The following is a 112,350-nucleotide window of genomic DNA, read 5'->3' as shown; positions in this document are numbered from 1 at the left end:
ATCCCGGCCGGGCTGTACCTGGCAGTGGCCCAGGTGCTGGCCTACGTCTACCAGATTCGCCAGTACCAGGCTGGCAAAGGCAAGCGTCCGGCCCCCTTGCCGGATTTGCCGATCCCGACAGATTTACGTCGCGACGAGTAGACGGGTGGGTCGAGTCGCATAGGCTGATCTGTGTTGGTTGGCATAGCGGCGCATGCGCTGGGGCGGGCAGCCAAGCCCTTCGAACGCGGCATAACCCAGCATGGCGTCAGCTGATCCGGCGCCGCGATGGGTTACGCCGCGCCCAAACAGCGGCCTTAACCGACTACCGGCTCAGCGGCTAACCCATCCTACGGATAGCGTCGGCAAAGTTGGACGGCTTCTTGCAAATCCCTTGGCAAAGGCGCGATTAGCGTCAAAAGATTGAATTGGCTGGGGTAGGGATGTGGCAGTAGATCGCTCACAAATGGTCGGTAACGTGCGCAGCAACCTGTCGGGGTTGCGTCAGGGCAATCTGGGCATTCCCTTGATGTTGCTGGTCATGCTCGGGATGGTCATGCTGCCGATTCCGCCGTTCCTGCTCGACGTGTTGTTTACCTTCAGCATCGCCCTGTCGATCGTGGTGCTGCTGGTCGGCATCTATTCCTTGCGCCCGCTGGATTTTGCGGTTTTCCCGACCATCTTGTTGGCGGCGACCTTGCTCCGTCTGGCGCTGAACGTCGCCTCCACCCGCGTGGTATTGCTCAACGGCCATGACGGTCATGGCGCGGCGGGGCAGGTGATCCAGGCCTTCGGCGAGGTGGTGATCGGCGGCAACTACGTGGTCGGTATCGTGGTGTTTGCCATCCTCATGATCATCAACTTCGTGGTGGTGACCAAGGGTGCCGGGCGGATTTCCGAAGTCAGTGCGCGTTTTACCCTGGATGCCATGCCCGGCAAGCAGATGGCCATCGACGCGGACCTGAATGCCGGTCTGATCGAGCAGGCGGAAGCCAAGATACGCCGCGCCGAAGTGTCCCAGGAGGCCGACTTCTACGGCTCCATGGACGGTGCCAGCAAGTTCGTCCGTGGCGATGCCGTCGCCGGCCTGCTGATTCTGTTCATCAACCTGATCGGTGGGATCGCCATCGGCATCTTTCAGCACGGCTTGAGTTTTGCCGATGCCGGCAAGGTGTATACCCTGCTGACCATCGGCGACGGCCTGGTCGCGCAGATCCCCTCGCTGCTGCTGTCGACCGCCGCGGCGATCATGGTCACCCGCGTCTCCAGCTCGGAAGACATGGGCGCCCAGGTCAATCGGCAGATGTTCGCCTCACCACGCGCCCTGGCCGTGGCCGCGGCAATCATGATCGCCATGGGCCTGGTGCCCGGAATGCCGCATTTTTCCTTTATCAGCCTCGGCCTGGTTGCCGCTGGCGGTGCCTACTGGATCGCCAACAAGCAGCGCAAGGTCACAGAAGAGGAAGTGCATGAGGTGCAGCGCCAGCAGGAGCTGCTGCCCGCCCAGCGCGCCCAGGAGGTCAAGGAGCTCGGTTGGGACGACGTCATGCCGGTGGACATGGTCGGCCTGGAGGTTGGCTACCGGCTGATTCCGCTGGTCGACCGCAACCAGGGTGGCCAGTTGCTCGCGCGGATCAAGGGGGTGCGCAAGAAGCTGTCCCAGGAGATGGGCTTTCTCATGCCCTCGGTGCATATTCGCGACAACCTCGACCTGCAGCCCAGCGCCTACCGCTTGACCTTGATGGGCGTCAGCGTGGCCGAGGCCGAGGTCTACCCCGATCGCGAACTGGCGATCAATCCGGGTCAGGTATTCGGCACCCTCAACGGGGTTGCCGCCAAAGATCCGGCGTTCGGTCTGGAGGCGGTATGGATCGACCCGGGCCAGCGCGATCAGGCGCAATCGCTGGGCTACACCGTGGTCGATGCCAGCACCGTGGTCGCTACCCACCTCAACCAGGTCTTGCACAAGCACGCCCATGAGCTGCTTGGTCACGAGGAAGTGCAGCAGCTCATGCAGTTGCTGGCGAAAAGCTCGCCGAAGCTGGCCGAGGAGCTGGTGCCGGGGCTGGTGTCGCTGTCGACCCTGCTCAAGGTGTTGCAGGCGCTGCTGCAGGAGCAGGTGCCAGTGCGCGACATCCGCACCATCGCCGAAGCCATCGCCAACGTGGCGCCGAAGAGTCAAGATCCCGCCGCGATGGTCGCGGCAGTGCGGGTCGCCTTGGCGCGCGCCATCGTGCAAAGCATCGTGGGACTAGAGCTGGAGCTGCCTGTGATAACCCTTGAGCCAAGGTTGGAACAGATATTGCTAAACAGTCTACAGAAGGCCGGTCAAGGCTCCGAGGAGGGCATCCTCCTGGAGCCGGGCATGGCCGAGAAGCTGCAGCGTTCCCTGGTGGAAGCAGCGCAGCGCCAGGAAATGCTCGGCAAGCCAGTGATCCTGCTGGTAGCCGGACCGGTTCGGGCGATGCTCTCGCGGTTTGCACGGTTGGCAGTGCCGAGTGTGCATGTACTGGCTTACCAGGAAATCCCGGACAACAAGCAGGTCACCATCGTCGCAACGGTGGGGCAGAATTAACCGAGGTAACAGGCTATGCAGGTCAAACGCTTTTTCGCTGCCGATATGCGCCAAGCCATGAAGCTGGTTCGCGATGAGTTGGGCGCGGACGCCTCGATCATTGGTAATCGTCGAGTGGCCGGCGGTGTCGAACTGACCGCTGCACTGGACTACCAGATCCCCGCCGCCCCTGCCCGGCAACCGAACGCGGCGCTGGAAGCCGAGTTGCGCCAGACTCAAGCCCGTATCGCCTCGGCGCAGGCCGAGCTGGTCACGCGTACCCAGGCTGACGCCAGCAAGGACCGCCAGCTGCTCGCTGAAGAGTCGGTGGCGCCGCAGGGCGACCTGGACACCGCCCTGCATATGTCTACGCCAGCGCCAATGACCAGCGGCGACCAGGGTGCGCTCGAGGCCATGCGCTCCGAGTTGCACGGTTTGCGTGAGTTACTCGAAGTGCAGCTTGGTTCCATGGCCTGGGGGCAGATGCAGACGCGTCGCCCGCAGCAGGCCAATCTCTGGCGGCGCCTGCAGCGCATGGGCTTGCCCGCCGAGTTGTCGCGGGTGTTGCTCGAGCGTGTGGCGAATGTCGCCGAGCCGCGCCAGGCCTGGGGCATGCTGCTCGCTCACCTGGCCCATGCGATTCAAATACCGCAACAGGAGCCGCTGGAAGAGGGTGGGGTGATTGCCCTGGTCGGTCCGGCCGGCATGGGTAAAACCACGACCCTGGCCAAGCTGGCCGCGCGTTATGTACTCAAGTACGGCGCCCAGCATGTCGCCCTGGTCAGCCTGGACAGCTATCGGATTGGCGCCCAGGAACAACTGAAGACCCTGGGGCGGATCCTCAATGTGCCGGTGACCCTGGTCGATCCCGGTCAGTCGCTGACCCAGGCGCTGGCTCCGCTGGCACGCAAGCGTGTGGTCTTGATCGATAGCGCCGGCTTGCCGGCCAGTGATCCGGCCCTGCGCATGCAGCTGGAAACCCTGGCCAGTCGCGGCGTCAAGGCCAAAAATTACCTGGTCCTGGCGGCTACCAGCCAGAGCCAGGTGCTCAAGGCCGCCTACCACAGCTACAAGCGCTGCGGTCTTTCCGGCTGCATCCTGACCAAGCTGGATGAGGCCACCAGTCTAGGCGAGGTTTTAGGTCTGGCTATTGGCCAGCGTCTACCGGTAGCCTATCTCACCGATGGTCCACGGATTCCCGATGATTTGCAGGTGCCGCGCAGCCATCAGCTGGTGAGCCGTGCAGTGGGGCTGCAAAGCGCCGAGGACCCTAGTGAAGATACAATGGCCGAGATGTTCGCCGGGCTTTATCAGCACCCGGCGCGGCGCGCCGGTTAACGGCCATTGCGGCAATGATTAAGCGATATGCGGCAACGCGTGGTACCCGGCAGTGGCTTGGCGGAGTACAGGCAGCCACATGGTTCCAGTCGAAGTCAGACAAGGTGTGTAGATAACATGGGTATGCATCCCGTACAGGTGATTGCGGTGACCGGCGGCAAGGGTGGCGTCGGCAAGACCAATGTGTCGGTGAATCTGGCGATGGCCCTGGCTGACCTCGGTCGGCGGGTGATGGTGATGGACGCCGACTTGGGGCTGGCCAATATCGACGTGCTGCTTGGCCTCACGGCCAAGCGTACGCTGGCCGATGTCATCAGTGGCGAGTGCGAGCTGCGTGACGTGGTGCTGCAAGGCCCCGGCGGCATTCGTATCGTGCCCGCAGCCTCCGGTACGCAAAGCATGGTGCAGCTCTCGCCCATGCAGCATGCCGGGCTGATTCAAGCCTTCAGCGATATCAGCGAAAACCTCGATGTGTTGATTGTCGATACTGCCGCCGGGATTGGCGACTCGGTGGTCAGCTTCGTGCGCGCCGCCCAGGAAGTGCTGGTGGTGGTGTGTGACGAGCCAACCTCGATCACTGACGCCTACGCCCTGATCAAGCTGCTCAATCGCGATCACGGCATGAGCCGGTTCCGCGTGCTGGCAAATATGGCGCACAGCCCACAGGAAGGCCGCAACCTGTTTGCTAAGCTGACCAAGGTTACCGACCGCTTCCTCGACGTCGCGCTGCAGTATGTCGGCGCGGTGCCTTACGATGAATCGGTACGCAAGGCCGTGCAGAAACAGCGTGCGGTCTACGAAGCTTTCCCGCGTTCGAAGTGTTCCCTGGCGTTCAAAGCGATTGCCCAGAAAGTCGATGCCTGGCCGCTACCGGCCAATCCGCGCGGCCATCTGGAGTTTTTCGTTGAACGCCTGGTGCAGCAACCGACCGCGGATACGGCCATATGACAGCAGCTTCTGGACTCCGTATGTACAGCAAGGCTCAGACGCAGGACGCCCAGCACCAGTTGATCGAGCGCCACGCGCCTCTGGTCAAACGGATTGCCTATCACTTGTTGGCCCGCTTGCCGGCCAACGTGCAGGTGGATGACTTGATCCAGGCCGGCATGATCGGCCTGCTCGAAGCCTCGAAGAAATACGACTCCAGTAAAGGTGCCAGTTTCGAAACGTTCGCCGGCATTCGCATTCGCGGCTCGATGCTCGATGAGGTACGCAAAGGCGATTGGGCACCGCGTTCGGTGCATCGCAACAGCCGCATGGTCAGCGACGCAATTCGGGTAATTGAGGCGAGAACCGGTCGCGACGCTAAAGATCAGGAGGTTGCGGCCGAACTCCAATTGAGTCTCGAAGATTACTACGGCATCCTTGGCGACACTTTGGGCAGCCGCCTGTTCAGCTTCGACGATTTGTTGCAGGACGGCGAGCATGGCGGGCTGCACGAAGACGCCAGCTCCACTCACCCAGAGCCCTCGCGGGAGCTCGAGGACGAGCGCTTCCAGGCAGCGTTGGCCGATGCCATCAGCCACTTGCCCGAGCGAGAGCGGTTGGTGCTGTCGCTGTATTACGACGAACAGCTGAATCTCAAGGAAATTGGTGAGGTTCTGGGGGTTAGCGAATCGCGCGTCAGTCAGTTGCATAGTCAGTGCGCCGCACGCTTGCGCGCACGACTGGAGGAATGGCGAGCGAGCTGAGCAGTTAAATCAGCAGACCGTTGCAAAGCCGGCGAAGTAGTTTTGCAGCGGCCTGTCAGAGGATGTTTACAAAAGTAGCGAGCGATGGCCAGGCAAGGCGAAGTCAGCCAAAAAGCGGAGTGTACGAGTAGTACAAGAGCATTTTGAGGCTGCTTCCAACCCAGCATGGCCGAGCGCAGTAATTTGTAAACACCCTCTCAGGCCGGTTTCACGATATAAGGCGTGCCCAGGTGCTGGGTTCGTTTGGGACTGTACGGAGGTCGACTTGGACAAAAACATGAAAATCCTCATCGTTGATGACTTTTCAACGATGCGCCGGATCATCAAGAACCTCCTGCGTGACTTGGGGTTCACCAATACCGCGGAAGCCGATGACGGCACCACTGCACTGCCGATGCTGCAAAGCGGCAGTTTCGATTTTCTGGTGACTGACTGGAATATGCCAGGCATGACTGGAATCGACTTGTTGCGTGCAGTGCGCGCAGACGAGCGCCTGAAGCAGCTGCCGGTGTTGATGGTGACCGCCGAAGCGAAACGCGATCAGATCATCGAGGCCGCACAAGCCGGGGTGAATGGCTATGTGGTCAAACCGTTCACAGCCCAAGTGCTGAAAGAAAAGATTGAAAAAATCTTCGAGCGGGTCAACGGCTGATGTCTGCCGCGAGGGCACTATGGGACACGATGATTCCACTCCGGGTGACTTCGAGTCGACCCTGAAAACTCACGCGCGCCAATTGGTGGATAGCCTGGAACACGGCGATTTTGGCGAAGCGGTGCAACTGATCAACGATATCAACAAGGTTCGCGACCGTGGTCTGTATCACGAAGTCGGCAAGCTGACGCGCGAGCTGCATAACGCCATCGTCAATTTTCAGCTTGATCCACGGGTGCCGCATGCCACCGAAGTGTCGCAAATCACCGACGCCACCGAGCGCCTGAACTATGTGGTGACGATGACCGAGAAAGCGGCCAATCGCACCATGGATCTGGTTGAGCAGAGTTCACCCCTGGTTAACGCAATCGGCGCCGAGGCCCAGAGCCTGAGTGCCGATTGGGGCCGCTTCATGCGCAGGGAAATGGGCGCCGATGGCTTCCGTGACCTGGCCAAGCGAATTGAACTGTTTCTCGCCAGCAGCGAGCGTGACAGCGTCCAGGTCTCGGCCCAGCTCAACGATATTCTGCTCGCGCAGGATTATCAGGATCTGACTGGCCAGGTGATCAAGCGGGTGACGCAACTGGTCACCGAAGTGGAAAGCAACCTGCTCAAACTGGTGCTGATGGCCAGTCAGGTCGACCGTTTTGCCGGTATCGAGCATGACCACGCCGTGCTGCGTGCTGAACAAGAAAAAGAAAAAGAGCCTTCCCACGGTGAAGGTCCGCAGATTCATGCCGATAAGCGTGAAGACGTCGCGTCCAATCAGGATGATGTCGACGATCTGCTTTCCAGCCTGGGATTTTAGGAGCACGTCTTATGAGCTTCGGCGCCGATGAAGAAATCCTCCAGGACTTCCTGGTAGAGGCCGGCGAGATTCTTGAACTACTGTCCGAGCAGTTGGTGGAGCTTGAAAGCCGCCCGGACGACATGAATCTGCTCAACGCCATTTTTCGCGGTTTCCATACCGTCAAAGGTGGTGCCGGTTTTCTCCAGCTCAATGAGCTGGTGGAATGCTGCCATATTGCAGAAAACGTCTTCGACATCCTGCGCAAGGGTGAGCGGCGCGTCGACTCCGAGTTGATGGATGTGGTGCTGGAAGCACTCGATGCGGTCAATGGCATGTTCACTGAAGTACGTGAGCGCGTTACACCGACACCGGCCACGCGGGAATTGCTGGCCGCCCTGGCGCGTCTGGCCGAGCCGGCGACTGCCATAGCGGTCGAACAGCCGGTAGCCGAGGCCGCTTCTGGCGATATCACCGACACTGAATTCGAACAGTTGCTCGATGCCCTGACCGAATCACCCGACCAGGTGGCGAGCAGTAGCGTCGGCAGTGACGAAATCAGCGATGACGAATTTGAGTCGTTGCTCGATGAGTTGCATGGCAAGGGCCAGTTCGCTGCCTCTGCCGTAGCCGCGTCACCTGCGCCGGTCGCAGCGGCCGTTGCGCCAGCGGCAAGCGACGAGATCAGCGACGATGAATTCGAGGCGCTGCTCGATCAGTTACATGGCAAGGGCCAGTTCGCTGCCCCTGCCGTGGCAGCGGCACCTGCGCCGGTCGCCGCGGCCGTTGCGCCAGCGCCAAGCGACGAGATCAGCGACGACGAATTTGAGGCGCTGCTCGATCAGTTGCACGGCAAGGGCAAATTTGTCGAGCCGGCCGCGATCGCCAGCCCGCCCGCAGCGCCCGCTGCGGCTGCCGTTGTGGGCAAACCCGCAGCTGCCGCTCAGTCCGTGGCCAAGCCCGCGGCCAAGGTGGCTCCGCTGAAAGCGCCGGCACCGGCCGCCGCAGTCGCCGAAAAGGCGCCAGCACCCAGCGAAGCGGAAACCACCGTGCGCGTAGATACCGCGCGCCTGGACGAGATCATGAACATGGTCGGCGAACTGGTACTGGTGCGTAACCGTCTGGTGCGCCTGGGCTCCAACAGCGCCGACGAGGCCATGGCCAAAGCCGTCTCCAATCTCGATGTGGTCACCGCGGATCTGCAGACGGCGGTGATGAAGACGCGCATGCAGCCGATCAAGAAGGTCTTCGGTCGCTTCCCGCGGCTGGTTCGTGATCTGGCGCGCAGCCTGAAGAAAGAGATCAATCTTGAGCTGGTCGGTGAAGAAACCGACCTGGACAAGAATCTGGTCGAGGCGCTCGCCGATCCCCTGGTGCACTTGGTGCGCAACGCCGTCGACCATGGCATCGAAACCCCGGAAGAACGCGAGGCCGCGGGCAAGTCGCGTGGCGGCAAGGTGGTGCTGTCGGCCGAGCAGGAAGGCGATCACATCCTGCTGTCGATCTCCGATGATGGCAAAGGCATGGACGCCGATCAGTTGCGTGCCAAGGCCGTGGAGAAGGGTCTGCTGGACAAGGACGCGGCCGACCGGCTCAACGAGTTCGAATGCTACAACCTGATCTTCGCCCCTGGCTTCTCGACCAAGACCGAGATATCCGATGTGTCCGGCCGCGGGGTGGGCATGGACGTGGTGAAGACCAAGATTTCTCAGCTCAACGGCACGGTCAACGTGTTTTCGGTCAAGGGCCAGGGTTCGAAGATCGTCATCAAGGTGCCGCTGACACTGGCAATCATGCCGACCCTGATGGTGATGCTCGGCAACCAGGCCTTCGCTTTCCCGCTGGTCAACGTCAACGAGATTTTTCACCTCGACCTGTCGCGCACCAACGTGGTCGATGGCCAGGAAGTGGTGATAGTGCGCGACAAGGCGCTGCCGCTGTTTTACCTCAAGCGCTGGTTGGTACGTAGCGCTGCCCATGATGAGCCGGGCGAGGGCCATGTGGTGATTCTCACCGTCGGTAGCCAGCGTATCGGTTTCGTCGTCGATCAGCTGGTTGGTCAGGAGGAAGTGGTGATCAAGCCGTTGGGCAAGATGCTCCAGGGCACTCCGGGTATGTCTGGCGCTACCATCACCGGCGATGGACGTATCGCCTTGATTCTCGATGTGCCGAGCATGCTCAAGCGCTACGCGCGGCGCATCTGATCGTTCGCGGCGCCGACTCGCTCGGCGCCGTTTAGGAGTGTTTATAGTGGTTAAGGTGTTGGTGGTGGACGATTCCGGCTTTTTTCGCCGGCGCGTTTCTGAAATTCTCTCTGCCGATCCGAATATCCAGGTGGTCGGTACGGCGACCAATGGTCGCGAGGCCATCGATCAAGCGCTGGCGCTCAAACCCGACGTGATCACCATGGATTACGAGATGCCGATGATGGATGGCATCACTGCGGTACGTAACATCATGCAGCGCTGCCCGACTCCAGTATTGATGTTTTCCTCGCTGACCCACGAAGGCGCTCGCGTCACGCTTGATGCGCTGGATGCCGGGGCGGTGGATTTCCTGCCGAAGAACTTCGAAGACATTTCGCGTAACCCGGAAAAGGTCAAGCAACTGCTCTGCGAGAAGGTGCACAGCATTGCCCGCAGCAATCGCCGCGGTCTGGTCGCCGCGCCTGCAGCGAGCGTCAGCACCTTGGGAAAGCCGGCGGCGCGCAGTAGCCTCGGTCGTCCAGGTGCCAGCACCCCGGCGCCTGTGCCTGCCTCCACGTCGGTTACTGCGCGCGCGAGTGCGCCAAAACGCAAGTCCTACAGGCTGGTGGCCATCGGCACCTCGACCGGGGGGCCCGTGGCTCTGCAGCGTGTGCTGACCCAGTTGCCGGCCAACTTCCCGGCGCCGCTGGTGCTGATCCAGCACATGCCCGCGGCTTTTACCAAGGCATTTGCCGAACGTCTGGACAAGCTGTGCCGGATCAACGTCAAGGAAGCCGAGGATGGCGATTTGTTGCGTCCGGGCCTGGCGCTGCTGGCTCCGGGCGGCAAGCAGATGATGATCGACGGGCGCGGTGCCATCAGGATCTTGCCGGGCGATGAGCGCCTGAACTACAAGCCCTGTGTCGATATTACTTTCGGCTCGGCGGCCAAGGCCTTTCACGACAAGGTGCTGGCGGTGGTCTTGACCGGCATGGGCGCCGATGGGCGCGAGGGCGCGCGCCTGCTCAAGCAGGAAGGCAGCCACGTGTGGGCGCAGGATGAGGCCAGCTGCGTGATCTACGGCATGCCGATGGCGGTGGTCAAAGCCAATCTGGTGGACGCCATCTACAGCCTCGACGACATCGGTAGGCACTTGGCAGAGGCTTGTGTGTAATGGATGTGCTGAGCCTGATAGGAGTCATCCTGGCGTTTGTCGCCATTCTGGGTGGTAACTATCTGGAAGGTGGTCATGTCATGGCGCTGCTCAATGGCCCGGCGGCGTTGATCGTAATCGGCGGTACCCTGGGCGCGGCATTCCTGCAGGCCCCGGTCAGCGTATTCAAGCGTGCCCTGGTGATTCTGCGCTGGATATTCTTCCCGCCGCACATCGATCTGGTCGGCGGCATCGAGCATGTCGTCGGCTGGAGTATGGTCGCGCGCAAGGAAGGCCTGCTCGGTCTTGAGGCTATGGCCGATACCGAGACCGATCCTTATGCGCGCAAGGGCTTGCAGCTGCTGGTCGATGGCGCCGAGCCGGAAGCCATCCGCAGCATTCTTGAGGTCGATCTGTACACCCAGGAAGGCCGCGATATCCAGGCCGCCAAGGTCTTCGAAAGCATGGGCGGCTACGCACCGACCATCGGCATCATTGGTGCGGTGATGGGCTTGATCCATGTGATGGGCAACTTGGCCGATCCGAGCAAGCTCGGCAGCGGGATTGCCGTGGCATTCGTCGCCACCATCTACGGGGTCGGCTTCGCCAACCTGCTGCTGCTGCCCATTGGCAACAAGCTCAAGGCCGTCGCCCAGCGTCAGTCGCGTTACCGTGAGATGTTGCTGGAAGGCATTCTGTCGATCGCCGAAGGTGAAAACCCGCGCTCCATCGAGTTGAAGCTGCAAGGCTTCATGGAGTAAGCATGGCTCGTCGCAGGCACCATGAAGAGCATGAAAACCATGAGCGTTGGCTGGTCTCCTACGCCGACTTCATTACCCTGCTGTTTGCCTTTTTTGTGGTGATGTATTCGATGTCCTCGGTCAATGAGGGCAAGTACAAGATTCTCTCGGACAGCCTGACCGGGGTGTTCAACCAGCCCGACCGTGCGATCAAGCCGATCCCGGTGGGCGATGAGCGGCCGCGAACCACCGAGCCGGACCGCGCGCTGGTCGATGAGGACGAGCAAGCCGGTCAGTCTGCTGACTCTTTGCAGAGCATTGCCGACAGCATGCGTCTGGCGTTTGCCGGGTTGATCGACTCCAAGCAGTTGAAGGTGAGCGGCAACGAGTTGTGGATCGAGATCGAGCTCAGTTCGAGTCTATTGTTCCCCAGTGGCGATGCCCTGCCTAACAATGCAGCCTTCGACCTTATCGAGAAGATTGCCAAGATTCTGGCACCTTATGAGAATCCGGTGCATGTCGAGGGCTTTACCGACAACCTGCCGATCAAGACCGCGCAGTATCCAACCAACTGGGAGTTGTCTGCCGCTCGAGCGGCCAGCATCGTGCGCATGCTTGCGATAGATGGGGTCAACCCGGGGCGGCTGGCCTCGGTGGGCTATGGTGAGTTTCAACCGGTGGCGGATAACGCGACGGCCGATGGCCGGGCACGCAACCGCCGGGTGGTGTTGGTCGTATCGCGCAACCTCGATGTGCGCCGCAGCGTGAGTGGTGTCGGCAGCGCCAATGCACGGCCCGATAGCGCCCTGCAGCGGGCTGGCACACAACCTGCAGCACCAGCTGCAATGCAGGCCCCGTCAGCGGGTGCCGTCAATTCCCCGTCGCTTGCCCCCTAGGGCTGCGCCTGTTCTCGGTAGGATCTGGATCATGCCGGGAGGACAAACACAATGAGAGTCTGGGCAGTAGCCAATCAAAAGGGTGGTGTCGGCAAGACCACCACCGCCATCGCCTTGGCCGGCCTGCTGGCCGATGCCGGTAAGCGTGTGGTGGTGGTCGATCTCGATCCCCACGGGTCGATGACCAGTTATTTCGGTCACGATCCGGATGCACTTGAGCACAGCTGCTTCGATCTGTTCCTGCATCAGGGTGTGGTGCCCCAGGGGCTGCCGGAGCAACTGCTTTTGTCCACCAGCCATGAACGCATAGCCCTGTTGCCATCGAGTACCGCATTGGCCACGCTCGAGCGTCAATCGCCTGGGCAGAACGGCTTGGGCCTGGTCATCGCCAAAAGCCTGGCGCAGTTATGGCAGGGCTACGACCATGCGGTGATCGACAGTCCGCCGCTGCTGGGCGTGCTCATGGTCAATGCGCTGGCGGCCAGCCAGCATCTGGTGATTCCGGTGCAGACCGAGTTTCTCGCGGTCAAGGGCCTGGAACGCATGGTCAGCACCCTGGCGATGATCAACCGGTCGCGCAAGCAGGCATTGCCCTACAGCATAGTGCCGACCCTGTTCGACCGGCGGACCCAGGCCTCGATGAGCACCTTGCGCATGCTGCGCGACAGCTATCCCGAACACCTGTGGCCGGCTTATATTCCGATCGACACGCGCCTGCGCGATGCCAGTCGCGCAGGGCGCACGCCCTCGCAGTTCGACCCCAATAGCCGCGGTGTACTGGCCTATCGGGCGCTGCTCAAGCACCTGTTGACGCAGCAGTTGGCCGCGCAGGTGGCTTGAAATGACGGTTTATGTTGAGCCGATTAGCTCAAGTATGCCGCCACTGCGGCCGATAGGTTGTTCAGATAATTTTTGCGGATTCCAGCTATGAGCCGTCCCGTCGCCACCGCCTCGCGTCCCCAGTTGGCCTTGCAGTCCTATCTGGACAGCTTGTTGCAGGAGGCTGCTGTCGAATTGGCCGAGAGCAGTAGCATCGACGAGTTCGCGGCCGCGGTGCTGGAGGAGCAGGTGCGCGATGCCGGCCTGCCCTCAGCAGTACCCGTGCAGGCGCTGGCTGAGCCGCCGCCGGTTGTCATGCCGGTGATCGAACCGATGCCTGCTGTGGTCGCTCAGCCGCTGTCGGTTGAGCCGGTGATCGACGTTCACCTGCCCGCCGCAGCCCTGAATCTGCTGCCCGGCTTGCAGCCGGGAGAGCGGCCGGAGTGGGCGCAGGAGCCATTCGAATGCCTGTTGTTCGACGTCGCCGGCCTGACCCTGGCCGTGCCGCTGGTGTGCCTGGGTTCGATCTTTCCGCTGGCAGGGCAGGAATTGACGCCATTATTTGGCCAGCCGGACTGGTTTCTCGGCATACTGCCGTGCCCGGCCGGTAACCTGAAAGTTCTGGATACCGCGCGCTGGGTCATGCCTGATCGTTATCGCGATGATTTTCGCCAGGGTCTGCAGTATGTGATTTCAGTCGAAGGCTATGAATGGGGGCTGGCCGTGCATCAGGTCAGCCGTTCGATTCGCCTGGATCCCAATGAGATCAAGTGGCGTAGTCAGCGCACGTTGCGACCCTGGCTGGCCGGCACCGTGATCGAGCACATGTGCGCCTTGCTGGATGTAGCGGCCCTGGCCGAACTGATTGCCAGTGGCGCGACCAAGCGCATGGCCAATGGCCGAGCTCACTGATTGAGAAATGCCAGGCTCGCCCTTGTGGCGAGCCTGAAGGATGATGACAGGCGGTTTGAACCGCGCACGCCGCACAGTGCGGCTTACGACGAGGCTAGGGATATGAAGAAGAATTCTGCACAGGGCGCTGAAGATCCCATCCTGCAATGGGTGACCTTCCACCTGGACAATGAAACCTATGGCATCAATGTGATGCAGGTTCAGGAAGTGCTGCGCTACACCGAGATCGCTCCCGTTCCCGGCGCCCCGAGCTACGTGCTGGGCATCATCAATCTGCGTGGCAATGTGGTGACGGTGATCGACACCCGCCAGCGTTTCGGTCTGGACTCGGCACCGGTCACCGACAATACCCGCGTCGTGATCATCGAGGCGGACAAGCAAGTGGTCGGCATCTTGGTCGACAGCGTGGCCGAGGTGGTCTACCTGCGCCAGTCCGAGGTGGAAACCGCGCCAAATGTCGGTAACGACGAGTCGGCCAAGTTCATTCAGGGTGTGTGCAACAAGAATGGCGAGTTGCTGATTCTGGTCGAGCTGGACAAGATGATGAGCGAAGAAGAGTGGTCCGAGCTGGAGAGTATCTAACCAATGCTTGAGATCGCGCTGATTCTGCTCGGGGTGGTGTGCCTCGGGTTGGTTGGCACCTGCGTCTGGCTGGTCATGCAGCAGCGCCATCTGGCGTCGCTGCAGGCCGAGCGGGATGCGGCGCGCGATCTGCGGATCAAGGAGTTAAGTAAGCGCCTGGATATCTATCTGGCCGGCAGCGTGCGCATGGGTGAAGAACTGCACGAGCTACGGCAGATCGTTGCACCACTGCCGGACAAGCTCAGTCAGATCGAGCAGCGCGACCCAAGCAGTCTGTCGTTCACCCAGGCCGCACGCCTGGTCGGCCTGGGGGCCAGCGTCGATGACCTGACCCAGTCCTGCGGGCTGAGTAAGGCCGAGGCAGAGCTGATCAGCAAGCTCAACCAGCCGAGAAACCGCTAGTGATGTGTCAACGTTGCAATGTCGGTTAATCGCGGTCTTATCCATGTACCGCGATCCCCAAGGGTGGGTTAGGCGCACGCTGCCGAGTGCGATGAGCCAGCAAGATACGTGGCGCCGTAACCCAGCAGCGGCGCAACGCAGCCCAGTTTCGAGGCGAGGCGCCTGGTAGGTTACGCGGCGCGCCACGCTGGCGGTGTCTGATCGTTCGGAGGTTGGCGCCGCTCCCCCCCCTACAGAGATCCGACATTTCAGGATCGACACGACACCAATATTCGCTGCGTTGCCCCCGGATTGCCTCCGGGCTGCAAGAGCAGCCTTGCGCTAGCGGGGCGGGCCGTCGAGTAGCGCTGGCGGTGGGCTGATGTCGTTGTCGTGCTTATCGCGCTGGAAGCCCGGCGGGCACTTGCCTTTCAAGTGCCAGGCAAACGCGATGATTTCGGCAATGCAGCGATACAGTTGCTCGGGGATCGCCTCGCCCAGCTCCAGGCGTGCCAGCAGGCGCACCAGGTCGGCATTCTCGTAGATGGGCACTTCATATTCGCGGGCGATGGCGAGAATCGCTTCGGCCAACTCATCATCGCCCTTGGCGCTCAGGCTGGGGGCGTTTTGCCCGTCATAGGTCAGGGCGATGGCTTGGCGCGGTGCTGGTTTTCTCATGCGGTTTCGTCAACCCAGCGTTGTTCCAGGCTGGTCCTTGCTCCCTGGGGTGGTGTGCCTTGATTGCAGGCCAGTTCGCCGACATTCAGGCCGGCGGCTGTCAGGCGTTCACGCAGCGTGTTCAGCTCGGCGTCGATCAGGCTGGCGGTATGCGGGCGCTCGGCCCAGAGCTGGCTGGAGAGGCTGCCACGGGCCAGTTGGGCCTGGACTTGCAGCGGTCCCAGCGGCTCCAGGTCAAAGGCCAGTTCGACCTTCCACAGCGCTTCCTTGGGTTCGTTGTCCTGCGATTTCTGCGGCTCTTCGTGCTGGATTTTTACCTGCAGGGGCACCAGTTGCTGCTGGTCGCGCATGGGCAGTTCCAGTTGCCAGGTGGTCAGCAGGTTGCCGTCCGGGCCGATCTGGCTCTGCGCCAGACTGGACAGCTGATGGGTTTGCAGGCGCGAGACGGCGGCAGCGGCCAGTTTCAGCAGGGTTTGCAGATCCGCTTCACCCTCCATCGACTGCAAGAGGCGCGATGGCAGGGGGAAGCGTAATGCCTGTTGGCGGGCGCTGGATTGGCCCAGGGAGCCGAGGAGGTCGCGAGCGAATGCCGGCAGGGCCTGGGCCATGGCGGCGCTGGCGTTGGCCGCGGCCAGCGGTGCGCCGCTCGCCAGAGTGGGCAGCAGTTGGCTGATCAGGCGCAGCAGGTTGGCCTTCATGTCCGTCGGCAGGGCCTGGCCCTGGCCACCGAGCAGCTTGCTTTCGAGGAACAAACCGCTATCTGCCATGGCCTGGCTCAGTCCCTTGCCGGTGCTGAGTTGGGCGGCATCGGGCAGGGTGGTGAACAGTTTGTCGATGCTGGTGCGCAGGCCTTCCGGCAGTGACGCCTTGCCCTCTATGCCTTGCAGGGCCTTGAACAAGCCATCCAGCGAGCCCTGGCGGTTTTGCTGGCTGGCCAGTTGCTGGCTTAACTCGAGTTGATCGAGACGCCCGCTGAGGGGCAGGAAACTCAGGGCCTGACTGCCTTGCACCTGAGCGCTGAGCAGGCTGCCGAGGGGCAGCGCCAGCGGGGTTTCCAACGACAGTTTACTGCCAGCCAGCGGGGTGTTGAGCAGGCTCACGACTACCTTGTAGAGCACCTGCTGTGCTCTGGCTTGGGCCAGCTGCTCGCGCGCCACGACCTTGCCTTGCAGCATGGTGCCGATCGGCAGTTGTTCGAGGTCCAGGCTGGTCAGGGCTTTTTCACCACCGCCCAGCAGGGCCACCGCCAGGCGACTTTCCGAGAGTGCCGTGATCACCAGGCTGCTACCTTGGGCCAGGGGACGTGGACTGCTGGCCTGCAGGGTCGTCTGCTGCCCATTGTCCAGCGTCACCTTGAGCAGCAGCTGGAAGCTCTGCGCCACTTCCTTGAGGGCGACCACCTCGGCCTTGGCGGTCTCGCCGCTGGACAGCAGGCCTTGCAGTGGCTGCAGCAGCTTGAGTGCCAGATCGCTGGCCGGCGCATTGGCCCGACTGCTCGGTGGCGTTGGCGCTATTGGGCGTGAACTGCTGATTTCGCTCATTGGCGGGTTACACCCTGTCGAAAATGCCCACTGCGGGGGGCAGGGCATGGCATGTATAATCGCGCCCCGTCCGGGTCGGCGGCGCATTTAACTCGCGTCAGTATAGCGGCCGGGACACTGTCGACTTGAACCGCTTTTTAGGTGCATATGCCGTGACCAGCCCTCTTCTTGAAGCCGTGGCGCTCTCCTGTGAGCGGGATTGGCGCATGCTGTTCGAGCGGCTCGAGCTGCGCTTGGCGGCCGGCGAGATGCTGCAGGTTTGCGGTCCCAATGGCAGTGGCAAGACCAGTCTGCTGCGTCTGCTCGCTGGGCTGATGCAGCCGACCGCCGGCGAAGTCCGCCTGAATGGGCAGCCGCTGGGCTCGCAGCGCAGCGAGCTGGCACGTAATCTGTTGTGGATTGGCCATGCTGCCGGGATCAAGGGTTTGCTCACTGCCGAAGAAAACCTGGCCTGGCTGTGTGCGCTGCATCGTCCGGCCGAACGCGCGGCGATCTGGCAGGCCCTGGAGGCCGTTGGTCTGCGCGGTTTCGAGGATGTGCCCTGTCACACCCTGTCTGCCGGCCAGCAGCGTCGTGTCGCGCTGGCCCGCTTGTATCTGGACGGGCCGCCATTGTGGATCCTCGATGAACCTTTCACCGCCCTCGACAAGCTCGCCGTGGCGCAACTGGAGAACCACCTGGCTTGGCACTGCGAAATGGGCGGTCTGGTGTTGCTGACTACCCACCATGCGCTGACGGTGAAGCCCGCCGGTTACCGCGAGCTTGATCTGGGGCAGCGTATCCTATGAGCAATGTCTTCAGTTTATTGGTCGCGCGCGAAGCGCGACTGTTGTTTCGCCGGCCTGCCGAGCTGGCCAATCCGCTGGTGTTCTTCGCCATCGTGATCGCCCTGTTTCCCTTGGCCGTGGGGCCGGAGACCCAGCTGTTGCAAACCCTGTCCCCGGGTCTGGTGTGGGTGGCGGCATTATTGGCTGTTTTGCTCTCGCTGGATGGCATGTTTCGCAGCGATTTCGAGGATGGCTCGCTGGAGCAGTGGGTCCTTTCGCCGCACCCCTTGCCTCTTCTGGTATTGGCCAAGGTACTGGCAAACTGGCTGTTTTCCGGCCTGGCCCTGGTGCTGCTGGCGCCCTTGCTGGCCCTGATGCTCGGTTTGCCCGGGCGTTGCCTGCCGGTGCTGCTGCTTTCGCTGCTGCTCGGCACGCCGGTGCTGAGCCTGCTCGGCGCGGTTGGTGCGGCGCTGACAGTGGGCCTCAAGCGGGGCGGCCTGTTGCTGGCGCTGCTGATTCTGCCGCTGTATATCCCCGTGCTGATTCTGGGCAGCGGGGCGTTGCAAGCCAGCCTGCAGGGATTGCCGGCGGTTGGTCACCTGTTGTGGCTGGCCAGCCTCACCGCGTTGGCGTTGACCTTGACACCCTTTGCGATTGCCGCCGGTCTGACGATTAGTGTCGGCGAGTGATTTACAACCGTGCTACCGAGGACGGCCAATGCGCGGTCATTACCTCGGAGACTGATGAGTAATCTGATGAACTGGACGTGGTTTCACAAGCTGGGCTCGCCCAAGTGGTTTTATGAAATCAGCGGACGCTTGCTGCCCTGGCTGAGCGCGGCTGCCGTCGTGTTGCTGGCGGTGGGGCTGGTCTGGGGGCTGGCGTTTGCGCCACCGGACTACCAGCAGGGCAACAGCTTCCGCATCATCTATATCCATGTGCCGGCAGCGTTTCTGGCCCAGTCGGTCTACGTCATGCTGGCGGTGGCCGGTGGGGTCGGCCTGGTGTGGAAAATGAAGATCGCCGATGTCGCGGTGCAACAGGCCGCTCCCATTGGTGCCTGGATGACCGTGATCGCATTGGTGACTGGCGCCATCTGGGGCAAGCCGACCTGGGGCACATACTGGGTCTGGGATGCGCGCCTGACCTCGATGCTGATCCTGCTGTTCCTGTATTTTGGTGTGATCGCTCTCGGCCAGGCCATCAGCAACCGCGACAGCGCAGCCAAGGCGTGCGCGGTCTTGGCCATCGTCGGGGTGATCAACATCCCGATCATCAAATACTCGGTGGAGTGGTGGAACACCCTGCACCAACCCGCCACTTTCAGCGTGATCGAAAAACCGGCCATGCCGCTGGAAATGTGGCTGCCACTGCTGATCATGGTGCTTGGCTTCTACTGTTTCTTCGGTGTCGTATTGTTGCTGCGCATGCGCCTCGAGGTGCTCAAGCGTGAGGCGCGCAGCAGTTGGGCCAAGGCCGAGGTCAAAGCTCAGGTGGAGAAAAGTCTATGAGCTTCAACTCGTTTGCCGAGTTTCTCGCCATGGGCAGCCATGGCGCCTACGTCTGGTCGTCCTTTGGCATCAGCTTGGCCGTGCTGGCGCTGAATATCGTACTGCCGCTTTTGGCACGCCGCCGTTACCTGCAAGACGAGGCGCGTCGTTTGCGCCGGGAGAAATTGCAATGAATCCTGTTCGCAAGAAGCGCCTGTTGATCATCCTGGCGATCCTCGCCGGCGTGGGTATCGCCGTGGCCTTGGCCCTGAGTGCGCTGCAACAGAATATCAACCTGTTCTATACCCCGACCCAGATCGCCAACGGCGAGGCGCCACAAGACACGCGCATCCGCGCCGGCGGGCTGGTGGAGGAGGGTTCGGTCAAGCGTTCCAGCGATTCCCTGGAAACTGACTTCGTGGTGACCGACGGAGCCGAAAACGTGACCATTCGTTACAGCGGCATCCTCCCGGACCTGTTCCGCGAAGGCCAGGGCATCGTGGCCATGGGCAAGGTCAATGCCGATGGCGTGTTGATCGCTGACCAGGTGCTGGCCAAGCACGATGAAAACTACATGCCGCCGGAAGTCATGCAGGCCTTGGAGCAAAGCGCAATGAAGCAGAAGCATGACGCGGCCACGCAAGGGGGTGCGCAATGATTCCTGAACTTGGCCATCTGGCGATGATCCTGGCCCTGTGCCTGAGCCTGGTACAGGCCAGCCTGCCGATGATCGGAGCCTGGCGCGGCGATCGGCAGTGGATGAGCCTGGCGCAGCCTGCGGCCTGGGGCCAGTTCTCCTTTCTGGTCTTCGCCTTCCTGTGCCTGACCTATGCCTTCATGGTCGATGATTTTTCCGTTGCCTATGTGGCCCACAACTCCAACAGCGCGCTGCCCTGGTACTACAAGTTCAGTGCCGTGTGGGGCGCCCACGAGGGCTCGCTGCTGCTCTGGGCATTGATCCTGGCCGGCTGGACCTTCGCCGTGTCGATATTCTCCCGCCAGTTGCCCGAGGAGATGCTCGCCCGCGTGCTCGGGGTGATGGGCATGATCAGTGTCGGCTTCCTGCTGTTCCTGATCGTCACCTCCAACCCCTTCGAGCGCTTGCTGCCGAACACGCCGATGGATGGCCGCGACCTCAACCCGCTGCTGCAGGATTTCGGCCTGATCATCCATCCGCCGATGCTCTACATGGGTTACGTCGGTTTTTCGGTGGCCTTCGCTTTCGCCATCGCCGCCTTGCTCGGCGGCAAGCTGGATGCGGCCTGGGCGCGCTGGTCGCGGCCCTGGACCATAGTTGCCTGGGCCTTCCTCGGCATCGGCATCGCCCTGGGCTCCTGGTGGGCCTATTACGAACTCGGCTGGGGCGGCTGGTGGTTCTGGGACCCGGTGGAGAACGCCTCCTTCATGCCCTGGCTGGTCGGTACCGCACTGATCCACTCCCTGGCAGTGACCGAAAAGCGCGGGGTGTTCAAGAGCTGGACCGTGCTGCTGGCGATTGCCGCCTTCTCCCTGAGTCTGCTCGGCACCTTCCTGGTGCGTTCCGGGGTACTGACCTCGGTGCATGCGTTTGCCACCGACCCGGCGCGCGGCGTGTTCATCCTGGCCTTCCTGTTAATGGTGGTCGGCGGTTCGCTGACCCTGTTCGCCATCCGGGCGCCGGTGGTCAAGAGTCAGGTCGGTTTCGCCCTCTGGTCGCGCGAGACCCTGCTGTTCGTGAACAACCTGATCCTGGTGGTGGCAGCCGCCATGATTCTACTCGGCACCCTCTATCCGCTGGTGCTGGATGCCATGACCGGGGCCAAGCTGTCGGTGGGTCCGCCGTACTTCAACGCGATGTTCGTGCCGCTGATGGGCCTGCTGATGGTGATGATTGCGGTCGGTGTGCTGGTGCGCTGGAAGGACACGCCGCTACGTTGGTTGCTGGGCATGCTGGCCCCGGTATTGATCGGCAGCGTGGCATTGGCGGTACTGGCGACCTTTATGCTCGGCGATTTCAGCTGGGCGGTACTGGGTGTCTGCCTGCTGTCCGCTTGGGTGGTATTGGCTGGGCTGCGCGACATTCATTCCAAGACCCGTCACAAGGGCCTGCTCAAGGGGCTGTCAAGCCTGACCCGCAGCTACTGGGGCATGCAGACGGCGCACCTCGGTCTGGCCGTATGCGCGCTTGGAGTGATCCTCACCAGCATGGGTAGCTTCGAGCGTGACCTGCGCATGGCGCCGGGCGACTCGGTGGAAATGGGCGGTTACCAGTTTGTCTTCGAGGGCGCCGAGCACTTCGAGGGGCCGAATTTCACCTCGGACAAAGGCACCGTGCGCATCCTCGAAGACGGCCAGCCGATCACAGTGCTGCACCCGGAGAAGCGCCTGTATACCGTGCAGCAATCGGTAATGACCGAAGCCGGGATCGACGCCGGCATCACCCGCGACCTGTTCGTCGCCCTGGGTGAGCCGCTGGAAGACGGCGCCTGGGCCGTGCGCGTGCACATCAAGCCGTTCGTGCGCTGGATCTGGTTCGGCGCCTTGCTGATGGGCTTTGGCGGCTTCCTCTCGGCGTCCGACAAGCGCTACCGGATGAAGGTGACCACCCGCGTGCGGGAGGCCCTGGGCATGGCGGGGGCGCAAGCATGAAGCGGCTGATCCTGTTGTTGCCGTTGGCGATCTTTCTCGGCGTGGCGCTGTTTCTCTACCGCGGCCTGTTCCTCGATCCCGCCGAGTTGCCATCGGCGTTGATCGACAAGCCGTTCCCGGCGTTTTCCCTGCCCGCGGTAGAGGGCGATAAGAGCATCAGCCAGGCCGACCTCAAGGGCCAGCCGGCACTGGTCAATGTCTGGGCCACCTGGTGTGTCTCCTGCCGGGTCGAGCATCCGGTATTGAACAAGCTGGCGCAGCTGGGCGTGACCATCTACGGGGTCAATTACAAGGATGACAACGCCGCGGCGCAGAAGTGGCTGGCCGAATTCCACGATCCCTACCAGCTCAATATCAACGATGCACGCGGTTCGCTGGGCCTGGATCTGGGGGTGTACGGCGCGCCCGAGACCTTCCTGATCGACAAGGACGGCATCATTCGTCACAAGTTCGTCGGTGTGATCGATGAGCGGGTCTGGCGCGAAAAACTGGCGCCGCTGTATCAAGCGCTGGTCGACGAGGTTACCCCATGAAGCGTTTGCTCAGTGCCGCCGTGCTCGGTCTGGCCCTGCTCGGCAGCGCCCAGGCGGCCATCGATACCTATGAGTTCGCCGATGAGGCGCAGCGTCAGCGTTATCGCAGCCTGATCGAGGAACTGCGCTGTCCCAAGTGCCAGAACCAGAACATCGCCGATTCCGATGCGCCGATTGCCATGGATCTGCGTGCCGAAGTCTATCGCATGCTGCAGGAGGGCCAGAGCAACGAGCAGATCATCGATTTCCTGGTCTCGCGCTATGGCGATTTCGTCCTCTACAAGCCACCGGTAACGACGCGCACCCTGCTGCTGTGGTACGGACCGGCCGGTCTGTTGCTCGGTGGCTTCGTGCTGCTCGGCGTGGTGGTACTGCGTCGTCGGGGCAAAAAGTCCGTGGGCTCGAGCGGTCTTTCCGCCGATGAACAGCAACGCCTGGCTGCTCTGCTCAGCCAACGGCCTACCAATCAAACGCCTCAGGATAAGAAAGACCGATGATCGAATTCTGGCTGTCTGCCGGCCTGCTGTTGCTGGCTGCCCTGGGTTTTCTGCTGATACCGGTCCTGCGAGGCCGCAAGGCCCAGGCCGAAGAAGACCGCACCGCATTGAACGTCACCCTCTATCAGGAGCGCCTGCAGGAGCTGGAGAATCAGCGCCAGGCCGGTGCGCTGAGCGATGAGCAATGGCAAAACGGTCGCGACGAAGCGGCCCGCGAACTGTTGGCCGACACCCAGGGTGCCGAAAGCAAGGCCAGGGTCGGTGTGCTCGGCAGCAAGGTGCCGCTGACCGTCGCCTTGCTGATGCCGCTGCTGGGTTATAGCTTGTACCTCTACTGGGGCGCGATAGACGACGTCGAGCGCGCGCGGACCTTCGCCGAGCAGCCGCAGACCATCGAAGCGATGACCGCGCGCCTGGAGGCGTCGGTGAAGGCTGATCCGAAGTCCGCCGAAGGCTGGTACTTCCTCGGCCGTACCTACATGGCTCAGGAGCGTGCCGCTGATGCTGCCACAGCGTTTGAACGTGCGGTGGCGAATAGCGGGCGCGAGCCGGCGTTGCTCGGCCAGTGGGCCCAGGCCTTGTATTTCGCCGGCGACAAACAGTGGAGCGGGCAGCTGCAGGCGCTGACCGATGAAGCGTTGCAGGCCGACCCGGCGGAAGTCACCAGCCTCGGCCTGCTCGGCATCGCCGCCTACGAAGAAGGGCGTTTCGAGGAGGCCATTGGCTTCTGGGAGCGTCTGGTGGCCGTATTGCCTGAACAGGATCCCTCACGCCAAGCCATTCAGGGCGGCATCGACCGGGCCCGTGAACGCCTGGCTGCGCCGACGGATGCTCCGCCGGTTGCCGCCGCGCCCCAGCAATTGACCGTTAAGGTCGACCTGGCTGCGGCCTTGAAGGACAAGGTCCAGCCGAACGACAGCGTGTTCGTCTTTGCCCGTGCCGCGTCCGGCCCGCCTATGCCGCTGGCGGTCAAGCGCCTGACCGTGGCCGATCTGCCGGCCGAGGTCAGCCTGTCGGACAGTGACGCGATGATGCCGCAGCTGAAAATTTCCGGATTCGAGCAAGTCCTGTTGGTCGCGCGTATTTCGCGCAGCGGCAATGCCACCGTCGGCGAATGGATTGGCCGCAGCCCGCCATTGGCCAGCAGCACCACCGAGCCGCAACAACTGACCATCGATACCGCCGAAGGCCAAGCGCAATGAGCCGGTGGCGAGCGATTGTCCTGGCCATCGGCTTGGCGGGTCTTGCCGGCTGTGCGGTGCAGAGCACGGCGCCGATCGGTCAATTGCCAGTGACCAAGTCACATCCCCGCTATGCGCCACCGCCAGGGGCGCAAAGCCATTGGGACGCGGGGCTGGGGGTCTATGTTGTAGAAGGCGCCCGCGATCTGTATTACCGCGAACGCACCTACTACCGCTGGAGCAGTGGCTGGAGTTGGGCGACCAATCCGCAAGGGCCGTGGCAGCCAACCGACAGCAGCGGCGTGCCACCGGGCCTGTACCGCCGGTACGCGCAGTAACGCTGTTGAAGGGTGGGTAGGGCGGCGATCCGCATTAGCCCACCGCTGCGCCGGGGCGGGAGATTCTGCGGATGCAGGCACACGTGGCAGCTTGCGCCATCGTTGCGGGTGGATGGCTAAGCGTCATCCACACCTAAGTTGTTGCAGTCCTTGCGCGGGAACATGGGGCCTAGGGTCATCCGCCGCGATCAGGCCAGCTCGCCGTCACGGAAGTCGCGTAGCGCCTGCTCGATCTCTTCCCGGCTATTCATCACGAATGGCCCGTATTGCACGATGGGCTCGCCCAGCGGCTTGCCGGCGATCAGCAGCAGCTTGGCGCCGTCGCGGCTGCTTAGCAGCAGATCCCCACTGTCGGACAAGCGCACCAGGCGTCCGGCCGGTACCGCCTGCGCACTGGCGTCCGGTAATTCAAGCGTACCTGCATAGACGTAGAGCATGGCGCGATGGCCATCAGGCAGGCGCGGCGCGATCTGGCTGCCGGCTGGCAGGCGCAGGTCGAACAGCTGTGGCTCGGTGTGCGGGCGTTGCACGGCGCCGCTTTGCTGCACGTCCCCGTCGTCGAACTGCCCGGCGATCACCACCACCTCGACCCCGGCGGCGGTGGTCAGGTGCGGAATCTCGCTGGCCGGAATGTCGCGGTAGCCGGGCTCGCCGAGCTTGTCCTTGGCCGGCAGGTTGAGCCACAGCTGGAAGCCGCGCATCAGCCCTTGTTCCTGCTCGGGCATTTCGCTGTGGATGATGCCGCGGGCGGCGGTCATCCACTGCACGCCGCCGCTTTGCAGTAGACCGACATTGCCCAGGTGGTCTTCATGGCGCATGCGGCCTTCGAGCATGTAGGTGATGGTCTCGAAACCACGGTGTGGGTGCGCTGGGAAGCCGGCGATGTAGTCGTCAGGGTTGTCCGAGGCGAATTCATCGAGCATCAGGAAGGGGTCGAAGCGCTCGATGCCCCCGCCGCCAATCACTCGGTTCAAGCGCACCCCTGCACCGTCGGACGCGGGTTGGCCGGGTTGGATGGCGAGTACGCTGCGCTGTGGCTTCATCGGGCACCTCCTCAAGTTGGAATATGCCCATCATATGCCTGCAAATCAGATTGAAGGTTGCGAAATACGCGTGATAATGATCGGTTTATTAGATGGCTAGTGGGCCGGGCAGGGCGTGGCTGGGCGGTTTTCGCTGGGCAGTTCGAAATCCTCGATCAGCCGGCAGATAGCTTGGCCATCGGGGGCGCATTGAGGTCTGTCGGCCCAATCGTCAAGCGCATTGCGCATCACCAGGGCCAGACGCTGACATTCATCGATATGCGTCTGCAGGGTGAGCAGGCGTTCGCCAAGCAGGTCACGAACTTCGCTGCAGGGCGCGGTACCACTGTCGGCGCGGGCGAGAATGCTCTGCACATCCTTGAGACTGAAGCCCAGGCGGCGAGCGCGGGCGATAAAGCGCAGGCGCTTCAGGTCGTCGTTGACATAGTGCTGATAGCCGTTATGCGGATCGCGGCTGGGACGCAACAAGCCGAGGTCGGTGTAATGGCGCACAGTCTCCGCGCTGACGGCAGCGGCTTTGGCCAGTTGGGCGACGCGCATGGGGGGCTCCTGAAAGAACAAGGGTCGGGCCAGGATAAAACCCTGGGGCGACCCCATGGTCAAGCAGTTGGCTTATTCGACAATCAACAGCTTGCGCGACTCATTGTAGAAGTAGCGGATCTTCTCGTACTCGAACGGCGAGTTGAGCTGGCCGTAGCGAAAGTTGACGGTGGAGCGCTGGTCGACCGTCTCGAGCAAGGTGATTTCCGGATGGCTGTTGCTGGCTTCGGCCACGTTCAGCCAGTTGACCTGACTCTTGGCGCTGAAATCCACCACCAGTCCGCCAGTGTCGCGCAGGTTGGAGGGGCCGAGCAGCGGCAACATCAGGTAGGGCCCGGCCGGTGCACCATAGAAGCCCAATGTCTGGCCGAAGTCCTCGCGCTGTTTCGGCAGGCCCATGCGGCTTGCCGGATCCCACAGCCCGGCCACGCCGATGGTGGTATTCAGCAGCAGGCGCGCGGTGGTCTCCATCGAGCGTTTGGCTTTGAGCTGCAGCACGCTGTTGAGCAGGTTGGGCACGTCGCCGAGGTTGCTGAAGAAGTTGGTCACCCCATGTTGCACGACTGTCGGGGTGATATAGCGATAACCGTCGACTATGGGCAGAAACACCCATTGATCGAAGCGGTAGTTGAAGTGGTAGACCCGGCGGTTCCAGGACTCCAGGGGGTCATAGACATTCAGCGCGCCGAGGGTCGAGCGTTCGAACTCGCGCTGATCCAGGCCCGGATTTAACTCCAGGTGTTGCAGGGGGCGCTTGAAACCGTCGTCGTCGGTCTGATGCTGGGCCTGGGTCAGGCCGCTGGTCATGAGTAGGGTCAGCAGCAGGGTTGTAGCAAGAGGCTTAACCACGGAAGAACTCCAGCATGGCGTCGCTGTTGACGCGGTAGTTGAGGTTGCCGCAGTGCCCGCCGAACGGGTAGACGGTCAGGCGATCCCCCAGGGTTTTGCGCAGAAAGCCCAAATCGCCAGGGCCGAGGATGAGGTCGTCGGCGTTGTGCATCACGGCGATCTTGCTGGAATTTTTCAAATAGTCCTCGATGGCATAGAGACTGATCTGGTCGACCATCTGGGTAATGCTGCCGCCGTCATGGCGCGCTCGCCACATCGGGATCAGCTGCTCGGTGATGTAACAGTCGAAGTTGCATTGCAGGGCGCGCTTGAAGAACGGTGTGAGGCTGGTGCTGTCGTTGATCGGGTAGCGCGCCGGGGTGATCAGGCCGCGCCGGTTGATCAGGTCAGAGGTGAAGGCGATGTCGGCAGCGGAGAAACGAAACACTGCGCCAATCAGCATGGCCATCTGCTCGTCGGAAAGCTGCTCCTTGGAACGCTGGAAGTCGAAGAGCATCGCATCGTTGAGGTCAACATAACCCTTCGCCTGGAAATAGCGGGTCAGCTTGGCCAGTACCATCTCGTAGAAGGTGGTGGTGCTGTTGATGCCTTCGACCTGGGTTTGTACCAGGCGGTCGAGGTTGCTGGTCGAGGTGTAGAGGTTGACCGGAGGGTTGAGCAGCAGCACGCGTTTGAAGTTGAAGCTGCGCCGGGTTTCGTCGAGCTGGCTGACAAAAGCCGCTTGCAGAGCACCCAGGCTATAGCCGGTCAGGTGGAAGGCGCTGACCTTCAGGTGCGGATGCTGGGCGCGCACGGCCTGCATCGCACGATAGAGGTCGTCGGCATCTTCGCCGGTGAGGCCCGGTGTGGCATAGCGCGAGGCGGCGCTCATGAAGTCGTAGCTGGTCGGTGAGGAGAGCTGTACCACGTGGTATCCGGCACCGTAGAACAGTTTCTTCAGGTATTCCGCCGTGCTGCTGTTATACGGCATGCCCGTGCCGGCGATGATGAAAATAAGCGGGGCCTCACCTTTTTGCTCGGCCAGGCTATAACCCATCTTGGTTACCGGCCAGAAGTTATCCGGCAATTCGAACTCGCGCTCCGGGCGCAGTTTGACCCGGTAGTCCTGCTGGTCAATGTCGGCATCGGCCGGCAGCTTGGGTTGCAGTTCCGGTGGCGTGGTGGCGATGGTCGCCTCGAACGGGTTGGTCAGGGGGTAACCGTAACTTTGCGCGTCGATATCGGCCGCCAACAGTGGCCCGCCGAGGGTTATGCCGCACAGCAGAGCAGCGAGACGATGGACAAGCGGCATGACTTAAATCCCTTTAAAAGAGAGCGGATTGATCGAGCTGGATAGGTTTGACAGCGAAACCTTCATAGAGTGCCGGTCAAGCCGATATTTGACTCAGGTCGTGTAGCGCAGGGCCGGTCAGGCGATACACCGTCCAGTCATTCAGCGGCTCAGCGCCCAGGCGCTGATAGAAGCCGATGGCGGGTTCGTTCCAGTCCAGTACTGACCATTCCAGGCGCCCGCAACCACGCTCTATAGCCAAGCTTGCCAGCTTGCCGAGCAAGGCCTTGCCCAGTCCCGTACCGCGGGCGCTGGAGCGGACATAAAGATCCTCCAGATAAATACCGGGTTTACCAAGGAAGGTCGAGTAATTGTGGAAGAACAGAGCAAAACCGGCGGCAGCACCGTCCACCTCGCCGATCAGTACCTCGGCAAAGGGCCGCGAGCCGAACAGGTGCTCGGCCATTTGTACGGGGTCGGCGACCACCTGGTCGCTGAGCTTTTCATATTCGGCCAGTTCGCGGATAAAGCCGAGAATCAGCGCAACATCGTCACGCTGGGCACTGCGGATGTGCAACTGGGGCATGGTCGTTCCTCAAGGTGTTGAGTAGGCGAGCATGCGGTGTGGCTATGGTTGCTTGCAAGACATGCCCATACGGTCGGCTGTTTCTGCGATTAGCCCGCGGCAGTCGCAATGTTGCTTTCTTTCATCAGACTTCAAGCCTGGGCGGCTAACCAGGAATGTGTCGGTTGCTCTGTGGGCGGGCGCGAACGGATCTCCAGGCGCTGCCAGACCTTCTCGTGGAAGTTGAAACCGACTGAGTTGCACAGTGGCTCGATTGCAGCCACCAGGCCACTTGCCGCAACACTGCCGGTCAGCGCATAGGTCACCGAAAAAGCGATAAAAAAGTGCATCAGGGTGAAAGTCAGGGTCTTGAGCATGGCGGATTTCGATGAGAATAATTGTCGTTAGATTTAAGGCTAGCGGCTCAAAGTCGATTGATTAAATGAATCAAATGCATCTGCTCGATAGCCTTCGTGACTTGTCTGGCGGACTGCACTGACAGTGCATGGCAGCATTAAGGCGACAAAAATGCATCAGTGAATTTGACAAAGCGATGACGGCGGCTAACTTGAAGTGCGCGGCGCATGGATGTCCCGCGCGTCGACTTGAGCTTTTCTGAAAAGGAGTTCCAATATGCCTAAGCGCTATCTCGCTTCCCTGCTGTGTGCGGTTCTGACCGCCACCGTTCTCAGCGTATCCGCCGCCGAAACCAGTAAGACTGCACCCGCCAAGCCTGCGGCCGTGCAAGTGGCTGAGGTCGGCATGGTCAATCTCAATACCGCCGATGCTCCGACGCTCCAGCGTGAACTGAGTGGTATCGGCGAGACCAAGGCCCTGGCTATCGTGGCGTACCGTGATGCCCATGGCGCATTCGCTTCGGTTGACGAGCTGCTCGAGGTCAAGGGTATCGGTGAGTCAATTCTGGCGAAGAATCGCGACAAGCTGAGCATCAATTAACCGAAACGCTGGAAAATGAAGGCCGGTCACTGACCGGCCTTTTCTATTCTGGGGGGTGACCGCAGCCTGGCTCTGCCATACAGTGCGCGCTTTCTGGGCGGTCATTGGTCGTCCTATCATGACCTGGCCTGGCATGGGCAGGTGCAGATCAACGGACGGTTGTCTTTTCGATGAATGTGATGTCTCCCCAGGCGATCTACCAGCATGCTATCGAACAGCATGGTTTCCACGCGGATGCCGCCCAGCAGCGAGCGGTGAGTTCGCTGGAGCGTTGCCATCGGGCGTTGCATCAACCAGAGGCCAGTGCCCAACCAGTCAGTGGGGTGTATCTCTGGGGGCCGGTAGGGCGAGGCAAGACCTGGCTTCTGGATCAGTTCTATCAAAGCCTGCGGGTGCCTGCGCGGCGTCAGCATTTTCATCATTTCATGCGCTGGGTGCACCGCCGCCTGTTCCAGTTGACCGGCACGCCCGATCCCTTGCGGGCTTTGGCTCGTGAGCTGAGCGACGAGGTCCGGGTGCTGTGTTTTGACGAGCTATTCGTCAGTGACATTGGCGATGCCATATTGGTCGGCGGCTTGTTGCGGCTGATGTTCGAGGAGGGCGTGGTGCTGGTTGCCACGTCCAACCAGATGCCGGAACAGCTGTATGCCGACGGTTTCAATCGGCAGCGCTTTATTCCGGCGATAGACGCCATCAACCAGTACATGCAGGTAGTCGGTGTCGATGGTGGTCAGGACCACCGCCTGCATCCGGGCGTACCACATCAGCGCTATTGGCAGACCGAGTCGGATCGGCCCAGTGCGCTGCCGGAGGTTTTTCGTCGGTTAACGACGGGTGAACGGTCCACTGATACGCCTGTGGTACTCGGGGAACGCGCCATCAGCGTCGTGCAGAGGGCTGCGGCAGTGCTTTGGTGCCGCTTTTCCGATCTGTGCGAGCAGCCAATATCGGCGCTGGATTTTATTGCCCTGTGCGATCGTTTCTCGGTCATTGTGCTCAGCGAAGTGCCGGCCCTGAGCGGTCAGCAGAGGCCAGGTAATATCGCCCGTGGTACCGAGGACGGCATCGAACGGGTGCTGGCCGGCGACCGCGAGCTGCCCGCGCTGGCGGCGCATGACGATAGCGTACGACGCTTCATTGCGTTGGTGGATGAATGCTACGACCGCCGCGTGCCCCTCTACCTGGAGGCTCAGGTGCCGCTGGAAGCGCTATACACCGAGGGTTACCTGGCGTTCCCGTTTCGCCGTACCCTGAGCCGCCTGCGGGAAATGCAATTGCAGCGCTTTTCCGCCGTTTAGCCGGCGCGATGCACTCGTCAGCTTCCTAGGGACAGTCCTGGCGAGAGTCCGCAGGCAATAAAAAGCCCAGCTGAATGGCTGGGCTTTCGAATTTGGCTCCGCGACCAGGACTCGACAGCGCAGCTGAACGCGCGCAAGCAGCGGCCCCTGAGGGGTGAGCGTAGCGAATAACCTGGGACGCCGTCCCGGTGAGAGTCTGGCAGGCGAAAAAAAGCCCCAGTATTAACCGAGGCTTTCGAATTTGGCTCCGCGACCAGGACTCGAACCTGGGACCCAATGATTAACAGTCATTTGCTCTACCGACTGAGCTATCGCGGAACAACGACGCGTATCCTACTGATTAGGAAGGGGAAGTCAAGTATCTAGGACTTCCCCTGGCCCGTTCAGAGAACCTGGGCGATGGCGCGAGTGACCGAATCCAGGTTGTTGCGGTTGAGTGCCGCAACGCAGATGCGACCGGTGCCGACCGCGTAGATGCCGAACTCGTTCTTCAGGCGCTCCACCTGCTCGGTGGTGAGGCCCGAGTAGGAGAACATGCCGCGCTGCTGGGCGACGAAGCTGAAGTCGCGCTTGGCGCCCAGGGCGGTCAGTTGCTCGACCATGGCCAGGCGCATGGCGCGGATGCGATCACGCATTTCGCCCAGTTCGGCTTCCCACATGGCGCGCAGCTCGGGGCTGTTGAGCACTGCGGCGACCACGCTGGCGCCGTGAGTCGGCGGGTTCGAGTAGTTGGTGCGGATGACGCGCTTGAGTTGCGACAGCACCCGACCGGTTTCGTCTTTCGAGCCGGTGACGATGGACAGCGCGCCGACTCGTTCGCCATACAGCGAGAACGACTTGGAGAAGGAGCTGGAGACAAAGAAGGTCAGGCCGGACTCGGCGAACAGGCGCACGGCGGCGGCGTCTTCTTCGATGCCGTCGCCAAAACCCTGGTAGGCGATATCGAGGAAGGGGACGTGCTCGCGCTCACGCAGGATTTCAAGGATGGCCTGCCAGTCGTCCATGCTCAAGTCGACGCCGGTCGGGTTGTGGCAGCAGGCATGCAATACTACGATCGAACGGGCGGGTAGGTTTTTCAGGTCTTCAAACAGGCCGCCGCGATTGACCCCATTGCTGAAGGCATCGTAGTAGCGGTAGTTGCGCACCGGGAAGCCCGCCGCCTCGAACAGTGCGCGGTGGTTTTCCCAGCTTGGATCGCTGATGGCAACCGCTGCATCAGGTAGCAGGCGCTTGAGAAAGTCCGCACCGATTTTCAATGCGCCAGTGCCGCCCAGGGCCTGGGCAGTAATCACTCGGCCTTGTTTCATCAGGGTCGAGTCGGCGCCGAACAACAGGGTCTGCACGGCCTGGTCGTAAGCGGCGATACCTTCGATCGGCAAGTAGCCACGGGGCGCATGGGTGGCGGTCAGCGCATTTTCTGCTTCAGCCACGGCCCGCAATAGCGGAATTCGCCCATCTTCATTGGTGTACACGCCAACACCGAGGTTGACCTTGTCGGGGCGGGTATCGGCGTTGAAGGCTTCGTTGAGGCCCAGAATGGGGTCGCGCGGAGCCATTTCGACGGCAGAGAACAGACTCATGGATGCGGCAGCTCGAATCAGGAGGGGTGAATGTCTGCAACGCCCCGCTAGGGGTTGCGTAAGTGGGTCGGTAGTATAACGACCCATAACGTGCGTCGCGACAGCGGGTAAACGCATTTCAACTGTTTTGACGTACGCTTTCAGATCGCGTCACAGTCGTTCGACGAGGTTAGTCATGTCCAAGTTCCAACTGGTCACCCGTTTTCAGCCTGCTGGCGATCAGCCAGAGGCCATTCGGCAGATGGTGGAAGGCATTGAGGCGGGCTTGTCGCACCAGACCCTGCTCGGCGTGACCGGCTCGGGCAAGACCTTCAGCATCGCCAATGTGATCGCGCAGATCCAGCGGCCAACCTTGATTCTGGCACCGAACAAGACCCTGGCCGCTCAGCTGTATGGGGAGTTCAAGAGTTTCTTCCCAAACAATGCGGTGGAGTATTTCGTTTCCTATTACGACTACTACCAGCCGGAAGCCTACGTGCCTTCCTCGGACACCTTTATCGAGAAGGACGCCTCGATCAACGATCACATCGAGCAGATGCGCCTGTCGGCGACCAAGGCACTGCTGGAGCGGCCGGATGCGATCATTGTCACCACGGTGTCATGTATCTACGGCCTGGGTAGCCCTGAGTCCTACCTGAAAATGGTGCTGCACGTCGATCGCGGCGACAAGCTGGATCAGCGTGAGCTGCTGCGCCGTCTGGCCGATTTGCAGTACACGCGCAACGATATGGATTTTGCCCGTGCCAGCTTTCGAGTGCGCGGCGACGTGATCGATGTGTTCCCGGCGGAGTCGGAACTGGAGGCCGTGCGCGTCGAGCTGTTCGATGACGAGGTGGAGAGCCTGTCAGCGTTCGATCCGCTCACCGGCGAGGTGATCCGCAAGTTGCCGCGTTTCACCTTCTACCCCAAGAGCCACTACGTCACCCCACGCGAGGTACTGCTGGAGGCGGTGGACAAGATCAAGGTTGAACTGGCTGAGCGCCTGGACTACCTGCGCAGCACCAACAAGCTGGTCGAGGCGCAGCGCCTCGAGCAGCGCACCCGTTTCGACCTGGAGATGATTCTCGAGCTGGGCTACTGCAACGGCATCGAAAACTACTCGCGCTACCTCTCTGGGCGCGGGCCGGGCGAGCCGCCACCGACCCTTTACGACTACCTGCCGGACGAGGCGCTGCTGGTGATCGACGAGTCCCACGTCTCGGTGCCGCAGGTCGGCGCCATGTACAAGGGTGACCGCTCGCGCAAGGAAACCCTGGTCGAGTATGGCTTTCGCCTGCCCTCGGCACTGGATAACCGGCCGATGCGTTTCGAGGAGTGGGAGGCGGCCAGTCCGCAGACCATCTTCGTCTCGGCCACCCCGGGCAACTACGAGGCCGAGCATACCGGGCGGGTGATCGAGCAAGTGGTGCGGCCGACCGGCCTGGTCGACCCGCAGATCGAGGTGCGTCCGGCGCTGACCCAAGTCGACGACCTGCTCTCGGAAATTCACAAGCGCGTGGCCCTGGGGGAGCGGGTGCTGGTCACCACCCTGACCAAGCGCATGGCCGAGGATTTGACTGACTACCTGGCCGATCATGGCGCCAAAGTGCGCTACCTGCACTCGGATATCGACACGGTGGAGCGGGTCGAAATCATCCGTGACTTGCGCATCGGCGCTTTCGACGTGCTGGTTGGTATCAACCTGCTGCGCGAAGGCTTGGACATGCCAGAGGTGTCGTTGGTGGCGATTCTCGATGCGGATAAGGAGGGCTTCCTGCGCAGCGAACGCTCGCTGATCCAGACCATCGGCCGCGCGGCGCGTAACCTCAATGGGCGGGCGATCCTCTATGCCGACCGCATGACCGGCTCGATGGAGCGCGCCATCGGCGAAACCGAACGGCGGCGCAACAAGCAGATCGCCTTCAACACGGCCAATGGCATCATCCCCAAGGGCGTGTTCAAGGATGTCCAGGATATTCTCGAAGGCGCCACGGTGCCGGGTTCGCGTAGCAAGAAGCGCAAGGGCATGGCCCAGGCGGCGGAAGAAAGTGCGCGTTATGAGAACGAGCTGCGTTCGCCGAGCGAGATTGCCAAGCGCATCCGGCAACTGGAAGAGAAGATGTACCAGCTGGCCCGGGATCTCGAGTTCGAGGCCGCCGCGCAGGTGCGTGACGAGATCCACAAGCTGCGTGAGCGTTTGTTGCAGGTGTGATTACAGGCGGGCTCCCCATCCAGAATCGCAGTGGCCGTTGTCGGCCGGCGGATGGCATCCGGGCTCAGGGTCGAGCTGCAAGCCCGGGTAAGCCCGGGCGCTAGCGGATTGCGCTGGCGCTCGGCGGGGCTTCAGCATGAAACCTGCAAACAGCTCCCGAGCGCGGATTGAGCGAGCCCGGCCGGTCGGCAGCCGGCTCTCGGACACTCCCCCTTAGATACCCTGTGGCGTCTCTTCACCGCCCAGGGCCTCGAACAGCGCGGGTAGGAAATCGACGAAGGTCAGCATCATCAGGGTGAAGCTGGCGTCCTGTTGGCCGAGGGCGTCATCGCCGCCATCCTGCTCCGCCTGATCCTGCAGCAGGTCTTCGAAGCGCAGGCGCTTGACCACCAGCTTGTCGTCGAGCATGAACGACAGTTTGTCCTGCCAGGCCAGCGACAGCTGAGTGACCTGTTTGCCGGCGGTCATGTGCAGTTGGATTTCGTCGCTGGTCAGGTCCTGACGTTTGCAGCGCACCACGCCACCATCTTCGTGGATGTCGCGCAGTTCGCATTCGTCGAGTACGTGGAAGTCATCGGCGGCTTTCTGCGTCTTGACCCACTCGGTCATGGTGGCGCTGGGGGCAATCTTCACCGTCAATGGGCGTACCGGCAGCGAACCGATGGCTTCACGCAGGGTGGAGAGCAGGTCTTCCGCGCGTTTCGGGCTGGAGGCGTCGACCAGAATCAGGCCCTGCTTCGGGGCGATGGCGGCGAAGGTCGCCGACTTGCGGATAAAGGCGCGCGGCAGGAAGGTCTGCACGATCTCGTCCTTGAGCTGATCACGTTCCTTCTTGTAGACCTTACGCATCTGCTCGGCTTCGATCTCGTCGACTTTTTCCTTCAAGGCATCGCGCACCACGCTGCCCGGCAGGATGCGTTCTTCCTTGCGCGCCGCGATCAGCAGAAAGTCGCCGCTGGCATGCACCAGTGGTGCATCGCCGCCTTTGCCGAAGGGGGCGACAAAGCCATAGGTGGTCAGCTCCTGGCTGGCACAGGGTCGCGCCGGTTTGGCAGCCAGTGCGGCTTCGAGGACCTCGACATCGAAAGGGACGTTTTGGGTGAGGCGATAAACCAGCAGGTTACGAAACCACATGAGGGGGTGACTCTCCATTAACGCAAAGCGCGCATTATTCTCCCGTTGGCGCCTCAGGCCAACCCTGCGCTAAGCCTTTGGCACGTCGATAAAAAATTTTTAAAACAGTGCTTGCCAAGGTGGGGTCGGCTGTCTAGAATGCGGCCCACTTCGAGAGTGAAGGGTGATTAGCTCAGCTGGGAGAGCAGCTGCCTTACAAGCAGCGGGTCGGCGGTTCGATCCCGTCATCACCCACCAACTCGTTTTTGAAGTTACGCGCAGCGGTAGTTCAGTCGGTTAGAATACCGGCCTGTCACGCCGGGGGTCGCGGGTTCGAGTCCCGTCCGCTGCGCCATTTTTTACCTCGCTCCATCTCTGCTATGCCCCTTCCGCAACACTCGCTTCATTCCTGTCGAATTTCGCCTAAACACTTGAACTTATACGCATTTCCTAGTTCGTATCCTGGTAGCCAGTGATTGCGGCAGCCTGCTAAGCTCGCGCCTTCACTCGATTGCCCTAGGGCGCACCGAACAAGGAATAAGCATGAAACAGCATCGTTTAGCGGCGGCGGTCGCTCTGGTAGGCCTGGTTCTCGCGGGTTGTGATTCGCAAACCAATCCAGAGTTGGAAACCCCGGCACAGAAAGCCTCCTACGGTATCGGCCTGAACATGGGCAAGAGCCTGGCACAGGAAGGTATGGATGACCTCGATTCGAAAGCTGTGGCTCAAGGCATCGAAGATGCCATCGGCAAGAAAGAGCAGCGTCTGAAAGACGACGAACTGGTCGAGGCGTTCGCGTTCCTGCAGAAACGTGCCGAAGAACGCATGGCTGCCTTGAACGAGGAGTCGGCCAAGGCTGGCAAGAAGTTCCTCGAAGAGAATGGCAAGCGTGAAGGCGTGGTCACCACCGAATCCGGTTTGCAGTACGAAGTGCTGAAAAAAGCCGAAGGCGATCAGCCGAAAGCCACTGATGTGGTGAGCGTGCACTATGAAGGCAAGTTGACCGATGGCAGCGTGTTCGACAGTTCTATCGAACGCGGTACCCCGATCGAGCTGCCTGTCAGCGGTGTGATTCCAGGTTGGGTCGAAGGCTTGCAACTGATGCATGTCGGCGAGAAGTACAAGCTCTATATCCCGAGTGAGCTGGCATACGGCGAGCAAAGCCCGACTCCGGCGATCCCGGCCAACTCGGTGTTGGTGTTCGAGTTGGAGCTGCTGGCAATCAAGGCCGCCGGTTCCGAGCAGTAAGCGCTAGGCGTTTGTCGAGTCTCGGACAGTCCGGGGCTCGACAGGCTGCCACAGTTACAGGCAACGCCCCGTACGCGGGGCGTTGTCGTTTTCGCCGATTACAACGTGCCCCCTGAGACTGACTGGCGGGTCGGAAAATAGCTTCAATGGGATTCTGGCGCCATGGTTATGCACATTTTCACCGGCTCATGCACGAACCGGTCTTGTGCGGCTTGAAAAACTCTTTGCAAATTTCAAGTTATTGATTTAAAACAATTTTACAAGCTGAGTAAAAAATGTCCGATCTGTAGCGAGGCCCTGTGGGGCGGGCGTTTGGTCGGTCTATCTGGAATCTGTTCACAAGGTTATCCACAGCTTTAGTGGATAACCCAAGCCAGCCCAGCAGGCACGCGGGTTGACGAGGAATGCCGATGAAGCAGCCGTGGAATTTTTCCAGTTACCTGCGCTTGGCAGCGGCTTTTTTACGTCGCGGTCGCTTGCCTGCTTTGCTGCTGGCGGTGGCGCGCAAGAGTGGCAAGCCAGGTCCGCGCTTCAATGCCTTGAAAGATGATTTGCGACTGCTGCAAGGCCTCTGCATGGCCTGGTGGCAAGGTGAGTATCGAGCGATCAGTTCTCAGGCGTTACTGGCGGTGGTCGCTGCGTTGCTGTATTTCGTCACGCCCCTGGATGCGCTGCCGGATTGGTTGCCGATGGTCGGCTTTATCGATGATTTGGCCGTACTGGCCTGGGTGCTGCGCACCTGGAGCGATGAGCTGGCGGCATATCGTGCCTGGCGAGATGCCCAGGCGCCTGAGGCGCTCGAGGTTATCGAGCGCTTGCCGGACGAGCAAAGCCTGGCGCTGGATAAGCCGAAGCCCTGAGGGCTACTGAAGCGGCGGTTTGGAGGTGCCATCGAGCATCTCCGCGATCGCGCCCGAGTCACGCAGTTCCAGCAGCACCTTATCCAGTCGCTCGGCACTGATCGGCATCTGTTGGCCATAGATGCAAGAGAGGTCATAGCGCTGTACCACCCAGTCACTGACGTGCAGGGGCAGCTCTGGGCGTTGGGCCAGCTTGTAGGTCAGGGGGCGGCGCATGTCGATCAGCGCATCCAGGCGCTGCTTGCTCAACAGGTAGAGTCCGCTGTCGAGGTCGCGGACATTCTGGCGAATCACCAGTTCACGCGCGAAAGCCTCCATCAGCGGCAGGCTGTAGATATAACCGAGTCGAGTGCCGAGGGATTTTCCGTACAGATCATGCAATCCGGTCACGGGTGGCTGCCGGTCATGCAGGAGGAGTACGTCTTCCTCTTGGTAAAGTTTGGGTGACCAGCGATAGCGCCGTGGTTCGGCCACCCATTCCGGGTTGGCGTTGCAGATCAGATGTATGCGTCCGCGCTGAATGAATTCTTCAATGCGTCTGTTCGGGGTCTCGACGAACTGCAGTTCGAGATTCAGGCGTTGGCCGACCCTGCTGCCCAGCCGGTGGGTGAATCCACCCAGTAATTGATGATTGCGGACCTCGACATAAGGCCTGTCGTCGGCCGGAGAAAAGCCCCAGCGCAATGCTTCTGCACCGCTCATGGCGCTCCAGCAGCCCAGCAGAAGAATCGCCAGTGCTCTCAAAATACCCCCGGGGCCCTGCCCTTATAGTCTCAAGGCAGTATAGGTCACGCCCTTTAGAGTTTCGGGCTGTTAACATAGCCACCTGCAAGAAAGGTGCTGAGGCTGTCGGTACTGCTTTCCACGGAGAGTCGAGAATGAAAGTGCAAGTAATCAAGCGTGATGGCGAGCCTGAATATGCGGTACTGCCCTGGGCAGATTACCTCGCCTTGCTGCAGGCCTCGGGTCAGGCTGCGCAAGTGCCGCAGGCGGCTGCGGATGCAGTCAAGCCGGCGCTGAGCGAATTGACGCGGTTGCGTGAAGCGAAGGCCTTGACGCTGCAAGAGTTGGCGCGCTCGGTGGGAATCAGTCCGCATTACCTGGGCATGATCGAAAGCGCCGAGCGCCAGCCAGATGCCGCTATCAAGCGGGCCTTGGCCTGGGCGCTCGGTGTCGCAGGCTGGGAGGAGAAGCTTTGAGCGTAAGTATCAGTCGTCAGCATTGGCAAGCTTTGCTCGATGAGTTGGAAGATGCTCGGCGTCAGCGTCATCTGCTGACCTATAGGGCCTTGGTCGAGCGTTTGGCCTTGCCTACCCCGGCGATGCAAACGCTCACCGCTGCGTTGGAGCATCTGGCGGCCCTGGATGCCCGTGCCGAACGGCCGCTGCGTAGCGCCTTGGTGATCAGTCAAGGCGCGAGCCGGCTACCGCGCACCGGATTCTTCGACTGCGTGACTCGTCTTGGCCGCTTCAACGGTGCTTCGGATGGCGTAGCTGCTGCCTCCTGGCATGCGTCCGAAGTGGTGCGGGTGTTCGAGTTCGATTACCCCGAGGGTCTCTAAGTGCTGTGGCGCCTGCGTGCCAGAGTGGGCTATGCCGTGGCCCGGCGACTTTTCCACTGGTCGTGGTTGGTCAAGCAGCCACGCGGCTGGCGCTGGCTGGAAGGGCAGTTCGCACGCATGGCCAACCTCGGTGACGTTGCCGCGCAGAGCTTCTACGGGCATATCCTGCTGTTTCGTGGGCAGGGCTTAGCCGCCCGTGAGGAAGGCGTGCGTCTGTTGCGCCTGGCTGCCTCTGGTGGCGACGCCAAGGCTGCCTATCAGCTTGGCGTGCTGAGCCTGGCGGGCAACACCCGGCAAGCTCCCGACGATCTTGAGGCCGTGCGCTGGTGGACGCTGGCGGCAGCGGCTGGTCATGCCCTGGCGGCGCAGCGCTTGGCCGATCTCTATCGCGAGGGTCGTCCGGGCTTGCCGGCCGACGCCGAGCAGGCGGCGCGCTTTGCCCAGAGGGCCCAGGCGCTGGGATTGTAACGGGGCAGGGGGCGGCTCATGCGCAGGCGCAACGCTGCCTGCTTTGCCATTGCGCCTGTTGCCATCGGCGATCCGACGATCGAAGGCCCCGGGCGCCGCAGGATGGCCGCAGTGCCGGACCACAGCACGCGGGCTCCTTCAGCTTTTCTATACCCCAATCAGAATCTATGAGCTGTGGGTGATTGGCTTATGCCGACAGCTTGTGCGTATCGATGATATGCAGGCTGTAGCCGGGCACTGCCTTGGCGTGACGCTTGGCTTCCGAGGCCAGGCCGGCCAGCTGGCTGGCGTCCAGGTGTGCGCATTGTTCCGGGCGCAGATGCACCACGCCCAGTGACAGGGAGAGCAGGGCGAACTCCTGGCGCTGGCCCTGCCGACTGTGGGCGACCAGGCAACCGGCCTGCAGGTGCTCGTCGCTGTAGAAGCGCCGGCATTGGCTTTGAAAGTCTTCCAGCAGGCGATTGAGGCGGACTCGCCAATCGTGCGAGCCGAGCACCAGCAAGAAGTCGTCGCCGCCAATATGGCCGACAAAATCGCGGGCAGGGTCCACCCGCTCGCTCAGGCATTGCGCCAGGCTCAGCAATACTTCATCGCCTTTGGCATAGCCGTAAAGGTCGTTGAACGGCTTGAAGTTGTCGATATCCACATAGCAGATCACCGATTCTCGGGCTTGCTGCAACAGGCGAGTCAGGCATTGCTGGATCGGTACATTGCCCGGTAGCAAGGTCAGCGGGTTGGCGTAGCGCGCCTGCTGGATTTTCAGTTCGGTGATCAACTTGAGCACATCGATTACCCGCCCAAGCCCCAGGTAACTGCCGTCCTGGATGATGATGAAGTCCTCCTCGATGCGCTGGCGGGCACGACTGGTGAGCAGGCGGCTGACTTTCTGCAGCGATTGCTTCAGTTCGACGGCGAGGAAATCAATGCTCATCAGGCGGCTGATCGGTTTGCGTGCGAACAGGTCGGCGGCGAAGGGCTTGAGCAGCGCTTCGGACAGCGCATGGCGGTTGACGATGCCGACCGGGTGTCCATGCTCATCGACGACGGCCAGGGAGTTGAGGTTGGCCTGGGCGCGAAAGGCTTCCAGCACCTCGGCAATCGGTGTGTGCTGGGCTACTGCCGGCTGTGCGTTGAGCAGGGCGCTGAGGTTGCTGCCTTCCTCGCTCAAGACAAGGGTGTTGCCGTTGAACTTCGGTAAGAGCGTGTGTGCGTCGCGTGGCGGTTGTTCCTGAGGGCGGCAGAGCAAATAGCCTTGCAGCAGGTCGATGCCCATCTCGGCCAGCACCACGAGTTCTTCTTCCAGTTCGATCCCTTCGGCAATCACCAGGGCGCGTGACGCCTTGGCCATCTTCAGGATCGAACCGACGAACTCGCGTTTGACCGCATCCTGATGAATGCCATCGATGAAGTGGCGGTCTATTTTCACGTATTCAGGGCGCAGTTCCGACCACAGGCGCAGGCTCGAGTAGCCAGTACCAAGGTCGTCCAGGGCAATCGAAAAGCCCATGGCGCGGTAATGATGCAGGGCGGTATCGAGGAGGGTGAAGTCATCGGTGGGAGACTGCTCGGTCAGCTCGATGACCACTTGGCTGGGGGGGATGCCGTAGGCCTGCAGCAATTGCAGGGTGCGGCCGGGTTGATGGCCGGGCTCCAGCAGCGAGTCCGGTGATACGTTGAGAAACAGCTTGCCTGGCAGTTGCAGCTCGCTGAAGCGTCGGCAGGCATTTTTGCGACAGGCCACCTCCAGTTCGCCCAGTCGCCCAGCATTGCGCGCCACGGCGAAAAGATTGATCGGCGAATGCAACGGGCTGTTTGACGGGCCGCGAGTCAGGGCTTCGTAACCGAGGATGCGGCGTTCGGAAAGGCTGACGATCGGCTGGAACAGGCTATGCAGGTCGCCGTGAGCGAGAATATGGTCCAGCGCGCTCAGTTGCTCGGTGGCGGTCATGACGGGTCTCGATATGCAGAAAAGCGAAGGGGCTGATATCGCTATCAGCCCCTGCATTTCACGACAGATTGATGACCCTTTGATGACAACCGTAAGCGGCTAACGCTTACTGTTTGGCCAGGCTCGAACTCAACCCCAGGTAGTCGAGCAAAATATGCCCGCTTTCGGCAAGGAAGGCATCATCTTCCGGTTTGGTTTTTTCAGGCTCGACCGGCGTAGCGTCTTCGTCTTCCTTCTTCAACTCGCTGAGCAGGGTCTCACCCTTGGCTTTGCGGCGGTTGTTTTCGATGACCAGCTGCTGCGCTTCAATATCGGTCTGTTGCGCGCGGCGTTTGCTTTCGTTGAGGCTCACGCTGGTTTCATCCATGAGCTTTTGCGCCAGAGCAAGGCGTTCGCGGGTGAAGGTGAAGTCGGGATTCTTTGCCGTGCGGCTATCGTAGCGAGCCTGCAGTTCCTTCAGGAAGGGCATGATCGGGTCCGATTTTGGGGTCATTGCTGCCTTGATGCTGTCCCACGGCAATGCCTCGGGCAGGGCGCTTTCACCGATTTCCTTGGTGTTCATTACGTCGGGGTACTGGATGTCCGGGATCACCCCCTGATGCTGGGTACTTTGCCCGGAAACGCGGTAGAACTTGGCTAGGGTCAGCTTGAGCTCGCCGTGGTTGAGCGGCTGAATGGTCTGTACTGTTCCTTTGCCGAAGGTCTGGCCGCCGAGGATCAGGGCGCGGTGATAGTCCTGCATGGCGCCGGCGAAAATTTCCGAAGCCGAGGCGGACAGGCGGTTGACCAGTACGGCCAAGGGGCCTTTGTAGAAGATGCCGGTATCTTCATCGGCCAGCACATCGACCCGGCCGTCGCTGTTGCGCACCAGTACGGTTGGGCCCTGGTCGATAAACAGCCCGGTCAGTTCGGTTGCTTCTTGCAGTGAGCCGCCACCGTTGTTGCGCAAGTCGATGACCACGCCGTCGACCTTTTCCTGTTCCAGTTCGGTGATCAGGCGTTTGACGTCACGGGTCGTGCTCGTGTAGTTCGGATCACCGGCACGGAAGGCCTTGAAGTCCAGATAGAACGCGGGAACATCAATGATGCCCAGCTTGTAGTCGCGCCCATTGTGAGTGAGCTGCAGCACGGATTTCTTCGCGGCTTGCTCTTCCAGCTTGACTGCTTCGCGGGTGATGTTGACGATCTTGCTGGTTTCGTCATTTGGTGCGTTGCTGGCCGGAATCACTTCCAGGCGCACCAGCGAGCCTTTCGGTCCGCGGATCAGATTGACCACTTCGTCCAGGCGCCAGCCGATCACGTCGACCATCTCGTCGCTGCCCTGGGCCACGCCGATGATCTTGTCTGCCGGTGCAATCTGCTTGCTCTTGTCGGCCGGGCCTGCGGGCACCAGGCGCACAACTTTGACATGCTCGTTGTCGCTTTGCAGTACCGCACCAATGCCTTCCAGCGACAGACTCATATTGATGTCGAAGTTCTCCGCGCTCTCGGGGGAGAGATACGAGGTATGCGGATCGTAGGACATGGCAAAGGCATTGACGTAGGCCTGGAATATATCCTCGCCACGAGTCTGGCGCAGGCGCGCCTGTTGATTTTTGTAGCGCTTGATCAGCAGTTTCTGAATCGCCTTGGGTTCCTTGCCGGCGATTTTCAGGCGCAGTACTTCGTCTTTGACGCGTTTGCGCCATAGCTCGTCCAGCTCGCCTATATTCTTGGCCCAAGGAGCTTTTTCGCGGTCGATCAGCAGGCTTTCATCGCTGCTGAAGTCAATCTTGTCGACACCTTGTTCGAGTATGTTCAGGGCAAACTGCAAGCGGCTTTGCAGGCGCTCCAGTTGGCGCTTGTAGATTTGAAATCCCGGTTGCAGATTTCCACTTTTCAACAGGTCGTCGAACTGGTTGCGCCACTGGTCGAACTCGGCGATATCACCCGCAGTAAAGTAACTGCGCGAGGGGTCGAGCATCTTCAGGTAAGACTCATAGATTTTCACCGAGCGCTCATCGTTGAGCGGTGGCTTGTTGTAGTGGTGCCGGTTGAGCAGCTCTACAACATTGAGGCTGGCGATGACCTGCTCGCGGTTTGGCTGCAAGTATTCCCACGGATCGGCACTGGTGGTTTTCGCAGACAGCGGCAAAGCACTTAAGCCAAGGCTAAGGGCAAGGAGGGTGCTCAGCAGTGGTCGCTTCATGCTTACTCGACGTAGGGACAATTGATAACGCATATTAGGCCATCATTCAGGGCGCCAAGTTCCATCGGCGCAATGCAAAAGACCGACGTTAAGCGTCGGGCTCGGTTCAAATGCACTATGGAGGCAGCGTGAAGGCATTGCAAGGCGTTGAAGGGCGCGTGGAGTGGGCGGAGCAGCCCACCCCGGCCTGTGATGTAGGGCAGATTCGTATTCGAGTGGCAGCCGCCGGACTGAACCGGGCCGACCTGTTACAGTGCGCCGGTCTGTATCCGCCGCCGCCGGGTGCCAGCGATATATTGGGCCTGGAATGCGCCGGTGTGGTCAGCGAGGTTGGAGCAGGCAGTGACTGGAAGGTTGGCGATCGGGTGTGTGCGTTGCTCAGCGGCGGCGGCATGGCTGAGGACGTGGTAATCGATGCCCGGCATGCCTTGCCAGTGCCCGAAAGTGTCTCGCTGCAAGAGGCGGCTGCATTGCCCGAGGTATATGCCACGGCCTGGCTCAATTTGTTCCAGTTGGCTGGCTTGAAACCTGGCGAAAAGGTCCTGTTGCATGCGGGAGCCAGTGGCGTGGGGTCGGCGGCGATCCAGTTGTGCAAGGCGTTTGGCAGTCCATGTTGGGTCAGCGTCGGTTCTGCCGAGCGCCTGGCCTATTGCGAAGCCTTGGGTGCCCAGGCGGGCGTGTTGCGCGGCGGTGACAACCTGCAGGCCTTACGCGACTTCGCCCCCTTCGATGTGATCCTCGATCCGGTTGGCGGCAACTACGCCGCGCTCAACCTGGAGTTGCTGGCGCTCGATGGGCGCTGGGTGAATATCGGACTGATGGGCGGGCGCAAGGCCGAACTGGATCTGGGGCTGCTGCTGGGTAAGCGCATTCAATTGATCGGTTCGACCCTGCGCAGTCGCGATGATCAGTTCAAGGCCGATCTGCTGCGCGATCTGCAGCAGCAGGTGTGGCCGCTATTTGCCGAAGGCCGGCTCAAGCCGCAGTTGGAGCGCAGTTTCCCGATCGAGGACGCGCAAACGGCCTTTGCCGAACTGGCGAGCAACCGGGTCAACGGCAAACTGGTGCTGGTGATAGATCCGACCCTAGTGTGAATGCAGGTATCGATTGGCTTAATCAATCGAAACCATGGCGGCAATCAATAAGCTTTCTGCGCTGAAGTGGCTAAGATGCCCCCCAGTAGATTTTCAACCCTCACAAGGAATGACAGATGTCCCTCATCAACACCCAGGTTCAACCTTTCAAGGCCAACGCTTTCCATAACGGCAAATTCATCGAAGTCACCGAGCAGTCTCTCAAGGGCCAGTGGTCGGTGCTGATCTTCATGCCGGCAGCCTTTACCTTCAACTGCCCGACCGAGATCGAAGACGCTGCCAATAACTACGCCGCGTTCCGCGATGCCGGTACCGAAATCTACATCGTCACCACCGACACCCACTTCTCGCACAAAGTCTGGCACGAGACTTCCCCGGCTGTGAGCAAGGCTCAGTTCCCGCTGATCGGCGACCCGACCCACGCCCTGACCAACGCTTTCGGCGTGCACATAGCCGAAGAAGGTCTGGCGCTGCGCGGCACCTTCCTGATCAACCCGGAAGGCGTGATCAAGACCGTGGAAATCCATTCCAACGAAATCGCCCGCGACGTATCCGAAACCCTGCGCAAGCTGAAAGCTGCTCAGTACACCGCCGCTCATCCGGGCGAAGTCTGCCCGGCCAAGTGGAAGGAAGGCGAGGCCACTCTGGCTCCTTCCCTGGACCTGGTTGGCAAGATCTAAAAAGCGGTCGCAAAGCTGCTGCGCTTCGATACGGCAGCTTTCACCAGCGTTTTCCCGCCAAACCAACGCGCTGCTAGGGCTGTACCCCAGCCCTGCTAGTGCCCGACGCCCGGGCGCGATCCGCCCGGGCGTTTTTGTGTCTGAATTTCGTTAAAAAGGGATACCTGAATCATGTTGGACGCCAATCTGAAAGCCCAGTTGAAGACCTACCTCGAGAAGGTCACCCTGCCGTTCGAGATCGTCGCGTCCCTCGATGACAGCGACAAATCCCGCGAACTGCTCGGCCTGCTGCAAGACATCGTCAGCCTGACCGACAAGATCACCCTCAAGACCGATGGCCGCGACAGTCGCACGCCGTCGTTCTCGCTTAATCGCCCGGCGGCGGACATCAGCCTGCGCTTTGCCGGTATTCCCATGGGCCACGAATTCACCTCGCTGGTGCTGGCGTTGCTGCAGGTCGGTGGCCATCCATCCAAGGTCGCCGCCGATGTGATCGAGCAGATCAAGGGCATCGACGGCGAATTCAATTTCGAAACCTACTATTCGCTGTCCTGCCAGAACTGCCCGGACGTGGTCCAGGCGCTGAACCTGATGGCCGTGCTCAACCCCAATATTCGCCACGTCGCCATTGACGGCGCGCTGTTCCAGGCAGAGGTCGAGGCGCGGCAGATCATGTCGGTACCGAGCCTCTACCTGAACGGCGAGCTGTTCGGCCAGGGGCGCATGGGCGTGGAAGAAATCATCGCCAAGATCGACACCAACGCCGGTGCCCGTGATGCCGATAAGCTCAATGCCAAGGCGGCCTTCGACGTGCTGGTGGTCGGTGGTGGGCCGGCTGGCGCTGCCGCGGCTATCTATGCCGCGCGCAAAGGCATCCGTACCGGTGTGGCGGCCGAACGTTTCGGCGGCCAGGTGCTCGATACCATGGCCATCGAGAACTTCATCTCGGTGCAGGAAACCGACGGTCCGAAGCTGGCCCGCGCCCTGGAAGAACACGTCAAGCAGTACGAAGTCGACATCATCAACCTGCAGCGTGCCAGCGCCATCATTCCGGCCCGGGAGGTCGGCGGTCTGCATGAAGTCCGGTTCGACAGCGGCGCGTCGCTGCAAGCCAAGACCCTGATCTTGGCCACGGGCGCGCGCTGGAGGGAGATGAACGTGCCCGGCGAGCAGGCCTACCGTGGCAAGGGCGTGGCCTACTGCCCGCATTGCGATGGTCCTTTGTTCAAGGGCAAGCGGGTGGCGGTGATCGGGGGTGGCAACTCCGGTGTGGAAGCGGCCATCGACCTGGCCGGCATCGTCGCCCATGTCACCCTGATCGAGTTCGACAGCCAGTTGCGTGCCGACGCGGTGCTGCAGAACAAACTCAACAGTCTGGCCAACGTGACCATCATCAAGAGCGCGCTGACCAGCGAAGTGCTGGGCGATGGGCAGAAGGTCCAGGCGTTGGTCTACAAGGATCGCAACACTGACGAACTGCACCGCGTCGAACTGGAAGGCATCTTCGTGCAGATCGGTCTGCTGCCCAATAGCGACTGGCTCAAAGGCGTGATCGAATTGTCACCGCGCGGCGAGATCATCGTCGATGCCAGGGGCGGCACCAACGTGCCCGGTATCTTCGCCGCCGGCGATGTGACCACGGTGCCGTACAAGCAGATCGTCATCGCCGTGGGCGAGGGCGCCAAGGCGTCGCTCAGTGCCTTCGATCACCTGATCCGCTCGGTCTGAGGCTACTGAATGAGCGCCATCCCGGGCCTGGGAATGCCAAAGGCCAGGTAGCCCTTAGGGGTTGAGGGTAACCCTGGGCCTTCAGCCCACCCAGGCTGTCTATTTAGCGGCGGAGGGCAAAAGCCGAACGCCACCCGGCAAACGCGAGTTGCCACAGTTAACGGGTGAACAGCGGTGTTCAAGGCAGCGATGCTGTGCCTTGGGCCGACACTGTCTCGGGTGTGTGTGCTGCCAGTCCTTGCAGGTAGCGCACTACATCGGGTGCGCCGGCCAGGCGCAGACCTTCACCCAGGGCGGTGGCCGCCATGGAGTGCTTGGGCAGCAGGAGAAACTCCGGTGCGCCCGGGTTGCGCAGCAGTGCCAGGCGGGCATAGGGCAGGCCGGTATCCAGCAGCAGGCTCATGAACGCCGGGTCGCTCCAGGCTGCGCCAGGCATGGCCAGGACGTGATAGCGCTGTTGCAGTTCCGCCAGGCCACTGCTGCTCAAGCGGTAGCTGGACAGTTCGGCGGGGAGAAGGATTTCCAGTTGACGGCGGCGTGCATAGGCGACGGCGCAGGCCAAGGCTGCGCTATGTTGCTCGCCGCCCCAGAATATCCGCTCGCCGTGCCAGCTGGCCTGGCGCAGGCTGATGGATTCGCCGGCGAGGAAGCGGGGCAAGGCCTGACTGATGGTCTTGACGAAGTCCTTGTAGCTGATGATGCGCACCTGGCGGCAGGCTTCGCTGGCCGCATATTCCTCGAAGTTGGTGAAGTGGGTCTGTTCGGGATCGCAGCTGCTCAGCCCGTCGATCAGGCGCAGGTCGAACGACGCCAGTTGCTGCTGTTGCACCTCGACGATCTGAATAAGTACCGCATGGGCTTGGGCCTTGTCTTCCTGCACCGGGCCGGACAGAGCATCGCGCGGCAGTTCGACCAGGCGTTGCAGTGGCGGGCCTTCGAGCCAGCAGATGCTGTCGCGGGTCGAGGGCATGGCAGTGAAGGGCAGATCCAGACGGCTGGCGCGCTCCAGGATCAAGCGCGGCGCACGGCCGCTCCAGCCCAGGCGCTGGATCAGGGCGGCAAGGCGTGAGCGGAGGGAGGAGGGTTGATCGAACAGACTCATGACCGGGTGCGAACTCCAAGGACACCGGCGCAAGTGTGGCAGAGCCACGCTGCAGTTGCACAGGCTTTGCTGCTCAAAATGGCGGGTTCTGGACGGAGATTGGTGGTTGCTTGTGGCAAGATGAGCGCATTCATTTCCCCAGGTGCCTACATGGCCAGTCTGCTGCTGGATCTCGCGTTATCTGCCGAGCGCATGCGTGCGGTCTATCAGGGGCGGGCGAACCGCATCCTGGTGCAGAGTCGCGATGGTCGGCGGGTCAGTGTACCGGCCCATCACTTTCGACCGTTTTTGACTCACGCCGGCGTCTACGGATGCTTCGAGCTGGAGTTTAACGCGACCGGCCAGTTACTCAGCCTGCGCCGCCTGGGCTGATGCCGCTCGCCGTTTCTGCTGGCATTGCGGTCAGCCAGGGGGCTTGCTCGACCTTCGCTCGCTAGCTGTTCCCCCGGCCTGTATAATCGCTGCCTTTCCGACTTCGTCATTATCGAGCTAAGCCTGCCCATGTATACCCTGGCCCGCCAGCTACTGTTCAAACTCTCCCCGGAAACCTCCCACGAGCTGACCATCGATCTGGTCGGTGCTGGTGGACGTTTGGGGCTCAATGGCCTGCTGTGCAAGGCGCCGGCGAGTTTGCCAGTCAAGGTGATGGGGTTGGAATTCGCCAATCCGGTCGGCTTGGCGGCGGGTCTGGACAAGAATGGCGATGCCATCGACGGTTTTGCCCAGCTGGGTTTTGGCTTCGTCGAGATTGGCACCGTGACGCCGCGTCCGCAGCCGGGTAACCCCAAGCCGCGGCTGTTCCGCCTGCCGGAAGCCGAGGCCATCATCAATCGCATGGGCTTCAATAACCTCGGTGTCGACCATCTGCTGGCCAGGGTGCAGGCGGCCAAGTACCGGGGCGTGCTGGGCATCAATATCGGCAAGAACTTCGATACCCCGGTCGAGCGAGCGGTGGACGATTACTTGCTGTGCCTGGACAAGGTCTATGCCCACGCCAGTTACGTGACGGTCAACGTCAGCTCGCCGAATACCCCGGGCTTGCGCAGCCTGCAGTTCGGCGACTCGCTCAAGCAACTGCTCGAAGCCTTGCGCCTGCGTCAGGAAGACCTGACCCGGCAGCATGGCAAGCGCGTGCCGCTGGCCATCAAAATCGCCCCGGACATGAGCGACGAAGAGACCGTCGAGGTGGCCAGGGCGCTGGTCGAGGCCGGCATGGATGCGGTGATTGCCACCAATACCACCCTGGGCCGTGAAGGCGTCCAGGGCCTGGAGTTCGGCGACGAGGCTGGCGGCTTGTCCGGCGCGCCGGTACGCGACAAGAGCACCCATATCGTCAAGGTTCTGGCTGCCGAACTGGCGGGGCGTTTGCCGATCATTGCCGTAGGCGGCATCACCGAAGGCAAGCACGCTGGCGAGAAAATCGCCGCCGGGGCGAGTCTGGTGCAGATTTATTCCGGGTTCATTTACAAGGGCCCGGCACTGATCCGCGAGGCGGTGGATGCGATTGCCGGCTTGCCGCGCCAGGCTTGAGCGGCATTGCTGATGGTCGGGAATGCTTAGCGGGCTCGGTCGCGCAGGCAATAAAAAAGGGCTCCCTGAAGGAGCCCCTGGGCTCTCGCCCGCCGCCCGGATGGGGCGTGCATGTGAAGTCGGTAATAGTTCCCTAGGGTTGGTTAGTAGCCTGTTAGCCGACAGCGTGAAGTTCGTTGAGTCGATGGATGCCGGCGGTACCGGTCAGTCCGTCCCAGTTGTCACCGCGGCCTTCGCGCCAGCCGTTTAACCAGGCTTGACGAACCGAAGGAAGAGTAAAAGGACACATTTCGCGGGATTTGCCATGGATGCCGTATTGGTAGCCGCGCAAAAAAGCTTTTTCTAACGGATCACGCTTAAGTCTTCTCATAGGGTGCTGCCCTCAATGTTGACTGTAATGTCCCTTAGACCTCGGCGACCTCGTCGTCGCGAGGTCAGGCAGAAATATCTGCCAGAGGAGAAATCCGCTGCCGGCGTGGCGGTTCTGCCTCGTGCCCTCGTCGTTGCAACGAAGGCCTGGGTAGATTTCTATCGAATGCTTGGGTGCCTGGGAATGATCGTTTTGTCATAAGGAAGTAACACTTTTGCCGCTCAAGCCATAAGGCGACATGCAAAAGATTCTGTTTCTTGGTGCCGCCACCGATGATACGGGCGTTTGCAGCCTGCGTACTGGTGTTTTGCCACCGCGAATTACTCGCAGTTGCATGCTCTGTTTATTCCGATGAAGGGTCGCCTTGCGACGTTTTGTCACTTATTTTGGCCGTGTTGACTCGTTCACCTGCCGTTTATTGCCTTAGGCACTGGATATTCCCATGTCGGATCGTTACGAACTCTTTCTCACCTGCCCCAAGGGCCTGGAGGGCTTGCTGCTTGAAGAAGCCGGCAACCTGGGGCTCGAGGAGGCGCGCGAGCATACATCCGCCATTCGGGGAGTCGCCGAGCTGGAGACGGCTTATCGCCTGTGCCTGTGGTCGCGCCTGGCCAATCGGGTATTGCTGGTGCTCAAGCGCTTCCCGATCCAGGACGCCGAAAGCCTTTACGAAGGCGTACTGGAGGTCGACTGGTTCGAGCACCTGGAACCCAACGGCAGCCTGGCCGTGGAGTTCAGCGGCAATGGTTCGGGGATCGACAACACCCACTTCGGGGCGTTGAAGGTCAAGGATGCCATCGTCGACAAGTTGCGGCAGAAGGACGGCACGCGGCCGTCGATCGACAAGCTCAATCCCGACATGCGCGTGCACCTGCGCCTGGATCGCGGCGAAGCGATTCTCTCCCTCGACCTGTCCGGGCATAGCCTGCACCAGCGCGGTTATCGCCTGCAGCAGGGCGCCGCGCCGCTGAAGGAAAACCTCGCCGCCGCGGTGCTGCTGCGTGCCGGCTGGCCGCGTATTGCCGCCGAGGGCGGCGCCCTGGCCGATCCCATGTGCGGGGTCGGCACCTTCCTGGTGGAAGCGGCCATGATCGCCGCCGACATCGCGCCGAACCTCAAGCGCGAGCTGTGGGGCTTCAGCCACTGGCTGGGCCATGTGCCGGCCTTGTGGAAGAAGCTGCATGCCGAAGCCGAGCAGCGTGCGACCGAAGGGCTGGCCAGGCCGCCGTTGTGGATTCGTGGTTACGAGGCCGATCCGCGGCTGATTCAGCCGGCGCGCAACAACATCGAGCGGGCCGGACTGAGCCACTGGATCAAGGTCTACCAGGGCGAGTTGGCGACCTTCGAGCCGCGCCCCGACCAGAATCAGAAAGGCCTGGTGATCTGCAACCCACCCTATGGCGAGCGCCTGGGTGATGAAGCCAGCCTGCTCTATCTCTACCAGAACCTCGGCGAACGTCTGCGCCAGGCCTGCATGGGCTGGGAGGCGGCAGTGTTCACCGGCGCGCCGGATCTGGGCAAGCGCATGGGCATTCGCAGTCACAAGCAGTACGCCTTCTGGAACGGCGCCTTGCCGTGCAAGTTGCTGCTGATCAAGGTGCAGCCGGAGCAGTTCGTCACCGGCGAGCGACGTACGCCCGAGCAGCGTGAACGCGAGCGCGAGCAGGCCGAAGCTGACAAATCCCCGCTGGAGCCGCTGGAGCGCCAGTACAACAAGAATGGCAACCCGATCAAACCGACTCCGGCACCTGCTCCGGTGGTCGAGCAGGCGCGCTTGAGTGAAGGCGGGCAGATGTTTGCCAACCGCCTGCAGAAGAACCTCAAGCAGCTGGGTAAGTGGGCACGCAAGGACGGCGTTGAGTGCTACCGCCTATATGATGCCGATATGCCGGAATATTCCATGGCGGTGGATTTGTATGGTGATTGGGTGCATGTGCAGGAATATGCCGCACCCAAGTCCATTGATCCTGAGAAAGCCAAAGCCCGAATGTTTGATGCCATCGCCGCGATTCCGCAGGCGCTGGGCGTCGACAAGAGCAAGGTGGTGATCAAACGTCGCGAGCGCCAGAGCGGTACCAAGCAGTACCAGCGTCAGGCGACTCAGGGCCAGTTCATGGAGGTTGGCGAGGGCGGGGTCAAGCTGTTGGTCAACCTTACCGATTACCTCGACACCGGGCTGTTTCTCGATCACCGGCCGTTGCGCCTGCGGATCCAGCGAGAGGCGGCCGGCAAGCGGTTCCTCAACCTCTATTGCTACACTGCCACGGCGACCGTGCATGCAGCCAAGGGCGGCGCGCGCAGCACCACCAGCGTCGATTTGTCGAAGACTTACCTGGACTGGGCGCGGCGCAACCTGTCGCTCAATGGCTTCTCGGACAAGAACCGACTGGAGCAGGCCGATGTGATGGGCTGGCTGGAGGAGGATCGCGGTGAATACGACCTGATCTTCATCGACCCGCCGACCTTCTCCAACTCCAAGCGCATGGAAGGCGTGTTCGACATCCAGCGCGACCACGTGCAGTTGATCGACCTGGCCATGGCGCGCCTGGCGCCGGGCGGCGTGTTGTATTTCTCCAATAACTTCCGCAAGTTCCAGCTCGATGAGGGGCTGGCGGCGCGTTATGGCCTGGAGGAAATCAGCGCTGCGACCCTGGATCCGGATTTTGCCCGCAATCCGAAAATCCACCGCGCCTGGCGTTTGACCGCGCAAGGCTGATCACCAGCGACTGCCCGTCGTCTTTGACAACGGGCAGTCGCGCGCCCAGCCTGCTAGCTGGTTTGTAAGTCGAAACCTAGCTGCGGCTTCAGCGGCGATTTTTCGCGCCGCCCGCGCGCATCATTCAGTGCACGATGGGTGCCTGAGCAGGCTGATGCCGCCGGTCACTCGCCGGGCGCTTGCAGCCACTCCTTGGGCACGTCGCGTTTCAGGGCCAGTTGGCATTGCTGGCTTTCCGGATCGAAGACGATGACCGCTTCGCCCTTGTCGAGGGCGCGGCGTACACGTTGCACGCGGGTCTGCAGGGGCGTTTCGTCGCCGTTGTCGGTGCCCTCGCGGGTGACGAAGTCCTCGATCAGGCGGGTGAGGGTGTCGGTTTCAAGCAGGGATGCGGGGATCAGCACGGTTTGTTTCTCCAGAACGCAGCGGCGATGCTAACGCGCCGTGGACCTGCTGGCCATGTCCGCAGTTGATCCGCCGGCTTGTATGCCATGGCGCGCTCAAGTCGGGCGTTGGGCGGTCCGTGCGGCGCGCAGTGACAGCCCGCCAGTTTGCGGCGTACTGCCGCGCGAGTCCGCCCTACTGCTTATGTATCTTGCATGGTTTGCTCGAGCAGATAACGCTCCAGGGTGCCGTAGAGCTGAGCGCTGTCCAGTGGTTTGCCGAGAAAGTCGTCCATGCCGACGTCGAAGCCATGTTGGCGGTGTTCGTCGAGGGTGTGCGCGGTCAGGGCGACGATGGGCACCGCCGCGAGCTGTTGTTGGCGCTCCAGCTGACGAATTTTTTCGGTCGCTTCGAAGCCATTCATCACCGGCATCTCACAGTCCATCAGGATCAGTTGTATCGCCGCCGGGTCGCGTTGGTATGCGTTGAGTGCCGCCAGTCCATCACCGACCAGGCGCACGTTATAGCCGCGTTTCTTCAGGAAGCCTTGCACCACCATCTGGTTCACCGGGTTGTCTTCGGCGACCAGGATGCACGGGGTTGCGTCCTGCTCGGGGCGTGTTGCGCGGGGTGGGCTGATTACTTCGGCGCGGGGTTCTGCATAGAGTTCGACCAGCGTGGCACGCAGGGCGCTGACCGTTAAGGGTTGCGCCAGGCTGAGCAGGCGCAGGCCGGTACTGGGTGGCAGCTGCTGGCCTTGCTGCGGTGGGCAGAGCAGCACGATGCGCTGGCCGGGTTGCAGGTACGGGCGCAGTGAGTCCAGCCAGTGGCTGGCACTGCCGGGCCAGGGCGACATCAGTACCAGCAGCGGTGCGACAGCGAAGTCGTCCAGGTAGTTGTGCAGTTTGTCCGGGTTTTGGCAGTACTCGCTGCGCATCCCCCAGCGTCCGAGCAGGCGGCTCAGGGCATCCAGGCCGAGGCCGTCGAGCGAGCAGAGCAGGGCGGTGCGGCCCTTGAGCAGCAGACTCAGGGCATCGGCTTCAGGTGCTTGGTCATCGAGGGGGATGTCGAAGGCGAAGCGTGTGCCTTGGCCTGGGCTGCTCTGGACTTCGATGCGTCCGTGCATCATTTCCACCAGCTCCTTGCTGATTGCCAGGCCGAGACCGCTGCCGCCATAGCGCCGGCTGGTGCTGGAGTCACCCTGGGAGAACGACTCGAAGAGCCGGGCCTGATTCTCCTGGTTGATGCCGACGCCACTGTCACTGACCGAAAACACCAGATGCGCTTGGCCCTGGGTGTCGTTGCGCCGGCAGACATTGACGGCGACATGCCCTGCGTCGGTGAATTTCAGGGCATTGCTCAGCAGGTTCATCAAGATCTGCTTGACCCGGGTCGGGTCGCCGCGGATGCAGCGCGGCACGTCCGCATCGAAGCTGATGTAGAGGCGCAGGTGCTTGTCCACTGCCTGCCCGGCGAACAGGCCGAGGGTGTCGGAGGTCAGTTGTTCGAGGTCGAAGTCGATATGTTCCAGGCTCAGCTTGCCGGATTCGATCCGGGCGTAGTCGAGGATGTCGTTGATCACCGCCATCAAGGAGCTGCCGGAGCTGGAGATGGTGTCGACATAGGCGTGTTGGCTGCGATCCAGCGGTGTTTCCCGCAGCAGTTGCAGCATGCCCAGCACGCCATTGAGCGGGGTGCGGATCTCGTGGCTCATCATGGCCAGGAAGCGGCTCTTGGCCTGGTTTTCGATTTCCGCCTGTTCGGCGGCGCGGCGCGACTGGAAGCCCTCTTCCTTGAGGATGTTGATGCGATCGGCCAGGCCGATGGACAAGGCGATCAGTTCGATGGTCACGCCGACTTTGACCACCGCGGCGCCATACAGGCCGAACAGTTCGAGCCCCAGCGAGCCGGAGGTGGCAATGATGAACGAGGCCAGCAGGATGCCCCAGGCGAGGATGTAGTAGGAGCCGTAGCGCAAGCCCCGGCGCCAGACATAGGCGCCGCTGAGCAACAGCAGCAGGGAGACCGCCAGCACGGTCAGGCTGGCCAGGATATTCCAGGCCTGCAGGCCGATCAGCGGCTGCGACAGCAGGCAGCCGAGCGTGGCCAGCATGAACAGGCGCAGGCCGAGGTCGAGGCGGGGGAAATGCTGTTGGGTATGCAGGAAGTGACGGCTGAACTGACTGGCGCTCAGGCAGTGGAGGAACATGAGGATGTAGATGCTGGTCGACTGCAGGTCGACGTGCTGCGGCAGCAATTTGAACAGCGTGCCGTCGAAGCTGGCACTGAACAGGCCGATGTTCAGGCTGTAGACCAGGTACCAGAAGTAGGCCGCTTCGCGCAGCGAGATGAACAGGAACAGGTTGTAGCAGAACATCGCGAACAGCACGCCGTAGAAGGCGCCATTGAGGCCCATGAGGCTTTCCTGGGCGGCCGCGCTGGCGTTATGGGTACTGAAAAACAGCGGCACGAATACCGTGCTGCTGGTGTCCACGCGCAGCAGTAGGGTGTGCTCGCCCGGGGGCAGGGTTACTGGGAACCAGAAGTTGCGCACCTGCACCGGGCGCTGGGTGAATGCGTAGCGGTCGCCACTTTCCTGGGTGAGCCAGTTACCGTCGCTGCCGCTCAGGTAGATCTGGATGTCATCGAGCAGCGGGTAATTGACTTCCAGATAGCCAGCCAGATCCTGCGCCAGGCTGTTGTGCAGGTGGACCTTGAACCACCAGACCGAACTGTTTTTGCCGAGGTTGGCGTGGTCGCCCTGGACCGCTGCGAAGCGTTCGTCGTCCAGGGCACTGACCTGTTCCAGGGTCAGGCTGCCGTCCGGGTCTTGTAGATAACCCATGGCGGAGCCGAGCGACAGGCGCAGTTCTGGTTTATCCAGTTCGGCGGGTAATAGCGCCCAGGCCGGACCACACAGCCAGAGCAACAGCACCGCGAGACAGATACGCGGCATCCGCGCCCCCCTATTATCGTTAGCGGGGGCGCGTGAAACACGCCACGCCGGACATTACATGTCAGCCACTTTGCCCGGATGTGGGGTGGCCTTCAAGCGTCCTTGTCGCGTTGGCCGAGCAGGCTGTCGACGGTCGGCACGCGGGTCTCGCTTTCCATCTGCGCATCGTGCTCCAGCTGATGGCTGAAGCGCTCCAGTGAGCCCTGGGCCGGTTGCGCGTCGCTGGCGAACACCGGCGGGCTCAGCAGGTAGGCGCTGAGCAGGCGGCTGAGGCTGGCGAGGCTGTCGATATGGGTGCGTTCGTAGCCGTGGGTGGCATCGCAGCCGAAGGCCAGCAGGGCCGTGCGGATGTCATGGCCGGCGGTGACGGCTGATTGCGTGTCGCTGTGGTAGTAGCGAAACAGGTCGCGGCGCACCGGGATCTCGTTCTCGCTGGCCAGGCGCAGCAATTGTCGGGACAGGTGATAGTCGTAGGGGCCGCCGGAGTCCTGCATGGCCACGCTGACCGTGTGCTCGGTGGACTGTTGCCCGGGCGCGACCGGGGCAATGTCGATGCCAACGAACTCACTGACGTCCCAGGGCAGGACGGCGGCGGCGCCGGAGCCGACTTCCTCGGTGATGGTGAATAGCGGATGGCAATCGATTTCCGCTTCCAGGCCGCTTTCCTTGATGGCCTTGAGCGCCGTGAGCAGGGCGGCGACGCCGGCCTTGTCATCCAGGTGGCGGGCGCTGATATGGCCGCTTTCGGTGAACTCCGGCAGCGGGTCGAAGGCCACGAAATCGCCCACCGAGATGCCCAGCGACTCGCAATCGGCGCGGGTGGTGGTGTACGCGTCCAGGCGCAACTCGACGTGATCCCAGCTGATCGGCAGCTGATCGACCTCGGTATTGAAGGCATGCCCCGAGGCCATCAGCGGCAATACGCTGCCGCGGATCACCCCGTGATCGGTGAATACGCTGACCCGGCTGCCTTCGGCGAAGCGACTCGACCAGCAGCCCACGGGGGCCAGGGCCAGGCGGCCGCTGTCCTTCAGCTCGCGGACAATCGCGCCGATGGTGTCGAGGTGAGCCGACACCGCACGGTCCGGACTGCTTTGCTTGCCTTTCAAGGTGCCGCGAATGGTGCCGCGGCGGGTCATCTCGAAGGGGATGCCGATCTCCTCCAGGCGCTCGGCGACGTAGCGCACGATGGTGTCGGTGAAGCCGGTCGGGCTGGGAATGGCGAGCATTTCCAGGAGGATCTTTTGCAGGTAGTCGAGGTCGGGTTCGGGGAGTTGGGGCATTAACGTCTCCTTGCGTGCCGCTGGAAAGGGGGCTTTGTTTCGCGGCGAGGTCGTACGGCAAGCCAAGTAGGGCGGGTGCAACCCGCATAGAATCGCCATCGGCGGATTTCACCCGCCCTACGGGGCGCCGTCAGCTGATCACCTGGCTCAGTGGGAACAGCAGGTCGATAAAGCGTTCGGCGGTCGGTTGGGGTTCGTGGTTGGCCAGGCCGGCGCGTTCGTTGGCTTCGATGAATACGTATTCGGCCTGGTCGGCCGCTGGCACCAGCAGGTCGAGGCCAACCACCGGGATGTCCAGGGCTCGCGCGGCTTTCACCGCCGCCTCGGCCAGCGCCGGGTGGAGGATGGCGCTGACGTCTTCCAGGCATCCGCCGGTGTGCAGGTTGGCGGTCTTGCGCACGGCCAGGCGCTGGCCCTGGGGCAGGATGCTGGCGTAGTCGACCCCGGCGGCATGCAGGGTGCGCAGGGTTTCCGCATCCTTGGGGATGCGGCTTTCACCGGCAGTGGCAGCCTGACGGCGGCGGCTTTGCGCGTCGATCAGGTCGCCGATGCAGTGACGGCCGTCACCGATCACTTCGGCCGGGCGGCGAATGGCTGCGGCGACCACCTCATAGCCGATTACCAGGATGCGCAGGTCATGGCCCTCATGAAAGCTTTCCAGTAGCACGCGGCTGTCGAATACCTGGGCGCGTTCGATGGCGTCCTGCACCTCGGCCGGGCTGCGCAGGTCGACCGCGACGCCCTGGCCCTGTTCGCCGTCCACCGGCTTGACCACCAGGCTGCCATGCTCGGCGAGGAAGGCGGCGTTCTCCTCGGCGCTGCCGGCCAGGCGCTGGGCCGGCAGGCTGAGGCCGGCGCGCTTGAGGGCGCGATGGGTCAGGCGCTTGTCCTGACACAGGGTCATGCTCACCGCGCTGGTCAGGTCGGTCAGCGATTCGCGGCAGCGGATACGTCGGCCACCGTGGCTCAAGGTGAACAGTCCCGCGTCGGCGTCGTCCACGTGCACCTCGATACCGCGACGCAAGGCTTCGTCGACGATGATCCGCGCATAGGGGTTGAGGTCGGCCTCAGGGCCGGGGCCGAGGAACAGTGGCTGGTTGATGCTGTTCTTGCGCTTGATGCTGAAGGTTTGCAGTTCGCGAAAGCCGAGCTTGGCATACAGCCGCTTGGCCTGGTGGTTGTCGTGCAGCACCGAGAGGTCGAGGTAACTCAGGCCGCGGCTCATGAAGTGTTCGATCAGGTGGCGCACCAGCACTTCGCCGACCCCGGGGCGGTTGCAGCGCGGGTCGACCGCCAGGCACCAGAGGCTGCTGCCGTGTTCCGGGTCGCGGTAGGCCTTGAGGTGGTTGAGGCCCATGACGCTGCCGATCACCGCACCACTGTCTTCGTCCTCGGCCAGCCAGTACACCGGCCCACCCTGGTGGCGCGGGGTGAGTTTGCCCGGGTCGATCGGCAGCATGCCGCGCATCTGGTACAGGCAGTTGATCGCCTGCCAGTCCTCGGCATTCTGCGCGCGGCGGATGCGGTAGCCGCGAAAGCCGCTGTGCGCCGGGCGGTAGTCGCTGAACCACAGGCGCAGGGTGTCCGAGGGGTCGAGAAACAACTGTTGCGGCGCTTGCGCCAGTACCTGCTGCGGGGCGGCGACGTACAGGGCAATATCGCGCTCGCCCGGTTGCTCGCTCAACAGTGCCTGCGCCAGCTCTGCCGCGTCAGGGTAGGTATGGCCAATCAACAGACGGCCCCAGCCGCAGTGCAGGGCCAGGGGTTGGCAGGGTTCGGTGCCGTTATCTTCGGCGAAGCGGGCCTGCAGGCGCTCGTAGGAGGGCGCCTGGCCGCGTAGAAGACGTTGGTTGAAGGCAGTGGCGCGCATTGGAGAAGTGTCCTTTGCTGTTTGGCCGCGCCCGGATCGGTTCCGGGTCGCGCTGGGTGTCGTGACATCCCCGGGTGGCCTCCGGGCTACGGCGACGGTACGCACTCCACAAGGGAGCGGGTGGATGTCGCTGGTTGCATCCACCCTGAGGGTGCTACAGGCCTTGCTCGCTCAGCCACAGGTTGAGCGCCGCCAGCTGCCACAGCTTGGAACCGCGCAGCGGTGTGAGCTGGCCATGCGGGTCGGTCAGCAGGCGGTCGAGCATGGCCGGGTTGAACAGCCCGCGATCCTGGCTCGGGTCGACCAGCAGGTCGCGCACCCAGCCCAGGGTGGCGCCTTCCAGGTGCTTGAGTCCCGGCACCGGAAAATAGCCTTTCTGGCGGTCGATCACCTCGGCTGGAATGACCTGGCGTGATGCTTCCTTGAGCACGTGCTTGCCGCCGTTGGGCAGTTTGAAACGTCCGGGAATGCGTGCGGAAAGCTCGGCCAGACGATAGTCGAGGAACGGCGTGCGCGCTTCCAGGCCCCAGGCCATGGTCATGTTGTCGACCCGCTTGACCGGGTCGTCGACCAGCATCACCGTGCTGTCCAGGCGCAGCGCCTTGTCCACTGCGGCATCGGCGCCAGGCTGGGCGAAGTGCTGGCGGACGAAGTCGCCGGCCATGTCGCCCGTCAGCCATGCGGGCTGGACGCAGGCGGCGTATTCGGCGTGATCACGGTCGAAGAACGCCTGGCGGTAGGCGGCGAAGGCATCGTCGGCGCCGTCCACCAGTGGGTACCAGTGGTAGCCGGCGAACAGTTCGTCGGCACCCTGGCCGCTTTGCACCACCTTGCAGTGCTTGGCCACCTCGCGCGACAGCAGATAGAAGGCGATGCAGTCATGGCTGACCATCGGCTCGCTCATGGCGCGGAAGGCTGCCGGCAGTTGTTCGAGAATCTCGTTCTCGCCGATGCGCAGCTGGTGGTGGCGGGTATTGAAGCGCTCGGCGATCAGGTCGGAGTACTGGAACTCGTCGCCACGCTCGCCACCGGTATCCTGGAAGCCGATGGAGAAGGTCGACAGCTGTTCCACCCCGGCCTCGCGCAGCAGGCCGACCAGCAGGCTGGAATCGACGCCGCCGGAAAGCAGCACGCCGACTTCCACGGCGGCACGCTGGCGGATCGACACCGCTTCGCGCATGCCATCGAGGACGCGCTCGCTCCAGTCTTCCAGGCTGTAATCGACTTCATCGCTGTGCGGGCCAAACTGCAGGTTCCACCAGGTCTGCTGTTCGCAGTTGCCCTGGGCGTCGATGCGCATCCAGCTGGCTGCAGGCAGTTTCTCCACGCCAGCGAGGATGGTGCGCGGCGCCGGTACCACGGCATGAAAGTTCAGGTAGTGGTTGAGGGCGATGGGGTCGAGGGTCTTGCCGATATCGCCGCCTTTTAGCAGCGCCGGCAGGCTGGAGGCGAAACGCAGGCGTTGGCCGGTACGCGACAGGTACAGCGGTTTGACCCCCAGGCGGTCACGGGCGATGAACAGTTGCTGGCTGTCACGCTCCCACACGGCGAAGGCGAACATGCCGTTGAGCTTGGGCAGCAGGTCTGCGCCCCAGGCGTGATAGCCCTTGAGCAGTACCTCGGTGTCACCGCCGGAAAAGAAGCGATAGCCAAGGCCTTGCAGTTCGGCACGCAGTTCCGGGTAGTTGTAGATGGCGCCGTTGAACACCATGGACAGGCCGAGGTCGCTGTCGATCATCGGCTGGCCGGAGGCTTCGGCGAGATCCATGATCTTCAGCCGGCGGTGGCCGAGGGCGATTGGGCCCTGGCTGTGAAAGCCATGCGCGTCGGGTCCGCGCGGGGCTAAATGGTGGGTGATTCGCTCGACTGCAGCCAGGTCGGCCGGTCGTTGGTCAAAACGTAGTTCTCCAGCTATTCCGCACATAATTCCTTACCGGTATGGCCGTTGGGGAGGGGTTCGGACTCGCCGAACCTTTTACAGGGAAACAAATAAATGATTTCATGTCAAAGCGATAAGGTGACCTGGAAGGCATGTATGAGTGAAAAAATAGTTTCTACTGAAATAGATTTGTCATCTGTGATGGCGCTTGATCTGCCGATTTTCCAGTCGCTCAGGCGCCTGCAGCAGGCCGGTGAGGTGCATGCCAAGCGCCTGGCCCGTTTTGGCGGGCTGAGCCCTATGCAGTTGATGATCCTGCAGGTGCTGGCCGGTGAGGCCAGGTTGACCGCCAGCGACCTGAGCGGGCGCGTCAGTCTCACGGCGGCGACCCTGTCGGGCATGCTCGACCGTCTGGAGGAGCGCGGCCTGTTGCAGCGCCAGCGTGACGATCAGGATCGCCGCCGCCAGTGGTTGCTGCTCAGTGATGCCGGTCGCGAACTGGTGCAGCAGGCGCCGACGCTGCTGCCGCCGGAGTTTCGCCAACGCTTCGCCGCGCTCAAGGAGTGGGAGCGGCACAGCCTGACCGCCGCGCTGCTGCGCGCGGCAGAACTCTGTGGCGAGATGGAGTGAGGCGCTACTGCCGTTCGTAGAGCGGCTCGGGCGGCGTTCCGTTCGGGGCGAAGCGACATTTTTGCGCCGCGGCGAGTATCCACGGCGTACGGCCGGCGGCGAGTAGCGCCCTAGGGGGTGGTTGTGCGGTTGCCGGGGTTGCTGTTGCGGATCAGCGTGCGCAGGGCGAAACGGTTGGGATGGCAGGCCTCGGCAACATCCCGGGGCACGGGCAGCGGTTCCGCATCGAGCCAGGCGGCAATCAGTTCGCCGGACAAGGGGGCGGTGATCAGCCCGCGCGAACCGTGGCCGCTGTTGATATACAAGCCGTCGAGCCAGGGGCAGGGGACGTCGGGCACCTGGCGGGCATCCTTGGCCAGCACCGCATAGGCCTCGAGAAACGCCGGGCGATCGGCCAGGGGGCCGACGATGGGCAGGTAGTCCGGGCTGGTGCAGCGAAAGGCGGCGCGGCCCTCAAGCTGCGCCGGGTCGAGTCGGGGGCCGTTTAGGCGTTCGGCCAGGTCGTGCGAGATTTCCTCGAGCAGTGCGAGGTTGTCCGCATGATCGGCGCTGTTGAGCGTCAGGTCATCGCTGCTGAAGTCGAAACTTGCCCCCAGGGTATGCTCGCCGAGGCGCGCCGGGGCGATATAGCCCGAGGCGCAGACCACGCTGCGCAGTGCCGAGCTCTGGGCGGTGGCCGGCACTCGGCTGATCTGTCCGCGAATACGCTTGAGCGGCAGCTCGGCACTGCAGGGGAAGCGCTTGATCTCGGCGGCGCCGGCCAACACCACCACGGCGGCACTGGCCAGCAGTTGCTCGCCATTCCAGGCCTGCCAGGCTTGGCCGTCGCGGCGCAATTCCAGCGCCTCCTGGTGCAGTTGCAGGCGAATACTCGGCTGCTCGGCCAGCAACCGGCACAGCGTCGGCGGGTGGACCCAGCCGGCCTGCGGGTAGAACAGGCCGCCGGCCGGCAGCTGGATGCCGGCTTTGGCTGCGGCGCTGGCCCGGTCGAGGTTGACCAGCAGATCGCCGGGGAAGGCCGCGGCCAGTTGCGCCTGGCGTTGCACCTCCTTGGCGTCGAGGGCCAGTTGCAGCACCCCGCAATTGTCCCAGTCGCGGCCTTTATGCAGGCGTTCGAGCAGGCGGCGGGTGTAGCCGAAGCCGCTGACGATCAAGCGCGACAGCGCCGTGCCGTGGGCCGACAGCTTGAGGTAGAGCACGCCTTGCGGGTTGCCCGAGGCTTCCTCGGCGATGTTGGCGTGGCGTTCCAGCAGGGTCACCCGCCAGCCGCGTGCCGCCAGGCTGGCCGCCGTAGCGCAGCCGGCCAGTCCCGCGCCTATGACCAGGGCCTGGCGTTGGCTGTGGCACTGCGCCGGCCGGGCGAACCAGGGTTTGCCGGCGCCCACGGCGGTGCCGACGAACTGGCCCTTGAGTACTTCCCACTTGCTGCCCAGGCCCGGCACGCGCTGCATCTTGAAGCCGGCGTCATTCAGGCGGCGACGCACATAACCGGTACTGGTGAAGGTGCCGATGCTGGTGCCGGGCACACTCAGCCGGGCCAGTTCGACGAACAGTTCCGGGGTCCACATCTGCGGGTTTTTCGCCGGGGCGAAGCCGTCGAGAAACCAGGCGTCGATGCGCGCGTCGAGTTGCGGCAGCAGCTCCAGGGCATCGCCGACCAGCAGGGTCAGGATTACTCGTCCGCCGGCGAAAATCAGGCGCTGGAAGCCCGGATGCAGGGCGACGTACTGGACCAGCAGCTCGTGAGCGAAGGGGGCCAGTTCGGGCCACAAGGCCAGGGCACGCTGCAGGTCGCTGTAGGTAAGCGGGTATTTCTCGACACTGACGAAGTGCAACCGCGCACCAGGGCACGCCTGTTGCTCGAACAGCTGCCAGGCGCAGAGGAAATTCAGCCCGGTGCCGAAGCCGGTTTCGCCGATCGCCAGCTGCTCACCCTCGCCCAGGGCACTGAAACGCGCGGGCAGCTCGTTATTGGCGAGAAACACATGGCGGGTTTCGGCCAGGCCGTTCTGGTTGGAGAAATAGACATCGCCGAACAGCCGCGATAATGGCTGCCCCTCGGCGTCCCAGTCGAGCTGCGCGGGTTGGGTGGCGGGTAGGTCGAGCGGCGTGTCGGGCATGGCGAGGGCACCAGATTGAGCAGGCGGGCATTCTAACGCGGTTGCCCGAGCACTTCAGGGGCGCCGTGGCTTTTGTCGGCGGTCAGCCCCGACGCGCTGCTCGATCTGCCGGGCCAGCGTAAGTGGTTCACCTCTTCGCCCGCGCGATCCGCTAGGCTCTGCTGATCAAATCAGGGAGCTAGTCATGTTCGAGTCCGCCGAGATTGGCCACGCCATCGATAAAGCCACCTTCGATGCCGTGGTGCCGGAGTTGCGTGAGGCATTGCTGCAAGCCCAGTACGAGTTGAAGGATCAGGGGCGGTTTCCGGTGATCATCCTGCTCTGCGGCATCGAGGGGGCCGGCAAGGGTGAGACGGTCAAGCTGCTCAACGAGTGGATGGATCCGCGCCTGATCCAGGTCAATACCTTTGATCAGCAGACTGACGAGGAGCTGGCCCGGCCGCCGGCCTGGCGCTATTGGCGCCAGTTACCGCCCAAGGGGCACATGGGGGTTTTCTTCGGCAACTGGTACAGCCAGATGCTGCAGGGGCGGGTGCAGGGCCATTTCAAGAATGCCGTGCTGGATCAGGCCATCGATGCGGCCTCGGCCCTGGAGCGCATGCTCTGTGACGAGGGCGCGCTGATCTTCAAGTTCTGGTTTCATCTGTCCAAGAAGCAGATGAGGGTGCGCCTCAAGTCGTTGCAGGACGATCCCTTGCACAGTTGGCGTATCAGCCCGCTGGACTGGCAGCAGTCGAAGACCTACGACAAGTATGTGCGGGTCGGCGAGCGGGTGCTGCGCCGCACCAGTCGTGAATTTGCGCCCTGGTATGTGGTCGAGGGCGTGGACGAGTATTACCGCAGCCTGACGGTCGGGCAAACTCTCCTCGATGGTTTGCAAGCTGCGCTCAAAGCCAGTGGCCAGTCGCAGGCTCAGCCCCATGCGCCGCCGCCGACGCCCAGCCTGGATCATCTAAGCCTGCTCGACAGCCTGGATCTGAGCCAGGCGCTGGACAAGGATGACTACAACGAGCAACTGGTCACCGAGCAAGCTCGGCTGTCGGGTTTGCTGCGCGACAAACGCATGCGCAAGCATGCCCTGGTGGCGGCGTTCGAGGGCAACGATGCCGCCGGCAAGGGCGGCGCGATTCGTCGAGTGACGGCGGCGCTCGATCCCCGCCTGTACCGCATCGTGCAGGTAGCGGCGCCGACCGACGAGGAGAGTGCGCAGCCCTACCTGTGGCGTTTCTGGCGGCATATTCCGGCGCGCGGCAAGTTCACCATGTTCGATCGGTCCTGGTACGGCCGGGTGCTGGTGGAGCGGGTCGAAGGGTTTTGCAGTCCCGCTGACTGGCTGCGGGCCTATGGCGAGATCAACGACTTCGAAGAGCAATTAGCTGACGCTGGCGTGGTGCTGGTCAAATTCTGGCTGGCGATCGACCAGGACACCCAGTTGCAGCGCTTCCAGGAGCGTGAGCAGACCCCCTTCAAGCGCTTCAAGATCACCGCGGACGACTGGCGCAATCGCGAGAAGTGGCCGCTGTACCGCGATGCGGTGGGCGATATGGTCGACCGTACCAGTACCGAGATCGCGCCCTGGACCCTGGTCGAGGCCAATGACAAGCGCTTTGCCCGGGTCAAGGTGCTGCGCACCATCAATGAGGCGCTGGAGGCGGCGTTCGCCAAGGACTGAGGGCATCCGTCGCAGCCACATATTGGGGCGTGCATACGACCAGGCAACGATGGCCGCGCATACGACTGGTGAATGATCGTCGCGGGCTTAGATTGTTCGGCCTTATTCTCACCCTATATTCAACGTCAACAACAATGAGGTGCATCATGCGTGAAGTGGTGATTGTCGATAGCGTGCGGACTGGCCTGGCCAAATCCTTTCGTGGCAAGTTCAACCAGACCCGTCCGGACGATATGGCGGCTCATTGCGTGAACGCGCTGCTGCAGCGCAGTGGCCTGGATCCGGCGCTGGTAGAAGACTGCATCGTCGGTGCAGGCTCCAACGAAGGCGCCCAGGGCATGAACATCGGCCGCAACGTGGCAGTGCTGTCCGGCCTGGGCACCCAGGTCGCCGGCATGACCCTCAACCGCTTCTGTTCTTCGGGTCTGCAGGCCATCGCCATCGCCGCCAACCAGATCGCCTCGGGTTGCAGCGAGATCATCGTCGCTGGTGGTGTCGAATCGATCACCATGACCCTGAAAAGCATGAACACCGACAATCTGTTCAACCCCATCCTGCAAAAGGATGTGCCGGGTATCTATTTCCCCATGGGTCAGACTGCCGAGATCGTTGCCCGTCGCTACAACGTCAGCCGCGAAGCCCAGGACGCCTATGCCCTGCAGAGCCAGCAGCGCACTGCGCGAGCCCAGGCCGAAGGCCTGTTCGACGACGAAATCGTGCCGATGAGCGTCAAGTACCTGGTCGAAGACAAGGCCACTGGCGAGAAGCAGCTGCTCGAGGCGGTGGTCGATCGCGACGACTGCAATCGTGCCGACACCACCCTGCAAAGCCTGGCCGGACTCAAGCCGGTATTTGCCGATGACGGTTCGGTAACGGCCGGCAACGCCTCGCAGTTGTCCGATGGCGCCTCCATGACCCTGGTGATGAGCCTGGAAAAAGCCCTGGAATTGGGCCTCGAACCCAAGGCCTATTTCCGCGGCTTCGTCGTCGCCGGCTGCGAGCCGGACGAAATGGGCATCGGCCCGGTGTATTCGGTGCCTAAGCTGCTCAAGACCAAGGGCTTGAGCGTTGCCGATATCGACCTGTGGGAGCTCAACGAAGCCTTTGCCTCGCAGTGCCTGTATGCCCGCGATTGCCTGGGCATCGACAATGACAAGTACAACGTCAATGGCGGCTCGATTTCAATCGGCCATCCCTTCGGCATGACCGGCTCGCGCCAGGTCGGCCATCTGGTGCGCGAGCTGCAGCGACGCAACCTGCGTTACGGCATCGTCACCATGTGCGTGGGTGGCGGCATGGGCGCTACCGGCTTGTTCGAGGCGTATCGCTGAGACCCAGCCATGTAAGCAGGGCCTGGCCACAAAAAAACCGCGTCGTTTGACGCGGTTTTTTTATGTTCGTCGCGCCAGCTAAGGTTGTTGGCAGGAAGAAAGAGTTGGAGTCCCTGCCGCCGCAGGCCCAGGGGTGGCGTATGGCGGCTGTCAGCTGACCCTCCGGCTTGCCTGCCAGTCGGGTGTTAATAAAAAGTGAACCGTCTTGAAAAAGCGTTCGACTAACGAGTAACACCCTAACCAAGAAGGAATACCCGATGAAAATTTGCCCTATTAGCATGACGGCAGCGATCGTATTGTCCATCGCGAGCCAGTGTGCCCTGGCCGGCGATGCGGAGATTACGCTCAAAGCCAATGTCAGTCCGCCACCATCGATCAAGTATGGCCCTGTGATTACCATCAAACCCAAGGGGCTTACTGAGTCCTCTCGGGTTGTAACAGCCGATCCCTCGACTAATGCTGCCTACCGCCCAGCCCCTGCAGCAAAGATCGAACCAGAGGAGATCGACAGCAAGTAATCGATTGCCACAAACAGCACGCCAATCGATTGCGTCGCCCGGCCAGCTTCACTTGCGCAGGTCGATGGCCGGCGTAGGGTCGCGATCGAACAGTTTGCCGGGGTCGCGCGGCAGGATGCCGGGGCGGTAATCGCTGCGCACGTCGCCGAGCACGCGGATATCGCTGTACTTCTTGCCCGAGAGTGCGGCCAGGCCTGCGACGTCGCGGATCACCGTGGGGCGCAGGAATACCATCAGGTTGCGTTTGATCCGGGTGTCCTTGTTGGAGCGGAACAAGCGGCCGAGCAGGGGGATGTCGCCCAGTAGCGGCACTTTCGAGACGGTCTGGGTCACGTCATCCTGAATCAGCCCGCCGAGCACTATGACCTGGCCGTCTTCGGCGAGGATGGTGCTCTTGATCGAGCGTTTGTTGGTGATCAGGTCTACCGCATTGACCCCCTGGGTGGTGGGGGCAATGGAGGAGATTTCCTGCTCGATCTCCAGGCGCAGGCTGGCGCCTTCGTTGATGTGCGGGGTGACTTTCAGGGTCACGCCGATGTCCTGGCGCTCGATGGTGGTGAAGGGGTTGTCCGCCCCCGCAGCGCTGGTGGTGAAGGAGCCGGTCTGGAAGGGCACGTTCTGGCCGACCAGGATCTCCGCCTTTTGGTTGTCCAGGGTCAGCAGGCTGGGGGTCGACAGCAGGTTGCTCTTGGTGTTGGCCGACAGCGCGGTGATCAGCATGCCGAAGCTGTTGCTGCCGAGGCCGATGATGGCGCCATCCGGTAGATTGCTCGGGATGGTGTCCTCCTGGATCGCATTCAGCACTGAGCCCACCGAGAGCCCGGTACCACTGAAATTCACCCCGCCCAGGCCACCGTTGCCGCCACGGGCATCCACCGCCCACTGCACGCCGAGGGCGTCACTGATGTCGCCGGAGACTTCGACGATGGCCGCCTCCACCATGACCTGGGCGCGCGGTACGTCGAGCTGGCGGACGATGTCTTCGAGGGTCGCCACCATATCCGGATCGGCCAGCAGCACCAGGGCGTTGAGGCTTTCGTCGGCGCGGATCAGGACCTGCTGCGGTCTTCCGCCGGACTCGCCGTCGCCCTGGGTTTTCAGCCCTTCGGAGATCTCGCCGAGGGTTTCTGCCAGGGCCTTGGCGTCGTTATGGCGCAGGCGAATCACCCGGGTATTGGCCGAACGACTGGTCGGGCTGTCCAGCGATTGCGCCAGGGCTACCAGCTTGGCGCGTGCCGCTGGCGGGCCGAGGATGATCAGGCGGTTGGTGCGCGAGTCGGCGATCACCTGGATACCGGCCGATCCTTTGGCCTGGCCACGCTCCAGGGTTTTATTGAGCAATTCGGCGGCATCCATGACCCAGGCATGCTGCAGGTCGAGCACGCTGTAATCGCGATCGCCTGTCTGATCGAGCTGGTGCAGCAGCTCCTCGACGCGGGCGATATTGGCGCTGCGATCGCTGATGATGATGGCGTTGGCCGAGGTGACGGCAGCCAGGTGGCCATATTGCGGCACCAGCGGGCGCAGCAAGGGAATGAGTTCGGTTGCCGAGCTGTGCTGCACTTGAATCAGGCGGGTTTCCAGGCGGTCCGGCGCTGCTGGGCCTTGCCCCGCATTGGCCTTGGCCTCGGCGTTGGGCACGATGCGCGCCTGCTCGCCTTGGGTGAGGACGCTGAAGCCATGGGTGGCCATCACCGAGAGAAACAGCTGATACACCTCGCTGAGGGTCAGGGGCGTACTCGATACCACACTGACCTGGCCTTTGACCCGCGGGTCGACGATGAAGGTTTCCCCGGTGATCTGCGCGATCTGCTCGATGAACTCGCGGATATCAGCACCCTTCAGGTTGATCGTCCAGCTTTCTTCCTGTTGGTTGACGCTGGGCATTACCGGGTTGATGGCGGCATAGATAGGGAGGGGGCCGAGGGTCATGCCTGCGGCAAGCAGGGCGAAGGTCAGGCGCGAGAAAATCGGGGTCATCGGTTCAGTTGCTTTCCGTGGTCTGGTCGGGGGTTTCGACGTCGCTCGGCAGGCTGCCGGACGCCTCCATCTGCTGGCGCAGGGCGTCCATGCGTTCGTGCAGTTGCGTGAGGTTATCGTTTTGCGGCTCGTCGAATTGACTCGGGGTATCCGCTGCGGGTTGTGCGGGCGTCTGCAGCAACTGCTCGGGTTGGCGGCGAGGAAAGGCCAGCATTTCCCGTTGGCCATTGCGCAGCAACTCGACGTGGTCGGCATGAACGGCATTGAGGCGAGCCCCGTGGCTGATTTCGCCGTCGATCGAGTAGCGCTGAGGCTGGTTATCTGCGTCGCCAATGATGGCGCTCGAACGCGCCGGGTCGGCATGCACGAAACTGCCCAGCAGGGTCAGGCGCAGGCTGGTGGGTAGTGCGGCAGTTCTGTCGGACGTAGTGGCGCCGAACAGCTGGGCGAGGCTATGGCTGGCGCCGTTGACGGTCAGTTGTGCCGTTTGCACCGACGGGGCTACTGCCGGTGCGCGCAGCAGGCGCAGCCAGTCGGCCGTCTGCCAGGCCAGGCTGATGCTCATGATCAGGACCAGCAGGGCACCGCTCAGGGCGGTGGCGTGCTGTTGTAGCCAGCGTTGAGTTGCCGGAAAAGGCAAGGGCGTCACTCCAGGGATCCAGGGCTGTGCGGCAGGGTTTCGCGCGCCGATCATAGTCAGTTGACGAGGCTTTTTCAGTCACCCGTTAGGGTGGTGTGTGGCCGCACATGATGTGCTAAAGATGGCCCCCTGCTTGAGTCCCGCAGCATGCAGGCATAACCCTTAACCAATATCAGCGTGGGCCAGCCTTAGGCCTTGATGCTTACCCCACGTCACAGATTCAAGGCATTTCCAGGATGAGCGTTTTACTCACTGAACAACCCTTGCGCCGTTTGCCTTTCGGTTTCGCCAAGCGTCACGGGGTGGTGCTGCTGGCTGCCGAGCCAGCGCCCTGCCTGGCTTACCGGCCCGCGGTCGAGTTGGTGGCGCTGGCTGAGGCGCAGCGTTTCCTTGGCCAGCGCCTGCCGCTGCTGGCGCTCGGCGCGCAAGCGTTCGAGCAGGCCCTGGCCAAGGCTTATCAGCACGAAGCCGGGGCCATGCAGCTGGCCGAGGGGCTCGGCGGCAGTCTTGATCTGGCGGCCTTGGCCGAGCAGGTGCCGCAAATCGAAGACCTCTTGGAGCAGGAAGACGACGCCCCGATCATCCGCCTGATCAACGCCATCCTCGGCGAAGCGATCAAGGAAAATGCCTCGGATATCCACCTGGAAACCTTCGAGAAACGCCTGGTGGTGCGTTTCCGCGTGGATGGCATCCTGCGTGAGGTGCTCGAGCCCAAGCGCGAGCTGGCGGGGCTGCTGGTCTCAAGGATCAAGGTCATGGCGCGCCTGGATATTGCCGAGAAGCGCGTGCCCCAGGACGGGCGCATTTCCCTCAAGGTCGGTGGCCGCGAGGTGGATATCCGCGTCTCCACGCTGCCCTCGGCCAATGGCGAGCGGGTGGTGCTGCGCCTGCTCGACAAGCAGGCCGGACGCCTCAATCTGCAGCATCTGGGCATGAGCGCGCGCGATTGCCGGTTGATGGAGGCAGCCGTGCGCAAGCCCCATGGCATCCTGCTGGTCACCGGTCCCACCGGTTCCGGCAAGACCACCACGCTGTACGCCAGCCTGGTCAGCCTCAACGATCGCAGCCGCAATATCCTCACCGTCGAAGACCCGATCGAATACCACCTCGAGGGTATCGGCCAGACCCAGGTCAACCCCAAGGTCGACATGACCTTCGCCCGTGGTCTGCGCGCCATCCTGCGCCAGGACCCGGACGTGGTGATGGTCGGCGAGATCCGCGACAAGGACACCGCCGAGATCGCCGTGCAGGCGTCGCTGACCGGTCATCTGGTGCTCTCCACCCTGCACACCAACAGCGCCATCGGCGCCATCACCCGGCTGGTGGATATGGGCGTCGAACCCTTCCTGTTGTCTTCCTCTCTGCTCGGCGTGTTGGCCCAGCGCCTGGTGCGGGTGCTCTGCCCGCACTGCAAGGCGGCCTACCAGGCCGATGCCGCCGAGTGCGGCTTGCTCGGCGTCGCCGCGCAAGCGCCGCCAACCCTGTATCACCCCCGCGGCTGCAGCGAGTGTCATGAGCAGGGCTACCGTGGCCGTACCGGGATTTACGAGTTGGTGATGTTCGACGATCACCTGCGCAGCCTGATCCATAACGCCGCGGCCGAGCAGGACATGCTCCGCCACGCGCGCAGCCTCGGTCCAAGCATTCGCGAGGACGGTCGGCGCAAGGTACTGGAAGGGCTGACCAGCCTGGAAGAAGTACTGCGCGTCACCCAGGAAGAGTGAGCTAGGAGCGCCAATGGCCGCATTCGAATACCTTGCCCTCGATGGCAATGGTCGCCAGCACAAGGGTGTGCTGGAGGCCGACAGTGCCCGTCAGGTGCGGCAGACTCTGCGCGATCGGCAGCTGGCGCCGCTGGATGTCCAGGCCACGCGTACCCGCGAGCAGGCCCCGGGTGGCGGGCATTTCAGTCTGGCGCGCGGGCTGTCGGCACGTGATCTGGCCCTGCTCACCCGCCAGCTGGCGACCCTGATCCAGGCCGCGCTGCCGATCGAGGAGGCGCTGCGCGCGGCTGCGGCCCAGGCCCGCGCACCGCGGATCCAGGGCATGCTGCTGGCGGTGCGCGCGCGGGTGCTGGAGGGCCATGGCCTGGCCAGCAGTCTCAAGGAATTTCCCGCGGCCTTTCCCGAGCTATACCGGGCCACGGTGGCGGCCGGCGAGCATGCCGGGCACCTGGGTCCGGTGCTGGAACAGCTGGCCGATTACACCGAGCAGCGCCAGCAGTCGCGGCAGAAGATCCAGCTGGCGCTGCTCTATCCGTTGATCCTGATGGGCGCCTCGCTGCTGATCGTCGGCTTTCTGCTCGGCTACGTGGTGCCGGACATCGTGCGGGTGTTCGTCGACTCCGGGCAGACCCTGCCGGCGCTGACGCGCGGTTTGATCGTTGCCAGCGAGTGGGTCAAGGGCTGGGGCTGGCTGGCGCTGATCCTCGCGCTGCTGGGTTTCTTCGCCCTGCGTTGGGCGCTGCGCGATGAGGCGCTGCAGCGGCGCTGGCACGGCGTGCTGCTGCGCGTGCCGCTGTGCGGCGGCCTGATTCGTGCGACTGACTGCGCCCGTTTCGCCTCGACCCTGGCCATTCTGACCCGCAGTGGCGTGCCGTTGGTTGAGGCACTGGGCATCGGCGCCGAGGTGATCGTCAACCGGGTGATCCGCGCTGAGGTGGTGGTGGCAGCACAAAAGGTCCGCGAAGGCGGGAGCCTGACCCGCGCGCTGGAGGCCAGTGGGCAATTTCCGCCGATGATGCTGCACATGATCGCCAGCGGCGAGCGCTCCGGCGAGCTGGACCAGATGCTCGCGCGTACGGCACGCAATCAGGAAAACGACCTGGGCGCCCAGGTGGCGCTGCTGGTCGGGCTGTTCGAGCCGTTCATGTTGGTGTTCATGGGCGCAGTGGTGCTGGTCATAGTGCTGGCCATCCTGCTGCCGATTCTGTCTCTCAATCAGTTGGTGGGGTAAGTAGGTGAAAAACACAAGCACGCGCGGGCAGGCAGGGTTCACCCTGATCGAAATCATGGTGGTGGTGGTCATCCTCGGCATTCTCGCCGCCCTGGTGGTGCCGCAGATCATGAGCCGGCCGGATCAGGCCAAGGTCACGGTGGCCCGGGGTGACATCAAGGCGGTGGCCGCCGCGCTGGACATGTACAAGCTGGACAATTACGCCTATCCCAGCACCCAGCAGGGGCTGGAGGCGTTGGTGGACAAGCCCTCCGGCAACCCGCCGGCGAAGAACTGGAACCGCGACGGCTACCTCAAGCGCCTGCCGGTGGACCCGTGGGGCACTGCCTATCAATACCTGGCGCCCGGTACCCAGGGGGCCTTCGACCTCTATTCGCTGGGCGCCGACGGCAAGCAGGGCGGCAGCGAGCTGGATGCCGATATCGGTAACTGGGATCTCTGATGAATCTTGCCTGCGCCATGCGTGCCTGCCGCAGTGGCGCGTCCAGAGCCGGCCGGGGCTTTACCCTGGTCGAGCTGCTGGTGGTTATCGTGATTCTCGGCAGCCTGATCGGCCTGGCCGTGCTCAGTACCGGCATCGCCGGCCCGGCCCGCGAGTTGCGTAACGAGGCCGAGCGGTTGGCCGGGTTGATCGCTGTGCTGGCCGATGAAGCGGTGCTGGACAACCGCGAATACGGCTTGCTGCTGCATGCCGAGGGCTACCGGGTGCTGCGTTACGATCCGCTGGCTGCGCGCTGGCAGGCTCTGGATGATGAGTCGCATCGTTTGCCGGCCTGGGCCGAGTTGAGCGTCGAGTTGGAGGGCGAGGCGCTGCAATTGCCGCAGCCGACGGCCGAGCCGCGCGGTGCGGCCAATCCCATACCGCAGTTGCTGCTGCTCTCCAGTGGCGAGCTCAGCCCCTTTCGCCTGCGTTTGAACGAACGGCGCAAAGATGGTTTGCGACTGTTGTTGTCCAGCGATGGCTTCCGCTTGCCCAGGGTCGAAGTCGAGAGTGACGGCCAGGCGGGGCGGCGCGGATGAGGCGCTGCCGTGGCTTCACTCTGCTCGAAGTGCTGGTTGCCCTGGCGATCTTCGCCGTGGTCGCCGCCAGCGTGCTGACCGCCAGCGCACGCAGTTTGCAAACCGCTTCGCGCCTGGAGGACAAGACCCTGGCGATGTGGATCGCCGACAATCGCCTGAGCGAACTGCAGTTGGCCGAAGCGCCGCCCGGCGATGGTCGCGACCAGGGCGAGCTGGCGTTCGCCGGGCGGCGCTGGCAATGGCAGAGCGAGATCCAGGCGACCAGCGAGCCGAGCATGCGCCGGGTCACCCTGTGGGTGGCGCCCAGCGGCGCTCGCGCTGGCGACCTGCGCGAGCGCGCGGTGATCAGCCTGAGCGGCTTTCTCGAGGATGGCCGATGAGGCGCGCACGTGGTTTCACCCTGCTCGAGTTGCTGATCGCCATCGCGCTGTTCGTCCTGCTCGGCTTGGCCAGCTATCGCATGTTCGACAGCGTGCTGCAGACCGACAACCGCACGCGCGACCACGAACACCAGTTGCGCGAGCTGGTGCGTGCTATCGCCGCCTTCGAGCGCGACCTGCTGCAGGTGAGCGGGCGGCCGGTACGCGATCCCTTCGGCGAGCCGCGTCCGGCCCTGCTCGGCGAGGAGGGCGATGACGCCGGAGTGGAGCTGAGCCGCGCCGGCTGGCGCAATCCCCTCGGCCTGGCGCGCGCCGAGGTGCAGCGGGTGCGCTGGCAGCTGAGCGGCGAGCAGTGGCAGCGGCGCTACTGGAAAGTGCTCGACCAGGCTCAGGACAGCCAGCCCCTGGTGCAGCAGGCGCTGGATGGGGTGACGGCCATCGGTTTGCGTTACCTGGATGGCGACGGCAACTGGCACAGCAGCTGGCCGCCTCCTGCGGCCAGTGGCGAGGAACGGCTGAGCATATTGCCCCAGGCGCTCGAACTGCTGCTCGAACACCGGCGTTATGGCGAGTTGCGGCGTCTACTGCGCTTGACCGATGCGCTGCCCGAGGGCGCGGCGCCGGCCGCGGTGGCGGATCAGTCGGACGAGCCACAACAACCGCTTGAGGTGCGCGAGCCATGAAGGCCCAGCGCGGGGTGGCGCTGATCACAGTGATGCTGGTGGTGGCGGTGGTGACGGTGGTTTGCGCCGGGATCATCGCCCGTCAGCAGCTGTCGATTCGCAGTAGCGCCAATCAATTGCATGTGCGTCAGGCCTGGCAATACGCGCTGGGTGGCGAAACCCTGGCCAAGGCGCTGTTGCGCCGCGATCTGCAGCAAGGCGACCCGCGCGCGCCCGTGGATCATCTGGACGAAGCCTGGGCGCAGCCGTTGGCGCCCTTCGCCCTGGACGAGGGCGGTGAGTTGCGCGTGCAAATCAGCGATCCGACGGGGCGTTTCAATCTCAATAGCCTGGTAGACCAGGGTGCGCCCAATGACGCGGCGGTGGCGCAGTTTGGTCGCCTGCTCGGCGGTCTGCAGATCGACGCGCCCTATGCCGAGCGCTTGCTCGACTGGTTGGACGCCGATCAGGAGCCGAGCGGTGGCTATGGCGCCGAGGATAATCAGTACCTGCTGGCGGCACCGGCCTACCGCGCGGCCAATCGTGTGCTGGTCGATGTGTCCGAGCTGCGCCTGCTGCTGGAGATGACTGAAGTCGATTACCGGCGCTTGTTGCCCTGGGTCAGCGCCTTGCCGGCGGATGCGCCCCTCAACGTCAATACCGCCAGCGCTCGGGTGCTGGCGAGCCTGGTCGAGGGCTTGCCGCTGAGCACGGCCGAGGGTCTGGTAGCCCGGCGCGCGGGGCAGGGCTATGCCGATCTGCCGAGTTTTCTCGCGCAGTTGCCCGGCTTGCCGGTGTCGAGTCAGCGGCTGGCCGTGGGCAGCCAGTATTTTCAGGTGATCAGCGAGGTCAGCGTCGCTGATCGCCGTCAGGTTTTACGCAGCACCCTGCAGCGTGCCAGCGATGGCCGGTTATATGTGCTGGCCCGTGATCTGGGGCAGGGCGGTGTTGCGCCTGCACCCGACGAGGAAGTCGAGCGATGAATAAGTTGCATGTGTTCCTGCCACCTGCGGCCTGTGCCGGCGCCCAGGCGACGTTGCCGGTGCAGCGGGTGGGCGAGGGTGGCAGCCAGTGTCTGCCGTTTGCCCAAGCGCTGGCCGGATCGGGCGCTGCCTGGACCCTGGTATTGCCGGTCGAGGTGGTAACGGCTTGCGCGGTGCGCCTGCCAACGCAGAAGGCCCGCTGGTTGCGCCAGGCGCTGCCGTTCGCGGTGGAAGAGTTGCTCGCCGAGGATATCGAGCAGTTGCACCTGGCCCTGGGCGAGCCGCTCGCGGACGGCCGTCATCGGGTGTTTGCCGTGCGTCGCGATTGGTTGGCGAGCTGGTTGGCGCTGTGCCCAACGCCACCCTGCACGATTGCCGTGGATGCCGATCTGCTGCCGCGTCAGGGCACCCAGCTGCTGCACCTGGAGTCGCGCTGGTTGCTTGGCGGCGAAGGGGTGGCGCGCCTGGCGCTGGCTGGCGAGGATTGGCCGGCGCTGGCCGACGGCTGCGCGCATCCGCATATTGTCTATCGAGCCGCTCAGCAGGCTGGACTGGAGCCGCTGGATGAGGCAGTCGAGGTGGTCGATGGCCATGCCTGGCTGGCCCGTCAGGTGGTCAGCAGCAATCTGGCCCAGGGCGAATTTGCCGCGCAGCAACACAGTGATCAGTGGTCGGGCTGGCGTCCGCTGCTGGGGCTGGTCGGGCTGTGGCTGGTGTTGCAGTGGGGCTTCAATCTGGCCCAGGGCTGGCAGTTGCAGGATCAGGCGCAGACCTATGCCGCGGCCAGCGCGGCGCTCTATCGAGAGCTGTTCCCCGACGACCACAAACTGGTCAACCTGCGTGCCCAACTGGATCAGCACCTGGCGGCAGGCGGGGCCAGCACTCGGGGGCGCTTGCTCGGTCTGCTCACGCAGGTGAATCAGGCGCTGAGCGCGGAGGGCACGCAGATCCTGATTCAGCAGGTGGATTTCAGCGAGGTGCGTGGTGATCTGGCCATGCAGATTCAGGCGCCCGGGTTTGCCGAGCTGGAGCGGTTACGTGAACGTCTGCAGGAAGCGGGCTTGGCGGTGCAGCTGGGCTCGGCCAGTCGCGAAGGGGCAGGGGTCAGCGCCCGTCTGGTAATCGGAGGATCAGCATGAGGCGTTTGAACGAGTGGATGAGAGCCACTACCGCGCAGCTGCAAGGCTCGGTGCTGTTGCAGCGTTGGCGTGCCCTGCAGGCCCGCGAGCGTCTGGCCCTGGGGCTGCTGGCGCTGTTTGTGCTGCTGGCGCTGTTGTACCTGATGCTTTGGCAGCCGGCGCGCCAGGGGGTGAGCGCGGCACGCAGCGCCTTTGAGCAGGAGCGTGCCCTGCATGCTTACCTCCAGGCACAGGCACCCTTGGCGCGCAGCCTGGTGAGCCAGCCCCAGGCCAGTCTCGATCCGGCACGCTTGCAGGGGCTGGTTACCGCCAGCGCCGCCGAACTGGGGTTGGCCATCGAGCGACTGGACAGTGACAGCGACGGTTCGCTGCAGGTCAGTGTGCAGTCGGCGCCATTCGAGCAGCTACTGCGTTGGTTCAGTCGGCTGGAACAGCAGGGTGTGCAAATTGCCGAGGCCGGGCTGGACCGGGCCGAGGGCAATAAAGTGGCGGCAAGGTTGACCTTGCGCGTGGTGCAGTAGGACGGTGTGTCTATCCCGTGGCGCGTCTCCGGGAATGCTCCATGGCCTTGGGCGGCATCAGGATATTTTCTGCATTTTCTGAAAAACTTTAAGCAGAGTATTGACTTAGGTCCGTATCACCCGTAAATTTCGCGCCTCACAAAGCGAAGGGTGATTAGCTCAGCTGGGAGAGCAGCTGCCTTACAAGCAGCGGGTCGGCGGTTCGATCCCGTCATCACCCACCACTCTTTGTGAATTCGGACGCAAGTCCGACCGACGCGCAGCGGTAGTTCAGTCGGTTAGAATACCGGCCTGTCACGCCGGGGGTCGCGGGTTCGAGTCCCGTCCGCTGCGCCATATTTTCCATGTCAGGCTCGCTTGGCATGAGGCAGAACGGCTAGTACAGCTGTTCTTCCCGATGAAGCAAGAGTTCTTTGGGCGCAAGCCCATCCGACACGCAGCGGTAGTTCAGTCGGTTAGAATACCGGCCTGTCACGCCGGGGGTCGCGGGTTCGAGTCCCGTCCGCTGCGCCATATACGAAGCCCTCAGGTAGCGATACCTGGGGGTTTTTTATGTGCGCCCGTAAAGGGCGCACCCTCGCGGGAGAAAGCCCCGCCGTCAGCTGGCCATCGCGAATCAAGTGCAGCGCAGCTGCATGACCTCGGCCTCGCGAACCGCCCGGTGCGCATCCGTATGCCGGGGTGTATCGCGGGGGAACGACCTATGAGAGTCGTCCCCTATGCCTGCTGCACGAGGCAAGCTGTCATCTTGTGTTCATCTTTGCCCTTTAGCTTGATTGGCCTGAGAAGTAATCGGCCAAAGCATCAAGCGGGAGGAGCCACCAATGGATGACTATCAAGAAGAGTTGCTCGAGTCCCGGGCCTTTGACCAGGATGACGCCGAACCGGTTGAGGACGCCACCGAGATTTGAATCTCGGTCGCCGGCCGTTAGCCAGCCTGGCGTTGGGCGCGGCGGAATTCGCCCGGGGTCTGCTGGTTCCAGCGTTTGAAGGCGCGCTGGAAGGCCTCGGCCGAGGCGAAGCCGAGCAGGTAGGCGATTTCGCCGAAGGCCAGCTCGGTGTCGCGGATATAGGCCATGGCCAGGTCGCGGCGGGTTTCGTTGAGGATGGTGCGAAATTGCGTGCCTTCCTCGGCCAGCTTGCGCCGCAGGGTCCAGGTTGGTAGTTGCAGGCTTGCGGCGACTTCCTGCAGATCGGGCTCGCGTCCGTGCAGCAGCGGTCCGAGCATGCGGGTGATGCGCTCGCGAAGACTGCGGATGCGGGTCAGGTGCTCGAGTTCTCGTTCACAGATTGCCAGCAGCTGGTGCCAGGTGCTCGGGCAGTGCTCGGGGTTGCGCAGATTGAGCGTGGCCTGCTGCAGGCGCAGTTGGTTGTGCTCGCCGGCAAACTCCACCGGGCAGTCGAACAGCTCGTTGTACTGCGCGCTGTAGCTGGGCGCGGGAAACTCGATCTGGACTTTTTCCACGACCAGGCGCTGATTGGCCAGGTTGCCCAGTTGCTGGGCCCAGCCGGCCAGCACCGAGTCGATGACGAAGCGGTTGTAGGCGTTGTATGGGCTGATCGAATAGAAGCGCAGCCAGGCCCCCTGGGTATCTTCGTGGAGGCTGGACTGGCCGCGATAATTGGATGCATACAGTGGCTCGAAGCGAATCAGCGCCCGCGCGGCTTCGCGCACGGTTGGCGCCTGGGCTGCGGTGACGCCGGCCAGGCCCATCTGGCTGAGGCGGCTCAGGCGGCCCATCAGCAAGCCGAGGCCGGGTTCGCCAGTCAGTTGAATGGCCGCATGACCCAGGCGCATGTAGCGCGGAATTGACAGGCGTGCCCCGGGTTCTGCCAGTCTGGCCTGATCGAGGCCGTAGTTGTCGAACAGCGGTTGAGGGTCCTGGCCCAGTTGGCGCACGGCATCGTCCAGGCTGTGGGCGAAGCCGACCGAGAGGTCGCCGAGGCGAACCCGTTGCGCTTTCACTCGCGGGCAATCCAGATATTCAGCAGATGACTGCCTGGCGCCGGACTGGCTTGCTCGACCTCGCGGGGGATCAGCCGGATGTCCCGCGAGGCTCCGCCAATCGGCCAGTTCAGCTTGCCGCGCAGGAACAGCGCTGGGCTGCTGCGATCGCTGTCAACCAGGTGCAGGCTGCTCTGCGGATAGCCGGGGCGCCAGTCGCGCTCGACCCGGTAGTGCACGGCGCCAACACTGATGCGTTGCGCCGGGGTGGCGTCGGCTCGCCAGGGCCAGGGCTCGAGATGGGGGCTGCCCTGGATCGTGCCTTGCGGGGAAAACACCAGGCTGAGGTTGCGCAGCGGGCCGGCACCGCTGTGCAGGCGGCCGTCCTCCACGTGTGGCTCGGGCAACAGGATCGAGCCGGCCAGCAGGGTGACCTGGTACTCGCGGGCGAGTCCGGCGAACAGTTGCTGGTAGTCCTCGGCCATCTGCTTGGCTTTCATTCGCAGCAGGGCTTCGTCCAGGCGCTCGGCATCCAGGTTCAACAGCAGCGCCTTGATCGCCAGCAGCGGATTGCCGAGCAGCAGCCAGTCGCGCACTTCCCGGCGGCTGCGGGCCTGATAGAACTCGACTTTCTCGCCGCGCGCCAGCAGCCAGGTGCCGATATGTTCGGGCAGCGCCACCAGGGTGTCGGGGCCGAGCAGGCCGGCGTCGCGAGCCTTATCCAGGGCGGCGGCGAGTTTCAGGCGCAGGTGGGCCGGGCTCTGGTAATCCATCGGGTAGAGTTGCGGGCGGATCAACAGCAGATTGCCGCGCACCTGCGCCGGTGCCGGCTCGCTGCTGATCGAGCTGCGCAGATCGGACAGGTAGTGGGCGTCTGGGCGCCGTTCGGCCCAGATCAGGAATGCCAACAGGCAGCCCGCGACGATCAGGGTGACGAGCAATATCGAAAGTTTACGGATCATGGCTACAGGGTAGGGTGATGAGTGGAGGCTGCCAAGGGGCGGAGTTAATTTCGATCATCATTTTGTAATTTTTGGTCATTGAGGCGCCGGGGCCGGCTCTTTATTGTCTGGTCCATACCGACCGTGGTCCAGTTGAGACCGCGGCATTCCGTGAAATGCACCCGCTCGATGTGGAGACTTCCATGACTGCACGCTATCCGAACCTGCTGGCCCCGCTGGATCTGGGCTTCACCACCCTGCGCAACCGCACCCTGATGGGCTCCATGCACACCGGTCTGGAAGAAAAGTCGGGTGGCTTCGAGCGCATGGCCGCCTATTTTGCCGAACGCGCCCGTGGCGGCGTCGGCCTGATGGTGACCGGCGGCATCGGCCCCAACGAGGAAGGGGGCGTTTACTCCGGCGCGGCCAAGCTGACCACTGTCGAAGAGGCGCACAAGCACAGGTTCGTCACCCAGGCCGTGCACGAGGCGGGCGGCAAGATCTGCATGCAGATCCTGCATGCCGGGCGCTATGCCTACAGCCCCAAGTCGGTGGCGCCGAGTGCCATCCAGGCCCCGATCAATCCGTTCAAGCCCAAAGAGCTGGACGAAGAGGGCATCGAGAAGCAGATCCAGGACTTCGTCACCTGCTCGCTGCTGGCCCAGCAGGCCGAGTATGACGGCGTCGAGATCATGGGGTCGGAAGGCTACTTCATCAACCAGTTCCTGGTTGCCCACACCAACCACCGCAGCGACCGCTGGGGCGGCAGCTACGCCAACCGCATGCGCCTGGCGGTGGAGATCGTCCGCCGCGTGCGCGAAGCAGTGGGGGCGAATTTCATCATCATTTATCGCCTGTCGATGCTCGACCTGGTCGAAGGCGGCAGCAGCTGGGACGAGGTTGTTTTGCTGGCCAAGGCCATCGAACAGGCTGGCGCCACCCTGATCAACACCGGTATCGGCTGGCATGAAGCGCGCATTCCGACCATCGCCACCAAGGTACCGCGTGCAGCCTTTACCAAGGTCACCGCCAAACTGCGCGGCGAGGTCAAGATCCCGCTGATTACCACCAACCGCATCAATACCCCGGAAATTGCCGAGCAGGTGCTGGCCGAAGGCGACGCCGACATGGTCTCCATGGCCCGTCCGTTCCTCGCCGACCCGGAGTTCGTCAACAAGGCCGCCGCCGGCCGCGCGGACGAGATCAATACCTGCATCGGCTGCAACCAGGCCTGTCTGGACCACACCTTCGGCGGCAAGCTGACCAGTTGCCTGGTCAACCCGCGCGCCTGTCACGAGACCGAGCTCAATTACATTGTCACCACCCAGGTCAAGAAAATCGCCGTGGTGGGGGCCGGTCCTGCTGGCCTGGCTGCCGCCACCGTGGCCGCCGAGCGCGGCCACAGCGTCACCCTGTTCGACTCGGCCAGCGAGATCGGTGGCCAGTTCAACGTGGCCAAGCGCGTGCCGGGCAAGGAAGAGTTCTTCGAAACCCTGCGTTATTTCAAGCGCAAGCTGGAAACCACGGGCGTCGATCTGCACCTGAACACCCGGGTCAGTGCCGACGAGTTGGCCAAGGGCGGCTTCGACGAGGTCATCCTGGCCACCGGCATTGCCCCGCGCACGCCGGCGATCAGTGGTGTGGATCACCCCAAGGTGATCAGCTACCTGGATGCCATCCTCGAGCGCAAGCCGGTTGGCCAGCAGGTCGCGGTGATCGGGGCCGGTGGTATCGGCTTCGACGTCAGTGAATTCATCACCCATCAGGGCGAGTCCACTAGCCTCAATCGCGAGGCCTTCTGGAAGGAATGGGGGATCGACGCCCAGCTGCAAGCCCGCGGCGGGGTCGCCGGGATCCAGGCTCAGCCCCATGCCGCGGCGCGTCAGGTATTCCTGCTGCAGCGCAAGAAGTCCAAGGTCGGCGACGGCCTGGGCAAGACCACCGGCTGGATTCACCGCGCCGGCCTGAAGAACAAGAACGTGCAGATGGTCAATTCGGTCGAGTACCTCAAGGTCGATGACGAGGGGCTGCACATCCGTATTGGCGAGGGCGAACCGCAGGTACTGGCAGTGGATACCGTGATCCTGTGCGCCGGTCAGGATCCGCTGCGCGAGTTGCAGGACGGGCTGCTCGCAGCCGGACAAAGCGTGCACCTGATCGGCGGTGCCGATGTGGCGAGCGAGCTGGACGCCAAGCGGGCGATCGATCAGGGCTCGCGTCTGGCGGCGCAGCTATGACGAGCGCGCCGAACACGACGGCAGTGCTGGCCGTGCCGCCGGCGGTGGCCGAGGCACTGGATAAGTGGCATGCCATGATTGCCGCGGGCGATCTGAGTGGGTTGCCGACGCTGCTGCATCCGCAGGCGGTATTTCGCTCGCCCATGGCCTTCAAGCCCTATCTGGGCGCTCCGCTGGTGAGCTTGATTCTCGGCACGGTAGTCAAGGTCTTCGAGGACTTCCAGTACCAGCGCCAGCTGGCCAGTGCCGATGGCCGCGATGTGGTGCTGGAGTTCGCGGCCAAGGTGGCTGGACGTGAGCTTAAAGGTATCGATATGATCCGCTTCGATGAGCAGGGGAAGATTGTCGAGTTCGAGGTAATGATCCGGCCAATGAGCGGCTTGCAGGTGTTGGGCGATGAAATGGCCAGACGTTTGGCGCCATTGCTGTCTGGTCAGGTGTCCTAGCCGATAGCACCAAACCCATCACAGTTTCGCTCTGCCGCCGGCTCGTTCGAGCTTGGCGGCCGGGCGACTGCCAACCCAGTCACATTGCTGGCGTCGGCTTTTCCCCTAAACTCGCCTGAATATAGGAATAGCAGCTGTATAGTGGGCTTCTTCTAAGCTGTCAGGCATCTCGCGAAACCGTGGCGAACGGTTGTGAGCAGAGCGTTCCTCTGATTGCGCATGACCTGCGTTAGCTGATTCCACCGTATTGGCCTAGAGGGAAACCGATGAGCATGCAGAACAAGCCGCAAATGGTTGAGGCCGTGATGTTCTTCAATGAGCGCGGTGGCGTCTGCAAACAGATGTTCTTTACCGAGTTCGAGGCCTTGCTCGATGGCGTGGTCAACATGCCGGAGTTCGCCGATCAGCAGACGCGCATTGCCTATGTGGCGATCAATCCGCGCCTGTTGATCCGTGCGGTGGTGTTTTTCTATCTGGATTTCGACGAGAAAGGCGCGCCGGACTCGGGCTGGAATATTCCCCTGCAGCATTTGTCCGAGCGTGCCGGGCGTGGCCCTGACCTTGGCGCCGGGCCGATTCGGCTGGCCTGCCGCAGTCAGTGCCCGGTTTCCTGGCACCAGATGCACCTGTGGGATCCGAACCTGGCACCTGGGCACAATGACCTGGTGTTGCTGCGTGACGCGGTCAAGCGCAACAACCTGGGTTTGCTGGTCGAGGATGACAGCCCCCAGGCGATTGCGCCCGAGCGCCTGCACATGGCGTCGGAAGACAAGTGGTATGCGCCCGATGCGGCCGCGGAAGTGGCCAGTAGAGTCACCGAGACGATGGACCAGGAGCATCGTCTGAAGACCGCGCAGCTGATCAAGCAGCAACGACTGCGCATCAGCAGCCTGAGCCGGCAGCACGAAGAGGAAGTGGCCAAGCTCAAGTTGGCCCATGAACAGCAAGGCGAAAGTCTCCAGGCGCAGGCGAGCGAGTTGCGTCTGGCATTGCGCCAACAAAAGGAGTTGAACGCCACCCTCAAGGCGCAACTGGCGGCTCAAGCGGCCAGCATGCAGTCGTTCCGCGAGGAAATGACCGAGCAGATGCGCGAGCTGGAACGCCATGATCGAACCGAAAGCGAGATCCTGCGAGTCCAGTTCGAGAATGAGCTGCAAGCCAAAATCGCCGCTGCGGTGGCCGAGTACAAAGAGCAAGTCGCCATTCGCGATGTCGAACTCGCCTACCGCAATGAACAGGACGCGCAGACGCACGAGGAAGTCGACCGGCTCAAGCGTGAGCGCGACGAACTGGCCGGGCAGGGCGGCGAGCAGATTCTCGAGCGTTTGGCCACGCTCGGTGTGGTCTTCGTGGTCTATCACCCCGGCGCCGGACACCTGACCATCCCCTTGCAGGACATTGGCAGCTATCGTGACAACCCCATGGCCTATGCGGCGGCCAAGTGTTTCGTTTCCGAAGTGCAGTACCGCCAGTGGCTGGCGCACTACCAGCAACCGAGTTGCGAGGCCGCGCTGCCCAGTGGCCAGCGTTGTGCCATCCCGATCGATCGGGTCGACACCCCGAGCCGTTTCACCGTCGGCAATTCCAACTGCTGCGAGCGGCATAAGGCCACTAGCCGCTTGCGCACCGTCGGTTAGGTCTTGCTCATTGACCCCGGCTGGGCGCCCAAGGCGCCGCTCGAGCCCTTGCATCTCGATTGGCTGGCGGCAGCCGATGTCGAGTTGGCAGTGTTGCGCCTGGATCTGATCGATCCACTGATCAGCGGCAACAAGTGGTTCAAGCTGGCGCCCTACCTGCAGGCGGCCTGCTCGGTCGGCGCCGCGGGACTGATCAGCCTCGGCGGCGCACATTCCAATCATCTGCACGCGCTGGCCGCTGCGGGCAAACGCTTCGACTTTCCCACGGTTGGTTTGCTCCGCGGTACGCCGCAGGACACGCCGACCGTGCGCGATCTGCAGCGCTTCGGCATGCAGCTGCACTGGCTCGGCTATGGCGGCTATCGAGCCCGCCATCAGCCGGATTTCTGGGATCCCTGGCGCGAACGCTATTGCACCCTGTATCCGGTGCCCGAGGGCGGCGGTGGGTTGCCCGGGGCCCTGGGTTGTAGCGGATTGGTGAGCCAGGTGCAGGAGCAGCTGAGTGAACTCGGCTGGGCGGATTATCACGGCTGGTGGCTGGCGGCAGGCACGGGAACGACCCTGGTGGGCCTGGTGCTGGGCGAGGCCGGCGCGCATCCGGTCTATGGTGCCGTGGCGGTACCCGCCGATCATGGCGTGGCGCACAACGTGCGAACGCTTCTCGACGAGGCACGGGCCACGGATGGCGGCTATCAGTTGCTGGACGCCAGTCGTGGCGGTTTTGCCAAGGTCGATGCGGCGCTGCTGGAGTTTCTTCGGGCCAGCGAGGCGGCCAGTGGGCTGGCATTGGAACCGCTGTATACCGCCAAGGCGCTAATGGCGTTGCGCCAGCGCGTCGAGGCCGGTTACTTTGAGCGTGGCACTCGTATGCTGTTCGTGCATACCGGCGGCTTGCAAGGGCGCGCCTCGGCGTTGCGCCAGTATGAGGCGGAGTATCAGCAGTTGTGAATAATCACTCGCAACGGCGCTGGCGATTTGCCCACCCTCCGAGTCTTGACCAGCGGAGCCTGGATATCCATGAGTGACCCCCTGAATCCCGAGCAGTTACGCAGTTTAACCCCGCTCAATGTGCTCTCCGAGCAGCAGTGGCGGGAGCTGCGCAGTCAGTTGGTACCGCGGCCGCTGCTGGCCGGGCAGCTGCTCTTTCGCCACGGCGACCGGGCGGGCCTGACCTACTACCTGCTTGCTGGGGAGTTGCTGATGCAGACCCCCGATGGCCAGCAGCAGCGTCTGGTCGCCGGCAGCGAGGCCAGTTGTCACCCGCTGTCGCCCGGCTTGCCGCGCTTGCATGAAGTGCGTGCCGCCACCGATGCCAGCCTGCTAGTGGTGGATACGGCAACGCTTGACCGGCTGCTGACCTGGCGCCTGGCCTACCAGGATTTGCTCCTCGAACTGGGTCATAACCATGCCGATGTGGAGTGGCTGGAGCGACTCCTGCAGAACCCCGTGTTCACCAAGGTACCGCCAAGCAATGTGCGCAGCATGCTCGAGCGTTTGCAGCGCATCGAGCTGGCAGCGGGCACAACCCTGTTGCGTGAAGGGGAGTCAGGCGATTGCTGTTATTTCCTCGAAAGCGGTCGTGTCGAAGTGATTCGCGGCGCCGGTAGCGAACAGCAGGTGTTGGCCGAGCTGGAGGTGGGCGCCTGCTTCGGTGAAGAGGCCTTGCTCGCCGATCGCCCGCGCAACGCCACGGTGACCCTGATCGAGGATGGCGTGGTGTTGCGCCTCGCTCGTCAGGACTTCTTCTCATTGCTCAAGGCGCCGGTGGTCGACGACGTTGCCCTGGGCGAAGCGGCGCGCCTGCTGGCGGCCGGCGCACAGTGGCTGGACGTGCGCCTGCAAGAGGAATACGAGCAGGCCCATGCCCTGGAGTCCCTGCATATGCCGTTGCAGCTGCTGCGCCTGAAGGCGCGACTGCTGGATAAGGCGCGCACCTATCTGTGCTATTGCGCCAGTGGCAAACGCAGTGCCAGTGCGGTGTTCTTGCTCGCGCAACTGGGCTTCAACGCTTACGCCCTGCGGAATGGCCTGGATGCTTTGCCGGCGGTGCAACGCGATGCCCTGCTGTGCGAAAGCGGCTCGGGTTACCTGGCGCGCTCCGGAGGACATACAGAGCGCAGCCGCTGATGGCGCTGACCTGGCTGGCCGGGCTCGACCTCAGTGGCTGAGGGTTGTCTTTGGCGCTAGTGCTCGGTGGGTTCAGCTATTGCCGACGGCCAGTCATCGCTGACCAGAAACACCCGCTCGACCTCCTGCCAGTCACCCTGCGGGCTGTGCTGCAGCCTCACCAGTAATTGCGCCTTGGCCTGCGGCTGCAGGGCGTGCAGCCAGGCTTGCAGGGTCTCGGCGGACCACCGTTCGGCAGGCTCGACTCGCGCCGGCGCCAGCCAGGCTGCTCGTGGCAAGGGCTGCCAGCAGCCATCGCTGTTCTGTGCGGCAAAACCCGGCCAGTCACGCCGGTGCAGCCAGCGGCCGGTCAAGTGCTGCGGGTTGGCCCCCAGGGGGGGCACACAAGGGTTCGGCCAGGGGTAGAACAAGTACCCGCCGAGCCAGAGCGCCGCCTGGGCCGCGCTCAGGTTGAGTTGCGCCAGCGCCGGACGTGCCTCGCCGCGTGCCGACATGGGCAACTGGTGCTGGCTGAGATGATCGAGCTTGATATCCAGGCGGTCATGGCAGCCCGGGCCGATCCAGTGGGCGAGTTCGGCACCGCTTTGCCGTTGCGGGCCGAGATAGAGTTTGATCGCCAGTTCCAGGTGGTGCACGCCTTCCTCGTCGCGCAACAGCAAGTCGAGTTCGCCGAGGGTCTGCCCGTTTTGGCGGATCGGCAGGTTGGCCGCCAGCAGTTCGATACCGGGGGCGGCGTGCAGGGCGAATTGCCAGAGGCGCTCGTAATACAGGCCCAGGCGCCGCACCGAACTCTGCGCCAGCCAGTTCAGCAAACTGCCTGGGTCGCGCTCGAGACTGATCAGCCAGTCGGCCAGCGTGCCAGGCGCGCGGCTCCACAGGCTGGCGCTGAACGGGTGGCGTTGTGGCCATGGTAGGCTGCTGAACAGCGGCGGTGACAGCAGCACCCAGGCCAAATCCCGCACCACGGGTTGGCGCAATTGCTGCTGCAGGTCGGTAAGCGCGGGAAAAGGCATCATCATTCGAGCATAGCGCCAAATCCTTGCGTGGCGGCTGGTCAGCGTTGGTGGTTTGGTTTGGTTAGGCGCAACTGCCGTGAGTTTGCCGCTGTCGCAGGCTTTCGCCCATAATCGAGACTCTCTAGATCCAGAGCCTGCGGGAGCACCATGGAGCAATTTCGAAATATCGGCATCATCGGCCGTCTGGGTAGCACCCAGGTGCTGGAGACCGTGCGTCGGCTGAAGCGGTTTCTGATCGACCGTCACCTGCATGTGATTCTCGAAGACACCATCGCCGAAGTGCTGCCCGGGCATGGCTTGCAAACCTCCTCGCGGAAAATTCTCGGCGAGGTCTGCGACCTGGTTATCGTCGTCGGCGGCGACGGCAGCATGCTCGGCGCGGCCCGCGCTCTGGCGCGGCACAAGGTGCCGGTGCTGGGGGTAAACCGCGGCAGCCTGGGCTTTCTCACCGATATTCGTCCAGATGAACTGGAACTCAAGGTCGCCCAGGTGCTGGAAGGCAACTACCTGACCGAGAACCGCTTCCTGCTGGAGGCCGAAGTGCGTCGGCATGGCGAAGCGATCGGTCAGGGCGATGCGCTCAACGACGTGGTGCTGCACCCGGGCAAGTCGACGCGGATGATCGAGTTCGAGTTGTTCATCGATGGCCAGTTCGTCTGCAGCCAGAAGGCCGACGGCCTGATCGTCGCCACGCCGACCGGCTCCACGGCCTATGCGCTGTCCGCCGGCGGGCCGATCATGCACCCCAAGCTGGATGCCATGGTCATCGTGCCGATGTACCCGCATACCCTGTCCAGCCGGCCGATCGTGGTGGATGGCAACAGCGAGCTGAAAATCGTCGTGTCCAAGGATATGCAGATCTACCCGCAGGTGTCCTGCGATGGCCAGAATCATTTCACCTGCGCCCCCGGCGATACCGTCACGGTAAGCAAGAAGCCGCAGAAGCTGTGCCTGATCCATCCGCTCGATCACAACTACTACGAGGTCTGCCGTGACAAGCTGGGTTGGGGCAGTCGGCTCGGGGGCGGGGGCGGCTGAATGCACCTCGATCCCGCACGTGGCTACGACCTGATTGGGGACATTCACGGTTGTGCACTGACCCTCGAACGCCTGCTTGATACCCTGGGTTATCGGCGCCAGGGCGGTGTCTGGCGACATCCACAGCGCATGGCGATTTTTCTCGGTGACCTGGTCGATCGCGGTCCGCGTATCCGTGAAGCCCTGCATCTGGTGCATGACATGGTCCAGGCCGGCGACGCGCTGTGCATCATGGGCAATCATGAATTCTATGCCCTCGGCTGGAGCACTCTGGCGGCGCCCGGCAGTGCTCAGCACTATGTGCGCGAGCACACGCCACGGCATGCCCGGCTGATCAAGGAGACCCTGGAACAGTTCGCGGCCTATCCCGCGGAATGGTCCGAGTTTCTCGCCTGGTTCTACGAGATGCCGCTGTTCATCGATGCCGGGCATTTCCGCGTGGTACATGCCTGCTGGGACGCCGAGCTGATCGAGCCGTTGCGCGCGCAGTTTCCCGACGCCTGCATCGACGAGCATTTCCTCCAGGCCTCGGCCGTGCCGGGCAGCTTTGCCAATACTGCGCTGGATCGTCTGCTGCGCGGCACCGACATGCGCCTGCCGCACGGCTTGACCTTGACCAGTGGCGAGGGGTTCACCCGGGCGCATTTTCGCACCAAGTTCTGGGAGGAAGACCCGCAGACCTACGGCGATATCGTGTTCCAGCCCGATGCCTTGCCGGCACTGGCCGCCCAAACGCCGCTGAGCGAACTGCAAAAGAACGAGCTGCTGCGCTATGGCGCCGATCAGCCACTGCTGTTCGTCGGCCACTATTGGCGCAGCGGCAAGCCGGCCCCGATCCGTCCCAACCTGGCCTGTCTGGATTACAGCGCCGTCTTGAATGGCAAGCTGGTGGCCTATCGGCTGGATCAGGAGAAGCGCCTGGATCCGCACAAGTTCGTCTGGGTCGACGTGCAGCGCTCGCAGGCACCGCAATGAGCCCGGTTGCCGCCTTGCGTCTGCCAATCCAGACCGATCTCACGGGTTTCATCGTCCTGTTGCGGCGCTTGCAGGTGCCGCACCGGGTTTCCGAGGAAGCGGGTGAGCAGGTGTTGTGGGTGCCGAACGAAGTGGCCGAGCAGGTGCGTGATCTGTATTTGCGCTTTCCGCAGGGCGACGCGGCGTTGCAGGTGCCAGCATCGCCGCAGGCCGCCGCGGGGTTTGTCCAGCAGTTTCGCGACAGCCCGCTGACGGCCGGAATGCTGGGGCTGACCCTGCTGGTGGCCGCGCTGACCGCGCTGGGCGACAACTTCGCGGCGATCCGCTGGTTGAGCTTTGTCGATTTCCGCATTCAGGGCGATTACATCTATTTCAGTTACCTGAGCGAAATGCTCGAGACGCGGCAGTGGTGGCGCCTGATCACGCCGATGCTGATCCATTTCGGCCTGCTGCACCTGACGATGAATGCGCTCTGGTTCTGGATACTGGGGCGGCGCATCGAGGCGCGCCAGGGTTCGTGGATGCTGCTCGGGCTGACGCTGCTGTTCAGCCTGGCATCCAACCTTGCCCAGTACAGCTTTTCCGGCCCGGCTCTGTTTGGCGGCCTGTCCGGCGTGCTCTACGGCATGCTGGGACACTGCTGGCTGTTTCAGCTGCTGGCGCCGAATGCCGAGTATCGCCTGCCGCGGGGCGTGCTGGTGATGATGCTGGCCTGGCTGTTGATCTGCATGACCGGCATCTTCGAACTGCTGCAGTTCGGCGCGATTGCCAATGCCGCCCATGTCGGCGGCTTGCTCGCCGGTTGCCTGACCGGCCTGCTCGGCGGCGCGCTGGCGCGTCGGCGTGCCGGCAGATGATTGCCAGACCTGCGCCAAGCGCTCGCGAGCGCCTGCCGTAGCCGGTAAACTGCGGCTTTGTATTCGGAGGTATCCATGTCGTCCTTTCTCCAAGCAATCGAAAATATCACCCCGGAGATTCACCAGAGCCTGAAGTTGGCCCTGGAAATCGGCAAGTGGCCGGATGGGCGCAAGCTGACCCCGGAGCAAAAAGAGCTGACGCTGCAGGCGCTGATCGCCTGGGAAGCTCGTAATCTCCCCGAAGATCAACGTATCGGCTATATGGGTGAACAGGCCTGCGGCTCCAAGTCCGAGCCGGCACCAAACCTGCTGTTCAAATCCACGGATGCCCTGCACTGATGGCCGAGTTGGCACGCGGTGCCCTGAGCAAGATGGCGGCGCGTCTGGATGCGCCTGTGCAGTACGCCTTTCGCCTGGACGATCAAGAGCTGGCGGTCAATCCATTGATCGGCAAGACCTTGCGCCTCGAGTACCTGGGCGCTATCCATTGCAGCCACTGCGGGCGCAAGACCAAGACCAGTTTCAGCCAGGGCTACTGCTACCCCTGCATGCAGAAGCTGGCCCAGTGCGATATCTGCATCATGAGCCCGGAACGCTGCCACTACGACGCCGGCACCTGTCGCGAGCCGAGCTGGGGCGAGCAGTTCTGCATGACCGATCACGTGGTCTACCTGGCCAATTCCTCGGGCGTGAAGGTCGGTATCACCCGCGCCACGCAGATTCCGACACGCTGGATGGACCAGGGCGCGAGCCAGGCGTTGCCGATTTTTCGGGTAGCCACCCGTCAGCAGTCGGGCTTCGTCGAGGATCTGCTGCGCACACAGGTCGCGGACAAGACCAACTGGCGCGCCTTGCTCAAGGGCGATGCCGCGCCGGTCGACCTGCCAGCGATTCGCGATCAGCTGTTCGCCAGTTGTAGCGCGGGGCTTACCGAGTTGCAGCAGCGCTTCGGCATTCAGGCGATCCAGCCGCTGAGCGATCAGCAGCCGGTGGACATTCGCTACCCGATCGAGGCCTACCCGGCCAAGATCACCAGCTTCAACCTGGACAAGAACCCGCTTGCCGAAGGCACCCTGCTCGGCATCAAGGGCCAGTACCTGATGTTCGACACCGGCGTGATCAATATCCGCAAATACACCAGCTATCAGTTGGCCGTCCACCAACTGGCCGTCTGACCACCACTTGCAGCTTGCGGCTTGACGCTTGCGGCTGCCTCGAAGAGGCCACCATGCGCACCGAACAACCGAAGATGATTTACCTCAAGGACTATCAGGCGCCGGACTACCTGATCGACGAGACGCACCTGACCTTCGAGTTGTTCGAGGATCACACGCTGGTGCATGCGCAGCTGGTGATGCGGCGCAATCCGGCCTGTGCGGCGGGCGGCCTGCCGGCGCTGGTGCTCGACGGCCAGGAGCTGGAACTGCTCAGCCTGTCCCTCGATGGTGAAACGCTGGCTGCCGGCGATTACCAGCTCGACGCCAGCCACCTGAGCCTGCAACCGAAGAGCGCCAGCTTCGTCATCGACAGCAGCGTGCGCATCCACCCGGAGCGCAATACCGCGCTGGAGGGGCTGTACAAGTCCGGCAGCATGTTCTGCACCCAGTGCGAGGCCGAGGGCTTTCGCAAGATCACCTACTACCTCGATCGCCCGGACGTGATGAGCAAGTTCACCACCACCCTGAGCGCCGAGCAGCACAGCTACCCGGTGCTGTTGTCCAACGGCAACCCGATTGCCAGCGGCCCGGAAGAAGGCGGTCGGCACTGGGCGACCTGGCAGGATCCCTTCATGAAGCCGGCCTACCTGTTCGCCCTGGTCGCCGGCGACCTCTGGTGCGTGGAAGACAGCTTCACCACCATGAGCGCGCGGGAAGTGGCGCTGCGCATCTATGTCGAGCCGGAAAACATCGACAAGTGCCAGCACGCCATGGACAGCCTGAAGAAGTCCATGCAGTGGGACGAGCAGGTCTATGGCCGCGAATATGACCTGGACATCTTCATGATCGTCGCGGTCAACGACTTCAACATGGGCGCCATGGAGAACAAGGGCCTCAACATCTTCAACTCCAGCTGCGTGCTGGCCAAGGCCGAGACCGCCACCGACGCCGCCCACCAGCGGGTCGAGGCGGTGGTCGCCCACGAGTACTTTCACAACTGGTCGGGCAACCGGGTGACCTGTCGCGACTGGTTCCAGCTGTCGCTCAAGGAAGGTTTCACCGTGTTCCGTGACGCCGAGTTCAGCGCCGACATGAACTCGCGCACGGTCAAGCGCATCGAGGACGTGGCCTACCTGCGCACTCATCAGTTCGCCGAGGATGCCGGCCCCATGGCCCATCCGGTGCGCCCTGAGGCTTTCATGGAGATTTCCAACTTCTACACCCTGACCGTCTACGAGAAGGGTTCGGAAGTGGTGCGCATGATCCGCACCCTGGTCGGCGCCGAAGGCTTCCGTCGGGGCAGCGACCTGTACTTCGAACGCCACGATGGTCAGGCGGTGACCTGCGACGATTTCATCAAGGCCATGGAAGACGCCAATGGCGTCGACCTGAGCCAGTTCAAGCGCTGGTACAGCCAGGGCGGTACGCCGCGTTTGGCCGTCAGCGAGGCTTACGATGGCGCCGCCAAGACCTACAGCCTGACCTTCAAGCAGAGCTGTCCGGCCACCCCGGGGCAGCGCGACAAGCAGCCCTTCGTGATTCCCGTGGAGTTGGGCCTGCTCGGCGCCCAGGGTCAGGCCCTGCCGTTGCGCCTGCAAGGTGAAGCCGCCGCCGGCGCGGCGTCGCGGGTGATCTCGATCACCGAGGCGGAGCAGGTGGTGACCTTTGTCGATGTCGCCGAACAGCCGCTGCCTTCGTTGCTGCGCGGCTTCTCCGCGCCGGTCAAGCTGAGCTTTCCTTATAGCCGCGATCAGTTGATGTTCCTCATGCAGCACGACGCCGACGGCTTCAACCGCTGGGAAGCCGGTCAGCAGCTGTCCGTGCAGGTGTTGCAGGAATTGGTCGGCCAGTATCAGCGCGGCGAGACCTTGCAGCTGGATCAGCGCCTGGTCGGCGCCCTGCGCAGCGTACTGGAGAACGCGTCGCTGGATCAGGCCATGGTCGCCGAATTGCTCTCGTTGCCGGGGGAGGCCTACCTCAGCGAAATCAGCGAAGTAGCCGATGTCGATGCCATCCATGGCGCCCGCGAGTTCGCCCGCAAGCAACTGGCCGACGCCCTGTTCGATCTGCTCTGGCAGCGCTACCAGGCCAATCGCGAGCTTTCGCGCCGCACTGCCTATCTTGCCGAGGCCGAGCACTTCGCCCGGCGCAGCCTGCAGAACATTGCGCTGTCCTACCTGATGCTCAGCGGTAAGCCCGAGGTGCTGGCGGCATGCCTGGAGCAATTGGAGGCGTGCGACAACATGACCGAGCGCCTGGCGGCTGTGGCCGTGCTGGTCAATTCGCCGTTCGAGGAGGAAAAAGCCAAGGCGTTGGCCAGCTTCGCCGACTTCTTCAAGGACAACCCCTTGGTCATGGATCAGTGGTTCAGCGTTCAGGCGGCTTGCAGCCTGCCGGGCGCCTTGGCGCGGGTGCAGCAACTGATGGAGCACCCGGCCTTTACCCTGAAAAACCCGAACAAGGTGCGCGCGCTGATCGGGGCGTTCGCCGGGCAGAACCCGGTCAATTTTCATCAGGTCGACGGCAGCGGCTACCGCTTCCTGGCCGATCAGGTAATTGCCCTGAATGCCCTCAACCCGCAGATCGCCGCGCGCCTGCTCGGGCCGTTAACCCGTTGGGGGAAGTACGACGACACGCGTCAGGCCCTGATGAAGGCCGAGTTGGAGAGGATTCTGGCGTCTGGCGAACTGTCCAGCGATGTGTTCGAGGTGGTCAGCAAAAGCCTGGCCTGACCCCGGCGGTGTCTGCCCTGGGCATATTGCCGGTTGCTGATCGGTACTGTGTTCCAGGCAAATGGCCTAGCAGCAGAGCTGCTGGGCTTGGCAGCTCTTTTTATGATCCGTGGACTCACCCGCGGCGCAAGCGTGCAGGTTGCGTGAGCGCACGCGCTCCTGCGGTCTGGAGCAGTTGTCGATCCCTGGGCGATCACTCGCCGCAGACCCTGCACCCTAGACTCACCGGCACAGCGCTGGCGGATGTCGCTGCGCGCCGATCGCAACGCCCTCGACGCTGGCCATATGCCCCACGAGGCAAGCGCCATCGTCTTCAGTCAGCCGATTGCGCATGACGGTTATGTCCACTCGAGGGCTCGGCGTCGCCGCCGCCCAGGTTGATGTTCGTGTAGTGTTGGCCAAAGGCCGCTACAGTGAAGGCGGCCTTGGTCCATCAGTCAGTCGAATAAGCTGTCAATCACGCGGCCTGGCCTTTAACAAAACATAACGTCACGCCGATTGTCAGGCCTTTCGAAAGCTCGCTAGCATAGGCGGTCTGTTAAAAAGCAGTACCACAATAACAACAAGGGGGAAGGTATATGAGTGAGCCCGTCAAGCGGCGCACCCAGGCCGGTCTGTTCAACGCACCGGCGTTGCGCTTCTACTCGCCGCTGGCTAAAGCGCTCTCGCTCTGCAGTGTGCTGTCCATGCTGTTTTTCGCTACCGCGCCATTGCAGGCGCAAGCCGCCACCGATGCCGCCGTCCGTTACTCGATCGAATCGCCGAAAGCCCAGCAAAAACTGCTGCTGGATGTCACCCGCGTTGGTCAGCGCTTGGTGGCCGTGGGTGAACGTGGCCATATCCTCTACTCCGACGACAACGCCGCCAGTTGGATCCAGGCCAAGGTGCCGACCCGACAGATGCTCACCGCGGTGTTCTTTATCGATGACCAGCACGGTTGGGCGGTTGGCCACGACGCTCAGATTCTCGCCAGTAACGATGGTGGTGCTACCTGGGTCAAACAGTTCGAGGACCTGGGCCGCGAGGCGCCGTTGCTTGATGTCTGGTTCAAGGATCGCAACAACGGTTATGCCGTAGGTGCCTACGGTGCGCTGCTGGAAACCACCGATGGTGGGGCGAACTGGGAAGACATCAGCGACCGTATTGATAACGAAGACGGTTATCACCTGAACGCCATCGTCGCGGTCAAGGGTGCCGGGTTGTTTATCGTTGGCGAACTGGGCGGCATGTTCCGTTCGGCCGATTGGGGGCAAACCTGGGAAACCATCCAGGGTCCCTATGAGGGCTCACTGTTTGGCGCTCTCGATACCAACGAAGTCGGTAGCCTGCTGGTCTATGGCTTGCGTGGCCATCTGTTCCGCTCCGCCGATTTCGGCGATACCTGGCAACGAATCGAGCTGAATACCCCGAATAACGGTCCGCTGGAGTTCGGCCTGGCCGATGGCAACCGACTCGCCGACGGCTCTATCGTGGTGGTTGGGCATGGCGGTACCGTGCTGAAAAGCAGCGATGACGGGCGCACCTTCAGTCTGCTCAATCGCGCCGACCGGCTCTCGCTGGCGGGCGTCACTGCATTGGATAACGGCAACCTGATTCTGGTGGGGCAGGGCGGCGTCCACGTCGCTTCGCCGACTGGCGCCGATCTGGGCCAACAATAATAAGCCGGGAGAGTTTGCATGAGTAAGCATCAACAACAACCTGCGTCTGTCCTCGAGCGGTTGATCTTCAACAATCGCCCGGCCGTCATTGTGCTGTGCCTGCTGATCAGCGTGTTTCTGTTCTATCAAGCGGCCCAGGTGCGTCCACAAACCAGCTTCGAGAAGATGATCCCGCTGGGCCATCCTTACATCCAGAAGATGCTCGAGCATCGCAATGACCTGGCGAACCTGGGTAATACCGTGCGCATCTCGGTGGAGGCGGTCGATGGCGACATCTTCACCAAGGAATACATGGAGACGCTGCGTCAGATCAACGACGAAGTGTTCTACATACCCGGTGTCGATCGTTCCGGCCTGAAATCGCTGTGGAGCCCGAGCGTACGCTGGACCGAGGTGACCGAAGAGGGCTTCGCCGGTGGCCCGGTGATTCCGCAGACCTACGACGGCTCCAGCGACAGCCTGGAGGATTTGCGCAGCAATATCCTCAAGTCCGGGCAGGTCGGCCGCCTGGTGGCGAACAACTTCAAATCGAGCATCGTCGATGTGCCGCTGCTGGAGGCCTACCCTGATCCCGAGGATCAGAGCAAGCTGCTCCCGCTGGACTACCAGAAGTTCTCCCACGAGCTGGAAGAGAAGATTCGCGAAAAGTACCAGGCGCAAAACCCCAATGTGAAAGTGCACATCATCGGGTTCGCCAAGAAAGTGGGCGATCTGATCGATGGGCTGGTCGGCGTGGCCTTGTTCTTTGCTGTGGCCATTGCTATCACCTTTGCCCTGCTGTTGTGGTTCACCAAGTGCTTCAAGAGCACCATGGCGGTGGTCGTAACCACCCTGATCGCGGTGATCTGGCAGTTGGGCTTGCTGCATACCCTGGGCTTCGGTCTGGACCCCTATTCGATGCTGGTGCCGTTTCTGGTCTTCGCCATCGGTATCTCCCACGGGGTGCAGAAGATCAACGGTATCGCCATCGCCTCGGGGGAGGCGACCAGTCCGCTGTCCGCCGCACGCATGGCGTTCCGCCAGCTGTTCATTCCCGGCTTGGTCGCCTTGCTGTCGGATGCGGTGGGTTTCATTACCTTGTTGCTGATCGATATCGGCGTGATCCGTGAGCTGGCCATCGGTGCGTCGATGGGCGTGGCGGTGATCATCCTGACCAACCTGATCCTGCTGCCGGTGATGATTTCCTACATCGGCATCAGCAAGAAGGCGGTCAGGATCAGCCGTGAAGATGCGGCCAAGGATCATCCGATCTGGCGTCTGATTTCCAACTTCGCCCACCCGATGGTGGCGCCGGTGTCCGTGCTGATTGCGGTGGTGGCCCTGGCCGGTGGCGTCTGGTATGGCCAGAACCTGAAGATCGGTGACCTCGACCAGGGCGCGCCCGAGCTGCATCCGGACTCGCGCTACAACCTGGATAATGACTTCGTCATCCGCAACTACTCGACCAGCTCCGATGTGCTGGTGGTGATGGTCAAGACTGCACAGGAAGGCTGTTCGACCTACCAGACCCTGTCGGCCATGGACCAGCTGATGTGGACGATGGAAAACACCGCAGGCGTGCAGTCGGCGATCTCCATGGTCACGGTGTCCAAGCAGGTGATCAAGGGCATGAACGAGGGCAACCTGAAATGGGAAACCCTGTCGCGTAACCAGGACGTGCTGAATAACTCGATTGCACGTGCCGACGGTCTGTACAACGCCGATTGCTCGGTAGCGCCGGTGCTGGTGTTCCTCAACGACCACAAGGCGGAAACCCTGGAGCGTGCGGTTGCAGTGGTCGAAGACTTCGCCAAGGAAACCAACAAGGAAGGCCTGGAGTTTATCCTGGCAGCCGGTAACGCCGGCATCGAAGCGGCCACCAACGAAGTGATCGCCGCGTCGGAGACCACCATGCTGGTCGCGGTCTATGTCGCGGTGAGCTTCATGTGCCTGCTGACCTTCCGCTCGATTGCCGCCACCCTCTGTGTGATTCTGCCGCTGGTGTTGACCTCGGTACTGGGCAATGCGCTGATGGCCTACATGGGCATCGGCGTCAAGGTGGCAACCCTGCCGGTAATCGCGCTGGGCGTCGGCATCGGTGTCGACTACGGCATCTATATCTACAGCCGTCTGGAGACCTACCTGCGTCAAGGGCTGTCGTTGCAGGAGGCCTACTACGAGACCCTCAAGTCGACCGGCAAGGCCGTGCTGTTCACCGGGGTATGCCTGGCGATCGGCGTGGCGACCTGGATCTTCTCGGCAATCAAGTTCCAGGCCGACATGGGCCTGATGCTGACCTTCATGTTCCTCTGGAACATGATCGGCGCGATCTGGCTGCTGCCGGCGCTGGCACGCTTCCTGATCAACCCGGAGAAGCTGCGTAACAAGGCCTGATAGCCAGACGCAACACTGAAAAACCGCGGCCTTTGGGTCGCGGTTTTTTTATGTTGTTCGTCTTCTCAGTGAGGGGGAAATTGCCCACCGCCGGCAGGGGGCAAGGCAAGGTGCGCTGGCCGTGTGCCTAAGCTTGCCGCTGGGGATTGCGCTCAGTCGACAAACAGATCAGGGATCAGCGTGCCGCCCGCGGGATCGAAACGGTACTGCTCGAACTCGCTTTGGCCCTGTTCGCGCAGGATGTCTTCGTCGATCAACAGGCGTCCGCTGATGCTGCGTCCGCTGCTGACCAGGATGGCGTAGGCGGCGTCGGCCATGATCGCCGGGGTGCGCGCGCGTTTGAAGGCGTCGCGGCTACCCAGTTCGAACTCGATGGCGGCGGTGGCGATCATGGTCTTGGGCCACAGTGAATTGACGCTGATGGCGTATTTCTTGAATTCCTCGCTCATGCCCAGGGTCAGCATGCTCATGCCGTACTTGGTCACGGTGTAGGGGCCGTGCTGGGCGAACCACTTGCTGTCCATATTCAGCGGCGGCGACAGATTGAGGATATGGCCGCCGGCGCTGGTTTTCAGGTACGGCAAGGCGGCCTGGCTGCAGACCATCACCGCCCGGGTGTTGATCTGGAACATCAGGTCGAAGCGCTTGGGTTCCAGGTGCTCGACGCCGACCAGCTTGATCGCGCCGGCGTTATTGATCAGGCCATCGATGCCGCCAAAATGCTCGGCGGCCCGGGCCATAGCGACCTTTACCGCAGCCTCGTCGCGCACGTCCAATTGCACGGCCAGGGCCTTGCCGCCAGCGGCTTCGACCTCGGCGGCCACCGAATGGATGGTCCCCGGCAGCTTGGCATGGGGCTCGGCACTTTTCGCCGCGATGACGATATTGGCACCATCGCGAGCGGCGCGCAGGGCGATCTCGCGGCCGATGCCACGGCTGGCGCCGGTGATAAACAGGGTTTTGCCTTGCAATGACATGAGCGTGCTCCCGAATTGTTATGGGGGGTTGGTGGGAGGCGCTTTAGCCGCGACAAGCTGTGCAGCCGTTGCGGTTAAAGCGGATCAGCGCCCGGCCCCTCCCACGGGATGCAGTCAACTTTCGCTGGCTTCGATCTCCACCAGCAACTGACGGTTCTTCACCTGATCGCCCTGTCTGACGTCAACTCGCCGGACCACGCCATCGATATTGGCTTTGAGCGAGTGTTCCATCTTCATCGCCTCCAGCACCAACAGCAGTTGACCCTTGCTGACCGGGCTGCCTTGCTCGACCAGTACCTCGACAATCGCCCCATCCATGGGCGCCTTGACGCTGCCGCAGCCGGCATCGGCGGCGCTACTGGCCGGCAGGTGGGTGATATCGGTGAATTCCAGGTTGCCATCATGGCCATACAGCCAGAGCTTGCCACCGTCCAAATGATAGGCCAGGCGCTGGCGAATGCCATCCAGCTCCAGGGTGGCCCAGCGGCCGTCGCATGCCAGCAGCTTGAGGTCGACCGACTGCCCGCCGACCTTGGCCAGCAGGCCGGGTTGCGCACCGTCGGCCAGCACCGTCAGTTCGACGCTATGCTGCTGCTCACCCTGTTCCAGGACAAAGCGCCAGGGCGCGTTGCCGGCATTGCGCCAGCCGGCCAGGCTGCTTTGGTGGGCACGCGTGTTGGCCGATTGCTGATAGAGCAGGGCGGCTGCCACGGCCAGCTCGCTGGCCGCCGGCGGCTGCGGGCTCAGGCTCGGGTCCGCAGCAAAATGTTCGGCGATAAAGGCCGTGGTGGCGTTGCCGGCGGCGAATTCGGGATGCTTCAGCAGGTTGGCGAGAAAGCGCTGGTTGCCGTTGATCCCCAGCAGCACGCAGTCCTCCACCGCGCGCAGCAGTTTGCGTCGGGCTTCGTCGCGGGTCGCGCCATAGGCGACGACCTTGGCCAGCATCGGGTCGTAGAACGGGGTTATGGTCTGGCCTTCGAGCAGGCCGTGGTCGATACGAATGCCGTCGCGCAAGGCCGGCTCCCAACGCAGCACCTGACCGGTCTGCGGGAGGAAATCACGACTCGTATCCTCGGCATACAGGCGCACTTCCATGGCGTGGCCAGTGAGGCGAATGTCCTGCTGCTTGAGCGGCAGTGGTTGGCCGGCGGCTGTGCGAATCTGCCAGGCCACCAGGTCCTGGCCGGTGACCAGCTCGGTGACCGGATGCTCGACCTGCAGGCGGGTGTTCATTTCCAGAAAGAAGAACTCGCCGCTCTGATCGAGCAGAAACTCCACGGTGCCGGCGCCGACATAGTCGACCGAGGCGGCCGCCTTGACCGCCGCCTCGCCCATGGCCTGACGCAACTCGGGCGTCATCAGCGGGCAGGGCGCTTCCTCGACCACCTTCTGGTGGCGGCGCTGCACCGAGCAGTCGCGCTCGCCGAGGTAAACGATGTTGCCGTGCGCATCGCCGAACACCTGGATTTCCACATGGCGCGGCTGGATTACCGCCCGTTCGAGAATCAGTTCGCCGCAGCCGAAGGCGTGCTGCGCCTCGGAGCGGGCGGTGCGGATCTGCGCCAGCAACTCGGAGGCTGCATGGACCAGGCGCATGCCCCGGCCACCGCCTCCGGCGCTGGCCTTGATCATCAGCGGGAAGCCGATGTGCCCGGCTGCACGACTCAGGCTCTGGTCGTCCTGCTCGGCCCCTTCGTAGCCCGGGATGCAGGGCACGCCAGCCTCGAGCATGGCCAGCTTCGACAGGCGCTTGCTGCCCATCAGGTGGATGGCCTCCACGCTCGGGCCGATAAACACGATGCCGGCGGCCTCGCAGGCGCGAGCGAAGTCGGCGTTTTCCGAGAGGAAACCGTAGCCGGGGTGAATCGCATCGGCGCCGGTTTTCTGTGCAGCCGCGATGATCGCGTCGATCTGCAGATAAGACCGGTTGACCTGGGCCGGGCCGATACACACCGCCTGGTCGGCTTCCTGCACATGGCGCGAATCGGCATCGGCCTCGGAATAGACCGCCACGGTGCGGTAGCCCAAATCCTTGGCGGTGAGCATCACCCGGCAGGCGATTTCCCCACGGTTGGCGATCAGAATCTTGTTGAAGGCGGGCATCTGGGGCTCCTGCTTGGTCGTAAGCCTGGCGATCAGGTTGTGCGTGGGAGGGGCCGGGTTATTCAGCGGCCCATGTGGGCGCGCGTTTCTGCACAAAGGCCAGGGTGCCCTCGACACCTTCGGCACCGCTGACTGCGGCGGCGAACTGTTCGGCGGCGCGGTCCAGCAGCGGGCCAAGGGCTTGGTTTTCTGCGCCCAGCAACAGTGCCTTGGTCTGGGCGTTGGCCTGGGGCGCGCACTGGCGTACCTGGCTTAGCACCTCGGCCAGTCTGTGCTCCAGGGCGGCCTTGTTCGCTTCGCTGAAGTGCACCAGGCCCAGACGCGCGGCTTCGCTGCCGTCGAAGCGGGCGGCGGTGAGGGCCAGGCGACGGGTCTGGGTCAGGCCGATGCGTCGCACCACAAAGGGCGCGATCTGCGCCGGTAGAATGCCCAGGCTGGTTTCCGGCAGACCGAACTTGGCGTCCTGCTGGCAGATGGCGATATCCGATACGCAGGCCAGGCCCATGCCGCCGCCGAGTACCGCGCCTTCCAGCACGGCGATCAGCACTTGGGGCGTGTGCTGGGCTTGTTCCAGCAGGCTGCCGAAGGCGCGGTTCAGCGCTCGATAGGCATCGCCTCCGGCCGCACGGGCGCCGGCCATATCCTTGATATCGCCGCCAGCGCAGAAGTGCCCGCCGGCACCGCGCAGCACGATGGCGCGCACGCTCAGATCGCCCTGCACGGCCGCCAGCACCGCGCGCAGCTCAGTGACCATGGCCAGGCTCATGGCATTGCGGCTGTCCGGGCGGTTGAGGGTGAGGTGCAGCACGCCATCGACCTGTTCCAGCAGCAGGGTTGCGCAGTTCGGTAATTGCATATTGGTGTCCTGATGCAAGGTGAACGCAGGATGGGTTGAGGCGCGTAGCGTCGATACCCATCATGGCTGGTTGATGGGTATCGCTGCGCTCAACCCATCCTACGGTCGTCTGGCTTTAGCTCTTCTTTTTACCCGGCAGAATGCCCATCAGCTTGCAGATGATGCCCAGCATGATCTCGTCGGCACCGCCGCCGATGCTCACCAGGCGCACGTCGCGGTAGGCGCGGGCGACCGGGTTGTCCCACATGTAGCCCATGCCGCCCCAGTACTGCAGGCAGCTGTCGGTGACCTCGCGACCGAGGCGGCCGGCCTTGAGCTTGGCCATGGAGGCCAGGTTGGTGACGTCCTTACCGCATATGTACTGCTCGGTGGCCTGGTAGACCAGGGCGCGCAGGCATTCGACTTCGGTCTGCAGTTCGGCCATGCGGAAGTGGATGACCTGGTTGTCGATCAGCGCATTGCCGAAGGTCTTGCGCTCCTTGCAGTAGGCGATGGTGGCCTCGATGCAGTGCTCCAGGCCCTTGATCATGTTGGCCGCGCCGAACAGCCGCTCTTCCTGGAACTGCAGCATCTGCATCATGAAGCCGGCGCCTTCATGGCCGATGCGGTAGCGCTGTGGCACGCGCACATCGTCGAAGAACACCTGGGCGGTTTCCGAGCTGCGCATGCCGAGCTTGTCCAGGTGCGGGCTGACACTGATGCCGGGCGTGTTCATCGGCAGCACGATCAGCGACTTGTTGACGTGCGGCTTGTCGTCCGAGGTATTGGCCAGCAGGCAGATAAAGTCGGCGGAGGGCGAGTTGGTGATCCACATCTTGCTGCCGTTGATCACATAGTCGTCGCCGTCTTTCCTGGCGCTGGTCTTCAGCCCGGCCACGTCCGAGCCTGCCCCGACTTCCGAGACGCCGATACAGCCGACCATCTCGCCGGCGATGGCCGGGCGGAGGAATTGTTCGCGCAGTTCATCGGAGCCGAAGCGCGCCAGCGCCGGGGTGCACATGTCGGTCTGCACGCCGATGGACATGGGAATGCCGCCGCAGATGATGGTGCCGAACTCTTCGGCGGCGACGATCGAATAGCTGTAGTCCAGGCCCATGCCGCCGAATTTTTCCGGCTTGGAGATGCCCAGCAGACCGAGGTCGCCGGCTTTCTTGAAGATCTCGTGGATCGGGAAGCGGCCGTCCTTTTCCCACTGTTCGACATGCGGATTGATATCCCGCTCGACAAAATTGCGCACCGTGCGACGCAGCTCTTCGTGTTCCTGGGTGAAGATCATTGTTGTTGTTCTCCGTATCGGATGGGCTCGGTAGGGCGGGTGCGTCCCGCCAATCCTGTGGCGGGTTGCACCCGCCCTACGTTCAGAATCGGGCAACGCCAAAGCTGTTGGATTTAAGCGGCCGTAGCGCGGCCTCGGCGCAGATATCCAGCAGATAGCCGAGCAGCTTGCGCGTGTCGCGGGGGTCGATCAGGCCGTCGTCCCACAGGCTGGCGGTGCCATACAGGGCGGTGGACTGGCTGTCGAGTTTCTGCGCGGTGACCTGTTCGAGCATGTCGAGCATCGCAGGGTCGGCCTGCCTGCCTTGCTTGGCGTGCTTGTCCTCGGTGACGATGCGCAGCACCTTGCCGGCCTGGGCGCCGCCCATGACGGCGGTCTTGCTGTTGGGCCAGGCGAAGATAAACCGCGGGTCGAGGCCGCGGCCGCACATGGCGTAGTTGCCGGCGCCGTAGGAACCGCCGACCACTATGGTCAGCTTGGGTACAGTGGCGTTGGCCACCGCCTGGATCATCTTCGAGCCGTGCTTGATCACGCCCTGTTGTTCCGCCTCGGTGCCGACCATAAAGCCGGTGGTGTTGTGGAAGAACAAAATCGGCGTGTTGCTCTGCTCGCACAGCTGGATGAATTGCGCCGCCTTGGCCGCGCCCTGCGGGGTGATCGGCCCGTTGTTGCCGATAAAGCCGCAGGGCTGGCCCTCGATCTGCAGGTGACCGCACACGGTCTGGTTGTCGAACTCGTTCTTGAAGTCGAGAAAGACCGAGCCGTCGGCGATGCGGGCGATGATCTCGCGCACGTCGTAGGGTTTCTTCGCATCCGCCGGCACCAGGCCGAGCAGTTCTTCGACCGGATAGAGCGGCTCGCTATAGGCCTTGGCCGGGCGCGCGGGCAGTTGGGCATTCCATGGCAGCATGGCGACAATCTCGCGGGCGATGCGCACACCATCGGCGTCGTTTTCCGCCAGGTATTCGGCGGTGCCGGCGACCTGGGCGTGCATCTCCGCGCCGCCGAGTTGCTCGTCGGTGGCGATCTCGCCGGTGGCGGCTTTCAGCAGTGGCGGGCCGGCGAGGAACAGCTTGGCCTTGCCACGCACCACCACCACGTAATCCGACAGCCCCGGTTGATAAGCCCCGCCGGCGGTGCTGGAACCATGCACCACGGTGATCTGCGGCAGGCCCATGGCCGACATGCGCGCCTGGTTGGCGAAACCGCGCGCGCCCTCGACGAAGATCTCGGCGGCGTAGTTGAGGTTGGCGCCGCCGCTTTCGGTCAGCGCCACTACCGGCAGTTTGTTCTCGAAGGCGATCTGTTGCAGGCGCAGGGTCTTCTTCAAGCCGCTGGGGCTGATGGTGCCGCCCTTGATCGCGCTGTTGCTGGCGCTGACCAGGCAGCGCACCCCGGCGATATAGCCGATACCGGAAATAATGCCGCCGCCGGCCTGGCTGCCGTCCTTGTCGTCGTGCAGCCGGTAGCCGGCCAGCGAGGACAATTCGAGGAAGGGGGCGCCAGGGTCGAGCAGCAGGTTGAGGCGTTCGCGCGGCAGCAGCTGGCCGCGCTTTTCGAACTTGGCCTTGGCTTCAAAGGCCTTGTTCAGGCAGTTCTGTTCGATTTCGCGAAAACGGGCCACGGCGGCGAGCATGGCCTCACGGTTGTTGGCGAAGTCTTGGCCATGCACGTCGATAGCGGATTGGATAACCGGCATGGCCTTACTCCTGGTTTTTCAGCACATCGGGCACATAGGCCCGGTGGAAGCCGTTATAAGTTTCGCTGTTTTTCGCCTTGCCCAGGGTCCAGGCGCGGCTGCCCTGGCTGGCCGCGCCGTCGATACGAATGGTATTGCCGCTGATGAAACTGGCCCCCGGGGTGAGCAGGAAGACGATGGCTGCTGCCACTTCCGATTCGCTGCCGATGCGCTGCAGCGGTACATGATCCTTGAGCGAGCGGATCATGTTCTTCATCGATTCGGGGTAGGTGTCCATGCCGCTGGAGGCGATCCAGCCCGGTGCCACGGCATTGACCCGCACCCCGGCATGGCCCCATTCATAGGCGGCGGTCTTGGTGAAGTTCTCCATACCGGCGCGCGCTGCGCCCGAGTGGCCCATGCCGGGCATGCCGCCCCACATGTCGGCGAGCATGTTGACGATGCTGCCACCGTGTCTGCTCATGCTTTGCAGGAACACTTCCTTGGCGATCAGGAAGCCGCCGACCAGGTTGGTGCGCACCACGGTCTCGAAGCCTTTCTGGTTGATGCCGATCAGCGGCGCGGGGAACTGGCCGCCGGCGTTGTTGACCAGATGATGGATCTGCCCGCGCTCGGCCACCACGGTCTTGACCATGGCCTTGACCACTTCTTCGTCGCGGATATCGCACACCTGAAAACTGGCGCTGCCACCGTCCTCGCGGATTTCGCCACAGGTGGCTTCGAGCTTTTCCAGCTTGCGCCCGACCAGCACCACATGGGCCCCCAGCTGGGCCAGTTCATGGGCGGTGCAACGGCCGATACCGCTGCCGCCACCGGTGACCATGATGGTCTGGCCGCTGAACAGGCCGGGTTTGAAAACCGAGTCGTAGCTCATGGTTATTGTCCTCGCTCGAGGCTAGCGGCCAGCGCCTTGGGCACCGGCACCGGGAATTCCAGCAGCTGCTGGGCGAAGGCCTTGCCTTGCGGGTCGATGCGGAGGCTGGCCACGCCACCGCCGCCCAGGGCGTTTTCCAAGAGGAAGTTCAGGCTATGGCTACCGGGCAGGTACCAGCGGCTGACCTTGCCGGTTTGCGGGTCCAGGGTGTGCTGCATCCATTCGGCCACGGCACCTGCGCTCAGCGCAGCGGCGATCCAGGCCAAGTAGTCGGGCTTTCTGGCCATTACGCCGATATTGCTGTGGTTGCCCTTGTCGCCGGAGCGCGCCACGGCCAGCTTGATCAGCGGCACGCTAACGTCGGCCTGACCCGCTGGTAGCGGGGCGACGCTATCCGCGGCGATCTGGCTGCTGTCCAGCACCTCGATCCGCGGCAGCGCGACCGGCGTGTGATCGCCGTTCATTTCCACTGCCAGGGCGCAGGCGTTCTTGTCGACAAGCAAGCTGAACAGGCGAATCACCGGATACACCGTGGGGCGACCACCGACGATGCCGGTCAGGCCCGGGGCCATGCCGGTGGCAGCCTGGGCGATCTCGCGGGAGAACAGGATCAGCGCTTCTTTCTTCGCGTGACGCACGGCGATCTTGATCACGATCTCGCGGGTGTCGGTACGCTGGCCACGGGGGCCGTAGGTGGCTTCGGAACCGAGCAGTTCGATGCTGACTTCCTTATATGGACCCCAGCCGCGCTCGGCGAACATTTCCTCGGTCTTGTTGATGATCGCCTGGCTGACGCGCTGGGCTTTTTTAACCGCATCGATACCCGCCATCAGGCAGCTGGCGGTGCAGCGGAAACCATCCGGGTAGGTCGCGCTGACCTTGTATTGAGCGGTGGGTGCAAGGCCGCGGGCACCCCTGAGCTCAACGCGGTTTTCACCGACCTGCTTGAGCTCGACCCGGGTGAAATCGCACAGCACATCGGGCAGGTAATAGGCGCGTGGATCGCCGATCTCGTAGAGCATCTGCTCGCCCACAGTCAATGGCGTGACCAGGCCGCCGGAACCCTGCGGCTTGCTCACGACAAAGCTGCCATCGGCGGCCACTTCCACCACCGGGAAACCGATATGCTCGTAGTCCGGCACGCTCTGCCAGTCGGTGAAGTTGCCGCCGGTGCACTGCGCGCCGCATTCGATGATGTGCCCGGCCAATGCGGCCTGGGCCAGCTGGTCGTAGTCGCTCCAGCTCCAGCCGAATTCATGCACCAGGGCGGCGCTGACCACGGCGCTGTCGACCACGCGGCCGGTGATGACGATATCGGCACCCAGCTTCAGTGCTTCGACAATGCCGGGCGCGCCCAGGTAGGCGTTGACCGACAGGCAAAAGGGCGGCAAAGGCGCACCCGTGAACATCTCCACGGTGCCGACCTTGATCAACTCACCCAGTTTGGGTTGCAGGTTGTCGCCGTGCAGCACGGCGATTTTCAGCTCGACGCCGGCCTGCGCACAGGCCGCGGCCAGTGCAGCGGCACAGGCGCTGGGGTTAACCCCGCCGGCATTGCTGATCACGCGGATCTTCTTGGCGGCGATCTCGCCCAAAAGCGGCGCCAGGGTTTGCACAAAATCGCCGGCGTAGCCGGCATCCGGCTGCTTCATCCGGGCGCCGGCCATGATCGACATGGTCACTTCGGCCAGGTAGTCGAACACCAGGTAATCCAGTGCGCTGCCCTGGACCAGTTGGGCGGCGGCGGTGCAGGTGTCGCCCCAGAAGGCGGAGGCACAGCCGATGCGTACGGTTTTAGTCATTGGCAGGGTCCGCAACACATGAATGAGGTGGTCCAAACACTACCAAGCAAGCGCTTGGTTTGAAAGCCCCTGAGTCGATATAAATTGCTCGAAATATGCCCAAGCGCTTGCTTGGGTGGCCGGTGCAGCATAAATTTCACTAATAGCGACAAGCACTTGGGCAAACCTGCTGCGTGTGCGCGGGCAATGGCAGTTTTTTACTGAGTTGCTCCAGTCATAAGAGAGTTGGAGAGTATTTAGCGTGGATGATCAACAAGCTCAGGCGGTGATGCGGCAACTGGTGGCCAGTGGGCAGATCACCGACCCGGACAGCGCGCGCGGCAAGCTGCTGCAAACCGCGGCGCACCTGTTTCGCAGCAAAGGCTACGAGCGCACCACGGTGCGCGACCTGGCCAGCGCGGTGGGTATTCAGTCGGGCAGTATTTTTCATCACTTCAAGAGCAAGGACGAGATCCTGCGCTCGGTGATGGAGGAAACCATCCGCTATAACACCGCCTTGATGCGAGCTTCATTAGCCGAAGCGAGCAACTTGCGTGAGCGGGTGCTGGCGCTGATCCGCTGCGAACTGCAGTCGATCATGGGCGGCACCGGCGAGGCCATGGCGGTACTGGTCTACGAGTGGCGTTCGCTCTCGGAGCCCAGCCAGCAATTTATCCTCGAATTGCGCGATACCTATGAGCAGTTGTGGCTGGATGTCCTGAGCGAGGCCAAGGCCGAGGGATACTTCAAGGCCGATCCCTTCATCCTGCGGCGCTTCCTCACCGGCGCCCTCAGTTGGACCACTTCCTGGTTCCGCCCTGAAGGGCCGATGAGTCTGGATCAGCTGGCTGAAGAGGCACTTTCGCTGGTACTCAAAGAAGTTTGAGCGTTCAATGCTAATAAATGGCCTTTTGCTACCACTGTCGCGGTCAGGCAATATCCGCCCAGCTAACACAAGAAGCCGCTCGCAGTTTGGTGTCGTTTCGAGGTGGGTGATTTGCGCGTGGTATTGCCGAGGCTGCTGATTGCCCTGTGTCTGCTCATGGCTTTGCCGGTTATAGCTGGCGAGCAGGTGCGGGTCGGCGCCTACCATTTCCCCCCTTACGTGGTTAAACCGGAAAGCGCTGCGCCTATTGGTCTGCTGCCGGAGCTGCTGGTGGCCCTGAATGCGTTGCAGAGCGACTATCAGTTCAGTCTGGTGCCGACCTCGGTGACCCGCCGTTACCGCGATCTGCAGAGTGGCCGTTTCGATCTGATCCTGTTCGAGTCGCCAGGCTGGGGCTGGCAGAATACGCCGCATGTCGCCTTGGATCTGCATATCGAAGATGCTGAAGTCTATGTCGCCCTCGCCAAGCCGGGACGCGACCAAAACTATTTTGAGCAGCTCAAGGGCAAACGGCTGGCGCTATACAATGGCTATCACTACGGCTTCGCCGGCTTCAATGCGGATCAGCAATTCCTCCTTGAGAACTTTGCCGCAGTGCTGACCTATTCGCATGACAGCAACCTGCTGATGGTGCTGCGCGATCGGGCCGATATAGCCGTGATCACCCGCTCTTATCTGCAGCGCTACCAGCGGCGTTACTCCGAGCGCAGTAAGGCTTTTCTGGTATCGCAGCGGGTCGATCAGTTTTACCAGCACTATGCGCTGTTCCGTGCGCAGTCCCCGCTGACGCCTGAGACATTCGCCGGCTTTTTGCAGGCGCTCAAGCGTAATGGGCAGCTGGATGCCTTGCTCCAGCGCTATCATCTGGTGGTGCCGGAGCCTCTGCTGAGTGACTGAAATCATTCTGTTCGGATGGCTTTCCCTCGGGTAGGCTGTTTTTCGAGGGTAAATATGGATGCTGGGGGGCATATGCGGCGGATGCTGAGCAGGCTTGTCAGGGGTTGTGCATTGTTGGTGGCGATACTCGCTGCGGGGCCGCTTGCAGCCCAGCAAGTGGTGCGTGTCGGCGGCGCGTTTTTTCCGCCATATGTGGCCAAGGCGGAGCAGTCGCAGCACGCCGGCTTACTGCCGCACTTGCTCGATGCGCTTAACCGGGCGCAGAGCGATTTCCGCTTCGTCGTGCGACCTACTTCGATTCCCCGGCGTTTCCAGGATTTCGAGCAGGGCCGGATTGACATGTCGATGTTCGAAAACCCGGCCTGGGGGTGGCAGGGTATTGCCCACAACGTTGTCGATATGGGGCTGGAAGATGCTGAGGTGTTTGTCGCGCGGGTCGAGCCGGAGCGTGGCCAGGGCTATTTCAAGCGACTCAGAGGCAAGCGTCTGGCGCTGTTCAATGGCTACCATTATGGTTTCGCCGACTTCAATGCCGAGCCGCAATTTCTCGCGAAAAACTTCAATGCGACCCTGAGCTATTCCCACGACAGCAACCTGCTCATGGTGCTGCATGGGCGAGCGGATATCGCCCTGGTAACGCGTTCCTATGTCAGCGATTTTCTCAAGCGTAATCGGCAGTACGCCGGGCAGTTGCTGATTTCCCGGCGGGTCGACCAGCGCTACCAGCATCGGGTGCTGCTACGCCCCGCCGCCCCGATCAGTGCGGCGCAACTTGGCCGGTTATTCGAGCAGTTGCGCAGCAATGGTCAATTGGCCACTATCTTCGAACCCTACCGGATCACAGTCAGGTCAGGCGCAGCGGATAGCTCAGTAGCAGCAGGTGCGAGAGATTGACCGCGCCGTGCAGGGCAACCGCCAGGCTCAGTCGGCCACTGAAGTGAAACACCAGGCCGTAACCCAGGCCGGCGATCCCCGCGACCACGGCGAATAGTGGACTGAAGGGCGCATGCACGGCGCCGAACAGCAGGGCGGTCATGAGGATTCCCGGCCAGCTACCTAACCAGCCGACCAGATAAGTCTGCAGCAGGCCGCGAAACAGCAATTCTTCGGCCAGGACAGCGACGCCCAGGTTGACCGCCAGCCACAACCACACTTCCTCCGGCCATTTTGGCTGCCAACCGACCATGCCCAGAGCCAGGGCCAGCAGGGGTATACCGGCTAGGGTCGCCAGCGCCACTGCCCAGGCCCGTTGCGCGTGGTCGGGGCGGGCGTGGGGTTGGCCCAGCCACCAGGCCAGCAAGGTCAGGCCGACCAGCAATTTGTCCCAGGACAGGCGCACGGCGTAAGGCGCCGCATCGCTGCTGATCTGCCGTGGCGGCGCCAGTGGCCAGGGCGTGAAACCCGGTATCAGGTGGGCGGCGAGGGCAATGCTGGCGAGCAGGCTGAGGCCCCACCACAGGCGCTTGGGCAGTGCCTGGTCGGCAGCCAGCAGGAGGGCGATGAAGAGCAGACCAGCAGTCAGCCCGACAGGTTGAATAAAACCCAGGCCAAAGCCCAGCCCCAGGCCGAGGGTTGGCAACAACAGGCGAAGAGGTAGCGGCACGGCAGCTCCTTGTGAGGGGCTGCAGTTTAGCGGCGCAGGCCGTTGAGTGTTACTGGAAATAGCGCTCGAGCAAATGCGGGTCGTCGAAGTGGGCTCGGCCGATAAAGGCCGTGG

General features: G+C 62.7%; 103 protein-coding genes and 6 tRNA genes (2 of these 109 only partly in view). 73 read left to right on the top strand and 36 right to left on the bottom strand.

The genetic code is table 11. The annotated features are described in order from the left end of the window. From flhB to PH586_RS05930, 15 genes are all read left to right on the top strand, one after another. On the top strand, positions 1-141 hold the 3' portion of the coding sequence (flhB, locus tag PH586_RS06000; protein WP_271346858.1) for a flagellar biosynthesis protein FlhB. It extends 996 nt beyond the left edge of the window; only the last 141 of its 1,137 coding nucleotides appear in the window; the start codon falls outside the window, past its left edge; the stop codon is at positions 139-141. A gap of 304 nt (positions 142-445) precedes the next feature. Then, positions 446-2,554: a flagellar biosynthesis protein FlhA gene (gene flhA / locus PH586_RS05995; RefSeq protein ID WP_271346857.1), complete on the top strand. Its 2,109-nt coding sequence runs from the start codon at positions 446-448 to the stop codon at positions 2,552-2,554. 15 nt (positions 2,555-2,569) lie between these two features. Then, a complete protein-coding gene (gene flhF, locus PH586_RS05990; RefSeq protein ID WP_271346856.1) occupies positions 2,570-3,871 on the top strand; it encodes a flagellar biosynthesis protein FlhF in 1,302 nt (433 codons plus the stop codon). Between the two features lie 117 nt (positions 3,872-3,988). Continuing rightward, positions 3,989-4,819, top strand: coding sequence for a flagellar synthesis regulator FleN (fleN, locus tag PH586_RS05985; protein WP_238041694.1), 831 nt, complete (start codon positions 3,989-3,991; stop codon positions 4,817-4,819). After that, the gene (gene fliA / locus PH586_RS05980; RefSeq protein ID WP_238041693.1) at positions 4,816-5,562 is read left to right on the top strand and encodes an RNA polymerase sigma factor FliA; all 747 of its coding nucleotides are present in this window, start codon (positions 4,816-4,818) and stop codon (positions 5,560-5,562) included. Before fleN ends, fliA begins: the two co-directional genes overlap by 4 nt. A 277-nt stretch (positions 5,563-5,839) precedes the next feature. After that, a complete protein-coding gene (locus PH586_RS05975) occupies positions 5,840-6,214 on the top strand; it encodes a chemotaxis response regulator CheY (protein WP_177345177.1) in 375 nt (124 codons plus the stop codon). A 19-nt stretch (positions 6,215-6,233) separates the two neighbouring features. Then, a complete protein-coding gene (locus PH586_RS05970) occupies positions 6,234-7,022 on the top strand; it encodes a protein phosphatase CheZ (protein ID WP_271346855.1) in 789 nt (262 codons plus the stop codon). 11 nt (positions 7,023-7,033) lie between these two features. Further along, complete coding sequence (locus tag PH586_RS05965) at positions 7,034-9,205, top strand: chemotaxis protein CheA (protein ID WP_271346854.1); 2,172 nt, start codon at positions 7,034-7,036, stop codon at positions 9,203-9,205. A 43-nt stretch (positions 9,206-9,248) separates the two neighbouring features. After that, the gene (locus tag PH586_RS05960; RefSeq protein WP_271347058.1) at positions 9,249-10,361 is read left to right on the top strand and encodes a protein-glutamate methylesterase/protein-glutamine glutaminase; all 1,113 of its coding nucleotides are present in this window, start codon (positions 9,249-9,251) and stop codon (positions 10,359-10,361) included. Further along, entirely contained in the window at positions 10,361-11,101 is a 741-nt protein-coding gene (locus PH586_RS05955) for a flagellar motor protein (protein WP_238041690.1), read from the top strand. Before PH586_RS05960 ends, PH586_RS05955 begins: the two co-directional genes overlap by 1 nt. A 2-nt stretch (positions 11,102-11,103) precedes the next feature. Beyond that, positions 11,104-11,976: a flagellar motor protein MotD gene (gene motD / locus PH586_RS05950; RefSeq protein ID WP_271346853.1), complete on the top strand. Its 873-nt coding sequence runs from the start codon at positions 11,104-11,106 to the stop codon at positions 11,974-11,976. A 51-nt stretch (positions 11,977-12,027) separates the two neighbouring features. Continuing rightward, positions 12,028-12,816, top strand: a complete 789-nt coding sequence (locus tag PH586_RS05945) for a ParA family protein (protein WP_271346852.1) — start codon at positions 12,028-12,030, stop codon at positions 12,814-12,816. 87 nt (positions 12,817-12,903) lie between these two features. After that, on the top strand, positions 12,904-13,707 hold the full coding sequence (locus PH586_RS05940; RefSeq protein ID WP_271346851.1) for a CheW domain-containing protein: 804 nt from the start codon (positions 12,904-12,906) through the stop codon (positions 13,705-13,707). Between the two features lie 102 nt (positions 13,708-13,809). Continuing rightward, a complete protein-coding gene (locus PH586_RS05935; protein WP_271346850.1) occupies positions 13,810-14,289 on the top strand; it encodes a chemotaxis protein CheW in 480 nt (159 codons plus the stop codon). A 3-nt stretch (positions 14,290-14,292) separates the two neighbouring features. Then, positions 14,293-14,691 (top strand): DUF2802 domain-containing protein, encoded by a 399-nt coding sequence (locus tag PH586_RS05930; RefSeq protein WP_271346849.1) that lies wholly within the window; start codon positions 14,293-14,295, stop codon positions 14,689-14,691. A gap of 321 nt (positions 14,692-15,012) precedes the next feature. Here the strand turns inward: PH586_RS05930 and PH586_RS05925 are convergent, their stop codons facing one another. Continuing rightward, positions 15,013-15,348 (bottom strand): EscU/YscU/HrcU family type III secretion system export apparatus switch protein, encoded by a 336-nt coding sequence (locus tag PH586_RS05925; RefSeq protein WP_271346848.1) that lies wholly within the window; start codon positions 15,346-15,348, stop codon positions 15,013-15,015. After that, on the bottom strand, positions 15,345-16,889 hold the full coding sequence (gene fliK, locus PH586_RS05920; RefSeq protein WP_271346847.1) for a flagellar hook-length control protein FliK: 1,545 nt from the start codon (positions 16,887-16,889) through the stop codon (positions 15,345-15,347). The genes PH586_RS05925 and fliK overlap by 4 nt, the downstream gene beginning before the upstream one ends. A 152-nt stretch (positions 16,890-17,041) precedes the next feature. On the opposite strand from fliK, the gene ccmA reads away from it, so the two are divergent. The 10 genes from ccmA to PH586_RS05870 all read left to right on the top strand — a co-directional run bounded on the left by ccmA (position 17,042) and on the right by PH586_RS05870 (position 24,323). Further along, the gene (ccmA, locus tag PH586_RS05915) at positions 17,042-17,677 is read left to right on the top strand and encodes a cytochrome c biogenesis heme-transporting ATPase CcmA (protein WP_271346846.1); all 636 of its coding nucleotides are present in this window, start codon (positions 17,042-17,044) and stop codon (positions 17,675-17,677) included. Next, positions 17,674-18,345 carry a heme exporter protein CcmB gene (gene ccmB, locus PH586_RS05910; RefSeq protein ID WP_271346845.1) on the top strand — a complete coding sequence of 224 codons (672 nt, stop codon included), beginning with the start codon at positions 17,674-17,676 and terminating at the stop codon, positions 18,343-18,345. Before ccmA ends, ccmB begins: the two co-directional genes overlap by 4 nt. A gap of 63 nt (positions 18,346-18,408) precedes the next feature. Beyond that, complete coding sequence (locus tag PH586_RS05905; protein ID WP_271347057.1) at positions 18,409-19,167, top strand: heme ABC transporter permease; 759 nt, start codon at positions 18,409-18,411, stop codon at positions 19,165-19,167. Then, on the top strand, positions 19,164-19,340 hold the full coding sequence (gene ccmD, locus PH586_RS05900) for a heme exporter protein CcmD (protein WP_271346844.1): 177 nt from the start codon (positions 19,164-19,166) through the stop codon (positions 19,338-19,340). Before PH586_RS05905 ends, ccmD begins: the two co-directional genes overlap by 4 nt. After that, positions 19,337-19,804, top strand: a complete 468-nt coding sequence (ccmE, locus tag PH586_RS05895) for a cytochrome c maturation protein CcmE (protein ID WP_271346843.1) — start codon at positions 19,337-19,339, stop codon at positions 19,802-19,804. The genes ccmD and ccmE overlap by 4 nt, the downstream gene beginning before the upstream one ends. Beyond that, on the top strand, positions 19,801-21,774 hold the full coding sequence (locus tag PH586_RS05890) for a heme lyase CcmF/NrfE family subunit (RefSeq protein WP_271346842.1): 1,974 nt from the start codon (positions 19,801-19,803) through the stop codon (positions 21,772-21,774). The genes ccmE and PH586_RS05890 overlap by 4 nt, the downstream gene beginning before the upstream one ends. Further along, positions 21,771-22,307, top strand: a complete 537-nt coding sequence (locus PH586_RS05885) for a DsbE family thiol:disulfide interchange protein (RefSeq protein WP_271346841.1) — start codon at positions 21,771-21,773, stop codon at positions 22,305-22,307. Before PH586_RS05890 ends, PH586_RS05885 begins: the two co-directional genes overlap by 4 nt. After that, entirely contained in the window at positions 22,304-22,804 is a 501-nt protein-coding gene (locus tag PH586_RS05880; RefSeq protein WP_271346840.1) for a cytochrome c-type biogenesis protein, read from the top strand. Before PH586_RS05885 ends, PH586_RS05880 begins: the two co-directional genes overlap by 4 nt. Then, complete coding sequence (gene ccmI / locus PH586_RS05875; RefSeq protein WP_271346839.1) at positions 22,801-24,006, top strand: c-type cytochrome biogenesis protein CcmI; 1,206 nt, start codon at positions 22,801-22,803, stop codon at positions 24,004-24,006. Before PH586_RS05880 ends, ccmI begins: the two co-directional genes overlap by 4 nt. Then, positions 24,003-24,323: a hypothetical protein gene (locus tag PH586_RS05870; RefSeq protein ID WP_271346838.1), complete on the top strand. Its 321-nt coding sequence runs from the start codon at positions 24,003-24,005 to the stop codon at positions 24,321-24,323. The genes ccmI and PH586_RS05870 overlap by 4 nt, the downstream gene beginning before the upstream one ends. A gap of 188 nt (positions 24,324-24,511) precedes the next feature. Here PH586_RS05870 and PH586_RS05865 read toward each other — a convergent pair whose 3' ends face one another. The 6 genes from PH586_RS05865 to PH586_RS05840 form a co-directional block, all read right to left on the bottom strand. Further along, positions 24,512-25,366 carry a pirin family protein gene (locus PH586_RS05865; protein WP_271346837.1) on the bottom strand — a complete coding sequence of 285 codons (855 nt, stop codon included), beginning with the start codon at positions 25,364-25,366 and terminating at the stop codon, positions 24,512-24,514. 96 nt (positions 25,367-25,462) lie between these two features. Beyond that, positions 25,463-25,906: a MerR family transcriptional regulator gene (locus PH586_RS05860; protein WP_271346836.1), complete on the bottom strand. Its 444-nt coding sequence runs from the start codon at positions 25,904-25,906 to the stop codon at positions 25,463-25,465. Positions 25,907-25,978: 72 nt separating this feature from the next. Then, complete coding sequence (locus tag PH586_RS05855) at positions 25,979-26,713, bottom strand: MlaA family lipoprotein (protein ID WP_271347056.1); 735 nt, start codon at positions 26,711-26,713, stop codon at positions 25,979-25,981. Positions 26,714-26,747: 34 nt separating this feature from the next. After that, complete coding sequence (locus PH586_RS05850) at positions 26,748-28,046, bottom strand: serine/threonine protein kinase (protein WP_271346835.1); 1,299 nt, start codon at positions 28,044-28,046, stop codon at positions 26,748-26,750. A 76-nt stretch (positions 28,047-28,122) separates the two neighbouring features. Next, positions 28,123-28,611, bottom strand: coding sequence for a GNAT family N-acetyltransferase (locus tag PH586_RS05845; RefSeq protein ID WP_271346834.1), 489 nt, complete (start codon positions 28,609-28,611; stop codon positions 28,123-28,125). Positions 28,612-28,742: 131 nt separating this feature from the next. After that, positions 28,743-28,967 (bottom strand): DUF2061 domain-containing protein, encoded by a 225-nt coding sequence (locus PH586_RS05840; protein WP_271346833.1) that lies wholly within the window; start codon positions 28,965-28,967, stop codon positions 28,743-28,745. Between the two features lie 256 nt (positions 28,968-29,223). Here PH586_RS05840 and PH586_RS05835 point away from each other — a divergent pair, with 256 nt between their 5' ends. Together PH586_RS05835 and zapE are read left to right on the top strand one after the other, a co-directional pair. After that, positions 29,224-29,547 (top strand): ComEA family DNA-binding protein, encoded by a 324-nt coding sequence (locus tag PH586_RS05835; RefSeq protein WP_271346832.1) that lies wholly within the window; start codon positions 29,224-29,226, stop codon positions 29,545-29,547. A 170-nt stretch (positions 29,548-29,717) separates the two neighbouring features. Then, positions 29,718-30,845: a cell division protein ZapE gene (gene zapE, locus PH586_RS05830; protein WP_271346831.1), complete on the top strand. Its 1,128-nt coding sequence runs from the start codon at positions 29,718-29,720 to the stop codon at positions 30,843-30,845. A gap of 242 nt (positions 30,846-31,087) precedes the next feature. On the opposite strand, the gene PH586_RS05825 is transcribed toward zapE, so the two are convergent. Continuing rightward, a tRNA-Asn gene (locus tag PH586_RS05825) sits at positions 31,088-31,163 on the bottom strand. A gap of 65 nt (positions 31,164-31,228) precedes the next feature. Then, the gene (locus PH586_RS05820) at positions 31,229-32,425 is read right to left on the bottom strand and encodes an amino acid aminotransferase (protein ID WP_271346830.1); all 1,197 of its coding nucleotides are present in this window, start codon (positions 32,423-32,425) and stop codon (positions 31,229-31,231) included. A 175-nt stretch (positions 32,426-32,600) separates the two neighbouring features. Between PH586_RS05820 and uvrB the strand changes: the two genes are divergently transcribed. Then, positions 32,601-34,616, top strand: coding sequence for an excinuclease ABC subunit UvrB (gene uvrB / locus PH586_RS05815; RefSeq protein ID WP_271346829.1), 2,016 nt, complete (start codon positions 32,601-32,603; stop codon positions 34,614-34,616). Positions 34,617-34,829: 213 nt separating this feature from the next. Here the strand turns inward: uvrB and rdgC are convergent, their stop codons facing one another. Then, entirely contained in the window at positions 34,830-35,750 is a 921-nt protein-coding gene (rdgC, locus tag PH586_RS05810) for a recombination-associated protein RdgC (protein ID WP_271346828.1), read from the bottom strand. Positions 35,751-35,911: 161 nt separating this feature from the next. Between rdgC and PH586_RS05805 the strand changes: the two genes are divergently transcribed. The 4 genes from PH586_RS05805 to PH586_RS05790 all read left to right on the top strand — a co-directional run bounded on the left by PH586_RS05805 (position 35,912) and on the right by PH586_RS05790 (position 37,837). After that, positions 35,912-35,987: transfer RNA gene (locus PH586_RS05805), tRNA-Val, on the top strand. Positions 35,988-36,007: 20 nt separating this feature from the next. Then, a tRNA-Asp gene (locus PH586_RS05800) sits at positions 36,008-36,084 on the top strand. A gap of 188 nt (positions 36,085-36,272) precedes the next feature. After that, positions 36,273-36,977 carry an FKBP-type peptidyl-prolyl cis-trans isomerase gene (locus tag PH586_RS05795; protein WP_271346827.1) on the top strand — a complete coding sequence of 235 codons (705 nt, stop codon included), beginning with the start codon at positions 36,273-36,275 and terminating at the stop codon, positions 36,975-36,977. Positions 36,978-37,387: 410 nt separating this feature from the next. Beyond that, the gene (locus PH586_RS05790) at positions 37,388-37,837 is read left to right on the top strand and encodes a YkvA family protein (RefSeq protein WP_271346826.1); all 450 of its coding nucleotides are present in this window, start codon (positions 37,388-37,390) and stop codon (positions 37,835-37,837) included. A gap of 3 nt (positions 37,838-37,840) precedes the next feature. On the opposite strand, the gene PH586_RS05785 is transcribed toward PH586_RS05790, so the two are convergent. Then, positions 37,841-38,539 (bottom strand): substrate-binding periplasmic protein, encoded by a 699-nt coding sequence (locus PH586_RS05785; protein ID WP_271346825.1) that lies wholly within the window; start codon positions 38,537-38,539, stop codon positions 37,841-37,843. A gap of 176 nt (positions 38,540-38,715) precedes the next feature. On the opposite strand from PH586_RS05785, the gene PH586_RS05780 reads away from it, so the two are divergent. The 3 genes from PH586_RS05780 to PH586_RS05770 are packed head-to-tail and all read left to right on the top strand — an operon-like array spanning position 38,716 to position 39,866. Further along, positions 38,716-39,036 (top strand): helix-turn-helix domain-containing protein, encoded by a 321-nt coding sequence (locus PH586_RS05780; RefSeq protein ID WP_271346824.1) that lies wholly within the window; start codon positions 38,716-38,718, stop codon positions 39,034-39,036. Next, positions 39,033-39,398 (top strand): hypothetical protein, encoded by a 366-nt coding sequence (locus tag PH586_RS05775; protein ID WP_271346823.1) that lies wholly within the window; start codon positions 39,033-39,035, stop codon positions 39,396-39,398. Before PH586_RS05780 ends, PH586_RS05775 begins: the two co-directional genes overlap by 4 nt. Further along, positions 39,399-39,866 (top strand): SEL1-like repeat protein, encoded by a 468-nt coding sequence (locus tag PH586_RS05770; protein ID WP_271346822.1) that lies wholly within the window; start codon positions 39,399-39,401, stop codon positions 39,864-39,866. It begins immediately after the preceding gene. A gap of 187 nt (positions 39,867-40,053) precedes the next feature. On the opposite strand, the gene PH586_RS05765 is transcribed toward PH586_RS05770, so the two are convergent. Together PH586_RS05765 and PH586_RS05760 are read right to left on the bottom strand one after the other, a co-directional pair. After that, the gene (locus tag PH586_RS05765) at positions 40,054-41,814 is read right to left on the bottom strand and encodes a bifunctional diguanylate cyclase/phosphodiesterase (RefSeq protein WP_271346821.1); all 1,761 of its coding nucleotides are present in this window, start codon (positions 41,812-41,814) and stop codon (positions 40,054-40,056) included. Positions 41,815-41,920: 106 nt separating this feature from the next. Beyond that, positions 41,921-44,002: a carboxy terminal-processing peptidase gene (locus PH586_RS05760; protein ID WP_271346820.1), complete on the bottom strand. Its 2,082-nt coding sequence runs from the start codon at positions 44,000-44,002 to the stop codon at positions 41,921-41,923. 128 nt (positions 44,003-44,130) lie between these two features. On the opposite strand from PH586_RS05760, the gene PH586_RS05755 reads away from it, so the two are divergent. The 3 genes from PH586_RS05755 (at position 44,131) to ahpF (ending at position 47,504) form a co-directional block, all read left to right on the top strand. Then, entirely contained in the window at positions 44,131-45,096 is a 966-nt protein-coding gene (locus tag PH586_RS05755) for an NAD(P)H-quinone oxidoreductase (RefSeq protein WP_271346819.1), read from the top strand. Between the two features lie 116 nt (positions 45,097-45,212). Continuing rightward, a complete protein-coding gene (gene ahpC / locus PH586_RS05750) occupies positions 45,213-45,776 on the top strand; it encodes an alkyl hydroperoxide reductase subunit C (RefSeq protein WP_079201460.1) in 564 nt (187 codons plus the stop codon). 171 nt (positions 45,777-45,947) lie between these two features. Further along, positions 45,948-47,504 carry an alkyl hydroperoxide reductase subunit F gene (ahpF, locus tag PH586_RS05745; RefSeq protein WP_271346818.1) on the top strand — a complete coding sequence of 519 codons (1,557 nt, stop codon included), beginning with the start codon at positions 45,948-45,950 and terminating at the stop codon, positions 47,502-47,504. Between the two features lie 178 nt (positions 47,505-47,682). On the opposite strand, the gene PH586_RS05740 is transcribed toward ahpF, so the two are convergent. Then, positions 47,683-48,606 carry a DUF6685 family protein gene (locus PH586_RS05740; protein ID WP_271346817.1) on the bottom strand — a complete coding sequence of 308 codons (924 nt, stop codon included), beginning with the start codon at positions 48,604-48,606 and terminating at the stop codon, positions 47,683-47,685. Positions 48,607-48,756: 150 nt separating this feature from the next. On the opposite strand from PH586_RS05740, the gene PH586_RS05735 reads away from it, so the two are divergent. Together PH586_RS05735 and PH586_RS05730 are read left to right on the top strand one after the other, a co-directional pair. Continuing rightward, positions 48,757-48,978, top strand: coding sequence for a DUF2835 family protein (locus PH586_RS05735; protein WP_271346816.1), 222 nt, complete (start codon positions 48,757-48,759; stop codon positions 48,976-48,978). A 129-nt stretch (positions 48,979-49,107) separates the two neighbouring features. Beyond that, positions 49,108-50,136: a quinone-dependent dihydroorotate dehydrogenase gene (locus PH586_RS05730; protein ID WP_271346815.1), complete on the top strand. Its 1,029-nt coding sequence runs from the start codon at positions 49,108-49,110 to the stop codon at positions 50,134-50,136. A gap of 154 nt (positions 50,137-50,290) precedes the next feature. Here the strand turns inward: PH586_RS05730 and rmf are convergent, their stop codons facing one another. Continuing rightward, positions 50,291-50,506, bottom strand: coding sequence for a ribosome modulation factor (gene rmf, locus PH586_RS05725; RefSeq protein ID WP_079201465.1), 216 nt, complete (start codon positions 50,504-50,506; stop codon positions 50,291-50,293). Between the two features lie 442 nt (positions 50,507-50,948). Between rmf and rlmKL the strand changes: the two genes are divergently transcribed. Beyond that, entirely contained in the window at positions 50,949-53,222 is a 2,274-nt protein-coding gene (gene rlmKL, locus PH586_RS05720; protein WP_271346814.1) for a bifunctional 23S rRNA (guanine(2069)-N(7))-methyltransferase RlmK/23S rRNA (guanine(2445)-N(2))-methyltransferase RlmL, read from the top strand. A gap of 164 nt (positions 53,223-53,386) precedes the next feature. Here the strand turns inward: rlmKL and PH586_RS05715 are convergent, their stop codons facing one another. The 5 genes from PH586_RS05715 to PH586_RS05695 all read right to left on the bottom strand — a co-directional run bounded on the left by PH586_RS05715 (position 53,387) and on the right by PH586_RS05695 (position 61,639). Continuing rightward, a complete protein-coding gene (locus PH586_RS05715; RefSeq protein ID WP_238041649.1) occupies positions 53,387-53,626 on the bottom strand; it encodes a YheU family protein in 240 nt (79 codons plus the stop codon). 182 nt (positions 53,627-53,808) lie between these two features. After that, positions 53,809-56,562, bottom strand: a complete 2,754-nt coding sequence (locus PH586_RS05710) for a hybrid sensor histidine kinase/response regulator (RefSeq protein ID WP_271346813.1) — start codon at positions 56,560-56,562, stop codon at positions 53,809-53,811. A 92-nt stretch (positions 56,563-56,654) separates the two neighbouring features. Continuing rightward, positions 56,655-57,845 carry an osmoprotectant NAGGN system M42 family peptidase gene (locus PH586_RS05705; RefSeq protein WP_271346812.1) on the bottom strand — a complete coding sequence of 397 codons (1,191 nt, stop codon included), beginning with the start codon at positions 57,843-57,845 and terminating at the stop codon, positions 56,655-56,657. A gap of 130 nt (positions 57,846-57,975) precedes the next feature. Continuing rightward, on the bottom strand, positions 57,976-59,715 hold the full coding sequence (gene ngg / locus PH586_RS05700; protein ID WP_271346811.1) for an N-acetylglutaminylglutamine synthetase: 1,740 nt from the start codon (positions 59,713-59,715) through the stop codon (positions 57,976-57,978). Positions 59,716-59,869: 154 nt separating this feature from the next. Next, a complete protein-coding gene (locus tag PH586_RS05695; RefSeq protein ID WP_271346810.1) occupies positions 59,870-61,639 on the bottom strand; it encodes an N-acetylglutaminylglutamine amidotransferase in 1,770 nt (589 codons plus the stop codon). 111 nt (positions 61,640-61,750) lie between these two features. Between PH586_RS05695 and PH586_RS05690 the strand changes: the two genes are divergently transcribed. Next, positions 61,751-62,224 (top strand): MarR family winged helix-turn-helix transcriptional regulator, encoded by a 474-nt coding sequence (locus tag PH586_RS05690; RefSeq protein ID WP_271346809.1) that lies wholly within the window; start codon positions 61,751-61,753, stop codon positions 62,222-62,224. Positions 62,225-62,334: 110 nt separating this feature from the next. Here the strand turns inward: PH586_RS05690 and mnmC are convergent, their stop codons facing one another. After that, the gene (gene mnmC / locus PH586_RS05685; RefSeq protein WP_271346808.1) at positions 62,335-64,344 is read right to left on the bottom strand and encodes a bifunctional tRNA (5-methylaminomethyl-2-thiouridine)(34)-methyltransferase MnmD/FAD-dependent 5-carboxymethylaminomethyl-2-thiouridine(34) oxidoreductase MnmC; all 2,010 of its coding nucleotides are present in this window, start codon (positions 64,342-64,344) and stop codon (positions 62,335-62,337) included. A 184-nt stretch (positions 64,345-64,528) separates the two neighbouring features. Between mnmC and pap the strand changes: the two genes are divergently transcribed. From pap to PH586_RS05670, 3 genes are all read left to right on the top strand, one after another. Continuing rightward, on the top strand, positions 64,529-66,016 hold the full coding sequence (gene pap / locus PH586_RS05680; protein WP_271346807.1) for a polyphosphate:AMP phosphotransferase: 1,488 nt from the start codon (positions 64,529-64,531) through the stop codon (positions 66,014-66,016). 146 nt (positions 66,017-66,162) lie between these two features. Beyond that, the gene (locus PH586_RS05675; RefSeq protein WP_271346806.1) at positions 66,163-67,347 is read left to right on the top strand and encodes a thiolase family protein; all 1,185 of its coding nucleotides are present in this window, start codon (positions 66,163-66,165) and stop codon (positions 67,345-67,347) included. A 257-nt stretch (positions 67,348-67,604) separates the two neighbouring features. Continuing rightward, a complete protein-coding gene (locus tag PH586_RS05670; protein ID WP_271346805.1) occupies positions 67,605-67,865 on the top strand; it encodes a hypothetical protein in 261 nt (86 codons plus the stop codon). A 48-nt stretch (positions 67,866-67,913) separates the two neighbouring features. Here PH586_RS05670 and gspD read toward each other — a convergent pair whose 3' ends face one another. After that, positions 67,914-69,845 carry a type II secretion system secretin GspD gene (gene gspD, locus PH586_RS05665; RefSeq protein ID WP_271346803.1) on the bottom strand — a complete coding sequence of 644 codons (1,932 nt, stop codon included), beginning with the start codon at positions 69,843-69,845 and terminating at the stop codon, positions 67,914-67,916. Positions 69,846-69,849: 4 nt separating this feature from the next. Then, the gene (locus PH586_RS05660) at positions 69,850-70,494 is read right to left on the bottom strand and encodes a type II secretion system protein N (RefSeq protein ID WP_271346802.1); all 645 of its coding nucleotides are present in this window, start codon (positions 70,492-70,494) and stop codon (positions 69,850-69,852) included. A 227-nt stretch (positions 70,495-70,721) separates the two neighbouring features. Here PH586_RS05660 and gspE point away from each other — a divergent pair, with 227 nt between their 5' ends. The 12 genes from gspE to PH586_RS05600 all read left to right on the top strand — a co-directional run bounded on the left by gspE (position 70,722) and on the right by PH586_RS05600 (position 78,658). Next, positions 70,722-72,209, top strand: coding sequence for a type II secretion system ATPase GspE (gene gspE, locus PH586_RS05655; RefSeq protein WP_271346801.1), 1,488 nt, complete (start codon positions 70,722-70,724; stop codon positions 72,207-72,209). 13 nt (positions 72,210-72,222) lie between these two features. Continuing rightward, the gene (xcpS, locus tag PH586_RS05650; RefSeq protein ID WP_271346800.1) at positions 72,223-73,440 is read left to right on the top strand and encodes a GspF family T2SS innner membrane protein variant XcpS; all 1,218 of its coding nucleotides are present in this window, start codon (positions 72,223-72,225) and stop codon (positions 73,438-73,440) included. 4 nt (positions 73,441-73,444) lie between these two features. Next, complete coding sequence (gene gspG, locus PH586_RS05645) at positions 73,445-73,882, top strand: type II secretion system major pseudopilin GspG (protein WP_271346799.1); 438 nt, start codon at positions 73,445-73,447, stop codon at positions 73,880-73,882. After that, a complete protein-coding gene (gspH, locus tag PH586_RS05640; protein WP_271346798.1) occupies positions 73,882-74,460 on the top strand; it encodes a type II secretion system minor pseudopilin GspH in 579 nt (192 codons plus the stop codon). Before gspG ends, gspH begins: the two co-directional genes overlap by 1 nt. Continuing rightward, positions 74,457-74,840 (top strand): type II secretion system minor pseudopilin GspI, encoded by a 384-nt coding sequence (gene gspI / locus PH586_RS05635; protein WP_271346797.1) that lies wholly within the window; start codon positions 74,457-74,459, stop codon positions 74,838-74,840. The genes gspH and gspI overlap by 4 nt, the downstream gene beginning before the upstream one ends. After that, a complete protein-coding gene (gspJ, locus tag PH586_RS05630; RefSeq protein WP_271346796.1) occupies positions 74,837-75,523 on the top strand; it encodes a type II secretion system minor pseudopilin GspJ in 687 nt (228 codons plus the stop codon). Before gspI ends, gspJ begins: the two co-directional genes overlap by 4 nt. Next, positions 75,520-76,485, top strand: coding sequence for a type II secretion system minor pseudopilin GspK (gspK, locus tag PH586_RS05625; RefSeq protein WP_271346795.1), 966 nt, complete (start codon positions 75,520-75,522; stop codon positions 76,483-76,485). Before gspJ ends, gspK begins: the two co-directional genes overlap by 4 nt. Then, positions 76,482-77,624, top strand: a complete 1,143-nt coding sequence (gene gspL, locus PH586_RS05620; RefSeq protein ID WP_271346793.1) for a type II secretion system protein GspL — start codon at positions 76,482-76,484, stop codon at positions 77,622-77,624. Before gspK ends, gspL begins: the two co-directional genes overlap by 4 nt. Continuing rightward, complete coding sequence (locus PH586_RS05615; RefSeq protein WP_271346792.1) at positions 77,621-78,145, top strand: type II secretion system protein M; 525 nt, start codon at positions 77,621-77,623, stop codon at positions 78,143-78,145. The genes gspL and PH586_RS05615 overlap by 4 nt, the downstream gene beginning before the upstream one ends. Before the next feature lie 148 nt (positions 78,146-78,293). Next, positions 78,294-78,369: transfer RNA gene (locus PH586_RS05610), tRNA-Val, on the top strand. A 35-nt stretch (positions 78,370-78,404) separates the two neighbouring features. Next, positions 78,405-78,481: transfer RNA gene (locus PH586_RS05605), tRNA-Asp, on the top strand. A gap of 100 nt (positions 78,482-78,581) precedes the next feature. Beyond that, positions 78,582-78,658 (top strand) — tRNA-Asp (locus tag PH586_RS05600). A 415-nt stretch (positions 78,659-79,073) separates the two neighbouring features. On the opposite strand, the gene PH586_RS05595 is transcribed toward PH586_RS05600, so the two are convergent. Both PH586_RS05595 and PH586_RS05590 read right to left on the bottom strand, forming a co-directional pair. Continuing rightward, positions 79,074-80,111, bottom strand: coding sequence for an AraC family transcriptional regulator (locus PH586_RS05595; protein WP_271346791.1), 1,038 nt, complete (start codon positions 80,109-80,111; stop codon positions 79,074-79,076). Further along, positions 80,108-81,052, bottom strand: a complete 945-nt coding sequence (locus PH586_RS05590; protein WP_271346790.1) for a carbon-nitrogen hydrolase family protein — start codon at positions 81,050-81,052, stop codon at positions 80,108-80,110. Before PH586_RS05590 ends, PH586_RS05595 begins: the two co-directional genes overlap by 4 nt. Before the next feature lie 182 nt (positions 81,053-81,234). Here PH586_RS05590 and PH586_RS05585 point away from each other — a divergent pair, with 182 nt between their 5' ends. The 5 genes from PH586_RS05585 to PH586_RS05565 all read left to right on the top strand — a co-directional run bounded on the left by PH586_RS05585 (position 81,235) and on the right by PH586_RS05565 (position 87,478). After that, the gene (locus tag PH586_RS05585) at positions 81,235-83,268 is read left to right on the top strand and encodes an NADPH-dependent 2,4-dienoyl-CoA reductase (protein ID WP_271346789.1); all 2,034 of its coding nucleotides are present in this window, start codon (positions 81,235-81,237) and stop codon (positions 83,266-83,268) included. After that, positions 83,265-83,714 carry a nuclear transport factor 2 family protein gene (locus PH586_RS05580; RefSeq protein WP_271346788.1) on the top strand — a complete coding sequence of 150 codons (450 nt, stop codon included), beginning with the start codon at positions 83,265-83,267 and terminating at the stop codon, positions 83,712-83,714. The genes PH586_RS05585 and PH586_RS05580 overlap by 4 nt, the downstream gene beginning before the upstream one ends. A gap of 266 nt (positions 83,715-83,980) precedes the next feature. Then, positions 83,981-85,351, top strand: coding sequence for a coiled-coil domain-containing protein (locus PH586_RS05575; protein WP_271346787.1), 1,371 nt, complete (start codon positions 83,981-83,983; stop codon positions 85,349-85,351). A gap of 3 nt (positions 85,352-85,354) precedes the next feature. Beyond that, on the top strand, positions 85,355-86,299 hold the full coding sequence (locus tag PH586_RS05570) for a 1-aminocyclopropane-1-carboxylate deaminase/D-cysteine desulfhydrase (RefSeq protein WP_271346786.1): 945 nt from the start codon (positions 85,355-85,357) through the stop codon (positions 86,297-86,299). A 69-nt stretch (positions 86,300-86,368) separates the two neighbouring features. Continuing rightward, positions 86,369-87,478, top strand: coding sequence for a cyclic nucleotide-binding domain-containing protein (locus PH586_RS05565; protein ID WP_271346785.1), 1,110 nt, complete (start codon positions 86,369-86,371; stop codon positions 87,476-87,478). A gap of 56 nt (positions 87,479-87,534) precedes the next feature. On the opposite strand, the gene PH586_RS05560 is transcribed toward PH586_RS05565, so the two are convergent. Then, positions 87,535-88,494, bottom strand: a complete 960-nt coding sequence (locus PH586_RS05560) for a DUF1853 family protein (protein WP_271347055.1) — start codon at positions 88,492-88,494, stop codon at positions 87,535-87,537. 147 nt (positions 88,495-88,641) lie between these two features. On the opposite strand from PH586_RS05560, the gene PH586_RS05555 reads away from it, so the two are divergent. The 8 genes from PH586_RS05555 (at position 88,642) to PH586_RS05520 (ending at position 99,284) form a co-directional block, all read left to right on the top strand. Continuing rightward, positions 88,642-89,532 (top strand): NAD(+) kinase, encoded by an 891-nt coding sequence (locus PH586_RS05555; RefSeq protein WP_271346784.1) that lies wholly within the window; start codon positions 88,642-88,644, stop codon positions 89,530-89,532. Next, complete coding sequence (locus PH586_RS05550) at positions 89,533-90,507, top strand: metallophosphoesterase (protein WP_271346783.1); 975 nt, start codon at positions 89,533-89,535, stop codon at positions 90,505-90,507. Beyond that, complete coding sequence (locus tag PH586_RS05545) at positions 90,504-91,364, top strand: rhomboid family intramembrane serine protease (protein ID WP_271346782.1); 861 nt, start codon at positions 90,504-90,506, stop codon at positions 91,362-91,364. The genes PH586_RS05550 and PH586_RS05545 overlap by 4 nt, the downstream gene beginning before the upstream one ends. A 75-nt stretch (positions 91,365-91,439) precedes the next feature. Further along, entirely contained in the window at positions 91,440-91,703 is a 264-nt protein-coding gene (locus PH586_RS05540) for a YeaC family protein (protein ID WP_238041619.1), read from the top strand. Continuing rightward, complete coding sequence (locus PH586_RS05535) at positions 91,703-92,539, top strand: DUF2797 domain-containing protein (protein ID WP_271346781.1); 837 nt, start codon at positions 91,703-91,705, stop codon at positions 92,537-92,539. The genes PH586_RS05540 and PH586_RS05535 overlap by 1 nt, the downstream gene beginning before the upstream one ends. 53 nt (positions 92,540-92,592) lie before the next feature. After that, positions 92,593-95,253, top strand: coding sequence for an aminopeptidase N (gene pepN, locus PH586_RS05530; RefSeq protein WP_271346780.1), 2,661 nt, complete (start codon positions 92,593-92,595; stop codon positions 95,251-95,253). A 578-nt stretch (positions 95,254-95,831) separates the two neighbouring features. Continuing rightward, the gene (locus PH586_RS05525; protein WP_271346779.1) at positions 95,832-96,911 is read left to right on the top strand and encodes a WD40/YVTN/BNR-like repeat-containing protein; all 1,080 of its coding nucleotides are present in this window, start codon (positions 95,832-95,834) and stop codon (positions 96,909-96,911) included. 18 nt (positions 96,912-96,929) lie between these two features. Further along, positions 96,930-99,284 carry an efflux RND transporter permease subunit gene (locus PH586_RS05520; protein ID WP_271346778.1) on the top strand — a complete coding sequence of 785 codons (2,355 nt, stop codon included), beginning with the start codon at positions 96,930-96,932 and terminating at the stop codon, positions 99,282-99,284. Positions 99,285-99,436: 152 nt separating this feature from the next. On the opposite strand, the gene PH586_RS05515 is transcribed toward PH586_RS05520, so the two are convergent. The 7 genes from PH586_RS05515 to PH586_RS05485 all read right to left on the bottom strand — a co-directional run bounded on the left by PH586_RS05515 (position 99,437) and on the right by PH586_RS05485 (position 108,871). Then, positions 99,437-100,261: an SDR family oxidoreductase gene (locus tag PH586_RS05515; RefSeq protein ID WP_271346777.1), complete on the bottom strand. Its 825-nt coding sequence runs from the start codon at positions 100,259-100,261 to the stop codon at positions 99,437-99,439. A gap of 114 nt (positions 100,262-100,375) precedes the next feature. Further along, on the bottom strand, positions 100,376-102,364 hold the full coding sequence (locus PH586_RS05510) for an acetyl/propionyl/methylcrotonyl-CoA carboxylase subunit alpha (RefSeq protein WP_271346776.1): 1,989 nt from the start codon (positions 102,362-102,364) through the stop codon (positions 100,376-100,378). Between the two features lie 58 nt (positions 102,365-102,422). Then, positions 102,423-103,220: an enoyl-CoA hydratase/isomerase family protein gene (locus tag PH586_RS05505; RefSeq protein WP_271346775.1), complete on the bottom strand. Its 798-nt coding sequence runs from the start codon at positions 103,218-103,220 to the stop codon at positions 102,423-102,425. Between the two features lie 115 nt (positions 103,221-103,335). Further along, positions 103,336-104,496, bottom strand: a complete 1,161-nt coding sequence (atuD, locus tag PH586_RS05500) for a citronellyl-CoA dehydrogenase (RefSeq protein WP_271346774.1) — start codon at positions 104,494-104,496, stop codon at positions 103,336-103,338. A gap of 82 nt (positions 104,497-104,578) precedes the next feature. Continuing rightward, complete coding sequence (gene atuC / locus PH586_RS05495; protein WP_271346773.1) at positions 104,579-106,195, bottom strand: geranyl-CoA carboxylase subunit beta; 1,617 nt, start codon at positions 106,193-106,195, stop codon at positions 104,579-104,581. 4 nt (positions 106,196-106,199) lie between these two features. Then, positions 106,200-107,069 (bottom strand): SDR family oxidoreductase, encoded by an 870-nt coding sequence (locus PH586_RS05490; protein ID WP_271346772.1) that lies wholly within the window; start codon positions 107,067-107,069, stop codon positions 106,200-106,202. A gap of 2 nt (positions 107,070-107,071) precedes the next feature. Next, positions 107,072-108,871, bottom strand: a complete 1,800-nt coding sequence (locus tag PH586_RS05485) for an acyclic terpene utilization AtuA family protein (protein ID WP_271346771.1) — start codon at positions 108,869-108,871, stop codon at positions 107,072-107,074. 241 nt (positions 108,872-109,112) lie between these two features. Between PH586_RS05485 and PH586_RS05480 the strand changes: the two genes are divergently transcribed. The 3 genes from PH586_RS05480 (at position 109,113) to PH586_RS05470 (ending at position 111,527) form a co-directional block, all read left to right on the top strand. Next, complete coding sequence (locus tag PH586_RS05480; RefSeq protein WP_271346770.1) at positions 109,113-109,736, top strand: TetR/AcrR family transcriptional regulator; 624 nt, start codon at positions 109,113-109,115, stop codon at positions 109,734-109,736. A 156-nt stretch (positions 109,737-109,892) separates the two neighbouring features. Then, complete coding sequence (locus PH586_RS05475; protein ID WP_271347054.1) at positions 109,893-110,633, top strand: substrate-binding periplasmic protein; 741 nt, start codon at positions 109,893-109,895, stop codon at positions 110,631-110,633. Between the two features lie 81 nt (positions 110,634-110,714). Then, a complete protein-coding gene (locus PH586_RS05470) occupies positions 110,715-111,527 on the top strand; it encodes a substrate-binding periplasmic protein (protein ID WP_271346768.1) in 813 nt (270 codons plus the stop codon). Here PH586_RS05470 and PH586_RS05465 read toward each other — a convergent pair. Both PH586_RS05465 and PH586_RS05460 read right to left on the bottom strand, forming a co-directional pair. Next, positions 111,478-112,236, bottom strand: a complete 759-nt coding sequence (locus PH586_RS05465) for a CPBP family intramembrane glutamic endopeptidase (RefSeq protein WP_271346767.1) — start codon at positions 112,234-112,236, stop codon at positions 111,478-111,480. The two genes, PH586_RS05470 and PH586_RS05465, sit on opposite strands and share 50 nt — an antisense overlap. A gap of 49 nt (positions 112,237-112,285) precedes the next feature. Then, positions 112,286-112,350: the final stretch of a hypothetical protein gene (locus PH586_RS05460; RefSeq protein WP_271346766.1), read on the bottom strand. Its footprint extends 1,327 nt past the window's final position; the window shows 65 of its 1,392 coding nt (coding positions 1,328-1,392); the start codon falls outside the window, past its right edge; its stop codon occupies positions 112,286-112,288.

The sequence above is a fragment of the Pseudomonas aestuarii genome (assembly GCF_027988105.1).
GTDB lineage: Bacteria > Pseudomonadota > Gammaproteobacteria > Pseudomonadales > Pseudomonadaceae > Aquipseudomonas > Aquipseudomonas aestuarii.
The sequence above is the reverse complement of the archived record's forward strand: the minus strand, read 5'-3'. Positions and strand labels throughout refer to the sequence as shown.

Excerpts from the sequence above, each read along its gene's own strand:
- flhA (WP_271346857.1), top strand. The coding sequence starts at position 446 with ATGGTCGGTAACGTGCGCAGCAACCTGTCGGGGTTGCGTCAGGGCAAT.
- flhF (WP_271346856.1), top strand. The coding sequence starts at position 2,570 with ATGCAGGTCAAACGCTTTTTCGCTGCCGATATGCGCCAAGCCATGAAG.
- fleN (WP_238041694.1), top strand. The coding sequence starts at position 3,989 with ATGGGTATGCATCCCGTACAGGTGATTGCGGTGACCGGCGGCAAGGGT.
- fliA (WP_238041693.1), top strand. The coding sequence starts at position 4,816 with ATGACAGCAGCTTCTGGACTCCGTATGTACAGCAAGGCTCAGACGCAG.
- PH586_RS05975 (WP_177345177.1), top strand. The coding sequence starts at position 5,840 with ATGAAAATCCTCATCGTTGATGACTTTTCAACGATGCGCCGGATCATC.
- PH586_RS05970 (WP_271346855.1), top strand. The coding sequence starts at position 6,234 with ATGGGACACGATGATTCCACTCCGGGTGACTTCGAGTCGACCCTGAAA.
- PH586_RS05965 (WP_271346854.1), top strand. The coding sequence starts at position 7,034 with ATGAGCTTCGGCGCCGATGAAGAAATCCTCCAGGACTTCCTGGTAGAG.
- PH586_RS05955 (WP_238041690.1), top strand. The coding sequence starts at position 10,361 with ATGGATGTGCTGAGCCTGATAGGAGTCATCCTGGCGTTTGTCGCCATT.
- motD (WP_271346853.1), top strand. The coding sequence starts at position 11,104 with ATGGCTCGTCGCAGGCACCATGAAGAGCATGAAAACCATGAGCGTTGG.
- PH586_RS05945 (WP_271346852.1), top strand. The coding sequence starts at position 12,028 with ATGAGAGTCTGGGCAGTAGCCAATCAAAAGGGTGGTGTCGGCAAGACC.
- PH586_RS05940 (WP_271346851.1), top strand. The coding sequence starts at position 12,904 with ATGAGCCGTCCCGTCGCCACCGCCTCGCGTCCCCAGTTGGCCTTGCAG.
- PH586_RS05935 (WP_271346850.1), top strand. The coding sequence starts at position 13,810 with ATGAAGAAGAATTCTGCACAGGGCGCTGAAGATCCCATCCTGCAATGG.
- PH586_RS05930 (WP_271346849.1), top strand. The coding sequence starts at position 14,293 with ATGCTTGAGATCGCGCTGATTCTGCTCGGGGTGGTGTGCCTCGGGTTG.
- PH586_RS05925 (WP_271346848.1), bottom strand. The coding sequence starts at position 15,348 with ATGAGAAAACCAGCACCGCGCCAAGCCATCGCCCTGACCTATGACGGG.
- fliK (WP_271346847.1), bottom strand. The coding sequence starts at position 16,889 with ATGAGCGAAATCAGCAGTTCACGCCCAATAGCGCCAACGCCACCGAGC.
- ccmB (WP_271346845.1), top strand. The coding sequence starts at position 17,674 with ATGAGCAATGTCTTCAGTTTATTGGTCGCGCGCGAAGCGCGACTGTTG.
- ccmD (WP_271346844.1), top strand. The coding sequence starts at position 19,164 with ATGAGCTTCAACTCGTTTGCCGAGTTTCTCGCCATGGGCAGCCATGGC.
- ccmE (WP_271346843.1), top strand. The coding sequence starts at position 19,337 with ATGAATCCTGTTCGCAAGAAGCGCCTGTTGATCATCCTGGCGATCCTC.
- PH586_RS05890 (WP_271346842.1), top strand. The coding sequence starts at position 19,801 with ATGATTCCTGAACTTGGCCATCTGGCGATGATCCTGGCCCTGTGCCTG.
- PH586_RS05885 (WP_271346841.1), top strand. The coding sequence starts at position 21,771 with ATGAAGCGGCTGATCCTGTTGTTGCCGTTGGCGATCTTTCTCGGCGTG.
- PH586_RS05880 (WP_271346840.1), top strand. The coding sequence starts at position 22,304 with ATGAAGCGTTTGCTCAGTGCCGCCGTGCTCGGTCTGGCCCTGCTCGGC.
- ccmI (WP_271346839.1), top strand. The coding sequence starts at position 22,801 with ATGATCGAATTCTGGCTGTCTGCCGGCCTGCTGTTGCTGGCTGCCCTG.
- PH586_RS05870 (WP_271346838.1), top strand. The coding sequence starts at position 24,003 with ATGAGCCGGTGGCGAGCGATTGTCCTGGCCATCGGCTTGGCGGGTCTT.
- PH586_RS05865 (WP_271346837.1), bottom strand. The coding sequence starts at position 25,366 with ATGAAGCCACAGCGCAGCGTACTCGCCATCCAACCCGGCCAACCCGCG.
- PH586_RS05860 (WP_271346836.1), bottom strand. The coding sequence starts at position 25,906 with ATGCGCGTCGCCCAACTGGCCAAAGCCGCTGCCGTCAGCGCGGAGACT.
- PH586_RS05855 (WP_271347056.1), bottom strand. The coding sequence starts at position 26,713 with ATGACCAGCGGCCTGACCCAGGCCCAGCATCAGACCGACGACGACGGT.
- PH586_RS05850 (WP_271346835.1), bottom strand. The coding sequence starts at position 28,046 with ATGCCGCTTGTCCATCGTCTCGCTGCTCTGCTGTGCGGCATAACCCTC.
- PH586_RS05845 (WP_271346834.1), bottom strand. The coding sequence starts at position 28,611 with ATGCCCCAGTTGCACATCCGCAGTGCCCAGCGTGACGATGTTGCGCTG.
- PH586_RS05840 (WP_271346833.1), bottom strand. The coding sequence starts at position 28,967 with ATGCTCAAGACCCTGACTTTCACCCTGATGCACTTTTTTATCGCTTTT.
- PH586_RS05835 (WP_271346832.1), top strand. The coding sequence starts at position 29,224 with ATGCCTAAGCGCTATCTCGCTTCCCTGCTGTGTGCGGTTCTGACCGCC.
- zapE (WP_271346831.1), top strand. The coding sequence starts at position 29,718 with ATGAATGTGATGTCTCCCCAGGCGATCTACCAGCATGCTATCGAACAG.
- PH586_RS05820 (WP_271346830.1), bottom strand. The coding sequence starts at position 32,425 with ATGAGTCTGTTCTCTGCCGTCGAAATGGCTCCGCGCGACCCCATTCTG.
- uvrB (WP_271346829.1), top strand. The coding sequence starts at position 32,601 with ATGTCCAAGTTCCAACTGGTCACCCGTTTTCAGCCTGCTGGCGATCAG.
- rdgC (WP_271346828.1), bottom strand. The coding sequence starts at position 35,750 with ATGTGGTTTCGTAACCTGCTGGTTTATCGCCTCACCCAAAACGTCCCT.
- PH586_RS05795 (WP_271346827.1), top strand. The coding sequence starts at position 36,273 with ATGAAACAGCATCGTTTAGCGGCGGCGGTCGCTCTGGTAGGCCTGGTT.
- PH586_RS05790 (WP_271346826.1), top strand. The coding sequence starts at position 37,388 with ATGAAGCAGCCGTGGAATTTTTCCAGTTACCTGCGCTTGGCAGCGGCT.
- PH586_RS05785 (WP_271346825.1), bottom strand. The coding sequence starts at position 38,539 with ATGAGCGGTGCAGAAGCATTGCGCTGGGGCTTTTCTCCGGCCGACGAC.
- PH586_RS05780 (WP_271346824.1), top strand. The coding sequence starts at position 38,716 with ATGAAAGTGCAAGTAATCAAGCGTGATGGCGAGCCTGAATATGCGGTA.
- PH586_RS05765 (WP_271346821.1), bottom strand. The coding sequence starts at position 41,814 with ATGACCGCCACCGAGCAACTGAGCGCGCTGGACCATATTCTCGCTCAC.
- PH586_RS05760 (WP_271346820.1), bottom strand. The coding sequence starts at position 44,002 with ATGAAGCGACCACTGCTGAGCACCCTCCTTGCCCTTAGCCTTGGCTTA.
- ahpC (WP_079201460.1), top strand. The coding sequence starts at position 45,213 with ATGTCCCTCATCAACACCCAGGTTCAACCTTTCAAGGCCAACGCTTTC.
- ahpF (WP_271346818.1), top strand. The coding sequence starts at position 45,948 with ATGTTGGACGCCAATCTGAAAGCCCAGTTGAAGACCTACCTCGAGAAG.
- PH586_RS05740 (WP_271346817.1), bottom strand. The coding sequence starts at position 48,606 with ATGAGTCTGTTCGATCAACCCTCCTCCCTCCGCTCACGCCTTGCCGCC.
- PH586_RS05735 (WP_271346816.1), top strand. The coding sequence starts at position 48,757 with ATGGCCAGTCTGCTGCTGGATCTCGCGTTATCTGCCGAGCGCATGCGT.
- PH586_RS05730 (WP_271346815.1), top strand. The coding sequence starts at position 49,108 with ATGTATACCCTGGCCCGCCAGCTACTGTTCAAACTCTCCCCGGAAACC.
- rmf (WP_079201465.1), bottom strand. The coding sequence starts at position 50,506 with ATGAGAAGACTTAAGCGTGATCCGTTAGAAAAAGCTTTTTTGCGCGGC.
- rlmKL (WP_271346814.1), top strand. The coding sequence starts at position 50,949 with ATGTCGGATCGTTACGAACTCTTTCTCACCTGCCCCAAGGGCCTGGAG.
- PH586_RS05710 (WP_271346813.1), bottom strand. The coding sequence starts at position 56,562 with ATGCCGCGTATCTGTCTCGCGGTGCTGTTGCTCTGGCTGTGTGGTCCG.
- PH586_RS05705 (WP_271346812.1), bottom strand. The coding sequence starts at position 57,845 with ATGCCCCAACTCCCCGAACCCGACCTCGACTACCTGCAAAAGATCCTC.
- ngg (WP_271346811.1), bottom strand. The coding sequence starts at position 59,715 with ATGCGCGCCACTGCCTTCAACCAACGTCTTCTACGCGGCCAGGCGCCC.
- PH586_RS05695 (WP_271346810.1), bottom strand. The coding sequence starts at position 61,639 with ATGTGCGGAATAGCTGGAGAACTACGTTTTGACCAACGACCGGCCGAC.
- PH586_RS05690 (WP_271346809.1), top strand. The coding sequence starts at position 61,751 with ATGAGTGAAAAAATAGTTTCTACTGAAATAGATTTGTCATCTGTGATG.
- mnmC (WP_271346808.1), bottom strand. The coding sequence starts at position 64,344 with ATGCCCGACACGCCGCTCGACCTACCCGCCACCCAACCCGCGCAGCTC.
- pap (WP_271346807.1), top strand. The coding sequence starts at position 64,529 with ATGTTCGAGTCCGCCGAGATTGGCCACGCCATCGATAAAGCCACCTTC.
- PH586_RS05675 (WP_271346806.1), top strand. The coding sequence starts at position 66,163 with ATGCGTGAAGTGGTGATTGTCGATAGCGTGCGGACTGGCCTGGCCAAA.
- PH586_RS05670 (WP_271346805.1), top strand. The coding sequence starts at position 67,605 with ATGAAAATTTGCCCTATTAGCATGACGGCAGCGATCGTATTGTCCATC.
- gspD (WP_271346803.1), bottom strand. The coding sequence starts at position 69,845 with ATGACCCCGATTTTCTCGCGCCTGACCTTCGCCCTGCTTGCCGCAGGC.
- gspE (WP_271346801.1), top strand. The coding sequence starts at position 70,722 with ATGAGCGTTTTACTCACTGAACAACCCTTGCGCCGTTTGCCTTTCGGT.
- xcpS (WP_271346800.1), top strand. The coding sequence starts at position 72,223 with ATGGCCGCATTCGAATACCTTGCCCTCGATGGCAATGGTCGCCAGCAC.
- gspH (WP_271346798.1), top strand. The coding sequence starts at position 73,882 with ATGAATCTTGCCTGCGCCATGCGTGCCTGCCGCAGTGGCGCGTCCAGA.
- gspI (WP_271346797.1), top strand. The coding sequence starts at position 74,457 with ATGAGGCGCTGCCGTGGCTTCACTCTGCTCGAAGTGCTGGTTGCCCTG.
- gspJ (WP_271346796.1), top strand. The coding sequence starts at position 74,837 with ATGAGGCGCGCACGTGGTTTCACCCTGCTCGAGTTGCTGATCGCCATC.
- gspK (WP_271346795.1), top strand. The coding sequence starts at position 75,520 with ATGAAGGCCCAGCGCGGGGTGGCGCTGATCACAGTGATGCTGGTGGTG.
- gspL (WP_271346793.1), top strand. The coding sequence starts at position 76,482 with ATGAATAAGTTGCATGTGTTCCTGCCACCTGCGGCCTGTGCCGGCGCC.
- PH586_RS05615 (WP_271346792.1), top strand. The coding sequence starts at position 77,621 with ATGAGGCGTTTGAACGAGTGGATGAGAGCCACTACCGCGCAGCTGCAA.
- PH586_RS05590 (WP_271346790.1), bottom strand. The coding sequence starts at position 81,052 with ATGATCCGTAAACTTTCGATATTGCTCGTCACCCTGATCGTCGCGGGC.
- PH586_RS05585 (WP_271346789.1), top strand. The coding sequence starts at position 81,235 with ATGACTGCACGCTATCCGAACCTGCTGGCCCCGCTGGATCTGGGCTTC.
- PH586_RS05580 (WP_271346788.1), top strand. The coding sequence starts at position 83,265 with ATGACGAGCGCGCCGAACACGACGGCAGTGCTGGCCGTGCCGCCGGCG.
- PH586_RS05575 (WP_271346787.1), top strand. The coding sequence starts at position 83,981 with ATGAGCATGCAGAACAAGCCGCAAATGGTTGAGGCCGTGATGTTCTTC.
- PH586_RS05565 (WP_271346785.1), top strand. The coding sequence starts at position 86,369 with ATGAGTGACCCCCTGAATCCCGAGCAGTTACGCAGTTTAACCCCGCTC.
- PH586_RS05560 (WP_271347055.1), bottom strand. The coding sequence starts at position 88,494 with ATGATGCCTTTTCCCGCGCTTACCGACCTGCAGCAGCAATTGCGCCAA.
- PH586_RS05555 (WP_271346784.1), top strand. The coding sequence starts at position 88,642 with ATGGAGCAATTTCGAAATATCGGCATCATCGGCCGTCTGGGTAGCACC.
- PH586_RS05550 (WP_271346783.1), top strand. The coding sequence starts at position 89,533 with ATGCACCTCGATCCCGCACGTGGCTACGACCTGATTGGGGACATTCAC.
- PH586_RS05545 (WP_271346782.1), top strand. The coding sequence starts at position 90,504 with ATGAGCCCGGTTGCCGCCTTGCGTCTGCCAATCCAGACCGATCTCACG.
- PH586_RS05540 (WP_238041619.1), top strand. The coding sequence starts at position 91,440 with ATGTCGTCCTTTCTCCAAGCAATCGAAAATATCACCCCGGAGATTCAC.
- PH586_RS05535 (WP_271346781.1), top strand. The coding sequence starts at position 91,703 with ATGGCCGAGTTGGCACGCGGTGCCCTGAGCAAGATGGCGGCGCGTCTG.
- pepN (WP_271346780.1), top strand. The coding sequence starts at position 92,593 with ATGCGCACCGAACAACCGAAGATGATTTACCTCAAGGACTATCAGGCG.
- PH586_RS05525 (WP_271346779.1), top strand. The coding sequence starts at position 95,832 with ATGAGTGAGCCCGTCAAGCGGCGCACCCAGGCCGGTCTGTTCAACGCA.
- PH586_RS05520 (WP_271346778.1), top strand. The coding sequence starts at position 96,930 with ATGAGTAAGCATCAACAACAACCTGCGTCTGTCCTCGAGCGGTTGATC.
- PH586_RS05515 (WP_271346777.1), bottom strand. The coding sequence starts at position 100,261 with ATGTCATTGCAAGGCAAAACCCTGTTTATCACCGGCGCCAGCCGTGGC.
- PH586_RS05510 (WP_271346776.1), bottom strand. The coding sequence starts at position 102,364 with ATGCCCGCCTTCAACAAGATTCTGATCGCCAACCGTGGGGAAATCGCC.
- PH586_RS05505 (WP_271346775.1), bottom strand. The coding sequence starts at position 103,220 with ATGCAATTACCGAACTGCGCAACCCTGCTGCTGGAACAGGTCGATGGC.
- atuD (WP_271346774.1), bottom strand. The coding sequence starts at position 104,496 with ATGATCTTCACCCAGGAACACGAAGAGCTGCGTCGCACGGTGCGCAAT.
- atuC (WP_271346773.1), bottom strand. The coding sequence starts at position 106,195 with ATGCCGGTTATCCAATCCGCTATCGACGTGCATGGCCAAGACTTCGCC.
- PH586_RS05490 (WP_271346772.1), bottom strand. The coding sequence starts at position 107,069 with ATGAGCTACGACTCGGTTTTCAAACCCGGCCTGTTCAGCGGCCAGACC.
- PH586_RS05485 (WP_271346771.1), bottom strand. The coding sequence starts at position 108,871 with ATGACTAAAACCGTACGCATCGGCTGTGCCTCCGCCTTCTGGGGCGAC.
- PH586_RS05475 (WP_271347054.1), top strand. The coding sequence starts at position 109,893 with ATGGCTTTGCCGGTTATAGCTGGCGAGCAGGTGCGGGTCGGCGCCTAC.
- PH586_RS05470 (WP_271346768.1), top strand. The coding sequence starts at position 110,715 with ATGCTGAGCAGGCTTGTCAGGGGTTGTGCATTGTTGGTGGCGATACTC.